This window comes from Nonomuraea sp. GTA35, assembly GCF_041950525.1.
GTDB lineage: Bacteria > Actinomycetota > Actinomycetes > Streptosporangiales > Streptosporangiaceae > Nonomuraea.
On record NZ_JBGNUV010000012.1, the window covers coordinates 57,471 to 169,426 of the forward strand.

The window sequence follows — 111,956 nt, forward strand, 5'->3', positions numbered from 1 at the left end:
GACGAGCTGGACATCGGCGCGCCGCCGTACTTCCCCGGCGAGTCCGACCTGCTCTCGGCCACGTACGAGCAGGGCCTCGAAGGCGTCATCGCCAAGCGCCTCGACTCCCCCTACCGCCCGGGCGTCCGGTCACCCTGGTGGATCAAGGTCAAGAACCTGACCACGCGCGAGGTCGTGATCGGCGGCTGGAAACCCGGCAAGGGACGGCGCGCGGGCGGGGTCGGTTCGCTGGTCATGGGGGTGTTCACGGACGCGGGCCTGACGTACGTCGGGCACGTCGGCACGGGGTTCACCGACGCGGTGCTGGACGAGCTGTACCAGTTGCTGCGACCGCTGGAGATCCCGCGCAGCCCGTTCAGCAATGACGTTCCGTGGAGGAATCGGTGGGTTAGGCCCGATCTGGTCGGGGAGGTGGCCTACACGATGTGGACCGACGAGCAACGGCTGCGGCACCCGGTGTGGCGCGGTCTGCGTCCCGACAGGCTCCCCGCGGAGGTGACGCTATGAAGGTGCCGGTCAAGGTGGACGGGCGCGAGCTGACCCTGAGCAACCTGGACAAGGTCCTCTACCCCGACTACGGCTTCACCAAGGCCGAGGTCATCGACTACTACAGCCGCATCGCGCCCGTGCTGCTGCCCCACCTGCGGGGCCGCCCCCTGACCGTCAAGCGTTACCCGAACGGCGTCACCGGCCAGTTCTTCTTCGAGAAGAACGCCCCCGAGCACACCCCCGGCTGGGTCAGGCGGGTGAACCTGCCCGCCCCCGGCAGCACCAAGAACCGCGAGACCATCGACTTCGCCGTCGTGGACGACCTGCCCACGCTCGTCTACTACGCCAACCTGGCCGCCCTGGAGCTGCACGTGCCGCAGTGGCGCGTGGACGAGGACGGCCAGGCGCTGCCGCCTGACACGCTCGTGTTCGACCTCGACCCGGGAGCGCCCGCGACGATCGTCGAATGCACCCGGGTGGCGGTCATGCTGCGGGACGTGCTGAAGCAGGAGGGCCTGAAGGCCCTGCCGAAGACCAGCGGGAGCAAGGGCATGCAGTTGTACGCGGACTGGGACTGCCGCGAGGAGCCGTCCGCGTACGCCAAGAGGCTGGCCCAGCTCCTGGAGAAGGAGCATCCCGACCAGATCGTCAGCGTGATGACGAAGAAGCTGCGGCCGGGCAAGGTGTTCATCGACTGGAGCCAGAACAACCCCGCCAAGACCACCGTCGCCCCCTATTCCCTGCGGGCCAGGGAGCAGCCGACGGTCTCCACCCCGCTGACGTGGAAGGAGGTCGAGAACTGTGAACACCCTGACGACCTGGTGTTCACCGCGCCGGACGCCCTCGCCAGAGTGGAGAAGCGCGGCGACCTTTTCGGCCGGGCGTAGGCTGGTTCCGTCGTACCGAGAGGGGGACTCGAACATGTCGGAGATGGACATACGCGGGGACGAAGGCCCCTACGCCGATGAGGAGGGGGAAAGGTCGATCGAGACGCCGGAGGCCGACGCCGCCGAGCAGCACCGCGAGGTGCTCCAGAGCACGGGGCGACTGCGCCGCGAGCTGCCGCTGGACGTCGATCCGGCGGACGCGTCCGACCAGGACCGCGTGGTCGATCTCGACGACGACGACTACCGCTGAGCCGATCCGGTGCCGGCCCGGCGTCCACCCGACGCCGGGCCGGCACCGGCACGGCCCGACGCCGGAGCGGCGTCGGCACGGCATCGGTCCGATGCCGGTCCGGCGTCGGCTCGGCCTCGGCCCGATGCCGGAGTGGCCTCGGCTCAGCGCCGTTCCGATGCCGGTTCGCTAGCGGGCCGGTGCCGGGCGCGGTGGCCGTGACCTGCGCGGAAGCGGCCCGTCGTCGGCGTCCGTCGCCGCCGCGTGACCTACCGGCACGTAGGATGTGCGCTGCGTGCGACGCAACCCACGAACAGCCCGCCTGAGAGACCAATGGAGACCCGCGTGACCGCAACCCCGGATGCCAAGCCCCGGGGCACCCGGCTGCCCCGACTGGCCCGACGCCGGCAGCTCCTGAGCGCCGCGCAGGAAGTGTTCGTGGAGAACGGCTATCACGCGGCCGCCATGGACGAGATCGCCGAGCGGGCCGGGGTCAGCAAGCCGGTGCTCTACCAGCACTTCCCCGGCAAGCTCGAGCTCTACCTGGCGCTGCTCGACCTCCACGTCGACGACATGGTCAACCGCTGCCGCGAGGCGCTGGCCTCCACCCACGAGAACAAGCTGCGCGTGCAGGCCACCTTCAGCGCGTTCTTCGACTTCGTCTCCAGCCAGGGCGAGGCGTTCCGCCTGGTGTTCGAGTCCGACCTGCGTAACGTCGCGCCGGTGCGGCAGCGGGTGGAGCGCTCGCTGCGCGAGTGCGCCGAGATGGTCAGCGAGCTCATCCAGGAGGACACCGGGTGCACCAGTGACGAGGCGCACCTGCTGGGGGTCGGGCTGGTGGGCATGGCCGAGGTGAGCGCCCGCTACTGGGTCACCACGCAGGGCTCGATCCCGAAGGACGCGGCCGAGCAGCTCATGGCCCGGCTGGCGTGGCGGGGCATCAGCGGTTTTCCGCGTACGGCATAACCCGTTCGCTGGGCGCGATCATTCGCCCCGTTCCAGGGTTCTACCCGCGACGATGGGTGTGAGCCAGCCCGTCGACTAGGGAGCCCACCATGGAAATCAAGATCGGCGTACGCTCCGTACACCGCGAACTCGTTGTCGAGACCGACCTCAGCGCCGAGCAGATCGAAGAGGAGCTCAGGAACGCCCTGTCGGTCGATCGCGGCGGCGTGTTCGCGATCACCGATGTGAAGGGCAGGCGGGTCGTGGTGCCGGTGGCCGCGCTCGGGTTCGTCGAGATCGGCGAGGACGAGTCCAGGCCGGTCGGATTCGGCGGCACGCTCTAACAGCTCAGCTGAGCCGGGGGGTACGGCTGTCCGCGCCGTACCCTTCACGAGCTCTGCCACGCCCCGCCCCGGCCGGCCACGCCCCCCGCCCCGGCCTGTCGCGGCGGGTTCAGCTCCGGGGGCGAGGCCGCGTCAGGCGGCAGCCGCGGGGCCGCCGGTCCCTGACGACGGCATCACACCTCGGATCGGTGGCCGGGCAGCGCGTGCTCTCCCTTCGCAGCACGGCGCGGGTGGTCCAGCGGTTCGGCCCACATCTTGTCGAAGAACTGCCGTAGCGGCGCGAGGCCCTCATGACGGCACGCTACAACCGCCGGCCTCCCCCGCGCCGCCCGATGGCAAGACCCGCCCAGATACCCGCACAGATACGCCGCCCAGATACCCCGGCTCAGGGGCGCCGCTCAGAGACAGCCGCATGGGGGCCGCCGCTCGGAGGCAGCCGCCCGATGGCAGGATCCGCTCAGGGGCCGCTGCTCAGATGCCCATCGCCGCCATGCGCTTGTTGTGCGCCTCGGTCAGCTTGGCGAAAAGCCGGGAGATGTCCGCATGGCCCTCTTGCTGTGACTCCATCAGGAGCAGCGCGAGCTCCGGCCGCGCCGAGGCCACCTGCTGGCCCTGGCTGAGCGCCTCGCCGACCAGCCGCCGCGCCCACAGCGCCAGCCGCCCGGCCGCCGCCGGCTCGGCCTCGATCCCGGCCCTGACCCGCTCGACGGCGAACTGCGAGCGCTCCTCGTCCACCAGCACCTCGTCCACCAGCTTGACGATCGACGGGTCGAGCAGCCTGGCCGCCTCGCGGTAGAAGTCGAGCGCGATGCCGTCGCCCACGTACGTCTTGACCAGCGCCTGGAGCCAGTCCGTCGGCCTGGTCTGCGCGTGCCAGGCGTCCAGCGCGCCGACGAACGGCGTCATCGCCTCCCCGGGATCGGCCCCGAGCTCGGCCAGCCGGTCGCGCAGGAGGCGGAAATGGGCGTACTCGGTGACGGCCAGCTCGCTCAGCGCCGCCCTGTCGGCCAGGGAGGGCGCCAGGGTGGCCGCGTCCTCCGTCATGCGCGCGTACGCGCTGAGCTCCGCGTAGGCCAGCACACCGAGCAGGTCGACGACTCCAGGAGACTCCTTCATGGAAGGCAGCGTACTTCGGAGAATCTTCGGGAACATACGCAAGCTCGGTCAGCGTTGTGGTATCGAGTACACTGCTCTGTGAAAGTGCGACCGCACTGTGTAAATTCGGGGGAATCCCCCGATTACCCCCCGAATCCCCGGGTGCGCGGTCGCTGATGACGCGAGAGGGCTGGCTCTACCGCGAGGACCCACAAAACGGGGGCGTTTTCCGCCCGTCGGTCCCGGCAGGCCCGCCTTCATTTGAGACTGAGGCAGGCCACGCTGACGACTTTCCGAGACCTCGGAGTCACACCAGAGATCGCCGATGCCCTCGAGACCGAGGGTATCGTCACACCGTTCCCCATCCAGGAGATGGCGCTCCCGCTCGCGCTGAGCGGCCAGGACCTGATCGGCCAGGCGCGCACGGGCACGGGCAAGACCTACGCGTTCGGCATCGCGATGCTCCAGAGCATCGGCAAGCCGCGCAAGAACCGCAAGAAGCCCCGCGGGCTGGTCGTCGTGCCGACCCGCGAGCTGGCCACGCAGGTCAGCGAGGACCTCGTGACCGCGGCGGGCAAGCTCGGCTCCCGGGTCCTGACCGTGTACGGCGGGCGCGCGTACGAGCCGCAGATCGAGGCGCTCAAGGCCGGGGTCGACGTCATCGTCGGCACCCCCGGCCGTCTGCTCGACCTGGTCAAGCAGAAGCACCTCGACCTGAGCCAGATCACCGCGCTCGTGCTCGACGAGGCCGACCGCATGCTCGACCTGGGCTTCCTGCCCGACATCGAGCGGATCTTCAAGCTGATCCCCGAGCAGCGGCAGACGATGTTGTTCTCGGCGACGATGCCGGGCGAGATCGTCGCGCTGTCGCGCAAGTACCTCAACCGGCCGACGCACGTACGCGCCGAGCACGAGAGCGGCGAGGGCGAGACCACGCCGCAGGTGCGCCAGATCGTGTGGCGCACGCACCGCATGGACAAGATCGAGATCCTCGGGCGGCTGCTGCAGGCCGACGGCCGCGGGCTCACCATGGTCTTCTGCGAGACCAAGCGGGCCTGCGACATGGTCGCCGAGCAGCTCGACACGCGTGGATTCGCGGTCGCGGCCGTCCACGGCGACCTCGGCCAGGGCCAGCGCGAGCAGGCGCTGCGGGCGTTCCGCAACGGCAAGATCGACGTGCTGGTGGCCACCGACGTGGCCGCCCGCGGCATCGACATCGACGACGTCACCCACGTGGTCAACTACGACTGCCCCACCGACGACAAGACCTACGTGCACCGCATCGGCCGTACCGGCCGGGCCGGGCGCACGGGCATCTCGGTCACGTTCGTGGAGTGGGAGGAGCTGACCCGCTGGAAGATGATCAACCAGATGCTCGGGCTCGACTTCGCCGAGCCCGAGGAGACCTACTCCACCTCGCCGCACGTCTACTCCGAGCTGAGCATCCCCGAGGGCACCAAGGGCGTGCTACCGCACGCCGCCCGTTCGCGCGCGGGCCTGTCGGCCGAGCGCATCGAGGACCTCGGCGAGACCGGCCGGACCCGCACGCGTGGCGGGCGACGCCGTGACGAGCGCGAGGAGCGTCCCGCCCGTACGCCCCGCCAGCGCCGCCGCACCCGCGGCGGGAAGGAGCTGGCGGAGTCCGCACCTGTCGAGAGTCCGGAGGTCGAGCTCGTGGATGCCAAGACGGAGGAGACTCCGGCGATCTTCACCACGGACGAGATCCAGGCGGCCACCGAGCCCAAGCGCACCCGTACGCGTAGGGGCGCCGCCTCCTCCGCCATCGAGCAGGCGCTCGCCGACGCCCCCGAGGCGCCGGTCAAGCCCACCCGCTCGCGCCGCGCCGAGGAATCCGAGGAGGAGACCGTGGAGGCACCCGCCGCCATGCGCACCCGTACCCGCAAGGCTCCTGCCGAGGAGGTCGCGGAGGCACCCGTCAAGCGCACCCGTACGCGCAGGACCGCGGCTCCCGCCGAGGTGGAGAGCGTCGAGACGGCCGTGGAGCCGTCCGCCGCGCCCGCCTCGCCGGAGCGCCAGGCACCCGCCGTCGTGGAGCACGAGGCACCCGCCGTCGTGGAGCACGAGGCACCCGCCGTCACGGAGCGTCAGGCACCCGCGGCGCCGCCCGTCACGTCGTCGGTGCCCGAGACGAGCTTCTCGACGCCGCCCCCGCCGGTGCGCAGGGAGCCGGAGCGGATCATCCCGCCCAGCCCGTTCGCGGTGATCTTCCAGTCGCCGGACCTGGCCACGGACGACGATGACATCGCCCCGTCGGCGGCGACGGAGCGCAAGCAGCAGCGCCGCCAGCCCCGCGGCGGCGGCGGTGGTGGTGGCGGTGGCGGCAACCGCCGCCGCATGGGCTGACCGTCCGGCGACGCCCGGCGCGCGTGGGCTGACACGCACCACGCGCGCGGGCGCTGGCACGTCCCAATGGTCGCAGGCAAGCCCAAAGGGCGCAGGCAAGTCCAAAGGGCGCGCACCCACACCGGGTGCGCGCCCTTCACATGTGCCGGGCCGGCGAGGCGGTGGCCATCACGCCGTCGTGACGCGCATGATCGGCCGGGTCGGCGAGCGGCGCTCGACCTCCTCGAACCCCGCCTCCTCGAACAGCGACCGCCACCCGTGGTACAGCTCATCGGCCGGCAGCCGCTTCTCCGAGTCCTTCGGGTACCCCTCGACCACCCGCGCCCCCTGCGAGGCGGGCCGGGCGACACGCGACCGGAGGAGCCGTGCGTGCTCCTCACGCGGCGCCACAGCGCACCAGCCCACCGGTGTGCCCGAAAGGTAGGCCAGCACCCCAGGAGCCCGCTCAGCGCCGTCCACGAGCCTCTGGAGGCGCTCCCTGCGCCCGTCGGGCGGGGTGGCGCGGAATTCCGGTCCGGTGAGCCGGAACCACATGCACCAGCACCCGGAATAGGCCCCCTGCGGCCCGAAGACCATCCGCACGTCGTCCCACGAGGTGGCGGGCCGGATCTCGAGATCGCGCATACCTCACAACTCCTCAGAACTCGCACCAGCGTAGTGGACATGCCGGTGTCGAGGCGCTGACCTCTGGGTATTGTTGCCCCACGTGAGTACGCCGCGATTCCTCGACCTGCCTCCTGGCGTCACACCGCAGAAGATCGAGACGCCACAGGGCACGTTCGCGGCCCTGGAGGCCATTCCGGTCAGCGGTGTGGTTGAGCGCTGGCCCGCGCTCCTGGTCCCCGGTCTGACGGGCAGCAAGGAAGACTTCATCGCGGTCCTGATGACCCTGGCCCAGTCGGGCCGCCGGGTGGTGGCGATCGACCTGCGCGGCCAGTACGAGACGCCGGGCCCCGACGACCCCGCCTCCTACACGTGCGCCGCACTCGGGGCCGACGTCGACGTGCTCTCCCAGGTCATCGGCGCCGGCGACCCCGTTCATCTGGTGGGTCACTCGTTCGGCGGGCTGGTGGGCAGGGAGGCGGTGATCGACGGGCGCACGCGCTTCGCCTCGTTCACGCTGATGGGCTCGGGCCCCGCGGCGATCGAGGGCAGGCGGGCCCGCAACGGCAGGAAGATCATGGACGAGGTGCCGTCGCTGGGCCTGGAGGCCGTCTGGCAGGCCAGGTTCGAGCCCGAGGCGCTGGCGCAGGACGTGCCCGACGAGATCCTGGAGTTCCTGCACAAGCGCCTGCTGGCCAACTCGCCGACGGGCCTGTCGTGCATGGCCGAGCAGGTGCTGACCATGCACGACCGCACCGACGAGCTGCGCGAGATCGAGGTTCCCACGCTCGTCCTGTACGGCGAGCACGACGACGGCTGGCCCCCGGAGCTGCAGTCGGAGATGGCCGCACGGCTCGGGGCCGAGTGCGTGGTCGTGCCGGGCGCGGTGCACTCCCCCTCCGTCGAGGCGCCGGAGACGACCGCGGCGGCCCTGGTCAGGTTCTGGAACGCGGCGGAGCAGCACTTCTTGGACATCAGGTCCAATGCGGTGTAACCATGTACTTACTATGGAAGACATCGTCGTCCAGCCGCCGCAGAGCGCGACCTGGCAGGTGCACCTCGACCGTTCGATGTGGGTGGGCGGGGTGCGCGGCCTCATGCTGCAGGCACTCCACCCGCTGGCCATGCTGGGTGTCTGGCAGAACTCCAACTTCCAGGAGGACCCGTTCGGCCGGCTGCGCCGCACCGCCGACTTCGTGGGACGGGTGACGTTCGGCAGCCCGCGGGAGGCCGACGAGATCGGCAGGCGGGTGCGGGGCATCCACAGGGCGCTGCGCGTCCACGATCCCGAGACCGGCAGGACGCATCGGGTGGACGATCCCGAGCTGCTGCTGTGGGTGCACTGCGCGGAGGTGTCGTCGTACCTGGAGGTGGCCAGGCGCGGCGGGCTGGGGCTCAGCGAGCGCCAGGCCGACCGCTACCTGTACGAGCAGCGCAGGAGCGCCACCTACGTCGGCCTGCACCTCGACGACGTGCCCGGCTCGTGCGCCGAGATGGACGCCTACTTCAAGCAGATGCGCCCCGCCCTGCGCGTGACGCCGGAGGCGGCCTCGACCGTGCGGTTCCTGTTGTGGCCGCGGCTGCCGCGCGAGCTGCGCATGTTGTCTCCGGGCAAGCCGGCGTGGTTCCCGTTCGGCGCGCTGTGCTATTACACGCTGCCCGGCTGGGCCAGGCGGATGTACGGCGCGCTGCCCGAGGTGCCCCAGGCCACGGTCACGGCCGCGCTGAAGGCGTTCAGACTGGGCCTGAACGCGCTGCCCGAGCCCGTGCACGACCGGGCCTTCATGCCCGCCACCAGGCAGATGTTGCGGGCGTCCAGGGAGCGGCTGGGGGCGGCGGGTTACGACGTCGGCAAGGGGCTCAAGGGCCTGACCGATCCGCGCCGCTGGCCGCGCCGGGCCGCCTGACGGGCAGCGGCGCGGCGGCCACGACGAGCCCAGCGCCACCGCCGCCGGTACCCGACCCCTACGGTCGATGACCGCTATTCGGCCAGGCCGTCCCAAGGCTGGCGTTCGGGGCCGGCGGCCAGGCCCTCGGGGCAGTGGCGGCGGAAGTCGCACCAGGAGCAGATCGGCCCCGGGCTGGGCGCGAACAGCTTGTCGACGTCGGCGGGCACCTCGGCGGGGCCGATCGTCTGCCGCTCACCGGGTGGCCGGCGCGGCCCGGGCCGCTCGCCCACGGCGGCCCGGTAGCGGTCGTCCGCCTCCGACGCCTCCATGGCGACCTCTTCGGCGCGGCTCAGGTGACGGGCCAGGGACTCCTCGGTGTGCCGCCACTCGACGATCTCGCCGGTGGGCAGGTGGTGCAGCTCGACCGTGCGGCACGGGGTGCGCATCATGCTGGAGGCCGCGACGGCGTAGACGGCCAGGGCCAGCGAGGAGCGGGCGTCGTCCTGCGTGAGCGGGCGGCGGCCGGTCTTGTAGTCGACCACGACCAGCTCGTCTCCGCGCCGGTCGAGCCGGTCGATGCGGCCGGACAGGGCGATGACCTTGGTCCGCGTGGCGACCGTGCGCTCGACGCCGACCGGGTCGTCGGACGGATCCAAAGTCGCGACATATCCGGACACGAGGTCGCGGGCCCGGCCCAGCCAGCGTCCCGACTGCTCGGCGTCCCTGAACCCCTCGGTGATCCACCCGTTCGTGAGGAGGATGGCCGCCGTCAGCGGGGTCCTGCGGTCGTACGGCTCCCGCCACCAGCCCGCCAGCGCGTTGTGCACGCTCGCGCCCACGCTGTTGTGCGCCCAGGCGGGCCCCTTGGACGGCTGCGGCCGGTCGAGGTAGGTGAACCGGTAGCGGCGGCGGCAGTCGAGCCAGGTGTTCAACCGCGACGGCGTGCACGAGTAGAGCCGCCGCGGCATCCCGTCCAGCGGTAGCTGGCCCTGCACGGTCACCTAGTCGTCGCCCAGCTTGATCCCGGAGATCCTCGTGCCGTCGGTCAGCGGGCCCTCGCTCTCAGCCTCGGTGTCGACGCGGGTCAGCGAGCCCGAGACCCAGTCGTCGAAGTGCGGCTCCAGGTCGCCGATCGTGACCTCGTCGCCGTGCGCGGCCAGCACCCGCGTGTCGCCGGGCAGCGTGAACAGCCGCCCGCCGATCGAGGTGAGCTGGTCGGCCAGGGCCGGGTACTCGCCGCCCAGCTTGCCGGGACCGTCGGCCTGCAGGGCCTTGCCGGTGAACACGGCCCCGAGCGCCTCGCAGTAGAGCGACACGCCGCCGGGCGTGACGCCGGGCGTCTCCATGACGTCGAGCTGGACGTCGGCCACGCCGAAGATGCCGTCGTCCTCCATGTCGATGTCGGGCCAGGTCTCGCGCCAGGTCTCCCGCCACAGGGGCTTGTCCTTGGGGTGCAGGGCGACGACGGCCTCGTCCCTGCTGGCCACCTCGATGGCGGCGGCCACGTGGTCGGGCAGGCCCGCCGTGCAGATGACGGCAAGCACCTCCCGCTCGCCCACCTGCTCCAGGATCTTGTCGGCGTCACGCGAGGCGTCGATGACGATCACCTCGTCGTCGTCACCCACGATCCAGGTGTTGTTCTCGACCTTGTGCTCGGTGCCGTCGATGTCGACGACCCCTTCGGTCACCACTCGCTCGATACGCGCTGTCACGCTTCCGAACTCTAGTCCGTTCCTCTGACAGCGCGAATCGCTAATCTTCGAGTCTGCGGGAAAAGGCCCCGAACGGCACGTCCAGCTCGTGGTCACGGGCGTCGAGCAGCGACAGCTCGGCCAGCGCGATCACGCATCCGGCGTCGGCCGGCCAGGCGATCGCCCACAGCCAGTTGCCCATCGCCTCGCCCGCGTAGACGGCCCGGTCGTCCTGGCCGTCCACGCACCACAGCGCGGTGGGATGGCCCAGCACGGCGATCTTCGCGTTCGGCGGGCCCGAGTCGAACCCCTCGCCGGGGTCGGGCCCGCCGAGCCCGGCGAACGCGGCGCCCAGCCCGATGCCCGGTTCCTCGGCGATGATCATCAGATCCGCCGGCCCCTCCATCAGCGACGGCCCGGTCAGCGCGACCAGGCTGGCGCGCGCGCCGGTGCGCTGGTCGCCGACCTCGCCGAAGCCGGTCACCAGCCAGCCGGCGGGCAACGGCCAGGGCAGCCACACGGGCACGACTGAGCTCTTGCGTATCGCCTCAAGCGCGGTGCTGGACGGCGGCCACGGAGGCTGATACGGCAGGACATCGCCGTGCGTGTCACATCGAAACGCACTCGACCAGGCGCTCGGCCCGTGAAGCGGGCCAAAGCACCGGGGACAGGTTGGAGCCGCTCTCACAACTACCCACGGTGCTTTCTCCGGCACGGCCACGTCAAGGCCGCTGCCCGTTATCCCGTCGTAATCTTGGTCATGTGCGCGTAAATTGTGTGGGCGCGATCATCTTCGACGCCGCTGACCGGCTGCTCCTCGTCAAGCGCGGCCACCCGCCCGGCATGGGGTCATGGTCCGTTCCCGGCGGGCGGCTGGAGCCCGGTGAGAGCGACGAGGCGGGGGTGCGGCGGGAGGTGCTGGAGGAGACCGGGCTGCGCGTGGAGGTCGGCCGGCTGGCCGGCACGGTGGACCGGCCGGGCCCGGGCGGGGTCACGTACGTGATCCGCGACTACCTCGCCACCGTGTCCGCCGGGACGCCCGCCGCCGGGGACGACGCGGCGGACGTGCGCTGGTGCGACCGCGCCGACCTGGAGCGGCTGCCGCTGTCGGAGGGCCTGCTGGCGGCCCTGACCGAGTGGGACGTGCTCCCCGGGCGCTAGCCTCACCTGCTCGACGTCAGACTGGACGTCCACAGGATCAGATGGTCGGCGCTGTACGTCGTGGACCGGCCGAGCGCCACGACCTCCGCCCCGTCCACGGCCACCGCCGACAACCACTGCGTCCCCTGGCCCGCCAGGCGGTCCTTGGTGAGCGCCATGCGGTTCCACAACAGCCCGTCCTGCGACGTCCAGGCCGCGCTGTCGCCCTCGCCCGGCACGCCGTGCCAGCCGACCGCCACCAGCCCCTCCTGCGCCGCGGCCAGGTCGTACACCGCCGCCGCCCGGTCGGCGGGCAGCCAGGCCGTCTCCCAGCTCTCGCCCCCGTCGTCCGAGACGGCGGCGAACGCGCGCCGCGCCCCGTTCGTCAGCGCCGTGCCGATGGCCACGAGCTTGCCCTGGTAGGTGGTGATCCGCCGGAGCCCGGCCGAGGTGGCGTCCGGCGGGGACACGCTCTTGCGCGCGGCCCAGTTCACGCCGTCCGCCGAGTGCCAGACCACGGTGCGCTCCTGGTCGGCGTTGCCGGAGCCGCCCACGGCCACGTACCCGTCGCCGCTCGCGATCGCGTCGTGCACGCGCACGCCGGCGCCGCCCTGCGGCAGCTTGTTGGAGCGGGTGTACTTGCGCATGTCCGGCGTGAACCACATGGCGGCGCCGACCGTGCCCGCCTGGTCCTTCGACTGCCCGGCCAGCACGTAACCCTCCTTGCCCGCGGTCACCACGTCGGTGCGCAGGTAGGGGTGGTCCGGCCGGCGGGCCAGGTCGCCGGTGACGTCGACCCGCTTCCAGCTCTCGCCGTCGGTGGAGGTGACGAGGAGGGGGTCGGTGACGCCGACGTTCGGCTCGGTGCCGCCGACCGCCAGCCAGCCGCGTCCGCCGTACGCGACGTCCTCGAGCGTCTGCCTGCCGGTGCCGCCCAGGCTCATCGACTTCCAGCTCTGCCAGTTCCTGATCGTCCACAGGCCGGCGTCGCCCGAGGCGGAGCCGACGGCCACGTACCGGCCGCCGTGGCTGGCCAGCGCGTTCGTCTCGCGGGCGATCCTGGTCAGACCCGCCACCTCGCCGAGTTGCACGCGCGAGGCGTCGCCGCGCGGGGGCGCTGCCATGAGCACGAGCTGGTTGTCGACGTCGGAGGCCGCGCGGTCGCCGCCGGCGAACAGGGTGCCGCCGTCGGAGATCGTGAACCCGCGCAGCGTCGCGCCCGTCAGGTTGCCGAGATCGGCCCGTTTCGTCCACGAACGTCCGTCCGTGGTGGTCAGCACCGTGTACGTGCCCATCCCGCCCGGGCTGATCGCGGCCACGCCCGACGGGTAGGAGATCACCGACTCCACGCCGACGCTCTCGGGGGCGAGGCCGCCGATGGAGCCGCACTGCGACCACTGCGCCCCGGTCGGCGAGCAGTAGACGCGCACGTCGCCCTCGACCGTACGCCGCCGCGTCGGCACCAGCACGAACCGCTTGGGCAGCACCGCCACCGTCCCCGCGCGGGGGTCGGTGGCCTCGGGGAGCTGGAAGCCGGTCGCCTGCCAGTCACGCCCGCCGTTCGCCGAGCGCAGCACCCGCGATCCCTCGCCGTCCGCGGGTACTCCGATGGCCACGACCGTGTCGCCCTTGGCCACCACGGCCCTGAGCTCCCGTACTCCCAGCTCCCTCGTCTCGACGCGCTCCCAGGCCCGGCCCTCGTCCGAGCGCCAGGCCGCCGGCCACGTGCCACCGTCGTCTCCCGTCGTACGCCCGACGGCGACGAACCCGGAGCCGGTCCGCGCGATGTCCTCGATCCGGTCACCGGCGCGGAACGCGGCCAGCCCCGACGCCTCCACGGCCGTCCAGTTGTAGCCGTCGGCACTGGTCCACAGGCCGCGCTCGCCGGTGCTCTCGTCGCCGCCGCTGGCCAGCCATCTGCCCTCGCCGCCGACCACCCGCCGCACGATGGCCGTGGAGGCGCCGTTGACCTGGCCGAGCCGCCAGGTCTTGCCGCCGTCCGGGGAGAACAGGAAGAGCGGGCGCGGGGTGGGGCTGGTCGTGTCGCTGCCGACGGCCACCACGGCGCGGCCCACCGAGGTCATGTCGTTGAGCTTCTGGTCGGTGCCGACGCCGGCGGCGGGGATCGTGAACAGCTCGTCCCCCGAACGTCCGGTGCCCGCCTCCAGGCGCAGGGCGGCGGCCTCGTCGTTCCACTGCCAGACGAGGACGCCGGTGGCCACCAGGACGGCCGCGGCGACCGTCAGGACGATCGGGATGGCCCTGGTGCCGCGGCGGGCGGGGCTGGACCTGCGCACGGCGGCGGGGGCCGGGCCCCGGTGGTGCCGGCCGCCGGAGCCCGGCGCGCCCGCGGGGCCGCTCGCGACCAGCAGGTCCGGCCTGGTGGGACGGCCTCCGGGAGGCCGCCCGACGCGCCGCACCTCGGTCTCGTCCTGCTCCTGCCGGCCGGCGGGCTCGCCACGGTCATCCTCGGCCGCCTGGCCGGCCTCGCCGGCCGGCACGGGATACACCAGCCGGTACGGCGGCGTGCGGTCCCGCCGCTCCCCGTTGCCCGCCGGGGCCTGCTGGTGAGGCGTCCCGGCGCCAGGCGCCGCCGCGTCACCCTCGGAACGCGGCCGGGGCACCTGAGGAGTGTCCCCGTGCGTCGCGCCGACGTCGGGCCGGGGTGAAGGCACGTCACCCGCGTGCGGCTGCGGCCCGGCGTCAGTGCGGGGCCGGGGCACGTCGCCCGCATGCGGCGCGGTGTCGGGGCCGGACGGTGGCACGTCGCCCGCGTGCGGCTGCGGCCCCGCGTCAGCGCGGGGGCTCTCGGCAGCGCCCGCCGGGGGCACGTCGGGGGCGTCTGTCCGGGACGCGGCCGCGTCGGGCCGGGAGCCGCCGGAAGCGTCCGCCTGCGGCGTGGCGGCATCCGGGCGGAGCGGGCCGCCCGCGACCAGCTTGTCGGGCCGGTTGACGATGCGGCGGCGCCGGCGCGGCTCGTCCTCGGGCTCCGCCGTCGGCGAGGTGTACGGCCTGCGCCCCTTGGGCGGCTCCTGCGGTTCGTCGTCGGGGATGGGAGCGGCGAACGGCGGCATGCCCCAGGGCGAGGTCAGCGGTAAGCCCCTGGCCCGGTCGTCGGTGGGGCCGGGCGGTGAGTGGCTGATCCTGGGCTCTTGCGAGGGGGAATGGGGTTCGGACGCGCCTTCGGAGCGAGGGTCGTCGTCTTCCGGCGGTCGCCGTGGCGGTTCGCTGGGGCCGGAGGCCACGCGCCGTACCTCCTAGTCGAGCTCGTCGTACAGGCAGATCAGGGCCGCGTTCGCGGACCGTTCCAGGGCGGCGCGGAGGGGCCCGTGCCGTCCCGACAGCATCCAGACCAGCATGACTCGGCCGGAATTACGAGACCTCTCTAGCGAGATTCCCCGCACCTCGCGCCGGATTTATTCCAAAATAGTCCTGATTGACTGCTTTTTGGCTAGATACATCACACCAAACGCATACACCCCGAGCTGCACCACGGTCCCCGCCAACGCCTGCCACGGTACCGGCACTTTCGCCTGATCCAGCGCGTCCTCCAGGTCCCCCGCCGCCGCGCTGATCCCGAAGGCCACCACGTTGTTCACCACGTGCAGCGCGATCGGCGCCTCCAGCCCGCCCGTCCGCACCGCCAGCCACGCCATCACCACCCCGAACGCGAACACGTCCACCAGCCCCGCCCAGGAGTACCCGTGCAGCGACGCGAACAGCGCGGACCCGATGAGGATGCCCCAGACGGGGTTGCGCACGTGCGCCCCGACGGCCTGCATGAACCAGCCGCGGAAGACGTACTCCTCGGCCGCGGCCTGGAACGGCACCAGCAGCACGATCACGATGATCAGCGGCAGGAAGGCCGACCACCCGGCCCACCCGAACATGCCCGCGTCCAGGCCGGAGACCGACAGGGCCAGATACTGCGCCCCCTGCCCGAGCGCCAGCGCCAGCACGGCCAGCGCCGCGCACCGCGCCATCCAGGACCAGCGCAGCCGACCCACCACCGACGAGAGCGTCCCCGGGCGGCGCCGCTGGACGAGCGCCGCCGTGCCCTGCACGAGCAGCAGCACGGGCGCGATGGACAGCAGCGTCATCGTCAGCCCGTACGCGGTGCCCCGCGGCACCCCCGTCTCGGGGTCCACGGCCTCGGGCAGGCCGAGGAGCTCCGTCCCCAGCATGAACGCGACGACGACCACGACGCCGATCGCCAGGAACCCGGCGCCGACGATCAGCGTGCCGACGATCGCCCGCCACGGACGGACGCCGGGGATCGCGGCGAGATGGTCGAACCGGGCCCCGCGAGGGACGGCCACGAACCAGGGGGGCGCCTGCTGCGGGTACGGATACCCCGCTGCCTGAGTGCCGTACGGAAATGGGGACCCCGGATTTTCCTGCATATCTCCATTCTGTCCACTTGATGCGCATTAGTTCACAGACGGTCCGCCGTTTTAGGCGGATGCTCAGAGTCGTAGGCAATTCGACCCTGGGAGCAGTCCATGTCAAGGCTGGGACCTGTCATCACCCTCGCGGCGGGCGCAGTGCTCGCCCTGGGGCTCGGTGTCGCCAGCACCATCGCGACACCCGCGGCCGAGGAAACGGCCGCCGGCACCGCTGCCGAAGCACCCCCCGCCGAGGAGAACACCGCGGCGCCGTCCCCCTCCCCCTCGCAGACGGCTGCCAAGAAGATCGCCAAGGCCGACTACGGCGGCCGGGTGAAGGGCAACGGCGCCCTCATCGCCATCTCCATCAGGAACGGCAAGGCCATCGGCTACTTCTGCGACGGCAAGACCGAGGCCTGGTTCAAGGGCTCGGAGTCCGACGGCGAGCTCCAGCTCAAGGGCGTGGCGAACGCCGGCTCCAAGGTGACGGCCGAACTGGGCGGCGGCCGCGCCGAGGGCTGGGTCGCCGTCGGCGGCAAGAAGTGGGACTTCACGGCCCCCACGGTGGTCAAGCCGTCGGGCCTGTACCGGGCCACCGGGATCGTCAGAGGGGCCAGGCTGCGCGCCGGCTGGATCATGATCAAGAACCCGAACGGCGGCTACTACCAGGTGGGCGCCGCCTTCGCCGGGGAGGAGCAGCTCGACATCCCGCAGCTCGACAGCGAGCAGCCCACCGCCCCCGTCACCGTGGACGGCACCACGGTCAACCCCGAGGACGTCGACGGCTTCATCGAGGAGATGCAATGACCGCCATCCACCAGCAGCGCCGCTCCCCCAGCGCGACCTCGTTACTGGTGCCGCTGCTCGTCGGCGGCCTCGTGGTGCTCGCGCTCGGCGTCTACGGGCGGGTGCACACGCCGACCGGGTTCGCCGTCGGCGTGGCGGGCTTCTCCGCGGCGCTGCCGATGAAGGTGTGGCTGACCACCGGCGCGTTCGTGCTGGCGATCGTGCAGGTGGTCTCGGCCCTGTCGATGTGGGGCAAGCTCGGGATCACGATCCCGCCCGCCGTGCACCGCTGGTCGGGCCGGCTGGCGTTCGTGCTCACGATCCCGGTCGCCTTCCACTGCCTGTACGCCCTCGGCCTGCAGTACGACGTCCCGCGCGTGCTCGCGCACTCGCTGCTCGGCTGCTTCTTCTACGGCGTGTTCACCGCGAAGATGCTGGCCCTGCCCAAGCGCGACACGCCGGGCTGGACGCTGCCGGTGCTCGGCGGGCTGACGTTCACGGCGCTCGTGGGTCTCTGGCTGACCTCGTCGTTCTGGTTCTTCACCGCCATCGGCTTCAAGGTGTGAACCTCTTCGTACGGCTCAGCCCGGCCGCCCGCCCCTTGGCGGCCACGACGAGCGCCATCTTCCTGGAGGCCTCGTCGATCATCTCGTCGCCCAGCATGACCGCGCCGCGTTTCTCGACGGTGGTGTAGTACTCGTACGCCTCCAAGATGAGCTCGGCGTGGTCGTAGTCCTCCTGCGACGGCGAGAACACCTCGTTGGCGGCGTCCACCTGCCCCGGATGCAGCACCCACTTGCCGTCGAACCCCAGCGCCGCCGCCCGCTGCGCGACCCGGCGGAAGCCCTCGACGTCCTTGATCTGCAGGTAGGGCCCGTCGATCACCTGCAGGTCGTGCATCCTGGCCGCCATGAGGAGCCGCATGAGGATGTAGTGGTAGGCGTCGCCCTCGACGTAGCCGGGCGGCTGCTCGCCGACGACGAGCGTGCGCATGTTGATGGAGGCCATGAAGTCGGCGGGGCCGAACACGAGCGTCTCCAGCCGCTTGGACGACCCGGCGATGGCGTCGGCGTTCACCAGGCCGCGGGCGTTCTCAATCTGCGCCTCGATGCCGATGCGGCCCACCTCGTAGCCCATGGTCTTCTCGATCTGCGTGAGCAGCGTGTCGAGCCAGACGACCTCGGTCGGGTCCTGCACCTTGGGCAGCATGAGGCAGTCGAGGAACGCCCCCGCGCCTTCGACGATCTCGATCACGTCGCGGTACGTCCACTGCGTCGTCAGGTCGTTCACCCTGACCACGCGGGTCTTGCCCGACCAGTCGCCCTCGCGCAGGGCGGCGACGACGTTGCCCCGCGCCTCCTCCTTGGCCAGCGGCGCGACGGAGTCCTCCAGGTCGAGGAAGACCTCGTCGACGGGCAGGGTCTGAGCCTTCTCCAGGAACCGGGGGTTGCTGCCTGGCACGGCGAGCACAGAACGTCGTGAGCGCATGCGCACACGCTACTGGTCAGCCGGTGAAGCCGTTCGCCTCGAGGCGGGCGACGAGGCCGTCGATGCCGCACGGCTCGTTCCACCCGGGCAGGCTGAGCAGCTCGGTCCTGCCGCCCACGGCCCGCCCGCGCCCGTCGGGGCCCACCTCGTGCAGCACGACGCCCTGCGGGGCGGCCGCGTAGTCCGGGGTGCCCGGCGGCAGCTCGGTGCGCTCCTCGACCACCGGATACCCGGACGGCCTGGCGGTCTTCAGGAAGAGCAGCACGCGCGTCCCCGCGGGCACGGCCCGCGCGAAGTCCCTCTCGTCCTGGAACGGCTTCCTGGCGCTGAGCAGGGCGCCCTGGTAGTACGGGAAGTGGACGACCTTGGCCGAGGAGCTCTTGAGCCGCCGCTCGACCCGCACCTGTAACAGCACGTGGTAGGTGCGGCTGTCCGGGATCTCCTCGATCACCGGCCCCGGCAGCCAGCCCGTCACCCTCCCCACGGCGACCAGCTCGGCGGCCTCCCGCGCCAGCGCCTCGGGCGAGTCGTACGGCGGGTAGTCCATCGTGGTCTGGTACAGCACCTTCGTGTCGAGCGTGCCCGTGGGACGCTCGGTGGCGCAGGTCATCGGGGCAGGGGCAAGGGCAGGGGCCGGGGACGTGGCGGCGCCGCAGCCGGTCGCCAGCGCGAGGAGGAGCACGGAAGAGATCGTTCGCATGCCCTCAAGACGAGATCGTGGCGGCGGCGGTTCGCCGGTTACAGTCACATCTGTGAGCGACAACAAGACGGCCATCGAGGAGGGCGCCAAGAAGTCCGGCATCCTCTGGCTCACCCTCGACCGTCCCCGCCTGGCCTGGCACGCCTGGCACGACGGCGCGATCTACCTCGTGACGGGGGGCGAGGAGCAGCGGCTGCCCGGGCTCGACACGCTCGACCGGGTGCACGTCACGCTGCGCAGCAAGGACAACGGGGCCAGGCTGGTGGAGTTCGAGGCCGCCGTGTCGGCCGTCGACCAGGCCGAGGCGGCCGACGCCGTGGCGGTGCTGGCCAAGGAGCGGCTCAACGCCCGCGACAGCGAGCACCTCACCGAGCGCTGGGCCCGCGAGTCCACCGTATGGCGGCTCACCCCGGAGCGGTGACCGCCTCCGGCTCCCCGACGACCTCCGGCTGAGCGCTGGAGGTGGCGGTCTGGGCGAGCAGCGCGCCCGACAGCACGAGCAGGCCGCCCAGGATCTGGAACGCGCCGAGCGTCTCGCCGACCAGCGCCCAGGCCACGATGGCGCCGCCGATGACCTCCAGCGACGCCACGGTGGCGCCCACCGCGGCCGACAGCCGCCGCACGGCGTTGACGCCCAGGATGTACGCGATCACGGTGGCGATCAGCACCATCCACAGGTACGCGCCGAGCACCGGCAGCCGCTGCCCGCCCTCCGGCGCGGCGGTGACCGTGAAGGCCTCCCACGGGATGTTCCACGGCCGGGCGAACGGGATCAGCACCAGGGCCGCCCCCGCCATGCCCCAGGCGATCAGGCCGAGGGGGTCGATGTCGTCGCCGAAGCTATCGTTCATCAGGAAATATCCGGCGCAACACGCCCCGGCCAGCAGCCCCAGCAGCAGGCCCAGCGCGTCCAGCCGCAGTCCCTGCCACGCCTCGACGACGATCCCGAGGCCCACGACCGCGACGACGGCGCCCACGTACGCGGCGCGCGCGAGCCGTACCTTGCGGATGATCCGCACCCAGGCCACCACCATCACCGGCGCCATGAACTCCAGCAGCAACGCGATCCCCACCGGCAGCCGCGTGATCGCCACGAAGTACAGCGCCTGCACGCCGGCCACCGCCATCACCGCGTACAGCGCGAAGAACGGCAGCCTGGAGCCGGGGATCCGCAGCGCGCGCGGTCTGAAGACGGCCAGCACGGCCAGGAGCAGCAGCCCCGCGCCGGCCATCCGCGTCCACACGGCCTCGATCGGCGCCAGCCCGGCGGCGATGAGGTACTTGGCCATGGGCCCCGAGAACGCGAAACAGCACGAGGACACGAACGCGAGCATCAGCCCCGCATACCTCATCGCACACCACCCACCACGTAATCACCGTTCAGCGGGTTTGATACTGACATGCCGGACATCCTAGGTGCAACGGGATACGAGCGCCTCCGGGGCGGGCGGGACGGCGCTGTTAGCCTGGCAGGGTGAAGATCTTCGTGGCCCGGCTTCCCGGGACCCCGGTCTTCGACCCGGCCGGCGACCAGATAGGCCGGGTCAGAGACGTCGTGGTCGGGCTGCGCATCGGCCGGCGCCCCCGGGTGCACGGCTTCGTGGTGGAGGTGCAGCCGCGCCGCCGGGTGTTCCTGCCGATCACCCGGGTACGCCGCATCGAGGCCGGCTCCGTGGTGTTCACCGGGCGGCTCAACATGCGCAGGTTCGAGCAGCGCGCCTCCGAGACGCTGGTCATCGGCCAGATGCTCGACCTCACCGTACGCGTCGGCGACGAGCCCATGACGGTGTACGACGTGGGCATGGAGGAGCTGAAGCCGTCCAACTGGGAGATCACCAAGGTCGCCGTCTACAAGGGCAGGCGGCGCGAGCCGCGCACGGTCGACTGGGGAGAGGTGTCGGGGTTCGACACGCTGCAGAAGGACCAGGGGGCCGCCGGGCTGATCGCCGCGTTCGAGTCGCTGCGCGCCGCCGACATGGCCAGCGCGCTGCACGACCTGCCCACCAAGCGGCGCATCGAGATCGCCCGCGCGCTGCACGACGACCGGCTGGCCGACGTGCTGGAGGAGCTGCCGCCCGACGACCAGATCGGCATCCTGGGCACGCTGGAGCCCGAGCGGGCCGCCGACGTGCTGGAGGAGATGGGGCCCGACGACGCCGCCGACCTGCTGCACGACCTGCCGGAGGAGCAGGCGGCCGAGCTGCTGGCGCTGATGGAGCCCGGGGAGGCGGCGCCGGTGCGGCGGCTGCTGACGTACCCGGAGACCAGCGCAGGCGGCGTGATGACGAACGAGCCGGTGATCCTGCCGCCCACCGCCACCGTCGCCGAGGCGCTGGCGCACATCAGGCAGCAGGACCTGACGCCCGCCGTGGCCTGCCAGGTCTACGTCACCAGGCCGCCGACCGAGACGCCGACGGGGAAGTACCTCGGGGTGACGCACTTCCAGCGGCTGCTGCGCGAGCCGCCGTCCACGCTGCTCGGCAGCGTGCTCGACCCCTCGATCGACCCCATCAGGCCGGACTTCACGCTCCGGCAGGTGACCTACTACCTGGCCAACTACAACCTCGTCGCCGCCCCCGTCGTGGACGAGCTGGGCCGTCTCGTCGGCGCCGTGACGGTGGACGACGTGCTGGACCACATGCTGCCCGAGGACTGGCGCGAGCGGGCCGACGACCGTGACGACCTGCTGACGGAGCACCGGCGCGAGGGAGCCGACGACCGTGACGACTGACCGCCTCGACCAGCCCAGGGACCTGCGCCGCACGCTGCGCCCGCACTACGACCCCGAGGCGTTCGGCCGCCTGTCGGAGCGGATCGCCCGCTTCCTCGGCACCGCCCGGTTCCTCGTCTACATGACCGTCTTCGTCGCGGTCTGGGTCATCTGGAACGCCGTCGCGCCGGAAGGCTGGAAGTTCGACCCGTACCCGTTCATCTTCCTCACGCTGATGCTCTCGCTGCAGGCCAGCTATGCCGCGCCGCTGATCCTGCTGGCCCAGAACCGGCAGGACGACCGCGACCGCATCCAGTACGAGCAGGATCGCGAGGCCGCCGAGCGCAACCAGGCCGAGATCGAGTACCTGACCCGCGAGATCGCGGGCCTGCGCCTGGCGCTGAACGAGGTGGCCACCCGCGACTACCTGCGCGCCGAGCTGGGCAGGCTGCTGGAGGAGCTCAAGGAGAGCGGTCAGGAGGCGGGGCGCTGAGCTCGTCGCCGAGCTTGGCGAGCATGCGGCGCACCTGCGCGATCTCCCCCGCGTCCAGCATGTCGAGGAACTGCCTCCTGATGCCGCGCAGGTAGGTCGGCGTCGCCTCGGCCAGCCGGGCCGCGCCGCGGTCGCTCAGCACCGCGTACAGACCGCGGGCGTCGTCGGCGCACGCCTCCCGCGCCACCAGGCCGTCGCGCTGGAGCCGGTCGATGAGCCTGGTCAGGCCGCTGCGCGAGAGCAGGACGCGGTCGGCCAGGTCGTTCATCCGCAGCCGCCTGCGCGGGGCCTCGGCGAGCTGCATGAGCACCTCGTACGAGGCCAGCGGCAGGTCGTGCGCGACGAGCAGCTCGCTCTCCAGATGGCGGGTGACGCGCACCTGGGCTCGTTGCAACATGCGCCAGACCGCCAGTTCCTCGGCGGTCAGGCCCTCGTCGCGCAGAAGAGTCACGGAGTAACCTTAGACGTTGTTGCACAGACATCTAACAGTGCGGATTAACCCAGCGCGGGCTTCGGTTCATACCATGGAGGGGCATCCTCGCTGGCGTCCTGCGCCTGTCCCACATAGACCGACTAAGGAGGGACGGCACTCCCTCGTGCCGAGACTTCGATGGCACCAACCCAGGAACTGGTGACGGCGGCCCTGTCCACCGTCATCGACCCCGAGATCCGTCGCCCGATCACGGACCTCGACATGGTCAAGAACATCGAGATCGCTCCCGACGGGGCGGTGCGCGTAGGCGTGTACCTCACCGTGGCCGGCTGTCCGATGAAGGACACGATCAGCCGCGATGTCACTACCGCCGTCTCCAAGGTCGAAGGTGTGACCGCCGTCCAGATCGAACTCGACGTCATGAGCGCCGAGCAGCGCAAGACGCTGCAGACCAAGCTGCGCGGCGACCGCGGGCCGGAGAAGGAGATCCCGTTCAACCAGCCGGGCTCGCTGACCCGCGTGTTCGCGGTGGCCAGCGGCAAGGGCGGGGTGGGCAAGTCGTCCGTCACGGTCAACCTCGCCGCCGCCATGGCCGCCAGTGGCCTCAAGGTCGGCATCGTCGACGCCGACATCTACGGTCACAGCATCCCTCGCATGCTGGGCGCCGCCGAGCGGCCCACCAAGGTCGAGGACATGATCATGCCTCCGGTGGCCCACGACATCAAGGTCATCTCGGTGGGGATGTTCAAGCCGCCGGGCAACACGCCGGTGGTCTGGCGCGGGCCCATGCTCGACCGGGCGCTCCACCAGTTCCTGGCCGACGTCTACTGGGGCGACCTCGACGTGCTCCTGCTCGACCTGCCCCCGGGCACGGGCGACATCGCCATCTCGGTGGCCCAGCGGCTGCCGGGGGCGGAGATCCTCGTCGTGACCACCCCGCAGATGGCCGCCGCCGAGGTGGCCGAGCGGGCCGGTTCGATCGCCGCCCAGACCCACCAGCAGATCGCCGGCGTCATCGAGAACATGGCGTGGCTGCCCTGCCCCCACTGCGACGAGCGCATCGCCGTCTTCGGCGAGGGCGGCGGCCAGACGGTGGCCGACGCGCTGACCCGTACGCTGGGGGCGCGCGTCCCGCTGCTCGGCCAGGTGCCGATCGACATGCGGCTGCGCGAGGGCGGTGACGAGGGCAAGCCGCTGGTCCTCACCGACCCCGACTCGCCGGCCGCCGCCGAGCTCAAGAAGATCGCGGACGGCCTGAGCAAGCGCTCCTCCAGCCTGAAGGGCCTCCAGCTCGGCCTCGCCCCGCGCCGCTGACCGTCCAGTCCTCGCCCTGAGCCCTCTCCGTCGCCTCCCGGCTCCGGAGGGGGCTCTTTCATGCTCTCTGTACGGCGATGTACGGCTTTGTCAGGTCGCTTCGGAGTCGTAGGGCGGCAGTTCCCCGAAACCGAGCTCATCGACCGGCTCAGCCCCGTACGGAGCCGACGCGGCGACCGGCTCCAGCTCGGATCGCTTGTTGTCGTTCCAGTCGTCCTCTAGGTCGTCGAGGAGGTGCTTGCGGACGAAGTTACGCGGGTTCAGGTCGGCGGGGTCGAAGTTCTGGAACTCCGGGCCCAGGCCCGCACGCAAATCGTCGCGCGCGTTGTTGGCCATCCGGCGCAGGTTGCGCAGCGTCTTACCCGCCTGCGCGGCGGCCTGCGGCAGTCTTTCTGGACCGAAGACGAGCAGCGCGATCACGATCAGCGCGCCGACCTCCATCCACCCGAGTCCGAACACCGTGAGCTCCTACCGCAGTCAAACCTCTCCGAGGACAACCCCGGCCTATCCACAGACTAAGGGCTCCATCGGGTAGGTCGGTCGTCTCCTCCGGGTCATATCATCCACCCGCCCCTCCCCAACACCCCCGGCGCGTCGGCCCGGAACGACAGCGCAGGGCACGCGACTCACGACGCCCCAGCAGGCGTCACGACACGGAACGGCACGGCGACGCTGCCGCGGCACGACGGCACGGCACGGGACGGCGTGACACGGGACGGCGCAGCTCGGCGCAACGCGCACGGCGCCCAACCCGACCATGCGCCACCGACCGACGCTCCATGACGGACCAACCACGCACGAGCGCGGGGCGCAGGGTGCGGCGCGGAGCGCGGAGCGGGGCGCAGCGCAGGGCACGGAGCGCGGGATGGGGCGCGGGATGGAGCGCGGGATGGGGCGCGGGATGGGGCGCGGGACAGGGCGCGGGACAGGGCGCGGGACAGGGCGCGGGACAGGGCGCGGGACAGGGCGCAAGGCGTCCGGCGGGGCCGTGCGTGGCCGGCCTCCTCGGCCCGGAAAGCAGCCGCGCCGCAGCAGGGCCCGGGAGCCCGCTGCGGCGCGGTCACGAAGGAAGGATGGTCGGTGTCAGGAGGGTGAGGGGGTGGGCTCGTCCTCGGCGACCACCGTGAGCGTGGCGTTGCGTTCCTGCCCCGCCCGCTGGTACTTGATGTTGATCTTCGAGCCGGGCGTCTTGCTCCGGATCAGGGCGATCAGCTCGTTCCCGTCCTGCAGGGCCAGCCCGTCGATCTCCAGGATCACGTCACCGGCCTGCAGCCCCGCCTGGTCGGCAGGCCCGCCCTTGGTGACCGGCTGCTGCCCGCCGGCGGGCTCCGAGGCGATGCGGACGCCCTGACCCCGGTAGTCCTTGTCGAGCACGATGCCGATCTTGGGCCGCTTGGCCTTGCCCGTCGTGATCAGCTCTTCGGCCACCCGCCGCGTCTGGTTGACCGGGATCGCGAAGCCGAGGCCGATGCTGCCGCTCTGGCTGCTCATCGAACGTCCCAGCGTGGCGATGGCCGAGTTCACGCCCACGACCTCGCCCCTGCCGTTCACCAGCGGGCCGCCGGAGTTGCCCGGGTTGATGGCGGCGTCGGTCTGGATCGCGCTGATGTAGGCCGGCTCCTCCGAGCTGGTGCCCGTCTCGTCGCCGGCGATGACCGGGCGGTTGAGCGAGCTGACGATGCCGGTCGTGACCGTGCCGGTCAGGCCCAGCGGGGAGCCGATCGCGATGACCGGGTCTCCGACCACCACCTGATCGGAGTTGCCGAGGGTGATCTCCGGCGTGCCGAACGTCTCCTCCGGCTTGACCACCGCCAGGTCCGAGCCCGGGTCGCGGCCGACGATGCGGGCCGTGGTGGTCTTGCGGTTGTTGAACACGATCCGGATCTCGCCGCCGTTGGCGGCCAGCGCGACCACGTGGTTGTTCGTGACCACGTAACCGTTCTTGATCAGGAAGCCGGACCCGGACGCGCCCTCGGTGTTGCTGCCGTTGCCGACCTCCAGCGAGACGACGCTGGGCAGCACCCGCGCGGCCACGCCCGCCACCGAGTCGGGCTCGCGGTTGGTGGCTCCGGTCGGGAGCGGGCCGAGGCTGTAGGAGGGGTCGTTGGCGCCGCTGGGCTTGGTCAGCAGGTACGTGCTCACGCTGCCGACCACCGAGGCCAGCAGGGCGATGACCACGGCCATGGAGATCAGGAAGCCGGTGCCCGGGCCTCGCCTGGCGGCGCCGGCACCGCCAGGAGGCGGCGGCGCCCAGCCGGGGCCCATCCCGAGTGGCTGGCGGGGAGGCGGCGGCTGGGCCGGCCCGCCGTAGGTGGGCGAACCGCCGAACGGCGGCCCTTCGTAGGAACGGGCGCCGCCGTCCGGCGAGCCGAAGAACGGGCTGTCGTAGGCGCGCGTGCCGTTGTCGGGCCGCGCGCCGCCTTCGGGGGGGCCGAAGGAAGGGCTGTCGTAGGAGCGGGTCGTCGCGTCGGGCGGCCCGAAGGAGGGCCCGTCGCCGATCCGGCTGCCGCCGTCCGGGGGGCCGAAGGAAGGACCGTCGCCACCCCGGTTACCGCCGTCCGGAGGGCCGAAGGAGGGCCGGCTGCCGCCGTCGGGCGGGCCGAACGAGGGCGCGCCGTACTGGGGCCCGGTCTGGGGGCCGGTCTGGGCGCGGTTGTCCTGGCCGGGATCGGGCGTGCCGTAGGAGGAGCCGTTCGAGGGCGAGGCGTCACCGTGCGAGGGGCCGTACGAGGGTCCGTAGGACGGTTCGTACGAGCGCGACTCGTACGGCGGCGAGCCATAGGCCTCGGGACGCCCGGAGGGGTCGCCCCACGTGGTGCCGAACGAGGCAGGCGGCTCCGGCCGCCTGCCTTCCTGTCCGGGCCTGTCGTCAGCGGGTAGGAAGTCCGGCCGCCCCTGTGGCTCGGGGGAGTCCGACGGCGTGCGTCCCTCGGTGGACCGCGTCTCGTCGGTCATCTAAGTCTCACCACTCCTTGGCTCGGCCACCGCAATCCTCGCTCTTGCGGCATACGAGGGTTATAAAGGTTTTGTCAGGACTTGCTTGTGACAATTCCCGAACCCAGATCGTATGCCCCGCGCGCCGCCGACTACGCCAACCGTTTGCTCCCCGGCATGACCCGGTCAAGGCGTGGCGGTCGAAGAGCCGTTCGTAGGCGTAGTACGGGCCTGCTGCTGGAACAGTTCAACCGGCGGGGCCGGATTGTTCTGGCCGATGCCGGTGGTCGCGAAGAAGGTGCCGATCGCCACGGCCGCCGAGACCACCCCGACCGCCACGTACGCCGAACGCCTCCTACCACCGCGGCCAGGACCCGAGGCTCCACCAGTGGCGGCCCTGCGCGGGCGGTTGTCCAGGGGCGCGATGGTGTGCGGCCCGGGGATGGGCACCCCCCCGAACGTACGCGTGGGGAAAGGGCGCTCCCTCGGCGGCAGCGGCCCGCCCGGCTCCGCCATCCGGAGCAGCGACATGGTCAGGTCCGCCGGCATGGCGGGGGTCTCCAGCGAGCGCAGGCGCGACTTCAGCGCCCGCACCGACTCGACCTCGCGCCTGCAGTCAGCGCAGAAAGTCAGGTGCGCGAGCGCGCGCTCGCGCTCGGTGTGGTTGAGCTCTCCGTCTACCAGCGCGGAAACACGCTCTCCAAGATGGGACATATCAGACTTCCTCCCCACGGATCACGGTCGGGGGGAGTTGAGAATTACGGGGGGCTCGATGGTCGAGCGCCTCCCGCAACTGCGCCCGGCCACGGTGAATACGGCTTCGGACCGTACCCAGCTTGACGCCGAGCGTGGCCGCGATCTCCTCGTAAGACAGGCCCTCGATGTCGCACAGCACGATCGCGGCCCGGAACTCGGGGGCGAGCGCGTCGAGGGCGGCCTGGATGTCGGGCTCCAGGTGGGCGTCGTCGAACGCCTGCGCCGGAGACGGCTCACGACCGCGCAGCCGCTCGGCCGCGTCGTCGGCGAGCCCCTCGAACCTGATGCGCTGCTTGCGCCGCGCCATGTCGAGGAACAGGTTGGTCGTGATCCGGTGCAGCCACCCCTCGAACGTGCCGGGGGTGTAGCTCGACAGCGACCTGAAAACCCGGACAAAGACCTCCTGCGTGAGGTCTTCGGCATCGTGGACATTGCCGGTCAGCCGGTAAGCCAGCCGATACACGCGTGCGGAGTGCGTCCGCACGACCTCCTCCCACGTCGGAGGAGTCCAATCAGACGACACGGGAGTATCGGTCTGGTGGTCGCTTTCGTCCACCAGAACTCCTCTCTCTGGGACCACCGCTACCGCCATAGTGCCTGGTTTCGTCCCTTCGTGCGCACTGCCTGCCTTCCGGACCGGCAAAGCCCGTTTAAACCTGCAACGCCTTAGGTCCCTCCTGAGTTCCCGTCCTGCCGTGTCTCCCCTAGGCTGCGATCGGTGCCTATCTCGCGGACCAATCGCACGAAAGTGGGGGGAGGAGGCCGATGACCACTCCGGTGGAGGCCACTCTGGCCTATGCGGAGCAGTTCCATCACGAGGATGAGATCCTGCACGCGGCGCGGCAGCGCGGGCTGGAGATGGGTGCGACGCCCGTCCTTCCCGGGGCCGGGGCGGCGCTGTGTTTCCTCGCGACCGCCGTCAACGCCAAGTCCGTCGTCGAGGTCGGCACGGGCTGCGGGGTCTCAGGGCTGTGGCTGCTGCGCGGCATGCGTACGGACGGGACGCTGACGAGCGTGGACGTCGAGCCCGAGCACCAGCGGCTGGCCAGGCAGGCGTTCACGGAGGCCGGCTTCTCCGGCAGCCGGGTGCGGCTGATCTCCGGCCGGGGCCTCGACGTGCTGCCGCGGCTGTCCGACGGCGGCTACGACATGGTGTTCGCCGACGGCGCCAAGCACGAGTACGCCGACTACCTGGCCGAGGCGGTCCGCCTGCTGCGCGTGGGCGGCATCGTGGCCTTCGACAACATGTTGTGGCACAACCGCGTGGCCGACCCCGCGCAGCGCGACCCGGAGACGGTGACGCTGCGCGAGGTGGGCAAGCTGGTGCAGTCGGACGAGCGGCTGCGCTCGGTGCTGATGCCGCTGGGCGACGGCCTGCTGGCCGCCCTCAAGATCAGCGACTAGCCGCCTCTCCAGGGGCACGAGCCCCCCGGGGCGGCCCCTCTCCAGGAGCACGAGCCCCGGGCGGCCGCTCCAGAGCGCTAGCCCCGGGTCAGCCACTCCAGGAGCAGCCGTACGCCGAAGCCCGTGGCGCCCTTGGTCAGCACGCCCTCGTCCGCCGTGCTGCGCCCGACACCGGCGATGTCGAGGTGCGCCCACGGCCGCTCGCCCGCGAACTCCCGCAGGAACAGCGCCGCGGTGATCGAGCCCGCCCCGAACGTGGACCCGGACTCGACGTTGGCCAGATCGGCGATCGACGACTCCAGCGCGGGCGTGTAGTCCTCGATCAGCGGCATCCGCCACAGCCGGTCGTCGGCGGCCTGCCCCGCCTCCACGAGCTGCTTGGCCAGCACGTCGTCGGAGGCGTAGACGGCGCCGACGTGCGGCCCGAGCGCCACCGTGATCGCCCCGGTGAGCGTGGCGATGTCCACGACCGCGCCGGGGTCGAGCTCGGCGTCGGCGTAGGCGAGCGCGTCGGCCAGCACCAGGCGGCCCTCGGCGTCGGTGTTGAGCACCTCGACCGTGCGCCCGCCGTAGTGCGTGATCACGTCGCTGGGCCGCTGGGAGGTGCCCGAGGGCATGTTCTCGGCCGCCGCGATCAGGCCGGTGACGCGTACGGGCGCCTTCAGCGCGGCCAGCGCGCCGAGCACGGCGATGACGACGGCCCCGCCGGCCATGTCGGTCTTCTGGAACTTCATGTTGGCCGTCGGCTTGAGCGACAGCCCGCCCGAGTCGAACGTGATGCCCTTGCCCACCAGCACGACGTGCCGGTCAGTCGGCTCCTCGGGCGTGTAGGAGAGCTGGATGAGCCGGGGCGGGCTGGCCGAGCCCCTGCCGACGGCGAGGATGCCGCCGAACCCGTCGGCTCGCAACAGCTCCTCGTCCCACACCTTGACCGGCAGGCCGCTGTCGGCGGCCCGCTCGGCCAGCCAGGCGGGGTTCTTGACGGAGGAGGGCGTGTTGGCCAGGTCGCGGGCGAGCGCCACCGCCCGCGCCACGGTCTCCGCGCGCCGCACCTGCTCCTCGTCCGCCCCGGAGAACGCCAGCACGCGCACGGGCTTCTTGCCGGCACCGCCGATCCTGAACGTGTACGCGGCCAGCAGCGCCGCCTCCACGAACGGCGTGACGTCGCCGTCGGGCGTCACCACGGTCAGCGTGTCGCGGCCCTTGGCCTTCCTGGTCAGCCCCGCGGCCGCGGTGCGCAGGGCCTTGGGCGAGCCGTCGCCCACGCCGTACAGCAGGATCCGGCCCACGCCGCCGGCCCGTGCCACCGGAACCTCGACGATCTCGCCCGCCGCGCCCTTGGCCTCGTAGTGGGCCAGCAGGTCGGACACCGGCAGAGGCAGCTCGACCCCCGGGTCGAGGTCTGCGGCGTAGGGCACGGCCAGCAGCTCGGCGTCGTCGGGAACGTCGGCGACCACCGTCGCAGTGGTCTCAATCGGCACGGAAAATCTCTCCTCGAACGTCAGCGACCCTGGCGCCGCTCTACGCCAGGGTCGTGGAACAAGTGTGTCTCTCGGGAGCGCTCAGCCGACGACGTTCTTCAACGCCTCGCCGAGCGCCTTTGCCTCGTCGGCGGAGATCTCCACGACGAGCCGGCCGCCACCCTCCAGGGGGACCCGCATGACAATGCCGCGCCCTTCCTTGGTGACCTCGAGCGGACCATCGCCGGTCCGCGGCTTCATCGCCGCCATGCGTGCATCCCTTCCTGCCTTGGGCTCCCGCGGCCCGCGATTTCCGACCTCCCGAGGGGGTGGTCGGCGCATTCACGTCTTCTGTGATGTCCTATTCTCCCGCATCGAGAGCCCTCATGGGTAACGATCTCCTCCCAGAATGCGTTGTCGAGGCGTGCGATGACGTCCAAACTGGACTTCGTGCACGCTCGCGCCGCTCTGTTCGACCTCTACGGAGACCACCTGCGCTCGCGCGGTGGCCAGGCGTCCGTCGCCGCGCTCGTCAGGCTGATGAAACCCCTGGACATCGCCGCTCCAGCGGTCCGCACGGCGGTTTCGCGCATGGTCCGGCAGGGGTGGCTGCGGCCGCTGCGGCTCCCTCAGGGGGCGGGCTACGGGCTGACTCCCAAGTGTGTCAGGCGGCTGGATGAGGCCGCGTTGAGAATTTACCGAGCCGGGACACTCACCTGGCACGGCCGCTGGCACGTGATCGTCTTCGAGCCGGTGAAGGAGCGCCCGCGCCGGGAGCGGCTGCGGGCCGACCTGACGTTCCTCGGGTACGCGTCGCTGTCGGAGACCACCTGGATCGGCCCGCGCTCGTCGATCGAGCTGGACAACCTGCTCGAAGGCGAGGGGGTGCGGGCCGACAGGTTCGACGCGGCACTGGAGGGCGACCCGCGCGAGCTCGTCGCCAGGGCCTGGGATCTGGCCGCCATCGGCGAGGCGTACGAGCACTGGCACGCCGAAGCTGTCACGCTGATCAGCACGCTGCCCGAAGGAGCCCCGCCCGACCAGGTGTTCGCCACGCGCAGCCGGCTCGTGCACGGCTGGCGCAACTTCCTGTTCCGCGACCCCGGCCTGCCGCCCGAGCTGCTGCCCGCGGGCTGGCCGGGAGAGAAGGCCAGGGCGTACTTCGAGCAGGAGGCCGCCAGGCTGCTGCCCGCGGCCGCCGCGTTCGTCGACAAGGAGTTGTGACGTGATCCGCTACGACCTGGCAGACGCCGTCGCCACCATCACGCTCGACCGCCCCGACGCCATGAACTCGCTGACCGTCGAGGTCAAGCAGGCCCTGCTCGACGCGCTGCGGCGGGCCGCCGGCGACCGCGGCGTGCGTGCCGTGCTGCTCACCGGCTCGGGGCGGGCCTTCTGCGCGGGCCAGGACCTGCGCGAGCACGCCGCCAACCTGGAGGCGGGCTGCGGCCTGGCGGGCACGGTGCGCGAGCACTACAACCCCATCGTGGAGCTGATCGCCACGATGCCGAAGCCGGTGGTGGCCGCGGTCAACGGCGTGGCGGCGGGCGCGGGCGCCTCGCTGGCCTTCGCCTGCGACCTGCGGGTGGCCTCCGACCGCGCCAAGTTCGCGCTGGCGTTCGCCGGCATCGGCCTGGCGCCCGACTCGGGCGCGTCGTGGACACTGCAGCGCCTGGTCGGCGCGGGCCGCGCCGCGGAGCTGATGCTGCTCGGCGAGCCGCTCGACGCGACCCGCGCGCTGGAGCTGGGCCTGGTCACCCGCGTGGTCCCGGCGGGCGACGTGCTGAAGGCCGCCCACGAGCTCGCCGTACGCCTGGCGAGCGGCCCCACCCTGGCCTACGCCGCCACGAAGCGGGCCCTGGCCTACGCCGCGACGCACGCGCTGCCCGACGCGCTGGCCATGGAGGCCGACATGCAGGACAGCTGCGCCGCGACCGGCGATCACCTGAACGCCACCAGAGCCTTCCTCGCGAAAGAGATGCCGACCTTCAACGCCGAGTAACCGATCGACCACGCTCCCATGGGCCAAGCTGGCGGCATGCGCTCTTCCGACGCCTCGCGATCGCCTGCCGAGCACGACTTCGAGGCACTACGCACGACCGCCGTGACCCTCCTCACCGGCGGGCACCTCGACATCGCCGACCCGGTCTACGCCCGGCCGCTGGCCGCGCTGAGCGAGCGGGCGGCCACCTGGCTGGCCCAGATGGTGCCCGGCCTGATCTGGCCCGACCTCCCGCTCGAAGGCCGGCCCGGGCACGTGACGGGCAGCTACGGGCGGCTGCGCGCCATCGCGACCGCCTGGGCCACGACGGGCACCGCCCAGCACGGCGACGACGCCGTGGCGGCGAAGGTGATCGAGGCGCTCGACCTGCTGTACGAGCGGCACTACAACGAGCAGCTGCCCGAGACCGGCAACTGGTGGTTCTGGGAGATCGGCACGCCCGCCGAGCTGAGCCGCGCGTGCGTGCTGCTCGGCGACCGGCTCGATCCGGCCCGGCTGGCGGCCTACCTCGGGGCGATCGACCGGTTCTGCCCGGACGCCGACCGCCGCGCCGGCTGGCCGGACGCCAGCGAGAGCGGCGCCAACCGGGCCGACAAGGCCGCGATCGTCGCCTTCCGCGGCGTGGCGGGGCGCCGAGCGGACAAGCTGGCGCTGGCCCGCGACGGGCTCTCGGACGTACGCGACGGCGGGCGGCACAGCGTGTTCGGCTACGTCGACTCGGGCGACGGCTTCCACCGCGACGGCTCGTTCATCCAGCACGCGGTGGTGGCCTACACGGGCTCGTACGGGCTCTCCCTGCTCATCGCGGTCGCCGAGACCGTGGCGCTGCTGCACGGCTCGCCCTGGGAGATCTCCGACCCGGGGCGGCAGGTGGTGCTGGACGCCGTGGAACGCTCCTTCGCGCCGTTCATCCACGACGGGCTGCTCATGGACACCGTCAGGGGCCGGGCGGCCAGCAGGCAGGCGTTCCCCGACAGCGTGGCGGGCCACGGGGCCACCGGGGCGGTGCTGCTGCTGGCGCGCAGCGCGCCCGAGCCGTACCGGAGCCGGTTCAGGGAGCTGGCCAAGGGCTGGATCGAGCGCGGCAAGGCGCTGCCCTACCTGGAGCACGCGAGCGTGGCGGAGACCCGGCGGGCGGTCGAGGTGCTGGACGACAAGACGATCGAGGCAGCGACCGGGCCCGATGGGCACTTCGTGTTCCCCTCGATGGACCGGGTCGTGCACCGGCGTCCGGGGTGGGCGGTGGCGATCAGCATGTCGTCGCAGCGGACCGCCGCGTACGAGGCGATCAACGGCGAGAACCGGCACGGCTGGTACACCGGCGACGGCATGACCTACCTCTACACCGGCGACCAGGGCCACTACGGGCGGGACTTCTGGCCGACGGTGAACCCGTACCGGCTGCCGGGGATCACGGTGGACCCGCGCGAGCGCGAGGACCTCGACTTCCGCGTGCACCGGCCGCCCAGCGCGTGGGCGGGCGGGGTGGTGCTCGACGGCCTGTACGGCGTCAGCGCCATGGAGCTGGTCGGCGACGGCGTGAGCCTGCGGGCGCGCAAGTCGTGGTTCTGCCTCGAATCGGCCGTGGTGGCGCTGGGCAGCGGCATCTCCAGCTCCGACGGCCGGGCGATCGAGACCGTGATCGAGAACCGCGCCACCACCGCCGAGCCGCACCTCGGCGACGGCTGGGCGCACCTGCCGGGGACGGGCGGCTACGTGTTCGAGGGCGCCAGGACGCTCGTGGAGACGCGTACGGGCCGCTGGCGCGACATCAACACGGGCGACGACACCGCGGGCGCCTTCGAGCCTGTCACGCGCCGCTACGTGACGTTCTGGCTGGACCATGGCGTGGACCCGCTGGACGCCAGCTACGCGTACGTGCTGCTGCCCAACGCCACCCGCGAGCGGACCCGCTCCTACCGTGACGCCCGTCCCGCGCGGGTGCTGTCCAACACGCCCGAGTTGCAGGCGGTGGAGACGCGGGCGCTGTTCGGGGCCACGTTCTGGAGCCCGGGCAGCGCGTGGATCGTGAGCGTGGACCAGCCGTGCGTGGTGATGGTGCGCCGGGCGAGCCGGCGGCTGGTGCTGGCGGTGGCCGACCCGGCCAGGACGGCGGACGTCATCACGGTCACGCTGGATCGCGCGGTGGGCGGGATCGTCCGCGCCGACGACACGGTCACGGTGCGGACCGGCAGGAGACCCGTCATCGTGGTGAGAACCGGCGGGTCGCTGGGGCGCTCCCACAGCGTGGAGCTCACCGGCTACGGGCCACGCAGTCCTCGAGATGGTCGTTGACCAGGCCGATGGCCTGCATCAGCGCGTAGGCCGTGGTCGGGCCGACGAACCGGAAGCCGCGCTTCTTCAGCTCCTTGGCCAGCGCCTTCGAGCCGGGCGTGACGGCGGGCACGTCGGCCATCGTCCTCGGCACCGGCGCGCCGGGGTCGGCGTGCCGCCACACCAGCTCCGACAGGCCGCCGGGCAGGTCGAGCGCGGCCCTGGCGTTGGCGATCGCCGCCTCGATCTTGGCCCGGTTGCGGATGATGCCCGCGTCGCCGAGCAGGCGCTCGACGTCCTGCTCGGTGTACGAGGCCACCTTCGGGATCGAGAAGCGGTCGAAGGCGGCGCGGAAGTTCTCCCGCTTGCGCAGGATCGTCAGCCACGACAGGCCGGACTGGAACGCCTCCAGCGACACTCGCTCGAAGACCGCGTCGTCGCCCCTGACCGGGCGGCCCCACTCCTCGTCGTGGTAGGCCAGGTACATGGGGTCGGCCATGCCCGCCCAGGTGCAGCGGATCGGCTCGGTCACGGGCGCTCGTCACCCTCCTTGGCGGCCGAGATCCTGGGCTTCTCCCCGTCCGCCGCCTTCGACGCGTCCTGGCCCTCCCCCTCGGCTTCCGGCGTGTCTTCCGTCTCGGGCTCGTCCTCGGCCTTCGCCTCTCCGGCGGGCGCGTCGGCGGTCTCGCCCGCGGCCTTGCCGTTGGGCGCCTGCTCGGCGTCGCCGGGCTGCGGCACGCGCCACTCCGGCTCCTCCGGCAGGTGCGCCAGCTCCGCGCCGCCGTCCCAGTCGACCGAGGCGCCGCTGGCCGACACCGGGTCGCCCGAGTCGGGCAGCTCGCGCGGCGTGGCCGGGGCCTCGGGCTCGTGCTCGGTGCGCGGCCCCGCCCCGGGCGCGGCGTAGATCTCCTGCCGCGCGTGCAGGCGGCTGGACAGCAGCTCGGAGACGCGCTGCTCCAGCACCGCGATCCGGGTGTCACGCGCGCTGATGGCGCCGGCGGCGCGGCGCAGGGTCTCGTCGACGCTCTGCGTGTGGTAGCCGACCAGGTTGACCGGCAGTTGCAGCGCCATGAAGTCGACCGCCGTGAGATGACCGGCCTCGGGCAGGTCGAGCGGCGGCACGTCGGGCGGGAACTCGGTCAGCTCACCGCCCCTGCCCAGGGAGACCAGGACCACGCAGGCCAAGATGGCGATGGCGGCGATGGCGAGTATGACCAGCACATTGGCATCGTACTCACACGGTGGGCCACATTCTGCGCTCCACCGCAAGTCGTGCATTCCGCGCGTACCGCCGGAGAACGGCTCCCGCCCAGGTCAGCCGGTCGCCTCGCCCAGCTCGGCGACGCTGGGCCGGACCGGCTGCGCGCGCGATTCGAGCGCGCCGAACGCCTCGTCGACGGTGGAGGTCCAGGAGATCGCGTCGAAGACGTCGGGACGGGTGAAACCCTCGTCGTACATGCCCTCGACGAGCTTCCTGAGCGGGCCGTACAGGCCCCACGGGTCGAGGAGCACCAGGGGACGGTCGTGGATGCCGAGCACCCGCGCCGTCCAGATCTCGAAGAGCTCCTCCAGAGTCCCGATGCCGCCCGGCAGCACGAGGAAGGCGTCGGAGCGGGCGTCCATGACGCCCTTGCGCTCGCGCATGTCCTCGGTGACGATCAGCTCGTCCGACTCCTCGTCGGCCACCTCCATGTCCACCAGGACCTGCGGGATCACCCCGACCGTACGGCCGCCGGCGGCGCGGGTCGCCGCGGTGACGGCGCCCATGCACGAGACCGAGCCGCCGCCGCTCACCAGCGTGTGGCCGCGCTTGGCGAGCTCGGTGCCCACGCTCGCGGCCAGCTCGATGTACTTCTTGTCGATGGTCAGGCTGGAGGCGCAGAAGACGCAGATGTTCACGTCGTCAAACCCTATTGGGGCTCGGCGGTCTGGGCCCCGGTGGCCTCCACTTCCTCCTCGCGCTGCTTGGACCTGGCCAGGTCGGCTTCCACGATGATGCGGACGGCCTCGTCGACGTCGTCGGTGACGTTGATCAGGTCGAGGTCCTGCGGCTTGATCTTCGCGGTGCTCAGCAGCGAACCCTTGATCCAGTCGAGCAGCCCGCCCCAGAACTCCGAACCCATCAGCACCACGGGGAACGAGGTGACCTTCTGGGTCTGCACCAGAGTGAGCGCCTCGAACAGCTCGTCCAGCGTGCCGAAGCCGCCGGGCAGGGCGATGAAGCCGCACGAGTACTTGACGAACATCGTCTTGCGCACGAAGAAGTAGCGGAACTCGATGCCCAGGTCGACGTAGTCGTTCATGCGCTGCTCGAAGGGCAGCTCGATGCCCAGCCCGACCGACACCGCGCCCTCGACGTCGCGCGCGCCCCGGTTCGCCGCCTCCATGGCGCCCGGCCCGCCGCCGGTGATCACGGCGTAGCCCGCCTCGGCCAGCGACCGGCCGAGCGCCCGGCCCAGCTCGTAGTCGGGCGAGTCGGGCGTGGTGCGGGCGGAGCCGAAGACGGTGACGGCCTGCGGCAGCTCGGCGAGCTGGCCGAAGCCCTCGACGAACTCCGACTGGATGCGCAGCACCCGCCACGGGTCCATGTGCACCCAGTCGGACGGCCCCTGGCGGGCGAGCAGGCGCTGGTCGTGGGTGGAGGTGGGGACGAGGCTCCCCCGGACCACGGACTGGCCCTGGCGGCGTTCCCGACGATTGTGTTCCATGTGGATCACGCTAGCCCCTCTCTCGGACGGCCGTTTCGCGCCCGTCCCCCTGCCCGTCCGGATGCCCAGACTGCCCCCTGTTGGCGAATCCGCAGGTAGCAGGGGTAGAACGGCGGCCTAAAAAATCTTGAAAGAAGCGTGGAACCGAATTTCGACTCCCTCGCGTCTAACCGCATGAGGGTGCTGCTCGGGACTGAAAGTGGTCTTCCCCGCCAAATGGCCGGCGAGGAAGGCCACTTTCATTTTGTCAGCCAGTCGAGCATCGCCCGCTCGCTGTCCACGATCTTCGGCAGCGACACGTACTCGCCCTGCTGGTGCGCGAGATTCGGGTCTCCTGGGCCGTAGTTGACGGCGGGGACTCCCAGCGCGGAGAAGCGGGCGACGTCCGTCCAGCCCAGCTTGGCGCGCGGCGTGCCGCCGACGGCCGCGGTGAAGGCCGCCGCCACCGGATGCGTCAGCCCCGGCCTGGCCGCGGGCGCGGCGTCCACGACGCTCACCGCGAACCCGTCGAACACCTCGCGTACGTGCTCCTCGGCGTCCTCGATCGACAGGTCGGGCGCGAAGCGGTAGTTGACCGTCACCACGCACAGGTCGGGGATGACGTTGCCGGCGACCCCGCCGACCACGCCGACCGCGTTCAGCCCCTCGTGGTACTCCAGGCCGTCGACCACCGGCCGCCGCGGCTCGTACGCGTTCAGCCTGGCCAGCACCGGCTCGATCCCGTGGATCGCGTTGACCCCGAACCACGAGCGCGCGCTGTGGGCCCGCTTGCCGGTCACCGTGACCTCGGCGCGCAGCGTGCCCTGGCAGCCGCCCTCGATCACGCCGTCCGTGGGCTCCATCAGGACCGCGAAGTCGGCCGCCAGCCATCCGGGGTGGTCCCTGGCGACCCTGGTCAGGCCGTTGCGCTCGGCCTCGACCTCCTCGCAGTCGTAGAAGACGTAGGTGACGTCCTTGTCGGGCGCGGGCACGGTGGCGGCCAGCTTGAGCGCGACGGCCACGCCGGCCTTCATGTCGGAGGTGCCGCACCCGTACAGCAGGTCGCCCTCGACCCTGCTGGGCAGGTTGCCCGCGGTGGGGACGGTGTCGAGGTGGCCGGCGATCAGCACGCGCTCGGAGTGCCCCTGCTCGGTGCGGGCCACCACCGTCTCGCCTGACCGGGTCACCTTGAGGTGCGGCAGCGCCGACAGCGCCCGCTCGACCTCGTCGGCCAGCGCCCGCTCAGCGCCGCTCACCGACTCGATGTCCACGATCGCGGCGGTCAGGTCGCGTACGTCCTGGGTCAGGTCCAGCATCAGGTGTTCACTCCATGTGCGCGCAGCGTCTCGTTGATCGCCGCCTTGTCGTGCCGCCGCCCCGGCTCCAGCCGCTTGATCACCAGCACGCACGGCAGGCCGAACGTGCCTCCGGGGAACTCCTTCATCCGCGTGCCCGTCACGGCCACGCACCACGGGGGAATCTGCCCGCGGGCCAGCTCCTCACCCGTCTCGGTGTCGATCACCGGCATGGACGCGGACAGGATCGTGCCCGCGCCGACCACCGCGCCCTGCCCGACCCTGGCGCCGTCGACGACCATCGACCGGCTGCCGATCAGCACGTCGTCCTCGATCACGACGGGCACGGCGTTGGGCGGCTCCAGCACGCCGCCGATGCCCACTCCGCCGGACAGGTGCACGTTCTTCCCGATCTGGGCGCACGAGCCGACCGTGGCCCAGGTGTCCACCATCGTGCCCGCGTCCACGTACGCGCCGATGTTCGTGAACGACGGCATGAGCACCACGCCCGGCGCCAGGTAGGAGCCCCAGCGCGCGATCGCCCCCGGCACCACCCGCACGCCGTCGAACGAGCTCTTCAGCGGATGCCGGTCATGGTGCTGGAAGTCACCCACCTGCGAGCGAGCCAGCCCCAGCACCTTGAAGCTGAGCAGGATGGCGCGTTTGGCCCGCTCGTCCACGACCACCTCGTCGCCCACCACCCGGGCGACCCTGGCCTCGCCCTTGTCGAGCAGATCGACCGCGCCGACCACCAGGTGACGCGCCTCTGCGTCGGCGGGCGACAGCTCCGAGCGGCGCTCCCACAACTCGTCCACCACGGAGGGGAGCGGTGACGAGGTGCTCACTTGACTCATGGCCACGGAGCTTATCCGGCCGGGTAGGTTTTTCAGGGTGCGCCTGCGCTTCTCACGTGGAGTCATCACCATCGCGATCATCGTCGTCGTGCTCGCCGTGGGCGTCTCCGCCGGTCTCTACTGGGTGCTCAAGAGGGTGCCTCAGCTCGCCGAGCCGCAGGACGCGTTCTGCTCCGTGACGACCCCCGACGGCGTCCGCACCCTGCTGCCCGAGCAGGCGCGGATCGCCGCCACCATCGCGGCCGTCGCGGCGCGCCGCCGGCTGCCCGAGCGGGCCGTGGTCATCGCCTACGCCACGGCGATGCAGGAGTCGAAGATCCAGAACCTCGACTGGGGCGACCGCGACTCGGTCGGGGTGTTCCAGCAGCGCGAGTCGCAGGGCTGGGGCAGCAAGAAGCAGCTCATGGACCCGGTCTACGCCACGAACAAGTTCTTCGCCGCGCTGGTCAAGGTCAAGAACTATCGGAAGATCCCGCTGGCGGAGGCGGCACAGGCCGTGCAGCGCTCGGCGGGCGGCTACGCGTACGCGCCGCACGAGACCGAGGCGAAGATCCTCGCCGCCGCCTTCACCGGCCGGGTGCCGAAGGCCGTGCACTGCTGGTACCCCTCGGACAAGACGCCCGCACCGCGGCCGCGCACGGCCGAGGCCCGCAAGCAGCTCGCCAGGGCGATGGGCAGCACGGCGATCACCACGAGGAAGCGCGGATGGCTGGTGGCCGCGTGGTCGGTCGCCCACGCCGAGACGTACGCGCTCAGGAAGGTGGACTACGACGGCGCCACCTGGGTCAACGACTTCGAGACCGACGGCTGGCAGCAGAGCGGCTCGGCCGGCGCGCGCAGGGTGGAGCTGGCGTAGCCCGGGTCAGGAGGCGCGGCGCACGATGGAGATGGAGCCCGGCGGGAGCGGCTGGGCGTAGCTCGCGGTCCAGGAGCCGCCCTGGATGCGCTCGAAGGACAGCAGCCGCCCGTCGGAGGCCCGGTAGTCGGCGAAGTCCAGCAGCCCCCGGTCGGGGTTGCCCGTGTCGCCCTCGCTGCGGAAGGCGGCCGTGCCCCGGTCCATCGGGAAGAACTCCACGCCCTCCATGATGATCATGCTCTTGGCCGGCACCATGCCCTGGGTGGGCACCTCGTTCCAGAGCTGCACCTCCAGGTGCGGCGGGTCCCCCGCGCGCACCTCCACCGAGAGCCACTGGAAGCGCCGCGAGGCGTCACGCAGCAGGAACTCGGTCCACTGGTGCCCCTGCCAGGAGATGTGCATGGCGCCGAGCACGCGGGCGGGAGCTCCGAGCACTTCGATCCGGTCACCGATCCGGATCGTGCGAGGGTCGGTGTAGTCGGTGCCGACATGGCCAGGGGCGCTCACCGGCGCGGCCAGCGGGGTCTCGATCGCGGCGACCTCTGCAGGCGGCGCGCTCGTACGGCGGCCCTTCCTGTCTTGCCGCAACGTGGCCCAGAAGGCCCCGAGCAGCAGCAGGACGGTGGCGATGCTCAGCCCGAGTACGACCATGGAGGTCATGCTCATCGATCAGCTCGCTCCACTCGCGGTCTGCCTCGGCGTTAGCCCTTATTCAATGTATGCGGGACGAGCCGGCGGGTCCGGCTCGCTATGACGGGCGATCCTACTGGAGGCGGCGCACCGCCGCACCGATCCGTTCGTCGGTGGCGGTGACGGCGATGCGGATGTGCCGCCCACCTGCCGATCCGTAGAACTCACCCGGTGCGACCAAAATCCCGATTTCGGAAAGCTTGCCTACCTGATCCCAGGCGCTCTGCCCGTTCGACGCCCAGAAGTACAGGCCCGCCGTCGAGTGGTCGATGCTCCACCCGGCCTTCTCCAGCGCGGGGCGCAGCACGGCGCGGCGGGCGGCGTACAGCTCGCGCTGCCGGTCGGCGTGCTCGTCGTCGGAGAGCGCGACCGTCATGGCCGCCTGTACGGGCTGGGGCATCAGCATGCCCGCGTGCTTGCGCGTCTCCAGCAGCCGCTTGACCAGGGCGGGGTCGCCGGTCACGAACCCGGCGCGGTAGCCGGCCAGGTTGGAGCGCTTGGAGAGCGAGTGGACGGCGAGCAGCCCCTCGTGGGAGCCGCCGCAGACGTCGGGGTGCAGGATCGAGACCGGGCGCTCCTCCCAGCCGAGCTCGATGTAGCACTCGTCGGAGGCGACGACCGCGCCGCGCTCGCGGGCCCAGGCCACGACCTTGCGCAGGTGCTCGACGGGCAGCACCCGGCCCGTGGGGTTGCCCGGCGAGTTGACCCAGACGAGGTCCACCGGCTCGGGGCCGAGCGCGAGCGTGCTGTCGGAGGCCGTGCCGACCGCCCCCGCCAGGCGGGCGCCCACGTCATAGGTGGGGTAGGCCAGCTCGGGGAAGACCACCCGCTTGGCGCCCAGGTACGTGGGCAGCCAGGCGACGAACTCCTTGGAGCCGATCAGCGGCAGCACGTCCTGCTGGTCGACCGTGACGCCGTGCCTGCGGCCCAGCCACCCGGCGGCGGCCTCGCGCAGCGCCTTGGTGCCGTGGGTGAAGGGGTAGCCGGGGCTGTCGGCCGCCTGCGCGAGCGCGTCCTGGACGAGCCGGGGCACGGGATCGACGGGCGTGCCGATCGACAGATCGACGATGCCGTCGGGATGTGCCAGCGCGCGCTCCTTGTACGGCTCCAGCCGGTCCCAGGGGAAGTCAGGCAGCTTGTTCACGATTCTCCAGGGTGTCGCGTTGCCGTACGTCAGGCGCGCACGCCGCGCGAACGGGGCGCATCCACTTCCGCCGGATGCCCCCGTGCACGGCGCTGACGGGACCTTTAGTGGTCCTCGCCCTGCGGCGGCAGGGCCGCCACGACCGGGTGGTCCTTGTCGATCTTGCCGACCTTGGAGGCCCCCCCGGGCGAACCGAGGTCTTCGAAGAAGTCCACGTTCGCCTTGTAGAAGTCCTTCCACTGCTCGGGAAGGTCGTCCTCGTAGAAGATCGCCTCGACGGGGCACACAGGCTCGCACGCGCCGCAGTCCACGCACTCGTCGGGGTGGATGTAAAGCATGCGCTCGCCCTCGTAGATGCAATCGACGGGGCACTCCTCGATGCACGCCTTGTCCAGGACGTCCACGCAAGGCTGCGCGATGACGTAGGTCACCTCGAGCTCCTTCTTCTCCAGCACCATGGCATGACTCTGACCGCGGTTTGCTACGCCCTAGTATTGCCGTGCTTGCCAGCTGGCCGAAACGGAGGGTGGCAAACTCGTGGTCGCACGCCTCGTGATCGCCATCACAAGTCAGGACATAGGAGCACGGATCACCACCCGAAGACGGGTTCCCGGCGGGTTTCGCGATGCCGTGGGAATCCTCGTGTCGTGGGCGGACGGGGTGCTCGAAGTTCGCAAAAAGGACGGCACGGTGGTGACGATCCCCGAGGAGAGCCTGGTGGCCGCCAGAGTCGTACCGGCCGCGCCTCCTCGACCTGGGCGAATGCAACAGTAAGTATTCGTTGTGTGACTGTACGTACCTGCGCCGCCGCAGCAGCCATCCTCGCCAGCGCCGGATGCGGCGCGTCGTCCACCGACTCCACCACCACGGAGAGCAAGAACCTGCCGCCGGTCAACGCCCAGGCCGGCTCGCTGAAGGCGGGCTTCGGCACCATGGAGCGCCTGGCCGAGACCGCCAGGCGCGAGGGCGAGCTGAACGTGATCGCCCTGCCCCGCGACTGGGTCAACTACGGCGAGATCATCGACACCTTCGCCGACAAGTACGACATCAAGGTCAACCAGCTCGAACCGGGGGCGAGCAGCGCGCGGCAGCTGGAGATCGCCTCCAGGCTCAAGCCCGACGTCTTCGACCTGACCATGGACGTGGCCGTCTCGGGGGCCGACCGCTTCGCCCCGTACAAGGTACAGGGCTGGCAGGACCTGCCCGACCACGTCAAGGACCCGTCCGGCGCCTGGTACGCCGCCTACGGCGGCTACATGTCCATCGGGTACGACCCTCGCGCGGTCAAGCCGCCGGCCACCTTCGCCGACCTGCTCAAGCCCGGCCACCGGGTCGCGCTCGACGGCGACCCCCTGCGCGCGGCGGCGGCGTTCGACGGCGTCATGGCGGCCTCGCTGCGCGCCGGGGTGCCGCGGCCCGAGCAGGGCGTGGCGCTGTTCGCCAAGCTCAAGCAGGAGGGGCGGCTCACCGAGCCGGCCAAGGCCAACGTGATCGTCGCCTGGGACCACCTGAACGCCGCCCGCGGCGCCAGCCACCCCGACGCCTGGAAGGTCACGATCCCGCGCGACTCCGCCCTCGGCGGCTACCACGTGCAGGCCATCAACAAGGCGGCCCCGCACCCGGCGGCGGCCCGGCTGTGGCAGGAGTTCCTGTTCTCCGACGAGGGCCAGAACCTGCTGCAGAAGGGCTTCGCCCGGCCGGCGCGCGGCGAGGCGATGCTCATGAAGGGCACGCTCGACACCGAGCAGGCGGCGAAACTGCCCAAGCCTCCCGGCCCTCCCGTGCTCATGACGATCCCGCAGGCCGACGCCGCGAAGGCGTACCTGAAGAGGGAATGGGCAAAGAGCGTGGGATGAGTCCGAAGTGACTTGATATGTCGTAGGGACGATCAGGCTCTAAAGTGAACAGACAGCACGGCCACGGGGGCCCGATGTCTGATCGAATGTGAGCTGATCGTCTTGCGATACGACACACCGAGCTTGGAGCGGTGGAACAGTCGCGCCTACGACAGCAGCTTCGGCTACGTCTCCACGCAGGGCGCGCCACTGGTCGACCTGCTGGACCCGCGGCCCGGCGAGCGCGTGCTCGACCTCGGTTGCGGCACCGGGGTGCTGACCGCGCAGATCGCGTTCAGGGGCGCCGAGGTCCTCGGGATCGACGGCTCCGCGGCGATGATCGAGAAGGCGCTCGCCCAGTATCCGGGCATGGACTTCATCATCGGCGACGGGCACGACTTCACGGTCGTGGATCCGTACGACGCGGTGTTCTCCAACGCCGCGCTGCACTGGATGAGCCGTGATCCCGGCGCCGTGATCGCCAGCGTCCGCGAGGCACTCATGCCTGGCGGGCGCTTCGTCGCGGAGATGGGCGGCGCCGGCAACTGCGCCGAGCTGACCACCGCGATGCTGACCGCCTGGCGCGAGTACGGCCTGCGCGAGCCCGAGCTGCCGTGGTACTTTCCCACGCCTGCCGAGTACGCCCGCCGCCTCGAGCAGGAGGGGTTCGTGGTCAGGTTGCTCGAATACTTCGACCGGCCGACTCCCCTGGACGAGTGCCCCGGCGGGGCCGCCGACTGGGTGCGCATGTTCGCCGCCTCGGTGCTCGAAGGGCTTCCCCCCGAGATCGTGGAGCCCCTGCTCCGGCGCGTGAACGAGCTGGCCGCGCCCGCGCTTCGCAGGGAGAGTGGCTGGATGGCCGACTACGTGCGTCTACGCTTTGCCGCTGTTCGGCGTTGATGCGTCGAGCATGATGCGTAGGGCTGATTTGCCGGACTATGGTCTGTTCCGTGGGCGGCGAGATTATGGCTGCACCGCTGCGGCGGCGTGAGGGGCTGGTGAACGGAACGGGATGAACTTCTGCCTGAGCGACCTCGTACCACCGTTGAGGTGGAGCGACTCGTCGACGATCACGCTACTCACCGGGCAGCCGGACCTGCCGGATGCGTGGTGGCGCAGTTTGCCCATGCCGCTCGTGCTGGCGGCGATCGGCCCCGAGTCCCTGGGCGAGCTGCTGACGGAGATCGCCCTTGAGCACTGGCCCGCGGCGGCGGTGGGCGACGTCCTGCCGGCGCTGCACGTCCTGGACCCGGAGGAGGCCGACGAGCCCGCCGTCGCGATCGCGCTCGACCGCGCCGGGTCGTGGGCCGGGCTGCTCGCGCTGACCAGCCGGGAGCTGGTGGACCAGCCCTTCATCCAGGCGCGGCCGGTGCTGAACACGCTGTTCTCCGCCGTCCTGGTACGTCTGGCGCACCCGCACGGCGAGGACGCGCCCAAGCACGTCACCGGCCGGCCGGCGGAGTCCTTCGCCCACGCGCCGGCCGGCTACGGGCCCGTCGCCCACGAGCCCGTGGAGCAGGCGCCGCCCGCGCCCGAGCCCGGCGAGCCCGCCGGGCATGCGGCCGTCGCGCCCGCGGCTGTCGCGCCCGTGCCCGTCGCGCCCGTGCCCGTCGCGCCCGTGCCCGTCGCGCCCGTGCCCGTCGCGCCCATGCCCGTCGCCCACGAGCCGGGGGGCGTCGCCGAGCACGCGTACGTCGCCGACGAGGCTGAGTCGCCCGCTGCGGCCCCGGAGCGGGAGGAGGCGGCCGAGGAGGAGGTCTCCGAGCCGGTCGCCGCGCAGCACGCCGCTGAGGGCGTCGAGGAGCGCGATGACGCTCCGGAGGCTGCCGAGAAGCCCGTGCAGCGGGTGCAGGAGGCATACCCGGCCGAGGCCCAGCCCGTCGACGAGCCTGTCGCGGAGGCCGAGCCCGCCGCCAAGCCCGCCGTAGAGGCCACGCCCGCCGTGGAGGGGCAGCCCGTCGCGGACGCCGAGCCCGTCGCGGAGGCTGAACCCGCCGCTGAGTCCGCCGTAGAGGCCGAGCCCGTCGCGGAGGCCGAGCCCGCCGTGGAGGCCGAGCCCGCTGTGGAGGCCGAGCCCGCTGTGGAGGCCGAGCCCGGCGCCGGACGCGCCGCCGAGGGCGCCTACGCCGGCGATGCTCTCGACGCCGATTACGGCGAGCCCCGTGAGGCCGCTGCGCATCACGAGAGCGCCACGCTGGACGAGGAGGCGCCGGAAGAGGCCGAGCGGGTCCTCGACGCCGACGCGGAGCCGGCGGCCGACGAGGCCCGCGAGCCGGAGCCCGAACCGGTGCTGGACGCCGCCGACGAGCCCGCCCCCGAGCCGGCGATCCAGGAGGCCGAGGCGCTCCAGGCCGAAGCACTCCAGGCCGAGGCGGCGCACGAGCCGGAGCCCGGCGCCGAGCACGCACCCCACGCCGAACATGAGGCCGGACACGACGCCGGGCACGAGGCCGATGGGCGGGAGCGTCCGCTGCCCGAGCTCATCGAGGCCGCGTTCGCCGGGCTCGACGACAAGAGCTGGGCGGTGGCCCAGAACCGGGTCTTCACCGACGAGCCCTCGGCCGTGGACCAGCTCGCCAAGCTGTTCGCCGTCCCCCCGGCCGAGATCTCCGCCACCGAGGACGAGCTGCGCGCCCGCCTGGACCGCTGGCTGGCCAGCGACGAGGCGGCCCCGTACCGGGCGCACCTGGACGAGCTGGCCAGGACCCTGGGCCCGGCGGCCCCCAAGGAACAGCTCATCGACGCGGCCGACTGGCACACCGTGGAGATCCAGGCGCTGGAGGTCCCCGCGTGGCAGTTCGTGCTGGCGACGCTGGCCCCGCCGCCTCCTCCTCCCCCGCCGCAACCGGAGCTCCCCTCGCAGCCGGAGCTCCCGCCGCCGCCGCTGCCGCAGCGCAAGCCGTACCAGCAGCAGCCGCCGCCTCCGGTGGAGCTGGTGCCTTCGGCGTTCGGCCCGGTCGGGATCACGCCGCCGCCCCCGGGGCCGCCGCAGTTCCAGGCGTTCACGCCGGCGCTCCAGCCGGTGCAGGAGGTCAACGGCGAGCAGGACAAGCCGTACCAGCCGCTGAAGGACGTCTCCCAGACGCAGCGCTGCTTCAGGCAGCCCGACGGCCGCTGGTGGCTGCGCATCGACGTCACGGCCGAGCAGCTCGCGGGCGGTGAGTGCGTGCTGCCGACGGGGTTCGCCTCGTACCTGGGGCTGTCGCCTGGCGAGAGCAGGACGGTCAGGAGCGCCGCGGGCGAGCTGGCCATGGTCTGGCACGGCAAGCCGAGCCTCCAGAGCATCGAGCGGCTGCTGGTGGACGTGGGCGCCCGGGAGGGCGGCCACCTGTTCCTGACGCTGTCGGACGAGGGGGTGCTGCGGGCCAGGCACCTCCCGGTCGCCGCCCAGGGGGCCGAGAAGATCACCAAGGCGCTGCGCCTGGTGGGGTACACGGCCCCGGGAGGCACCCGGGACCAGGCCGCCAGGGTGATCGCCACCAGGATCGGCATGACGGGGCCCGTCGCCCTGCCCGACCTGCTCAACAGGCTCCGCGAACGCGGGGATCGCGATCTGCTCGAGCTCCTGGACTGAGCCGGGTGCCGCGGCTCGCGATCGGCCCTGAGTTTCCCAGGGAGCTCAGCGCACTGGCCCAGCCGGTGCGCAGGGACGCCGTGGTCGCGCTGCGCCGGTTCCTGCTGAACGTGTCGGGCGCCCCGCACCCGGAGAGGGTCAGGGGCGCCAGGGACCCGCGGGTGGCGACCCTGCGGCTGACCGAGGGCCATCGCGGGGTGGTGGTGCGGCAGCGGGACGTGTACTGGCTGCGTACGCTGCTGCCCGACCCCGACGCCTGGTCGTACGCCCGCCGCCACCGCTACGGCGTCAACCCGGCGATCGGCGTCGTGGAGGAGTGGGACGCCGAGGCGCTGGAGCGGGTGGAGCCCGCGTTACGCAGGTCTGCCAGGTCCTCCCGGCTGTTCGCGCCGATCTGCGACGGCGACCTGCTCGGGCTGGGCCTGGACCTCGAGGCGCTGCCGCTGTTCCGCCTGATCACCACCGAGGCCGACGTGGCCGCGCTGGAGCCGTTCCTGCCGCCCACCCAGTACGTCCCGCTGGCGGTGCTGGCCAGGGGCGGCTCGCTGTCGGAGGCGTGGCGGGAGCTGAACGCCTGGCGCGCCACCGAGCAGGAGCCGGGCCCGATCGACCCCGAGGACCTGTACGCGGCGCTGCGGCGCAGCCCGGACCGGGCGGCGTTCGTCTCCGACAAGGTCGCGCTGGACCGGGTGCTGGAGGCGCCGGGCTGGTGCACGTTCCTGTACCCGCCGCAGCACCGGCTGGCCAGGGCGGCCAGGTTCGAGCACCCGGTGCTGGTCGTGGGTGGCGCGGGCACCGGCAAGACCGTGGTCGCGCTGCACCGGGCGGCCCATCTGGCGGCGCGGGGGGCGGGCCCTGTGCTGCTGGTGACGTTCTCGCAGAGCCTGGCCGACGAGCTGTCGGCGAAGCTGGACCTGCTGATCGAGGACGAGGTGGTGCGCAAGCGGGTCGAGGTGGACAACGCCGAACGCCTGGCCGTCCGCATCGTGGCCGGCGCGGAGGGCCGCCGTCCGGCGCTGGTGGGGCCGGGGGCGCGCTCGCTGGCCCAGCTGACGGAGGACGCGCTCAGGTTGCTGTCGATCTCGACAGGTGATCTGCTCGACGATGTGGATCCGGGGCGCAAGCCGTACCGTCACATGGTTGTGGACGAGGCACAGGACATCAGCCCGGCGCAGTGGCGGCTGCTGAGGGCGGCCGTGCCGCGGGCGCGGGACGACCTGTTCATCGTCGGCGACCCGCACCAGCGCGTCACCGACACGAAGGTGGCGCTCGGCGCGGTGGGCATCCCCGCCGTCCAGCACTCGCTCGACCGCTCCCACCGGCTGACCCAGGAGCTGCTCTCCTTCGCCGTACGCCTGCGCGGCGGCAGCCCCTCGCCCGGACTGGTCAAGGGCGTGACCGACCTGTCGGCCTTCAGCGCGAGCCGGCACGGTGAGCGGCCGGTCGTCAGGGCGTACGACTCGCCTGAGGCGGAGCTGGCCGGGCTGCGCGGCACGATCGACGCGTGGCTGGCGGACGGCGTGCCCGCCGGCGAGATCGCCGTCGCGGCCCGCGACCAGCGGTTCGTCCGCGCCGCCAAGCGCGCGCTGACCGGCCTGGACGTGCGGGCGTCGACCTTCCAGCAGTTGAAGGGGCTCGAGTTCGAGCGGGTGGCGCTCATCGGGGTGGCGGAGGGCGTGGTGCCCGGGCCGCCACCGGACGAGCCTTACGCGCGGGCTCGTGCCCTGCAACGCGAACGGAGCATACTGTTCGTCGCCTGCACCCGGGCGCGCTCGATGCTCTATATCTCCCATTCCGGAAGAGGCAGCCCGTTTTTACCCCTCTGATCACATAGTCTGAACTGCGGATATCTTCCCTTTGCCGGTTGGACCTCAATGAACCTCAGCCTGAGCGACCTCGCGCCACCCCTGCGCTGGACCTCCCCTGGTCAGATAGCGCCGATCGTGGAGGAGCCCCAGCTGCCCGAGGCCTGGTGGCAGGCGATCCCCCTCGACCGCGCGTGCGCCATCGTCGGCACGCAGACCGTCGCGGGCCACCTGGCCGACCTGGCCGTGGCCTGCTGGGGGCACCTCATGCTCGGCGACATCCTGCCGCTGCTGCGCTTCTCCGACCCCGCCGAGGCCGAGCGGTCGCCGGAGACGCTGGGCAAGGACGTGGTGCAGAAGCTGTTCAGCGGCGTGTTCGAGCGGCTGCTCGAGCCCGCTCCCGAGCCGGTGCCCGGGCCGTCCAGGCCGGACAGGCCGTTGCCCGAGCTGATCGACGAGCTGTTCGGCGCGCTGGACGACCGGCAGCGGGCCATCGCCCGCGACCGGCTGTACGCCACGCAGCGGGCCACGCTGGACGAGCTGGCGCAGCGGTTCTCGGTGACGCGGGAGCGGATCAGGCAGATCGAGCGCGACCTGCGCGACCACGTGGAGGCCTGGCTGAGCAGGCCGGAGGCCGCCGCCCTGGTCGCGCACGTGGCCTGGCTGCGCGGCCGGCTGGGCTCCGCGGCGCCGGCCGACGACCTGCAGGCCACCGTGCCGTGGCACCGCACCGAGCTGCGCACGCTGGGGATCCCGGCGTGGCGGTTCGTGCGCACGCTGCTGACCGGCTACGAGCAGGCCGACGGCTGGCTCGTGGCGGGCGGGGCCGACGAGCTGAGGGAGAAGACGCGCCAGCTCTTCGCCGACGGGCCGCACCCGCTCGGCGAGGCCGTGTCCATGGTCTCCCAGCTCGGCGTGCGCGAGGACGTCGCCGAGCGGTGGATCCTGGCCGTGCCGCAGCTACGGGTGCTGGGCCAGCACGTGGTGCCGTGGCCGCGCAGCATCAACGAGAAGGCCGAGGCGGTGCTGGCGGTGGCGGGCTCGCCGCTGTCGCCCGAGGAGATCCAGGAGCGCATCGGCGAGGACTACAGCCTGGTCGGCATCCGCAACCAGCTCACCGCCGACGAGCGCTTCCGCCGGGTCGACCGCAACAAGTACGGGCTGACCAGGTGGGGCGGCGACGAGTACCTGGGCATCAGGGAGATGATCGCCAGGGAGATCGAGCGGGCCGGCGGCGAGGCCTCGGTGAGCACGATCGTGGCGAACCTGACCTCCCGCTACGACGTGAGCGAGAGCTCGGTGCGCGCGTACTCGGGCGGGCCCGGGTTCGAGCGCACGCAGCGGGGCTGGATCAGGGTGGCGGGCACCGCCCCCGGCGGCGAGGCGGAGCCGTACCAGCCGCGCAAGGACGTCTCGGAGACGCGCCGCAGCTTCCGCTCCCGCGACGGCCGCTGGTGGCACCGCGTGGACGTCAACGCCGAGCACCTGCGCGGGTCCGGGTCGCCGCTGCCGACGGGGTTCGCGGCGTACCTGGGGATGGCGCCGGGCGGGCAGCTCACGGCCTCCGCGCCGTCCGGCGACGTGGTGATCAGCTGGCATAACCAGCCCACGATGGGCTCGATCCGCAACGTGCTGTCGGAGTACAAGGCGCAGGAGGGCGACCACGTCTTCCTGACCGTGTCCGACGGCGGCGAGCTGCTGACCCGCTACCTGCCGGCCGCGCCCGTCAACATGCCGCCCATCAACCGGGCGCTCTACCTGTTCGGCTACACCGCGCCCGTCAGCTCGGAGATGGAGGGCCTGCGGCTGATCGGGGCCAGGATCGGGCTGTCCGACACGGCCACCCGCGAGGAGATCCTGGCCAGGCTGCGCGAGCGCGGCGACAGGGACATCCTCGGTTTCCTGGGCGGATGACGCCGGGCTAAGCTCGGGAGATGTTGCGGATCTACGACACGCGCGCCAGGCAGGTCGAGGAGATCGCCGCCGGGCGCGCGGTGCGGATGTACACGTGCGGGCCCACGGTCTATCGCCACGCGCACGTGGGCAACCTGCGTACGTACCTGCTGTCCGACCTGATCAGGCGGGTCCTGGAGCGGCGGCGGGTGCGGGTCGTGGCCTGTCAGAACATCACCGACGTCGGCCATCTCGTCGACGACACCGCCGACGAGGGCGAGGACAAGGTCCTGGCGCAGGCGCGGGCCGAGAGCCGCTCGCCGCTGGAGCTGGCGCGCCACTACGAGGAGGCGTTCAAGGCCGACACGGCCGCGCTGAACCTCCGGCCGCCCGAGCACATGCCGAGGGCCAGCGAGACCGTCGACCTGATGGTCGAGCTGATCGCCAAGCTGATCGAGCAGGGGCACGCCTACGCCGTGCCCGACGGGTCGGTGTTCTTCGACGTACGGACGTTCCCCTCCTACGGGGAGATCTCCGGCAACCGGCTCGACGCGCTCAAGCCCGCCCACCGCATCGAGACCGTCGATCCGCGCAAGCGTTTCCACGCCGACTGGGCCCTGTGGAAGCCCGGCGAGGGCGAGCTGACCTGGGAGACGCCGTGGGGGCGGGGCTTCCCCGGCTGGCACGTGGAGTGCTCGGCCATGTCGCTGCGCTTTCTCGGGCCGCGCTTCGAGATCCACACCGCCGGGATCGACCTGCGCTTCCCGCACCACGAGGACGAGCGGGCGCAGTCGAACTCGGCGACCGGCCACGAGGTGGTGGATCACTGGGTGCACGGGGAGCACCTGCTCTTCGACGGGCAGAAGATGGCCAAGTCCACGGGGAACGTGGTGCTGCTCGCGGACGTGGTGGCGGCCGGGCTCGACCCGCTGGCCGTGCGCATGGCGTTCCTGGAGCACCGCTACCGCCAGCAGATGAACCTCACGTGGGACACGCTCAAGGCCGCCGACCGCACGGTGCGCAGGTGGCGCTCGCGGGTGGCCGAGTGGGCCGAGTCGGTCAGCGCGCCCCTGTCGCAGGCGCACGTCGAGCGGGCGGAGGCGGCCTTCGACGACGACCTCGACACTCCGGCGGCGCTGCGGGTCCTGCGGGAGCTGGAGCGGGACGAGTCGGTGGCGCCGGGGGCGAAGTTCGAGACGTTCCTGCATCTGGACCAGGTGCTGGGGCTCGATCTGTCCATCGACATCGGCAAGCCCAGGGTGCTGCCGCCCGGCGCCGCCGAGCTGCTGAAGGCGCGGGAGCGGGCGCGCGAGTCGAAGGACTGGGCCGGCTCCGACCGCCTGCGCGATGAGCTGGCCGAGCTCGGTGTACGCGTCTCCGACACCTCGGAGGGGCAGACGTGGATGGTCTGAAGCGTCCGGAGGAGTGATCAAGAACTGCCAGACTTGATGCCAGTTCGGCATGAAGGAGGTGGCGGTGAGACCCTTTGCGTGGATGCCGCGGCCATTGCGGTGGTCCGCTCGGGTGTTGACCGTTCTTCTCGCGCTGGTTCTGGTGCTGGCAGGGGTCGTCGTCTACACGGTGCGGAAGTCGTTCCCGCAGGTGGACGGGTCGCTCCGGCTCCCGGGCCTGACCGGGAACGTAGAGATTTATCGGGATAAGTCGGGGATCCCCCATATTTATGCCGATAGCGCCGCGGACCTGTTCATGGCCCAGGGCTTCGTCCACGCCCAGGACCGCTTCTTCGAGATGGACTTCCGCCGCCACATGACCGCCGGGCGCCTCTCGGAGCTCTTCGGCGCCTCCACCCTCGACAACGACAAGGCCCTGCGCACCATGGGCTGGCGCAGGGTGGCCGAGCAGGAGGTGCCGGACCTGGCGCAGGAGACGCAGGGCTACCTCGACGCGTACGCCAACGGCGTCAACGCCTGGCTCAGCGCCAACCCGAACGCCTCCGACCGCAGCCTCGAGTACTCCATCCTGAAGCTCCAGGGCGGCGGCGGCACGCCGGAGAAGTGGACGCCGGTCGACTCCGTGGCCTGGCTGAAGGCGATGGCGTGGGACCTGCGCTCCAACGTCGAGGACGAGATCGACCGCGCCCTGGCGCTGACCAAGCTGCCCAGGGAGCGGGTCGAGCAGCTCTACCCCGGCTACCCCTACGACCGGCACCTCCCGATCGTCAACGAGGGCGCCCTCCTCCAGCGCCGCTTCGACCAGCAGGCCGAGCCGCGGCTGCGCGGCAACCGGGCGCTGGCCGGCGCGGCCCGCATGCTGGAGGACGTGCCGAGCACCATGGGCGCCGCCGACCGGTCCGGCCTCGGCTCGAACTCGTGGGTGATCTCCGGCGAGTACACCGCCGGCGGCAAGCCGCTGCTGGCCAACGACCCGCACCTGTCGGCGCAACTGCCGTCCGTCTGGTACCAGGCCGGGCTGCACTGCCGGAAGATCACGGAGGCGTGCCCGTACGACGTGACCGGGTTCACGTTCTCGGGCGTGCCCGGCGTGATCATCGGGCACACCGACAAGATCGCCTGGGGCTTCACGAACCTGGGCGCCGACGTGGCCGACCTCTTCCTGGAGCAGGTGGACGGCGACACGTACCTGTACGAGGGCTCGCGGCTGCCGCTCGAGACCCGGGAGGAGAAGATCAAGGTGGCCGGGGGCAAGACGGTCACGCTCACCGTCAGAAGCACCCGGCACGGCCCGCTGATCAACGAGGTCATCCCCACCGCCCGGCCGAGCGGGGAGGCCAACGCGGTGGCCCTGCAGTGGACGGCGCTGACGCCCGGCAGGACGGCCGACGCGATCTTCGCGCTGAACAGGGCCGGCGACTGGCAGGAGTTCAAGGCGGCCGCGTCCCTGTTCGACGTCCCCTCGCAGAACCTCATCTACGCCGACACCTCCGGCAAGATCGGCTACCAGACCCCCGGCCGCATCCCCGTCCGCCAGACCGGCGACGGCACCTGGCCGGTCCCCGGCTGGAGCGGCGCGTACGACTGGAACCCCGCCCCCATCCCCTACGACCAGCTCCCCTCGGTCGAGGACCCGGCGGACGGCTTCATCGTCACCGCCAACAACGCCGTCATCGACCCCGAGCGGTACAAGCCGCTGCTCGCCAAGGACTGGTCGTACGGCTACCGCTCGGAACGCATCCGCACCCTGATCAAGGAGGCCATCAAGAAGGGCCCGATCGACGCGGCCACCATGTCCGAGATCCAGCAGGACACCCACAACGGCTTCGCCGATACGCTCGTCCCCGCCCTGATGCGGGTGGACCTGGCGGGCCCGTCGGTCCAGGCGCGGGACATGCTCGAGACGTGGGACGGCGAGCAGGGCACGGGCTCGGCCGCCGCCGCGTACTTCAACGCCGTCTGGCGCCACGTGCTCACGCTGACGTTCGACGACGACCTGCCGGAGTCGGCCCGCCCCACGGGAGGGGACCGCTGGTACGAGGTCGTCAGGCGGCTGCTGGAGGCCCCGGAGGACCCGTTCTGGGACGACACGACCACCAAGAACCTCACCGAGACCCGCGACGACATCCTCCGCCAGGCCCTGGCCTCGGCGCACCAGGAGCTCGCCGACCGGCTCGGGACGGACGTCAAGGCGTGGCGCTGGGGCGACCTGCACCAGCTCGAACTGGTCAACGGGTCGCTCGGCACCTCGGGCATCGCGCCGGTGGAGGCCCTGTTCAACCGGGGGCCGCTGCCGGTGGGCGGGGGCAAGGACGCGGTGAACGCCACGGGTTGGAACGTTCAGAGCGGTTACACGATCACCGCTGTGCCGTCGATGCGGATGGTCGTCGACCTGTCGGACCTGGACAAGTCCCGGTGGATCAACCTGACGGGAGCCTCCGGGCACGCCTTCCACGACAACTACTGGGATCAGGCCGAGGCGTGGGCGCGGGGCGACCTGCTGCCGATGTGGTCCAAGCCGGAATCGGTGAAAAAAGCCGCAGTTCACACGCTGAAACTGACTCCCTGACGCCGGGCGCCGCTCCTCGCGGAGGGGTGGCGCCCTTTACAGAGCGTGTCAATCAGGAGCCCCTGATTCGCCGCCACCACAGGTGCTTGTGCGGATATCCGCCGTCGTCCAAACCGGCCAGGCGCTCGAAGACGTTGTACGAAGCCTGGTGACCGCAGACGACCACCGAGGCGAGCATGGCCAGCAGGTAGAGCGGCAACATCGGCAGCCCGAGGCACCAGGCCCACTGCGTGGCGTGCCGTCCCTCGTGCAGGATGAGCCGCTCGTCCAGCGCGTCTCTCCTGGTCAGGACCACGTTCCCGACCGTGAACGCCCCGGCGACAGGGAAGCGGTAGCGGTAGCCGAAGGCCAGGACGAGCCCGTCGGGGCCGGGCTGCCTGGACGCGCCGCCCATGATCGCGATCAGCAGGCCGAGCGGTGTGGAGAGATTCACGTAGTTCACCGCGCGCCGGAACCGGAAGCGCCTGTTCATGCGTCTGAGTCTTGACCAATCTTGACAAGTCGGAATAATGATCCCCGTCCTGAAATCTCCCACAAGAGCAGGATTATGAGATTCTCCACCCTGGGCGCGCTGCTCGGCACCGTCGCACTGGCAGGAGCCGGCGGAGTCGCGATCACCCAGACGTCAGCGGCCGATTCCCTACGATTCACCGACACTCCTCTCAACGCGCAGGTGGCGTTAGCCGGCGACCCATCGACGTCGCCGCCCCCCACGACGTCGCCGACCCCGACCGAGACCACGAGCCCGACGGCGTCACCCACCCCCACCGACGGGGAGTACACCGCCGAGACGCGGGTGGTCAAGAGAAGAGGCGTCTCCTACCTGAACGTCTCGATCACCTATGAAGGGGCGGCGTTATTCAACGTCGAACAGCGAGTGTGCAAGAGGAGAGCGTGTAAGACCGCGAGCGTGGACCTCACGGTCGTCGGGGGCGACGGAAGCGCCACCACCCGGCTGGGCCGGGGCACGTACAAGAAGCGAGGGCAGGCCGGCGTCAGCATGGCGCCCCTGCCGACCGTCACCGTCCGCGAGACGGTCACGGTGACCGAACCAGGTCCCACGGTCACCGTCACCGAGCCCGGCCCGACGGTCACGGAGACGTTCACCTGTCAGCCGTACGTCGAGCCGACGGACACCCTTCCGCCCTCGGAGGAGCCGACCGTCCCCGTCCCCCCGACGGCGACGGTGACGCCCACCGTCACGGACACCCCGACGCCGACACCGACCGTTACCGAAACCCCGACCTCGACACCGACCGAAACCCCCACTGTGACCCCACCCACGGAATCCCCGACGGACACCGTGTCGCCCACGGTCAGTCCCACGATCAGCCCCAAGGGGATCCCGACCTGCCCGCCGCCGTCGGAGCCGCCGGCCGAGCTGCCCACGGACAGCCCGACGCCGACCGGCACCGGCGCCCCGACCGACACCAGCGTTCCCACTGACACCGCGACGACCTCGCCGTCGGAGTCGGTCAGCGCTCCCGCCGCCCAGTAGGGCCGCGGACACCTTGCTCGGGCCAGGCACCATGTGCCTGGCCCGGCTCGTTCACAGGGACTTGTAGCGGCCCTCGTGGTAGAGCAGCGGCGCCCCGTCCGACGGCGTGCCCAGCGCCGTCACCGCGCCCACCACGATCGAGTGGTCGCCGCCGTCGTGCACCGCCGTGGTCGCGCACTCCACCGTGGCGATGGCCCCGTCGAACAGCGCCACCCCCGACTCCCCCCGGTGGTGGGGCCACCTGGAGATCTGCCCGTTCAGCGGCCTGCCCCGGTGGGCGAAGAAGCGCGAGGCGTCCTCCATGGAGGCCGGCAGCACCGACACGCCCCACAACCCGGCCTCCATCACGGCGTCGTGGAAGCGCGCCACCTTCTCGGCGCAGAACAGCACGAGCAGGGGATCGAGGGAGACGGAGGTGAAGGAGTTGATCGTCATCGCGTGATCGTCGTCGCCCAGCCTGGTCGTCACGATCGCGACTCCGGTGGCGAAGCGGCCGACGACCTTGCGGTACGCTCCCGGGTCCACGTGCCGCTCGATGGAATGCACCTAGCTACTTTATGCCTCTACGTCTGATTTTTCGGAGGGGTACCCCCGCAAGAGCCATGATCCCCCTCCCGACGTGGGCGAAAGCAGATAGGCCACGACGAGGCCCAGCAATCCCCCGTACAGGTAGACGTAACCGGGCGGACCGGACGCGATCACCAGGTCCCCCATCCCCAGCTCCAGCGTGAACGGCATGGTCACCAGCAGCCAGCCGAGCGCCGTCGCCATGGCCCCGAGCCTGGCGCGCATCAGCTTGCCCGCCCCCAGGCACACCCCGAACAGCGCCAGCACCCAGACGATCGCCGACGCCGGGATCACACCGACCTGCCACGTGGGATGCGTGAAGCCGCCCACGACGGCCATGACGACCCCGAGCACGAACAGCATGCCGTACGCCGCCCCGCCCAGCGCCGACTCGGCCTGGCTGCGATGTTCCATGTCGAATGAGGTTAGTGGATGCCCGCGAAGAGATCGTTCTCGCGGTTGTGCGGCTCACCGAGGCCTCCCGCGTCGACCGGCGGCCCGGGCACCGCGGGGCCGGGGACGCCGATGGCCAGCGTGTAGTGCTCGACGGCCAGCACCTCCTGGCCGATGTTGTTCGACAGCGCGTACCAGGGGGCCTGGACGCTGATCTGGGTGGCGTGCGCGCGCAGCGCCTCCAGCTTGTTGCCGATCCAGGGGCGGGCGTCGATCTCGGTGGTGATGTCCTCGTCGGGGCTGCCGAACGGCATGTCGTCGACGTTCTCCGTCAGGAAGTCGACGTCCGCCTCGCGCAGCGCCTCGGCCGCGCGCCGCATGACGGACCTGGCGACGGCCGTGTGGTAGAACTTCGCGATCTGCCAGGGCTCGCCCTCGCCGAAGTCCGGCTTCGCCGCCAGCTCGAACGCCCTGCGCGAAACCCGATGCGCCTGGATGTGGTCGGGGTGGCCGTAGAAGCCGTTGGCGTCGTAGGTGACCAGGACCTGCGGGCGTACCTCGCGGATGACCTTGACCAGCTCCCCCGCCGCCTCGTCGAGGTCGGCGCCCCAGAACGCGCGCGGGTGGTCGTTGGAGGCCACGCCCATCATGCCGGAGTCGCGCCAGCGGCCCGGCTCGCCGAGGAAGCGGTGGTCCTCGACGCCCAGCGCCTGGCAGGCCGCCGCCAGCTCGCCGATCCGGTACGGGCCCAGCGCGTCGCCCCGATCGGCGGCCAGGTGCGCGAGGTCGCCGGGGATGATCTCCCCCTCCTCGCCGAGCGTGCAGGTCACCAGCGTGACGTGGGCGCCTTCCGCGACGTACTTGGCCATGGTCGCGCCGGTGCCGATCGACTCGTCGTCCGGATGGGCGTGCACGAGCAGGAGCCGTCGATCAGTCATGCCCACGAGCGTAGCAATGGCAGGATTGACGCCATGAGCGAGAGCTTCCCGCGCCTGTCAGCCAGGACCCGACGGTTCACCCTGGGGGTCCCCCGTAGCTTCACGATCTCCCCGGACGGCGGCCGGGTGGTGTTCCTGCGGACGAAGTCGGGCACCGATCCGGTGACGTGCCTGTGGGAGCTCGACACCGAGACCCACGTCGAGCGGCTGGTGGTCGATCCGCGCACGCTCCACGCCGACGAGGAGGACCTGCCGCCGGAGGAGCGCGCCCGGCGCGAGCGCAGCCGCGAGGCCGCGGGCGGCGTGGTCGCCTACGCCACCGACACCGCGCTGACCAGGGCGTGCTTCGCGCTGTCCGGCGGGCTGCACGTGGTCGAGCTGCCGAGCGGGCAGGCGCGCACGCTGTACACGCCGGGCCGGGTCGTCGACCCCCGCCTGTCGCCCGACGGGCGGCACGTCGCCTACGTCTCCGACGGCGCCCTGCGGGTGCAGTTCCTGGACACGGGCGACGACCGCCCGCTGGCCTCGCCGGAGTCGGAGACGGTGACGTACGGGCTGGCCGAGTTCATCGCCGCCGAGGAGATGGACCGCATGCGCGGCTACTGGTGGTCGCCCACCAGTGACGCGCTCCTGGTCGAGCGGGCCGACGAGGCTCCCGTGCGGGTGTGGCACATCGCCGACCCGGCCAACCCCGACCGCACGCCGGCGGCCCAGCGCTACCCGGCCGCGGGCACGCCCAACGCCCGCACCGAGCTGTTCGTGCTGGGGCTCGACGGGTCGCGGGTCGCGGTGCCGTACGAGGAGGAGTACCTCGTCACGGCGGCGTGGGACTCCCACGCGCTGTCGATCGTGACGCTGACCCGCGACCAGCGGACGATGCGGCTGTTCTCGGTCGATCCGGCGACCGGCGCGTCCGCCCTCGTGCGCGAGGACACGGACCCGGCGTGGATCGACATCGTCGGCGGCGTGCCCGCGCACCTCGACGACGGCTCGCTGGTGTGGGTGGCCAACTCCGAGGGCGGGCACCGGCTGTTCGTCGGCGACCGCGCGGTCACCCCGCCGACGCTGCAGGTGCGCGCCGTGCTCGACGTCGACCACGACAGCGTGCTGTTCAGCGCGAGCGGCGATCCGACCGAGATTCACCTGTGGACGTGGGACGGGCACTCGCTGCTGCCCGTCTCGACCCGTTCCGGGGTGTTCTCCGGGCGGATGGCGGGCGGGGTCGGCGTGCTGAGCGAGCAGAGCCTCGACGACGAGGGCGTCTCCACCACGGTCGTCCGCCGCGACGGCATGGCCGTCCCGATCCCGTCGTTCGCCGAGCGCCCCGGCCTCGACCTGCGCGTCTCGCTCGGCCGCTCCGGCAGCCGCGAGCTGGCCACCGCCGTGGTGCTGCCCACGTGGTACGAGCAGGGGTCGGGCAAGCTGCCGGTGCTGATGGACCCGTACGGCGGGCCGCACGCGCAGCGGGTGCTCAACCGGCGCGGCGCGTTCCTGGAGAGCCAGTGGTTCGCCGAGCAGGGCTTCGCCGTCATCGTGGCCGACGGCCGCGGCACCCCGGGCAGGGGCACCGAGTGGGAGCGCGCCGTGCTCGGCGACCTGGCGACCCCCGCCCTGGAGGACCAGATCGACGCGCTGCACGGCGTGGCCGAGCAGTATCCCGACGCCCTCGACCTGACGCGGGTGGCCATCCGCGGCTGGTCGTTCGGCGGCTTCCTGGCGGCGCTCGCGGTGCTGCGCCGCCCCGACGTGTTCCACGCCGCCGTGGCGGGGGCGCCGGTGACGGACTGGCGGCTGTACGACACGTGCTACACCGAGCGGTACCTGGGCGATCCCGAGCAACAGCCGGACGCGTACGAGAAGTCGTCGCTGTTCGCGGACGCGGCCAAACTGGAGCGCCCGCTGCTCCTCATCCACGGCCTGGCCGACGACAACGTCGTGGCCGCCCACACCCTGCGGCTGTCCTCGGCCCTGCTCGCGGCCGGGCGGCAGCACAGCGTGCTGCCGTTGTCGGGGGTGACGCACATGACGCCGCAGGAGGTCGTGGCGGAGAACCTGCTGCTGCTGCAGGTGGACTTCCTGAAGAAGTCGCTGGGCTGATCCCGGCGGGCATCGGGGCGGGGAGGGGCGCGCGGGCGTGACGGCATCCGTCCGCCGGCGCGTCCGCCCGGTGAGGAGCCCCGAGCCCGCCCGATCTCCGACCGCCCCGTAGGCTCCCAGCCCGGCCCTGCCCCCAGCCGCCCCGCAGGCTCGCCCACCCGTCACCAACCGTCCCACCAGCTTCCGACCACCCGCCATCAACCGCCTCGCAGGCCATCCCGCCACGTGGTGGAAGGGCCCGTCCGGTGCCGACGCCCCGTACGCACAGGCGAACCGCCCGCCCTCTTCCTCCGGCCGTGCACATCGACCCACCGGCGGCGGACCCGCTCTCGCGCCTGAATCGAGCTACGGTCCATCAACCCGTGGTCCGACATCCCTCCCCCGAAGACCAAACCCTGGTCCGACGCGCCCCGCCCACCCGCTCCGGCATCGTGAACGCCATGCTGAAGCCCCTCGCCCTGACCCTCACCCTGCTCGGCACAGCCCTACAGCCCTGGCAGGCGACGCCCCCCGCCACCAGTAGCAACAACAGCAGCAGCGGCAGCGCACTCAGCTGGCGCCCATGCCCCAACGACAACGACACCGGCATGGAATGCGCCGACCTCCAGGTTCCCGCCGACTGGCAGAAGCCGAAAGGCCGCGAGATCACCCTCAAGCTCGGCCGCCTGAAAGCCACCGGCGCCTCGAAGGGCTCGGTCCTGATCTCCTACGGCGGCCCTGGCGCCCCGGGCATCGCCACGACCCGATCCCTGCAGAGCTGGTGGACCGACCTGCGCAAGAGCATGGACATCGTCACGTGGGACACCCGCGGCTACGGCAGCGACCAGTTCCAGGGCCTCAGCACGGGACTGCCGTGCACGTGGACCCGCATCCCCATCGCCGACCTCCCGCGCGACGACGCCGACTTCGGCCGCCTGTCCGACACCAACCGCGGCTACGCCGAGGCGTGCCGCCTGAAGGACCCGGAGCTGTTCGCCAACATGAGCTCGGCCGACCACGCCAGAGACATGGAGGCGATCAGGAAGGCTCTGGGTGACGGCAAGCTCAACTACTACGGCGCCTCCTACGCGGGCTTCTACGGCCAGGACTACGCCCGCCTCTTCCCCGGCAACATCCGCACGATGGTCCTGGACGGCACGTGGAACCACAGCGTCGCCGACTGGCAACGCGAGCTCGATGCGATGGCCACCACGAACGAGCAGTCCATGCGGCGCTTCTTCACCTGGTGCGCCACCAACGGCTGCAAGGACGTGCCCGCCCTCTGGCGCAAGCTGATCACCCGGGCGACCGGCACCCCCGTTCCCACCAAGACCCCGAACGTCGCCTACAAGGCCGGCGACCTCCAGTCCTTCGCCCTGGGCCTGGCGCGCCAGGGCGCCGCGGCCTGGCCCAAGCTTGCCACCGCGATCCGCAAGGCGAGCGAGGGCGACGCCTCCGACTTCGTCCCGGCCAGGGGCGCCCGCTACCCCGACCAGGTGACCCCGGTCACGGAATGCACCGACTGGCCCCGCTTCACCAGCCTCAAGCAGCTGACCACCACGATCGCCCGGCTCCGCAAGCTCGCCCCCAACGCCGGCGCCGCCAACACGTTCGCCACGAACACCCTCAACTGCATCGGCTGGCCCGTCCCCGTCACCAACCCGCCGGCGGCCCTTCCGGACAACCTCCCCCCGCTGCTCGCCGCAGGCGCGTGGGGCGAGTCGGACGCAACGGAACGCGTCCTCGCCCAGGTCCCAGGCAGCGTCACGATCCATCACGACGGTCCCGGCCACACGCTCTACGGCATGAACACCTGCGCCCGCGACCACATCAACCGCTACCTCACAGACCGCACCCTGCCCCCTACCAAGACCCGCTGCTGATTCAGCAGCACCCCTTGACGCCCACATCTCCATAGTCTAACTCTAGTAACCGTCACTAGAGAGCAACTCTAGTAACTAACGAGAGGTGCGCGTCATGCTCAACATCGCCAACACGCAACAAGCCGAGGCCTGGAACGGATGGGAAGGCCAGCTCTGGGCCGACAACCCGGACTACTACAACGGCATGCTCGACGGCTTCAACGAGGCGCTCTTCGCCGCAGCCGCGATCCAGGCGGACGACCAGGTGCTGGACGTCGGATGCGGCACCGGCCGCACCACACTGCTGGCGGCCGGCAGGGCGTCACGAGGCACCGCCCTGGGCATCGACCTGTCGGCCCCCATGCTGGAGCGAGCCCGCGCCGACGCCGTCGCCCAAGGCGTGCCCAACGCCGTCTTCGAGCAGGGCGACGCACAGGTCCACGCCTTCGGCGACGGCACGTACGACGTGGCCATCAGCCGTGGCGGCGTGATGTTCTTCGCCGACCTCGTCGCCGGCTTCGCCAACATCGCCCGCGCCCTGCGCCCCGGCGGCCGCCTGGCCATCATCACCTCGGTCCCGGGGTCCCCGGACAGCGACTACTCCCGCGCCACGGCCGCCCTCCGCGACCACATGCGGCGACCGTCCCCCGCCGCCCAGGGCATGATGTCCATGACCGACCCGGCCCGCATCGACCAGGTACTGACCGACGCCGGCTTCACCGACGTCGACATGACCATCGTCGAAGCCATGGAAAACCTCGGCCGCGACGCCACCGAGGCGGCCACCCACATCTGCGCCATGGGCCCGGTCCGCTTCAACCTCTCCCACCTCGACGAACCGACCATCGCCATCCTCCGCGACGCGGTCCGCGACGGGCTACGCCCCCACGAAACCCCGGACGGCGTACAGCTCCGCGGAAAGGTACGCCTGACCACCGCCACCCGCCCCTGACCGACGGAGATAAACCCTCGGCGGCGGGGAACAACCCCCGCCGCCACCCCGGATACCCGAGCTCTCCAACCCGTCAATCGAAGACTCCAGACGGTCCAGCCGTGCACTCGGCGGGTGAAGGGTGCCGGGGGCGGGGCCGCGCTGCCGTACCAGTGGCTCCAGAACGCCGCGAACGAACCCCCTTCGCCGCGCACGAGCAGTCCGCCACGCGCAAACACTTCACCGTGGCCAGCACTTCACCGCCGCAAAGCGCTCCACCCCACTCAAGCACGTCGCCGCAAAGCGCTCCACCCCACTCAAGCACGCCGCCGCCAAAGCGCTCCACCGCACCAAAGCGCTCCACCGAACGCAAGGCTCCACGCACCCAGGCACTCCACCACGCACGAACGCACGCCATCCAGCCCTTGGATGGACTGGCTCGTTCAGCGCAGGGCCCTCTGGAGGAGATCCTGGAGGACGATCTGCTCCTGCGAGGAGAACCCCGCCATGGGCGAGCCCTCCATGAGGATCTCCAGCAGCCGCTCGCGCAGGGCACTCCCCTCGGAGGTCAGGACGAGTTGCTTGGCCCGGCGGTCGCTCGGGTGAGGGCGTCGCTCGACGAGTCCTTGCTCCTCCAGCCGGTCGATGACGAACGTGGCGTTCGACGGCTCACACCCCATCCGGCCGGCCAGCTCCCGCATGGTGAGGGGGCCGCTGAGCTCGCGTAGCGCGGTCGCCTGAGGGGCGGTCAGGTTCAGCGTGACCGCTCGCTCCCTGACGTGCTGCTCGATCTGCCGGGACAGCGCGCTGACGAGCCCGCAGAGGTTCCGCTCGGCAAGAGCCTGAGCTTCGGCAGCCGCACTCCGGACCTCAACGGCACTCCGGACCTCAACGGCGCCCTGGACCTCAGTGCGGGCCTCGGCGGCACCATGCACTTCAGTGGCGCTCCCGACCTTGGCAGCGCCCTCGACCTCAATGGCGCTTCGGGCCTCGGCTGCGCGCCCAGCGTCGGCAGGGCCGCCGATCCCAACGGCGCCCCCGGTCTTGGCCGCCGGATTCCTGGCCTCAGCCGTGCCCATCGCCTCAGCGGTGCGTCCAGCAACATCCGCGCTTCCGCCTTCGCGCGTGACCTCCGTCCCGGCGGCACCCATGGCTGTGCCGACGGTGCCCGTGGCCGTGCCGGCGGTCCGCGTCCCATGAGCGATCGGCACCCCAGGAGCGATCTTCTCCTCGGTCTCGGCGCCTGAACCATCGATGGACGTCATACCGGGCACGATACCTCAAGTCATCACATTTGCAGCTTGAATAGTTCTAGTTGTAAGTTCCTGGCCATGAGCAACTTTGACGAGCGTTTGCGTCGTACGTCACCCATCCGTTCACTCCAGCTCGGAGACCTCAAGATCAGCTATGTGCCCGACGGAGTGGTGGCACTCAAGCCGTACGGCTGGCTCCCCGCCGCGACGAAGCAGGACTGGCAGGACAACGCCGCCTACCTCGACGACGAGGGAAACCTGGTGGCCACGATCGGCGGGCTGCTCGTCGAGCACGGCGAGCGGGCCCTGATGATCGACGCGGGCGTGGGCCCGGTGTCCCTGCCCGACGATCCGGGCAACGAGAAGATCGGTGCTCTGCGTGGCGGCGACCTGCTCGACAATCTCGCCAAGCTGGGTCGTACGCCGGAGGACGTCGAGGCGGTGGCGATCACCCACCTCCACCCCGACCACCTGGGCTGGACCCATCACATCGCCCCCGGCAGTGACCGGCCGGCCTTCGCCCGGTCCGCGTACCTGTTCGGCGAGCCGGAGTGGACGCAGCGGCACCTGAGCGCCGCCAACGACATCACCGAGGAGATGCTCGCCACGATGGAGCCGCAGGCCCGCACCGTCGCCGACGGCGAGGAGATCTTTCCGGGTGTACGGGCCATGTTCACGCCTGGGCACACGGTCGGGCATGTCAGCTACACGATCTCGTCCGGTGGCCAGCGCATGATCGTCTTCGGTGACGCGCTGCACTCCGCGGTGCAGATCCGCCATCCGGAGTGGTCGGCCGGCGTCGACGTGGACTCCGTGGAGTCGGCCGTGCACCGGCGCCGGCTGGTCAAAGAGCTGCAGGAGCCGGACACGATCGGCTTCGGCGGGCACTTCGCCGACGTCGTCTTCGGCCGCGTCCACAACACCGCCGACGGCCCGACCTGGCACCCTGTGGCCTGAAGCAGTCACAGCCACAGCCACAGCCACAGCCACAGCCACGACACACCATCGCTCGCCATCCATCTATCTCCCTTGGGGGCGATCTCAACGCAGGACGCGGGCACCGGCGTTGGGACGGCGGTTCAGGGGTGGCGGTATGAGGATGGCAGTGTGGGGCCCCGATATGGCGGGCGGCAGCATGGGGCGCCGACGTGGCAGCTGCAGCGCGGGGGGCTGCAGCGCGGCGGGGGCTGCAGCGCGGCGGGGGCTGCAGCGCGGCGGACGGCGCCAACGTGGGCGCCGGCGCGGCGAGGGCATCGGCATGGCGGGGTGCCGGCGTGGGCAGCGCGGCGGGGGCGCCATCGTGCGAGGCGCCGGCGTGGGGGCGTCGGCACGGCGGGGCCCCAGCGTTTGGAGCGCCGGCCCGGGGGGCGGCAGCGCGGCGGGGGGCGCCATCGTGCGAGGCACCGACGTGGGAGCGTCGGCGTGGGAGCACCGGCGTGGGAGCACCGACGTGGGAGCACCGACGTGGAGGCGTCGGCGTGGGAGTGGCAGCGGGGCGGGGGCGGGGCCGCCGGGGTCAGGAGAGCGCGAGGCCGACGGCCAGGACGGCGAGGAGGGAGCCCATGGTGAGGCGTTGCAGGCGGAGCCACGAGGGACGCGCCGCCAGGAAGCCGGCGATGCCGCCCGCGGCCACGACGATCGAGAGGTTGACCAGGAGGGCGACCGCCACCTGCACGCAGCCCAGGATGACCCCCTGGAGCAGCACGTTCCCTCGGTCGAGGTCGATGAACTGCGGGATGACCGAGACGTACAGGAGCGCGATCTTCGGGTTGAGCAGGTTGGTCATCAGCCCCATGAGGAAGAGCCTGCGCGGGGAGTCGGGCGGCACCTCCCGCGCGGCGAACACCGACACCCCGCCGGGCTTGAGCGTCTTCCAGGCCAGCCACAGCAGGTACATCGCCCCCGCGATCCGGATGACGGTCAGGAGCCCGGGGAAGGCGGAGAACAACACGGCCAGCCCGAGGTTCGCCCCCACCAGGTAGACGAGGAAGCCCGCCGCGACCCCGGCGAGGGAGATGATCCCGGCTCGCCGGCCCTGGCTGGTGCTGCGGGACACGAGGTACATCATGTTCGGCCCCGGGGACAGCACCATGCCGAGCGCCACCAACACCACGCCGAGCACCGCACTCTGTTCGACCATGACAGCGAAGCTATCGACGACGCAATCTCAGTACAATAGTTACAATTGCACTCGGATCAATGTCGTGGTTGGATCGCGAGGTATGGAGGACTACCGGCGCATCGCGGACTCCATCGCCGCGGACATCACGGCAGGGCGGCTGCGCCCGGGTGACCGGCTGCCGCCGCAGCGGGTCTTCGCGCGGCGCCACGGCATCGCCGATTCCACCGCCGCCCGCGTCTACAGGGAGCTGACCGGTCGCGGGCTGACCGTCGGGGAGGTCGGCCGGGGCACGTTCGTCCGGGCCGCCGCCCCGCAGCCCGGGCCGGCGCTGGTCGAGCCCACGGGCAGCAGGATCGATCTCGAGCTCAACTACCCCGTCGTCCCCGAGCAGTCCAAGCTGCTCGCCGACGGCATCGGCCCGCTGTTGCGTGCCGACGTGCTGGAGGCGTCCATGCGGCCGGTCGGCGCGGCGGGCACCCCGCCGGCGCGACGCGTGGTCGCCGACCTGCTGGCACGCGGAGAGTGGCGCCCGGAGCCGGATCGGCTGCTGTTCGCGGGCAACGGCCGGCAGGCGATCGCGGCGGCCATCGCCGCGCTGGTTCCCGCGGGCGCGCGGCTCGGGGTGGAGGAGCTCACCTACCCGGTGCTCAAGGGGCTCGCGGCGCGGGTCGGGGTCACGCTCGTCCCGCTGCGGGTGGACGAGGCGGGGCTGGATCCTGCGGCGGTCGAGGCCGCCGCGCGCAAGGCCCCGCTCAAGGCGATCTACGTGCAGCCGACGTTGCACAACCCGCTGTCGATCAGCATGCCCGCGGAGCGCAGGGCCGAGCTCGCCGGCGTGCTCGCGCGCCTGGACGTGCCCGCGATCGAGGACTCCATCTGGTCCTTCCTCCGCGACGACCTGCCTCCGCTGGCCGCCTTCGCGCCGGAGCGCACGATCCTCGTCGACAGCCTGTCCAAGCGGCTCGCGCCGGGCCTGTCGCTCGGTTTCGCCGTCGTGCCCGGCCCCGCCGTACCCCGCGTGGCGACGGCGCTGCGCTCGGGCGGGTGGACGCCGATGCGGTTCGCGCTGGAGGCGGCGACCCGCTGGCTGACGGACGACACCGCACAGTCGGTGGGCCGCGCCAAGCAGCGGGACGCGTCCATGCGCCAGGAGATCGCCGCCCGTTGCCTGACCGGTTTCGCCGTCCGCAGCGACCCGCGCTCCTACTACTGCTGGTGGGAGCTGCCGCCGCCCTGGCGGGCCGACACGTTCGTGGCGACCGCCGCCCGGTACGGCATCGCCGTCACCCCCGCCGCCGCCTTCGCCGTCAGCCCCAACAGCGCTCCGAACGCCGTCCGGCTCGGCCTGGCCTCCCCCTCGCCGGACACCCTGTCCCGCGCCTTGACGACCCTCGCCGACCTCGCCCGATCCGCGCCGGACGATCTGGTCGCCGAGTAGCGGCACTCAATGCCCCAGTTGCCCCAGCCGTCCTAGTCGTCGATTGAAGGTGCCGGACGCGGGGCCGGGCTGCCGTGCCAGCTGCTCCACAGCGCCGCGTACGAGCCCCCCGCCGCCACCAGCTCCTCGTGCGACCCCAGCTCGCTGATCCGCCCGTCCTCCACCACGGCCACCCGATCGGCGTCGTGCGCCGTGTAGAGCCGGTGCGCGATGGCGATCACGGTCCGCCCCTCCAGTACGGCGGCCAGCGACCGTTCCAGGTGCCTGGCGGCACGCGGGTCGATCAGGGAGGTGGCCTCGTCGAGCACCAGCGTGTGGGGGTCGGCGAGGACCAGCCGGGCGAGGGCGAGCTGCTGCGCCTGCGCCGGCGGCACCGCGAGCCCGCCCGACCCCACCTCGGTGTCCAGGCCGGACGGCAGCCCCCGCACCCAGTCCAGCGCGTCCACCGCCTCCAGGGCCTTGAGCACGGCGGTGTCGGAGGCGTCGGGGCGGGCGATGAGCAGGTTGTCGCGCAGCGTGCCCTTGAACACGTGGTGCTCCTGGGTGACGAGCGCGACGTGCCCGCGCAGCTCGTCCAGCGGCAGTTCCACCAGCGGCGCGCCGCCCACGGTGACGGACCCCGTGCGCGGCCCGTGGATGCCGGCCAGCAGCCGCCCCAGGGTGGACTTGCCCGCCCCCGACGGCCCCACCATGGCCAGGCGCTCGCCGGGCCGGACGGTGAGCGACACGTCGTGCAGCACGTCGCGCCCCTCCCGGTAGGCGTAGCGGACGCCGGACGCCTCCAGCAGCTCCCCGGAGGGCCGCACCGCGGCGGGCGCCCGGTCGTCGGACACGTTGGCCACCCCCAGCAGCCGCGCCATCGACGCCCCGCCCACCTGCAGCTCGTCCACCCACATCAGGAACCGGTCGAGCGGGTCGATGAGCTGCTGCGCGTACAGGATGGCGGCGACGACCTGGTTCAGCGTCACCCACGAGCTGCTGTAGAACAGGCCGCCGGCCAGCAGGGCGCCCACCACGGGGATGACGTAACCCAGCTCGACGGCGGGGTACCAGGTGGTGCGCAGGCCCAGCGTGTACCGCTCGGCCGCGTACGAGCGGGCGATGTCGCCGTCGGTACGCGCCCGCCGCCGCTCCCGCAGCCCCAGCGCCTCCACGGCCCTGGCGCCCTCGACGGTCTCGGCCAGCCCCTCGGTGACGTCGGCGTAGGCGGCGTTCTCGCGCAGGTAGCCGTCGCGGGCGCGCCGCAGGTACCACCGGGTGGCGATCCACAGCACCGGCCCGGCCGTCAGCATCGGCAGCATGAGCAGCGGGCTGACCAGCACCAGCGCGCCGACGCTGATCACGAACGTGACCATCGCGATCAGCGTCTCGGGCACGGCGTGCCGCACGGTGCGCGACAGGGCGTCCACGTCGCGGGAGGTACGGGTGATGAGGTCGCCGGACCCGGCCCGCTCGACGGTGGACAGCGGCAGGCCGAGCACCCGGTCCACGAACTCCTCGCGCAGCTCGGCCAGCACCTTCTCGCCGAGCCTGGCGGAGGCCAGCACCGCGTACCGGACGAGGACGCCCTGCAGCAGCAGGAAGGCGCCGATGGCGGCGGCCACGACGGCGACGTTGACCTCGACGCCGTACTGGATCTTCTCCACCAGGGCGCCGAGCTGCCACGGGACGACCAGCCCGGCGACGGCGGCCAGGCCGTGCAGGACGAGGGCCAGCGCGAGCCGGCGCGGGTACTTCAGCGTCAGCCGCCTGGCGTAGGCGCGCACGTGTTTGCGATCGGCGATCGGCAGGATCTCGCGAGCCATCAGTCCTCCGCCGGCCGTTCCGACAGCGCCATGTGCGTCAGTCCTCCCCGCGGGTCACGGTCGCGGCGTAGGCGGGGGTGCCGTCCAGGAGCTGGCGGTGCGTCCCCTCGGCCAGCACGCGGCCGTTCTCGACGTAGATCACGTGCTCGGCCCGGTCGAGCACGAGCGGGCTGGTGGTGCAGATCATGGTGGTACGCCCGGAGCGGGCCTTGGCCAGGCGTTCGGCGATGCGGGCCTCGCTGTGGGCGTCCACGGCGCTGGTGGGCTCGACCAGGATCAGCACCTCGGGGTCGGTCAGCAACGCCCTGGCCAGCCGCAGCCGCTGCTGCTGCCCGCCGGAGAACTCCCGCCCGGCCTCGGCCACCCGCGCGTCGAGCCCGTCGGGCAGGGCCTCGAGGATGTCGGTGGCGCAGGCGGCGCCCAGGGCCTCGCGGATCTGCGCGTCGGTGGCGGCGCCGCGCACGTCGAGCTCGTCGCGGAGCCGGCCGTTGAACAGCCTGGCGCCGTTGTCGGCGACCAGGATCCGGGAGCGGACCTGCTCCAGCGGCAGCGTGCGCAGTTCCGCCGCGCCGAACGTGACGTCACCCTCGACGTAGCGGCCGAGCCGGTCGGCGATGGCGATGGCGTCGTCGGGATCGGCGGCTGCGACGGCGGTGAGCGTGCCGGGTTGGAGCGTGACACCGCTGTACGAGTCGCGCAGCACGCCGCCCTCGCTCGCGCCGCTGCCCCCGCTGACCTCGGGCTCGATGGACAGGATCCTGATCACCCGCCCGGCGGCGACGTGCCCCTTGGTGAGCTTGTCGGCGGCCTCGGTGAGCGTGCGCGTGGGCCCGATGAGGAACACGGCGTACAGGTAGAACGCGACGAGCTGCCCGGTGGGGATGTCCCCGGCGACGGCGAACGAGGCGCCGACGCCGGTGACGATCGCGATGAGCAGCCCCGGCAGCACGGTCTGGGCGCCTTCGAGCACCGACTCGACCCCGGCGACGCGTACCCCGGCGTGCCGCACGCGCTGGGACTCGGCGCGGTAGCGGGCGGCGAACACCTGCTCCCCGCCGATGCCGCGCAGCACGCGCAGCCCGGCCACGATGTCGGCGGCGCGGGTGGACAGCTCGCCCGACAGCTCCCGCTGCGCCTGCTGCCGCCTGTGCAGCGGCCGCAGCAGCGGCCCGACGGCGAAGGCCATGAGGGGCACGCCGAACAGCACGAGCAGCCCGAGCGGCAGCGAGGTGGAGATGAGGATCACGGTGACGGTGACGATGGCCAGGATGGAACCGACGCCGCGCAGCAGGATGTCCATGGAGCTGCCGATGTGGGCGATGTCGGAGTTGCCGACGCTGACGACCTCGCCGGTCGACAGCCGCTTCGGCAGCGTGGCGCCGAGCCTGGCGGCCTGCCTGGAGGTGAGCTGCACGGTGCGGTACGCGGCGGCCAGCCAGTTGTAGACGGCCATCCGGTGCCGCATGATCCCGGTGAACGCCTGCAGCAGCCCGAGCCCGAGCAGGATCGCCGACCACGCCAGCAGCGAGCCGGTGTCCTTGGCGGTGACGGACTCGATGCCCTTCCCGAGCACGAACGGCATGAGCGCCTGCACCAGCCACCACAGGCTGGCGTAACCGATGCCTCCCAGCAACGGGACCGTCTGCCGCCGCGCGTTCCACCACAGGAAACGCAGCGGGCTGCGGATGTCGGGCACGCCGGGATCGGCCTCAGGAAGGGAGCGCATAGCCTGACAACCCTGACAGCCGCCCCCGCACGCGGCAAACCATTTTCGTCATCGCGAGAACGCCCGCAAGGTGTACACCAGCGCCACCACCGCCGTGACGGCCAGCAGGACGTAACCCACGGTGTACGCGCCGGTGGCGGCGTAGACGACCCCCATGACGAGCGGCGGGAAGTACCCGCCCAGCCCTCCGGCCGCGCCGACCAGCCCGGTCACGGTCCCCACCCTGGACGCCTCCACCACCTGGGCCACCAGCGCGAACACCCCGCCGGTCCCCAGCCCGAGGAAGAACGCCATGAGCACGAAGCTGAGCCCGGCAGGCACCTCGACGGGCGGCTCCAGCGTCAGCACGAGCGCCATCAGCGCGGTCCCCGCGAACGAGATCGCCAGCACCTTGACGGGCCCGATCCGGTCGGCGGCCGTCCCGCCGAGCGGCCTGGACAGCACGGCGGCGATCGAGAACCCAGCGGTACGCAGCCCGGCGTCGGTCTGCGCGAAGTCGTAGACGTTCTGCAGCAACGTCGGCAGGTAGGTGGAGAACGCCACGAACCCGCCGAAGGCCACCGCGTACAGGAACGCGCACTGCCAGGTCGCCTTGATCTTCAGCGCCTCCCGCATGCGTGGCAGCGCGGAGCCGGTGGCGGGCGACCAGCGGGGTGAGTCGCGGCTGCCGCCCAGCATGACGATGCCCATCAGCACCAGCACCGCGGCCATGAGCAGGTGCGCCTGGGCCCGGCCGAACTCCTCGACCAGGCGCGGGGTGAAGAACGCCGACAGCGCCGTGCCGCCCATGCCCGCCCCGAACACGCCGGTCGCGTATCCGCGCCGCTCCGGCTCGTACCAGGCGTTCACGAACGGGATCCCGATCGCGAACGACGTGCCGGGGACGCCGAGCAGGAACCCCCAGAACAGCAGCCATCCGTACGAGTCGGACCAGCCCACGAACAGCACGGGCACGATCGACACGAAGCAGATGATCGCGAACATGCGCCGCCCGCCGAGCCGGTCGGCCAGCATCCCGATCGGGATCCGCCCCAGCGAGCCGACCAGCACGGGGATCGCCACGAGCAGCGAGGTCTGCGTCGGCGACAGGTGCAACATCCTGCTGTAGCTCCCGGACAGCGGCCCGATGAGGTTCCACGCCCAGAACGTCACCGCGAACGCCACCGTGGCCAGAGCCAGGTTCCGCACCTGACCTTTACCCAGCTCAGAACCTTTACGAAGCTCAGACATACACCCTGTGTAACAGAGGGTCACCTTCTGTGATGAAGTGGGGGTATGACCGCCGAGGACCTCCTGCTGAAGACCGGCCGCTTCCTACGCCGGTCGACCACCAGCGGCGACCTGCATACCCTCTTCCTGAAAGGCGGCACGGAGGGCGACGCCTTCTACCGCGACCGCTGGAGCCACGACAAGGTGGTCAGGTCCACCCACGGCGTGAACTGCACGGGCTCGTGCTCGTGGAAGGTGTACGTCAAGGACGGCATCATCACGTGGGAGACGCAGGAGACCGACTACCCGAGCGTCGGCCCCGACCGGCCCGAGTACGAGCCGCGCGGCTGCCCGCGCGGCGCCGCCTTCTCCTGGTACACCTACTCGCCGACCCGGGTCCGCTTCCCGTACGCCAGGGGTGTCCTGGTCGAGATGTACGCCGAGGCGAGGCAGCGGCTGGGCGACCCGGTGGCCGCCTGGGCCGAGATCACGACAAATCCGGAAAAGCGGGAAAAATACCAGAGCGCCCGCGGTCGTGGCGGCCTCGTCCGCGTCTCGTGGAAGCTCGCCACGGAGCTGATCGCCGCCGCCCACGTCCACACCATCAAGGCGTACGGCCCCGACCGGATCGCCGGATTCTCCCCTATCCCGGCCATGTCCATGGTCTCCCACGCCACCGGCGCCCGCTTCGTGTCGCTGATCGGCGGCGCCATGCTCTCCTTCTACGACTGGTACGCCGACCTCCCGGTGGCCTCTCCCCAGGTGTTCGGCGACCAGACCGACGTCCCGGAGTCGGCGGACTGGTGGGACGCCGCGTACCTGGTGATGTGGGGCTCCAACGTGCCCGTCACCCGAACCCCTGACGCCCACTGGATGGCCGAGGCCCGCTACCGGGGCCAGAAGGTCGTGGTGGTCTCCCCCGACTACAGCGACGCGGCCAAGTTCGCCGACGAGTTCCTCCCGGTGCGGCCCGGCACGGACGGGGCCCTGGCCATGGCGATGGGGCACGTGCTGCTGAAGGAGTTCTTCGTCGACCGCGAGACGCCGTACTTCACGGACTACGTCAAGCGCTTCACCGACCTGCCGTTCCTCGTCACGCTGGAGGAGCGCGGCGACGCGCACGTGCCCGGCAGGTTCCTCACGGCGCGGGACCTCGGCTCCCAGGAGGAGGCGGCCGGGTGGAAGACCGTGCTGCTGTCGGAGGAGACCGGCGAGCCGGTGGTCCCGAACGGCTCGGCCGGCTTCCGCTGGACCGACTCCGGCATGGGCCGCTGGAACCTGAACCTGGACACGTCCCCGAAGCTCACCCTGCGCGGGGGCGAGGAGGCGGAGGTCCTGCTCCCCCGCTTCGACGGCGGCCACTCCCTGCTCAGGCGCGTGCCCACCGCCCAGGTGGCCGGCAGGACGGTCACCACGGTCTTCGACCTCCTCCTGGCCCAGTACGGCGTGGGCAGCGACTACGACGACCCCGGCCAGCCCTGCACCCCGGCCTGGCAGGAGCCCATCACCGGCGTCCCGGCCGCCCGCGCGATCAAGATCGCCAGGGAGTTCGCCAGGACGGCGGAGACCACCCGGGGCCGCTGCATGATCATCCTGGGCGCGGGCACCACCCAGTGGTTCCACGGCGACACGATCTACCGCGCGTTCCTGTCGCTCCTGCTCCTGACCGGCTGCCAGGGCCGCAACGGCGGCGGCTGGGCGCACTACGTCGGCCAGGAGAAGTGCCGCCCCCTGGCCGGCTGGCAGCTCATGGCCGGCGCCCTCGACTGGGCCAGACCGCCCAGGCAGGTCCCCGGCACCCCGTTCTGGTACCTGCACACCGACCAGTGGCGCTACGACCGCTTCGACGCCGGCGCGCTGACCAGCCCGCTGGCCAGGGGCGACTTCACCGGCAAGCACACCGCCGACCTCGTGACGGAGTCGGTGCGCAACGGCTGGATGCCGATGGCCCCCGCCTTCGACCGCAACCCGCTCGATCTGGGCGACGCCGACGACCCCGTCGCGTACACCAGGGCCGAGCTCGAAGCGGGCAGGCTCAAGCTCGCCGCCGAGAACCCGGACGACCCGCGCAATTGGCCCCGCGTGCTCACCCTCTGGCGCTCCAACCTCCTCGGCTCCTCCGCCAAGGGCAACGAGTACTTCCTGCACCACCTCCTCGGCGCCCGCTCCAACCTGGAGAGCCCCGACCCGGACGCGCCGAAGGGCAAGCTGGACCTCCTCGTCACCCTGGACTTCAGGATGACCAGCTCCACGGTCTTCTCCGACGTCGTGCTCCCCGCCGCCACCTGGTACGAGAAGTACGACCTGTCCTCCACGGACATGCACCCGTTCGTGCACGCCTTCAACCCGGCCATCAACCCGCCCTGGGAGACCAGGACCGACTTCGCCACCTTCCACGCCATCGCCCGCGCCTTCAGCGACCTGGCCAGGGACCACCTGGGCGTGCGCAGGGACGTCGTCGCGGTGGCGCACCAGCACGACACCCCCACCGAGCTCGCCGGCCGCACGGGCTTCGGCCTGAAGGTGGTGGAACGCGACTACGGCGCCACGGCCGAGAAGCTGGCCGCCCTGGGGCCGCTCACGGAGAAGCTCGGCATCCCGGTCAAGGGCGTGACGTTCCTGCCCGACGAGGAGGTGGTCTGGCTGGGCCAGCGGTGCGGCCTGGTGCCGCGCGGCGCGGCCAAGGGCAGGCCGGAGCTGGACACCGCGGCCAAGGCGTGCGAGACGATCCTCGCCCTGTCAGGGGTGAGCAACGGCAGGCTGGCCGCCCAGGGTTTCCGCCAGCTCGCCCAGCGTACGGGGGCGAGCTTCGACGGCCTGACCCACGAGGGCCACCGCATCGTCTTCGGCGACACCCAGGCCAGGCCGGTGCACGTCGCCGCCAGCCCCGAGTGGTCGGGCAAGGAGTCGCACGACCGCCGCTACTCCCCCTTCACGATCAACGTCGAGCACGGCAAGCCCTGGCACACGCTGACCGGCCGCATGCACTTCTTCCTCGACCACGACTGGATGCACGAGTACGGCGAGGCCCTGCCGATCTACCGGCCCCCGCTGGACCTGGCCGCGCTGTACGGCGAGAGCGGCACCCTGCGCTACCTCACCCCGCACAGCAAGTGGTCCATCCACTCCGAGTACCAGGACAACCTGCTGATGCTCTCGCTCTCCCGGGGCGGCCCCACGATCTGGATCTCCGTCGAGGACGCCGCCGACCTCGGCATCGCCGACAACGACTGGGTCGAGGCGGTCAACCGCAACGGCGTCGTCGTGGCCCGCGCCATCGTCTCCCACCGCATGCCGAAGGGCACGGTGTACATGTACCACGCCCAGGACCGCCTGATCGACGTGCCGAAGTCGGAGGCCACGGGCCGGCGCGGCGGCATCCACAACGCGCTGACCAGGGTCCTCATCAAACCCACGCACCTGATCGGCGGCCACGCCCAGCTCTCGTACGCCTTCAACTACCTGGGCCCCACCGGCAACCAGCGCGACGAGATCACCGCCATCCGGCGCAGGTCACAACAAGTGAGGTACTGATGAGGCCGATGGCTCAGATCGCCATGGTGATGAACCTGGACAAGTGCATCGGCTGTCACACCTGTTCGGTCACCTGCAAGCAGACCTGGACGAACAGGCCGGGGGTCGAGTACGTCTGGTTCAACAACGTCGAGACCCGCCCCGGCCAAGGCTACCCCAGGCGCTACGAGGACCAGGAGCGCTGGCAGGGCGGCTGGGAGCTGACCCGCGGGGGCAGGCTCAAGCCGCGCGCCGGAGGCCGCCTGCGCAAGCTGCTGACCATCTTCGCCAACCCCCTCATGCCCTCCATCCAGGACTACTACGAGCCCTGGACCTACGACTACGAGAACCTCACCAACGCCCCGCTCTCCGATGACGTCCCCGTCGCGCCGCCCAGGTCCCTGATCAGCGGCGAGCCGGTGAAGATCGGCTGGAGCGCGAACTGGGACGACAACCTCGGCGGCGACCCCGGCCCCGACCCCGTGCTGGCGAAGGTGTCGGAGCAGGTCAAGCTGTCGTTCGAGCAGGCGTACATGTTCTACCTGCCGCGCATCTGCGAGCACTGCCTGAACCCGTCGTGCGTGGCCTCCTGCCCGTCCGGCGCCCTGTACAAGCGGGCCGAGGACGGCATCGTGCTGGTGGACCAGGACCGGTGCAGGGGCTGGCGCATGTGCGTGACCGGCTGCCCGTACAAGAAGGTGTACTTCAACCACAAGACCGGCAAGGCCGAGAAGTGCACGTTCTGCTACCCGCGGGTGGAGGTGGGGCTGCCGACGGTCTGCTCGGAGACGTGCGTGGGCCGCCTGCGCTACCTCGGCGTGCTGCTGTACGACGCCGACCGCGTCACGGAGGCGGCCTCGGTGACGGACGAGCGCGACCTGTACGAGGCGCAGCTCGACCTGTTCATCGACCCGAACAGCCCGGACGCCGAGGCCGCCGGGCTGCCGTCGGACTGGCTGGAGGCGGCCCGCAGGTCGCCCGTCTACGACCTGATCAAGAGGTATCGCATCGCGCTGCCCCTGCATCCGGAGTACCGCACCCTGCCCATGGTCTGGTACGTCCCGCCGCTCTCCCCCGTCGTGGACGCCCTGTCCACCACCGGCCACGACGGCGAGGACGCGGACAACCTGTTCGCGGCCATCGAGGCGCTGCGCATCCCCATCGGCTACCTGGCCGAGCTGTTCACCGCGGGGGATCCGGCGCCGGTGACGTTCGCGCTGCGCCGGCTGGCGGAGATGCGGTCGTACATGCGGGCGGTCAACCTGGGCGAACGGCCGCCGGAGGACCCGGAGCTGGAGGCCATGTACCGGCTGCTCGCGCTGGCCAAGTACGAGGACCGATACGTGATCCCGACCGCGTACGGCAACGTGCCCGGCGTCGTGGAGGAGGGCGGCTGCAGCCTCGACTACGACGGCGGGCCCGGCATGCAGCAGCCGTTCGGCGAGGCGTCGGGCCGTCCCGTGCCGGTCGCGATCGAGAACTTCCACGGCCTCAAGGAGCGCCAGACGAGCAGCGAGATCACCCACGACCGGGTGAACCTGCTCAACTGGGACGGCCGCGGCACCCCCGCGGGCCTCTTCCCACCGAAGCGGAGGAGCTCATGAAGCGCACCGCGATCCGGCAGGCGCCCCCGAAGCGGGAGGTCCCATGACCCGGCCGGTGATCTGGCAGGCCGCAGCCCACCTGCTCGCCTACCCCGACGAACGGTTCTGGCGCCGCCTCCCGCTGATCAAGGAGGCCGCCGAGCCGCACTTCACGACCTTCCTCTCCCTGGCCGCGGAGCTCGGCCCCGGCGAGCTGGCCGCGCACTACGTGGAGACGTTCGACCTGCAGCGGCGCTGCTGCCTCTACCTGACGTACTACACCGACGGCGACACCCGCCGCCGCGGCGAGTCGCTGGCGGCGCTGAAGCAGCGCTACCGCGCGGCGGGCTGGGAGCTGATGGACGACGAGCTGCCCGACTTCCTGCCCGTCATGCTGGAGTTCGCCGCGTGCGACCCCTCCGGCGCCGCGCTGCTGCAGGAGCACCGGGCCGGGCTGGAGCTCCTGCTCTCCGCCCTGACCGAGCGCGACTCGCCGTACCGGCACGTGATCGGCACGGTCTGCGCCGCGCTGCCCCCGATCACCCCCGCCGACCGGGCCAGGGCGGCCCGCCTGGCCGCGGGCGGGCCGCCGGCCGAGAGCGTGGGGGGTTACCGGTGAACTGGGCGGAGAGCATGCTCTGGGTCGTCGCGCCGTACGTCACCCTGGTGATCTTCATCGGCGGGCTGATCTGGCGCTACAGGTACGACAAGTTCGGCTGGACCACCCGCTCGTCCCAGCTCTACGAGAGCCCGCTGCTGCGCGTGGCCAGCCCGCTGTTCCACTACGGGCTGCTGGTCGTGATCGTCGGCCACGTGACCGGCCTGCTGATCCCGCTGTCGTGGACCAACGCCATCGGCCTGTCCAACGAGGCGTACCACGCCAACGCGCTCGTCTGGGGCGGCCTGGCGGGCGTGGCCACGCTGGTGGCGCTGGCCCTGCTGATCTACCGCCGCCGCACCAACGGCCCGGTGTTCCTGGCGACCACGGTCAACGACAAGGTGATGTACGTGGTGCTCGCGGCCTCGATCATCGCGGGCGTGGTGACGACGGTGGCGGGGTTCGTGCCGAGCGAGGTGAGCTACCGGACCACGGTCGCGCCCTGGTTCCGCGGCATCTTCGTGCTGCGGCCCGACGCGGAGGCGATGGGGCACGCGAGCGGTCTTTACAAGGTGCACACGCTGATCGGGATGGTGCTGTTCGTACTTTTCCCGTTCAGCCGCTTGGTGCACGCACTTTCCGCCCCGTTGGGGTATTTGTTCCGCCCTTACATCGTGTATCGGAGCCGCGCGGATGGCGTGCCGAGGCACGCGGCAGGGGTGCGGATGCGTCAGAATCGTCCCTTGTGAAGCACGGGTACACCAACAGCACGTTCGGCGACGGCGCCCTGGTCGTGAAGTGCTACGAGGGGCCCGAGGCGGCGTTCAGGCTGAGCACGGAGAGCAGATACCTGCGGCGCCTGCGTGGCCGCCTCCCGGTCCCCCGGGTCCATCAGGTCACCGCCACGAGCCTGACCACCCGCTTCGTCGACGGCTCCCACGGCCAGGACCTCCTCGACGACGGCCGGGCGGTGGAGGTGTTCACCGAGTGCGGGCGGATGCTGGCGCGCATCCACCGGCTCGGCATCGTGCACGGCGACTACGGGCCGCAGAACATGCTGTTCCACCCCGACACGTTCGAGACCGCCGCGATCCTCGACTGGGAGTGGGCCCACCCGGGGCGGCCCGTGGAGGACCTGGCCTGGGTGGAGTGGATCGTGCGCAGCCACCATCCCGAGCACGTACCGCTGCTGTCGCACTTCTTCACCGCGTACGGCGACCCCGTCCCGTCCTGGGCCGAACGGCACGCGTTCATGATCGAGCGCTGCCGCGGCCTGCTCGACTTCTGCGCCCGGTGGGAGCCGGGCGGGGGCGGGGAGAAGCTGTGGCGCGAACGCATCGACGCCACGGCGGCCTGGACGGAGTAACCGCCCCCGGCCCGCCATCAGGGCATGGACGCACGCTCCCGATCGGCGGGCTGCGGGACGCCTTCGGCTAGCGGCCTCCAGCGGCACGGGTGAGCCGGGCGGCCAGCCGGCGCAGGTGCGCGGTGAGCTCGGCCGGTTCGTGCACCTCGAACTCGCAGTCCAGCGTCGTCAGCCGGAAGGCCAGCCAGTCGAGGGTGTCGGCGTGCATGCGCAGGCGGCAGAGCCCCGCCCCGATCGGGGTGACCTCGCCCAGGCTCCTGAGCGGCTCCGTCGCGGCGGCGTGCACCGTGACGACGGCCTCGTAGGTGGGCGCCGACGAGTACAGCTTGTCCGCCACGTAGGCGGCGGCGTCCCCGGCCGGCGGCTCGCGCGGCGTGATCCTGCCCCCCGTGGGGTGCAACTCGTCGATGCGGTCGATGCGGAAGATCCGCCAGTCGTCGCGGTCGAGGTCGTGCCCCAGCAGGTACCAGCGCCGCCCGGCCGCCACCAGCCGATGCGGATCCACCAGCCGCCTGCTCGTGGCGCCGTCGTTCGTCCGATAGGTGAACCGCACCCGCTCCTTGCCCGTCACGGCCACCGCCAGGGCGGTCAGCCTGCCGGGATCCACCTGCGGCCCGTCGAGCGCGGGCATGGGCACGGTGGCGCCGCCCAGGGACCTGACCCGATGACGCAGCCGCGCGGGCAGGACCTGTTCCAGCTTCGCCAGGGCCCGCACCGACGCCTCCTCGATGCCCTGTACCGGATGCCGGGCGGCCGTGGACAGGCCCACGGTGATGGCCACCGCCTCCTCGTCGTCCAGCAGCAGTGGAGGCATGGCCGCGCCCGCGACCAGCCGGTACCCGCCCGCGGCCCCCATGGTGGCCTCGACCGGGTAGCCGAGGTCGCGCAGCCGCTCCACGTCACGCCTGACGGTGCGGCGGCTGACGCCCAGCCGCTCCGACAGCTCGCTGCCCGGCCACTCGCGCGGGGTCTGGAGCAGCGACAACAGGGCCAGGAGGCGGGACTCGCTCATGAATTCCACAATGCCCGACAAGTGGGACAGGTCTTGACCTACTTGGGACCTACCGTCGGTGGCACGCGTCCGCACTTCTTCTTGGAGGAACCGTGTCGATTCCCGAGGGCTACACCACCGTCACGCCGTGGATCATCAACGCCGACACGGCCGGCGTCATCCGCTACCTCGAGACCGCGTTCGACGCCGTCGAGCTGGGCCGCGTGACGGACGAGAAGGGCCGCATCGGACACGCCGAGGTGCGGATCGGGGACGCGATCGTGATGCTCTTCGACTCCGCGCCCGGCTGGCCGGCCACCCCCGCCTTCCTGCGCCTGTACGTCCCCGACGCCGACGCCACCCACCGCCGCGCCGTCGAGGCGGGCGGCACGTCGATCACGGACGTCACCCACCTGTACTGGGGCGACCGGGTGGGCCGCGTCCGCGACCCGTTCGGCAACCTGTGGTGGATCCAGGCCCGGGTCGAGGACGTCTCGGAGGAGGAGATGACCCGCCGCATGAGCGACCCGGCGTTCGTCAAGGCCATGGAGTACGTCCAGAGCGCCCGCTTCTTCTGAGCCCCGGGGCGCCATTGACGCGTTCTGTCGGTGCCCTTTGCTTGCCTGGGGGCATGACAGGCGATGTGATGATCCTCGTCCTCGGCGCCACCGGCTCCACGGGCCGCCGTGTCGCGGAGCAGCTGCGCGCCGCCGGCCACACCGTACGGGGCGCTTCCAGGAGCGGCCAGGCCACGTTCGACTGGTCCGAGCCCGGCACGTGGGAGTCGGCCCTGTCGGGCGCGTCGGCCCTCTACCTGATGGCGCCCGACGGCGTCCCGGTCGATCCCGCGTTCGTGTCGCTGGCGGTGGAGCGGGGCGTCGAGCGCATCGTGCTGCTGTCGAGCGGCGCCATCGAGGCCATGGGCGACGAGCGCCTGCTGGCGGCCGAGCGCACGGTGCGCGGCAGCGGCGCCGAGTGGACGATCCTGCGGCCGAGCTGGTTCAACCAGAACTTCGACGAGGGCTTCTTCCGGCCCGCGATCATGGCGGGAGAGGTCCTGATCCCGCTCGGCGACGTGCGCCAGGCCTTCGTCGACGCCGACGACATCGCCGCCGTCGCCGCCGCGGCCCTCACGCGGAACGGTCACGCGGGGCGCGCCTACGACCTCACGGGGCCCGGCTCGCTGGCGTTCGGGGAGGCCGTGGAGATCATCGGCCGGGCCATCGGCCGCGAGGTGCGTTACCTGGGCGGCGACGAGGACTACATCGCGGCCAACGGCTTCTCCGGCGAGTCGATCCACGCGGCCAAGGCGTTCGGCGCCCTACGCGCCCTCGGCGACCAGCCTGTCGCCGACACGGTGAGCGAGGTGACGGGCCGCCCTCCGAAGTCCTTCGAGACCTTCGCCGAGGAAGCGGCCGCCAAGGGCGCCTGGCGCTGACACCCTGGCGGCACCGGTGCCGCCACCACCCGTGGGGTTCATGGGCGCCGCCGGCGCGACGGCTCACCTCACCCCGGGGGCGGCCAGCCGTCTGATCAGCGCCACCGCCTCGTCCAGCAGGCTCACCTCGTGCGCGGTGAGCCCCCGGTCGGCGGCGCGCCGGGCCTTGGCGGCGTCGAGCGGGTCGCCCGCGTCCAGGTCCTCGCCCAGCTCCCCGACCAGGACGGCGACCGCCGCCCGCGCCGCCGGCGCCAGCTCGCTCTCACCGTCCACGGCCGCCTGGGCGAGGATCACTGCCGACAGGGCACAGTCCAGCGCGGGCCGCCCGTCCCCGGCGTTGCACCAGTCGATCACCACGGGCCCGTCCCGCGTCAGCATCACGTTGTCGGGATGCAGGTCCAGGTGCAGGATCCGGTCGCGGGGATCGCGGGAAACCCGGGCCGGGATCCGGTGCAGCCGTCGCAGCAGCCAGGCGAGGGTCCGGCCCGCCTCCTCGATCCCGATCTCCCCGTCCAGCAGGGCCTGCAGCATCGTCGGCCCGGACACCCGTCCCATCACCAGGTCGGTGGCGCTGCTCTCGCCGGGAAAGACCTCGGGAACGGGAAACCCGTGCGCGGCCACATGCGCCATGATCTCCAGCTCACGGCCGGCGTCGGCGTCGACCCGGTAGCGGCGCAGCACCCGCCCGTCACCGAGGGCGTACACGTCGGCGCTCCGCCCCGCACCCACCAGCTCCCCGATCTCCATGCCCTCAACCTACGCGGCGACGGCCCGATCCAGGTCGGCGAGATCATCCTTGTGCTCGCGCGCCATCCTCTCCGCCAGCTCCCGCGCCGCCGCCGCACCGCCCGAGTCCCGCTCGCCGTTCGCGACCAGCACGAGCTGCCGCAGATGCGCCCGCAGCAACGCGGCGAAACGCCGGTCGAAGGCCTCACCACGCAGCCCCGCCAGGGTCTTCAGGTCCTCCGCCGTGGGCATGCCGGGCATGTCGTGCCGGGTGTGCGGGTTCTCACCGGTGACCCCGGCCTCGGCGAGCAGGGCCCGCAACCGGCCGCGTCCCGCCTCGTGCGCCTTGCCGAGCCGTACGGCCAGGCCGGCCAGCGATCGGCTGGCCGCACGCCGCGGTGCCAGCTCCAGCAGGGGCAGGGCCCGCGCGTGCAGGGCATCGGTGAGCTGCAACCACGCCACGTCGGTGGTGGTGAATTCCGGAGCAGGGATCCCGCCGGACGCCGTGACGTCTCCGGGAGCGGGGACGCCGGGCCGCGTCGTGGCGCCTGCAGGAACGGGGACAGCGTCCCGTTCAGCAGGTGAGCACCCCACCGACACAGCCACCAGCAACACCGAGCACACCAACCGCCGCGACACCGGCACGACCGCCCTCCTGAGCGAACGACTCCGAGCGGGACACCCGCCCGGGAACGAGGCAGGCCCGGGGCGGGCGCGCACCCGCCCCGGACGTGCTCGGCACCTACGAAGGACGCCCGTCGGCGCCGCACTTGATGATCGGCCGGATGCAGTCACGCACCCGCCGCTCCATCTCGGCCACCGGCCACGCGTTGAAGAAGTCGCCGTGCATCGTGAACCCGCCGCCCGACGACAGCCGGAATCGGGACGGATCCCCGCTCACCGGGTACCGGATCACCTGCCGCAGCTTCGGCACCGGCACCGGATGCGTGCTCGGGCACGCCCCCGCCACCGGGTAGGCCATGTGGCTCTTGTGGTCGGCGGAGTCCAGGTCCCGCCCGTTCCAGCACTGCGGGAAGTCCAGGTACGACTCCAGCATGGTGCCCGACGGGCAGTTCACGAAGTCCTTGGAGGCCCCCACGTGCCCGGCGTGCAGGCACGACCACCGGGAGATGGTCGTGCTGTCGGGCCCGGTCGCCTTGGCGTTGCCCGCCACGATCCGCAGCCCCAGCGGCAACGGCTGGATCCTGGCGATGATGTCGTCCCGGACTCCCTCCCCGAGGTAGTAGAACGTGACGATGGCCGGCTCCACCGGGACGCCGTCCCGGTAGAGGGTCGGCACCCAGTACGACGACGTGTCCACGGCCGGGTTGCAGTTGGTGGCGCCGTTCTGCAGGTCGGAGAGCTGGGTGTGGGCGTTGGTGACACGGCTGCCGAAGAAGCTGTGCATGTGCGAGGCGCCCGGCAGGCCGGGGAAGACGATCGGGTCGTCGGGCAGCCGGTGGCTGAACGGGCAGTCGGCGAGGAACTCCGCCACCCGTACGGGCTCTGCCACGGCAGGCGGCGGGGCGGCCACCACGAACGTGCCGAGCAGCAGTGACAACAGGGCTAAGATCCGCATGGCGGCTCCCTTGACGCGGGTCACCGGTAGACCCGCACGTAGTCGACGAGCATCCGTGACGGGAAGGGCGTGGCGGCGTTCGGCGGCCCCGGCCAGTCGCCGCCCACGGCGAGGTTGAGGATGATGTAGAAGGGGTGGTCGAAGATCCAGGGGCCGCGCGTCTGCTCCACCTGGTCCTTGCTGATCGTGAACACCGTCCGCCCGTCGAGCGTGTAGACGATGCCCTTGCTGTCCCAGTGGGCGGCCCAGACGTGGAAGTCGCCGGAGTAGTCGGCGCCGTCCGGCAGCGTGTACGGCGACCCGACGCCGCCACCCCCGTTGTACGCGGGCGCGTGCACGGTCGAGTAGGACGTCTTCACGTCCTTGCCGAGCACCTCCATGATGTCGATCTCGCCGTTGTACGGCCACGGCCGCCCGGTCAGGAAGTCGGCCCCCATCATCCAGAACGCCGGCCAGAGCCCGTTGCCCTTGGGCACCTTGATCCGGGCCTCGACGCGGCCGTAGGTGAAGTGGAACTTCGTCCCGGTGTTCATCCGGGCGGAGGTGTACTGGCAGGTGGTGCTGCCGGTGAGCGGGTCGGCCGGGCAGGTGGAGCCCGGCGTGGCCTGCTTGCGGGCCTCCAGGACCAGGTGCCCCTGGCCGTCCATGGAGGCGTTGTCGTGGTCGGTGTAGTACTCCAGCTCGTTGTTCGGGCCGGTGCCGGGGTCGGCCCGCCACTTGGCGGCGTCGGGCTTGGTGCCGGCGGCGCCGTTGAACTCGTCGCTCCACACCAGGGCGGGCGGGTCGGCGGGGTCCTGGGGCGGGGCGGGCGGGTCGGTGGGGGCGCCACCGGTGCCGTACACCTGGAACTCCCACAGGCTGTAGCCGTAGGCGCCGGCCCGCTGGGTGCCGTACATGCGGACGTAGCGGCCGGTGCCGCTGACGTTCAGTGTCTGCTTGAAGCCGGTGCCGGTGGTCGTGCTGTAGATCGTGGTCCAGGTGCTCGCGTCAGGGGAGGTCTGGATCTGGAACGACCTGGCGTAGGCGGGGTCCCACTGCAGCACGACCTTGCTGATTTGGGCGGTCGCGCCCAGGTCCACGTGGATCCAGCCCGGGTCCGACCAGGCCGCCGTGGCCCACCTGCTGGCGGGGTCGAGGTCGAACGCCCTGGCCGGGGTGCACTCCCAGCAGTTGCCGTCGTGCTGCGAGCTGGAGGCGACGCCGGGCTTGTTGTACGACAGCAGCCGCTCGCCGCCGGAGCCGCCGCCCCCGGTCCCGTACACCTTGAACTCCCAGAGGCTGTAGCCCCACTGGGTGGCGCGCTGGGTGCCGTGGACGCGGACGTACCGGCCGCTGCCGGACACGGACAGGGTCTGGTTCCCGCCGGTGCCGGCGGCGGTGGAGTAGAGGTTGCTCCAGGTGGCGCCGTCGGTGGACACCTGCACCTGGAAGGCGGTGGCGTGCGCGGCCTCCCAGCTCAGCTCGACCTGGCTGACGGCGGCGGTCGCGCCGAGGTCCACCTGGATCCACTGCGGGTCGGAGAACGCGCTGGACCAGCGGGTGGCGGGGTTGCCGTCCACGGCGGCGGAGGCGGGGAAGGCGGCGGCGCTCTCGGTGGAGGAGGCGGTGACGGGCTTGCCCTGGGACAGCAGCGGGTCGGCGGCGTGGGCGGGCGGCACCGACAGCAGCGACACGGTGACGACGAGGGCGACGGACGCCGCGAGACGGCGTAAGAGTGGGGTCACAACGTCTCCGTCAAACTGGGGGGTTCGATTCGAGGGAGCGCTCCCTGAGAAGGAGAGTGCTCGCGCAGCCGACTTCTGTCAAGGTGTGAGTTAACTTTCCAGAAACCTCCGTGACCCGTTGCAGAGCACGCCCCCACCCCGCATCGGAAGCCTTTTATGCCCTGCCACCAGCACGTATCAGAGTTCCGCACTCCGGCCGTCCGAGTGCCCGCCTGGCACCCCGAGCAACCTCGACCCACTCTCACCTTGACTGTCCGCCGGCCCCGCTCCTCCCCTTTCCGGGGAGCGCTCTCTCAACTCGTTGACGCGCCGTCGGGGTGTCACCTGGCGACGGCAGGTGACGACTCGTGCAGGGAAAGGTGCCGCTGGAGCGGACCTGCCGGTTCGCGCCGCCCGCCGCCTCCGGGCGGCTGGGTCGCAGCGGCGTCCCACGCGTGTGCGAGGCTGGGCCGACACCACACCGACGAGGAGGACGAATGTCATATCCGGCCGCGCTCTACCTGGGCGACAAGGGCGAGACCACCGGCAGGTTCCACCTTGCGGACGCCGCACCTGACCTGCTGATCGGCGAGCGTACGAGAGTGCACTATCTGGCCACCGGCGCGAACACCGGCGGCCACTACGGGCTCTACCGCTGGGAGATGGGCGCCGCGCCGTCAGGCGGAGGAGCGCACTTCCACCGGACCTTCTCCGAGTCCTTCTTCATCCTGACCGGAACGGTGAGCCTGTACGACGGCGAAGCCTGGACCGACCACTCCCCCGGCGCCTTCTTCCACGTCCCCCCGGGCGGGATCCACGCCTTCCGCAACTCGCACGGACCGGCCACGATGCTGGTGCTGTTCGCCCCCGGTGCTCCTCGCGAGGGCTACTTCGAGGAGCTGGCCGACATCGTGGGCAGCGGGCGGCAACTCAGTGAGGAGGAGTGGACCGACCTCTACCGCCGCCACGACCAGTACATGGTCTGATCGCGGCCCCCGCACGACCTCGGACGGGGCCGGCGAGCGTCGATCCGCTCGGCCGGCCGCCGCTCAGCCCTTGATGCAGATGAGCTGCCGCAGGTGCGCGACCACCTGCACCAGATCCGTCTGCGCCGCCATCACGGACTCCAGATCCTTGTACGCACCCGGAATCTCGTCCAGCACCCCGGAGTCCTTACGGCACTCCACCCCCGCCGTCTGCTCCTCCAGGTCCCTGACGGTGAACGTCTTCTTCGCCTTGGTACGGCTCATCTTCCGCCCCGCCCCGTGCGAGGCCGAGTTGAACGCCGCCGCGTTGCCCAGACCCTTGACGATGTACGTCCCGGTGGCCATCGAGCCCGGGATGATCCCCAGCTCCCCGGAACCGGCCCGGATCGCGCCCTTCCTGGTCACGAGCACGTCCACCCCGTCGTACCGCTCCTCCGCCACGTAGTTGTGGTGGCAGGAGATCGGCTGGTCGAACGTGATCTCCGGCAGGTGCCGCCGCAGCACGTCGCACACCAGCCCCATCATCAGCGCCCGGTTGCGCCGCGCGTAGTCCTGCGCCCAGAACAGGTCGCGCCGGTAGGCGGCCATCTCCGGCGTGCGGCCGAGGAAGACCGCCAGGTCCCGGTCGACCAGACCCTGGTTGTGCGACAGCCCGCGAGCCACCCCGATGTGGTGCTCCGCCAGCTCCTTGCCGATGTTGCGCGACCCGGAGTGCAGCACGACCCAGACCCAGCCCTCGTCGTCCGCGCACACCTCGAGGAAGTGGTTGCCGCCGCCGAGCGTGCCCATCTGCACCTCGGCCCGCTCGCGCCGCGCCTTCACGGCCGGCGCCAGGTCGTCGAAGCCCTTCCAGAACTCCGCCCACCCGGCCGGCTTCATCCCGTGCACCTGGCCCGGGTCGACCGGCCGCTTGTGGTGCCCGAACCCGACCGGGACCGCCTGCTCGAGCTTCCCGCGCAGGTAGGCCAGGTTGTCGGGGAGCCGAGCAGCCTGGTACGACGTCTTCACGGCCGTCATACCGCACCCGATGTCCACGCCGACGGCCGCAGGCGAGACAGCGTCCCGCATCGCGATGACCGAGCCCACCGTCGCGCCCTTGCCGTGGTGCACGTCCGGCATGACGGCGACACCGTGAACCCACTCGAGGTTCGCCACGTTGCGAAGCTGCTGCATCGCCTGCGGCTCGACCGTCTCCGGCTCCGCCCACATCCGCAGCGGACGCCGCGTTCCTGTCACCTCGTTGTACGCCATCCCGTATCGCCTCCTCCCGGTCACACTCCGAACGCGATCTATCTGGCCAGACTTCTCATACCCCCGCAACCGATTTAGCGTCAGTTGCCGTACTGCTCGGTCTCCGGCTTCTCCCGGCCGCCTTCCGGACCGATCAGCTCCAGGGTCCGCGCGTGCAGCCGCTCCGCCGCCCCCGGATCGAAGGACGGCAGGTCCAGGCCGATCGGGCGGTGGCGCATGAAGGCGGTCAGCGGCGCGGCCGGCGGGTCGTCGATGCGGGCCACGATGGGCTTGATGGCCTCCTCGACCGGGAGGCCGTGCCGCTTGAGCGCCTCCACGTGCGCGGCGGTCGCGGCGTCGTACTCGCCGGCGACGCTCGTCGAGACCCCGCCCGGATGGATCAGGACATACCGGGTACGCGCCCCGTGCCGCGCGGCGAACGCGACACCCAGCAGGTCGTTCGCCTTCCCCGCCTGGAACTGCGCCGTCACGCCGTCGTACGAGCGCTCCAGCATCAGGTCGTCCCAGTGGATGCGCCCGTCCGGCTGCCCGGGCCCCGAGACGTTCACGACCATCCGGGGGGCGGTGAGGCCGTGGCTGAGCAGGAAGCGGCTCAGGTAGTCCAGCGCGAACGTGCCCTCCAGCCCCTCCCGCGTCACGAACCGGTGCGTACGGAAGTACCGCGCGCACAGCACCAGCGCGTCCACGGCCGGGAACCTGGCGTTGACCTCCTCGATCACCCGCCGGTTCTCGCTGACCAGGCTCAGGTCCGCCTGGACGAACACCGCGCCGGGCAGTGCCTTGGCCGCGTCCCTGCCCACGACGGCAACCGTGTCGCCGCGTTCCAGGTACGTGCGGGCGAGCGCCCTGCCCATCCCGTCGGTCCCGCCGGTGATCACCAGGGTCTTCACGCGTGCGCTCCTTCTCGTACGGGCTCCGGCGCGCGGACCTTGCCGGGCAGGAACGGGATGAGGGCCAGGACGACCAGGTTGGAGACCACGGCCAGCCAGAAGACGCCGCGCAGCCCCGCGATCGTGCTGTCGGCGGTCTGGACGACGAGCGTCACCAGGGCGACGCCGAGCGCGGCGCCGAGCTGGTTGAGCATGTAGAGCACCGAGCTGCCCTGCGCCACCATGGGCCCGGGGAGCGTGCGGTACAGCGAGCCCATCGTCGGGGCGCTGAAGCACCCGCTGCCCAGCCCGAACGTGAACGCCGCCAGCGCCGGCCACACCTCCGCCGTGTCAGGGCCGATACGGGTGAGCGCGAGCACGCTCGCCACGGCCACCACCCCGCCGCCGGCGGCCAGACCGCGCGCGCCGAGCCGGTCCGACAGCCGCCCGGCCAGCGGCATCGCGATGGAGCCGCCGAGCCCGAGCGGCGCCATGAGCAGCCCGGCCGCCAGCACGTCGTGCCCGTGGGCCTGCTGGTAGTACAGGGGCAGCGCGAACAGCCCGGCGAACAGGCCCATGCCGCCGAGCCCCATGATCGTGACGCTGGCGGTGAAGCTCCGGCTGCGGAACAGGCGCAGGTCGATCAGCGGGCCGGGGTGGCGGGCGTGCGCTCCGTACCCGATCAGCAGCACCACCCCCAGACCCAGCGGCGCCAGCACCTGCCATACCCCGAAGGCTCCCTGCTCGGCCGTCTGCGACAGCGCGAGCACCACGGCGGCGAACCCGGGACCGAGCAGCGCCAGCCCCACCACGTCCAGCCGCGACGGGCCCGCCTCCCGGGACGGCGCCGGCTCGTCGGCGGGGATCACGCGCAGCGCCAGCACCAGCGCCACGACCCCGACGGCCACGCTGATCAGGAACATCGCCCGCCACGTCAGCGCGCCGAGTATCGCCCCGCCCGCGATCGGGCCGAGCACCGGCCCGAGCGACAGCACCACGCCCATCAGCCCCATCACCCGCCCGGCCCGCCGCGGCCCCGCGGCCCTGGCCAGCAGGATCAGGACGAGCGGATCGAGCAGCCCCGCCCCGACGCCCTGCACCACCCGGAACGCGATCAGGCTGCCCACGTTCCAGGCCAGGCCGGCGGCCAGCGAGCCCGCCAGGAACAGCACCAGCCCCGCCACCCACAGCCGTTTGCCGCCGTACCGGTCCACCGCCCAGGTCGTGAACGGGATCGTGGCCGTCACCGCCAGCAGGAACCCGGTGGACGCCCAGCCGATCGTGCTCAGCGAGGTGTCGAAGGCGGCGGCCAGGGTGCCGGTGGCGACCGCGGCCATGGTGCTGTTGAGGATGCCCAGCAGCCCGCCGAGCAGGATCACGGCGATCGTCCACCGCAGTTTTGAACTCATGGGTTCAACATAATTACCTATCGCGTCTGCATGCAACCACCACGTCCATGAAGCTGAACTCGTGAGTACAATCGAGGACATGACCACCACGCGGGGCCGCATCGACAAGCGGCAGGCGATCCTGGAGGGCGCGTTCACGGTGTTCGCCCGGGAGGGTTACGCGCAGGCCTGCGTGCAGTCGATCGCCCGCGAGGCCGGCGTCGCCAAGCCGACGGTCTACAACCACATGACCGACAAGGCGACGCTGTTCAGGCATGCCCTGGAGGCCGCCGCCCGCGGCATCCTGGAGCAGCGGATCGCCGCCCTGGAGCCGCTCGCGGCCACCGGCGACGACCTGCGCGGCACGCTGGAGGAGGTCGCCCACGCCCTGCTCCGCCTGCACACCGACGGCCGCTCGTGCGCGCTGCGCCGGCTGCTCTACTCGGAGGTCACCCACTTCCCCGACATCCTGGACATCGTCCGGGAAAGCGGCCCCGACCGGCTCAACCAGGCGCTCGCCGACCGCCTGGCCCGCCTCGCCCTGGCCGGCCGCCTGCGGGCCGCGGATCCGGACCTGGCGGCCGAGCAGTTCCTGGCCCTGCTCCTCGGCCCGCTGGAGGCCCGCACCCAGCTCGGCACCCGCCAGCTGGAGGACGCGGAGCTGCGGACGATGGCCGTCGCCGCCGTGGACGCCTTCGTCCGAGCCTGGGGCGAGCAGTGATCCAGCCCGGCTACCAGGCGCGGCGATCAGGCGCGGTAACCAACACGCATGGCGAAATCATGCCGACAAGACCCATTGTCGCTGGTAGCCAAGGGATATAGTCTGCCGCGTGTGGTAGAACGAGACGACTACGCGGCCATCCGCGATCGGATCATCGGGCTCTCCCGCCACCACGGCCTGCGCTGCGACTGGGCCGAGACGACCAGGCGGCAGCGGTTCCTGCTGCTGTGGGACGCCGAGGGCCGGGTCGCCGCCCGCGCGATCGTCCCGCTCTACCCCGGGGAGACACCGCACCTGGTGGACTCCCTCGAACGAGGGCTGGCACACCTGTTCGGCGAGGGCTGGCTGAAGGACTGACTGGAGCACCCATGACCGCAGACCGCGTCGACGTCCACGTCACCATGGCCGGCAACCTCTGGCTGGCCCAGGTGGACGGCGTGGCCGGCGGCATGTCCGCGCGCACGCTCAGGGAGCTGCACGCGGACGTGGCCGAGGGGCTCCCGTTCCTGTTCGGCGACCGGGACCGGCCGCCGTCGCCGGTCTTCCACTACACGCTGCCCGGCCTGTCCGAGCAGGACCTCGACGACTTCGCCGCCCTCCAGCGCCAGGCGGCCGCGATCGCCGAGGACTACACGCGGACGCTGAAGAAACGGGTCAAGCACATGCACGAGCTGGGGCTGTCCGACGGCGACATCGGCGAGCTGCTCGGGCTGACCAAGCAGCGCATCCAGCAGATCCGTACGAACGCCAACGACGAGGCCCGCCAGAGCGGCTGACAGGCCTCGTAAGGAGCCGGCGGTCAAGGAGGCGTCAGGAGGCGGGCTTGTCGTCCGTCCAGCCTGCCTCGATCAGCGCGTTGGAGCTCCAGACAGTGCCCGGCTCGAAGGCGGCTTGCAGCCCGCCCGGCTTCACCACCACGTACTCGCTGGCCAGGGCCCGCCCGGTCGCCTCGTCGAAGACCAGCCGGTTCTCCGAGACCCCGCCCGCCTCGTAGCGCTCCTCCACCGACACGGCCGTGCCCTGCCGCCCCTCGGCGTCGGTCACGTTCTCGGTGACCTTCACGTCGTCGAGCTCGGCCAGCATGCGGAACGCCGCCCCGCGCACCTCCGGCGTCACGGGCATGTCCATGATCAGCCCCACGCTGACCTTGAACAGCCACGCGTCCCCCGACATCTTCTCGCTGGTGGACTCGGTCCCGTGCCCCGCGTAGGAGGCCATCAGCCACTTCTTCAGCTCGCCGGGGTCGCTCGGCAGCCCGCGCAGCTCCTTCATGGTCACGTTCCTGCCGAGCCAGAACACCTTGTCGCCGTCCACCAGCGGGGTGTGGCTGGTCGTGGCCTTCCCCGCGGACGTGGACAGGGTCATCGGCCCGTACTTGCCCTTCCCTCTGCCCTTCCCCGGGACGACGACCTCGATCTCGGACGGCGACCCGGCCCGCTCCCAAGCCTGCCGATCCGCCTCGGTGGCGGGTTCGGCACCGAGCTGCCGGCTGCGGGCCCACTGGTCGCCCCCGGTGGCCTCGGGTGTCCACCCCTCGCTGCGTGACCGGTCCATGACCAGGTAGCCGCCGTTCTTGGCCGCGTACAGGTGCCTGCTCACCGTCACGCTCCGCCACCAGTCGCCGCTGCCCTCGGCCTGCCGGTCGGCCTTCTCGGCCGCGGCCAGCAGCACGTCCCGCGCCGACAGCGTCACCCGCGGCGCGCTCGTCCCGCCCGTCCCCGCGCTCGTCCCCGCGCTCGTCCCCGCGCTCGTCCCCGCGCTCGCCGCCACTTGCCCGCTGCCGGGCGTGCGCGGCGTCGTGGGCGCCGCGCCGCTCCCCGACATCACCACCGCCACCGCCGTCACCGCGGCGGCCGCCGCCCCCGCCAGCCCCAGCCCCCACGCGGGCCGTACGACGGCCCTGCGCCGCCGCTTCTCCCCCGGCCCCGACCTGGGCCGCGACATGGCACGGGCCAGCTCCACGGCCCTCGTCCGCTCATCCACCACCGGCCGGTCGCCGAGGTGCGCGGGCCTGGCGGCCCGAAGCTCGTCGATGGGGTTCATGACCACTCCTCGCTGAGGTTCCGTACGTGAGACCTGGGTCGCTCGGGGACGCGCCCTTCCGGCTCGGCTTCCATCGCCTGCTTGAGCCGCTTGCGCGCCCGGTGCAGCCGTACGCGGTACGCCGCCGACGAGCAGCCGATGACCTTGGCGGCCTCCTTGGGCGTCAGCCCGTGCCAGGCGACGAGGACGAGGATCTCCCGATCGTCCTCCTGCAACGCGGCCAGCGCGCGCAGCACCCCCATCCGCTCGGTCACCTGGTCGGCCACGTCCCCCTCGGTCCAGGCCCGCAGCTCGGCGGCCATCGCCTCCCGCCGCAGCTCCGCACGCACGTTGTCACGCAGCACGTTCCTGGCGACCCCGAGCAGCCACGGCAGCGCCGGCTCGGGCACGTCCTCCAGCCGCCGCCAGGCGATGGCGAACGTCTCGCTCACCACCTCGTCCGCCACCTGCCGGCCCGCGCGGCTGACCACGTAGGCCCACACGCGTTGCCGGCATTCGTCGTACATGCCGGTGAACCGGTGCGCATCATCCGTCACCGCCCAGCCCCTTCGTTCGGGATGCGTCGTTCTTCTGACACCAGGAAGTGGTCCGAGCCCTCCCGTTGTTACGCCTCACCCGAGATTTCTTCACCAGGGCGCCCGCACGTCGGCCGCATCCTGCACTAGCATCTGTAGCGGCAATGTCACGCCGGGTGACGGCGGCCAGGGCCCCGTTCGATCTGCCAGGGCATCCTTCCACGGGCAACGACTCTGGCGTCTGGGTCACCTGAACGGAGCAGGCCCTGGCCGCCTTACTCGCCGGCGCCCTTCAACAGGTGCGGCGCGTACGTCTTGACGGCGTCCAGGAGCTCGCGCCGAGAGGGATTCACCATCGGCCTGCCCGCCACCGTCACGGTCGGCACGGTCTCGAACCCGTTCGCCACCGAGCGCACGAACGCGGCCGCGTCAGGGTCCTTCCAGATGTTGACCTTGCGGTGGCGGAGGCGGGTGAAGAGCAGGCTGAAGCGTAGCTTCATGCAGTACGTGCACATCGGCCGCCAGTAGAGGACGACTTCTTCACTGTGGTCTTCCATCGTTCCCATCCCCTTCGTCGGGCGCCTGCGCCGCAGGGAGCGTACGCGACGAGTCCGGCTCCTCCTGTAAGGTGGTGGCCGGTCGGAACGTCCTTCTACACCGTAGGCGTCCGACATGACCGGGACGTAGCGCAGCTTGGTAGCGCACTTGACTGGGGGTCAAGGGGTCGCAGGTTCAAATCCTGTCGTCCCGACCAGATCGACGCTGGTCGAACAGGGTGTCACTCCGAGGGGTGGCGCCCCCGGCCCGGCCCGCCCCGCCGGGCGCGGCCACCGAGCCCGCGGATGCGTTGCCTTCCGGCTCCCAGCCCTCATCGGTGGGATGGGCGGTGCGCGCAGCACGCCCTCACAGCTCCGCGAACCGGCCGTCCTCGATGCGGCAGATCCCGAAGCATGGGCCGCGACGCCCTGGACGGCCGGCCGGACGGCGGCCCGTTCACCAGCCGCCCGCTCTCCGCGCACCTGGCCCCCTCATCCTCCACGGGCTACGACCTCCGGCAGAACATCGAGTTGACAGCCCGCATGGCTAACCGCTAGCTCTTAGCTAACCGTTAGGGGGATGCCGTGCAAGACGCAGTGCTGGCGATGCTCGCCAAGGAGCCGTCGCATGGGTACGTCCTGCGCGCCCGGCTGCGCCAGAGCCTGGGCCCGCTGGGCGAGTCGATGAACCCCGGCCAGATCTACGTGACCCTGTCCCGGCTGGAGAAGGCCGGGCTGGTCGTCTGCGAGCGCGCTGACGGCCTGCCCGAGCGGCCGGACCGCAAGGTCTACGCGCTGACGCCGGCCGGGCAGCAGCGCGTGACGGCGTGGCTGTCCGAGGTGGGCTGGCCCAAGCCGGACCAGGCGGAGTTCCATCTCAAGCTCGTCGCGGCGGCCGCGGCCCGGCTCGCCGACCCGGTCGAGCTCGTCGCTGCACAGCGCCGTGAGCTGCTGCGCCGCCTGCGTGAGGTGCAGCAGGCGATCCTGGCCGAGCCGGCGGGCTCGAAGGCCCTGCTCCTGCTGGAGGGGGTCGTGCTGCGGCTGCAGGCGGACCTGCGCTGGCTCGAAGCCTGCGAGCGAGCCTGGTCCAGGGCCGACGACCCGCGGGTTGACGACTCGCGGGCCGACGATCTGCGGGCCGACGACAGAGTTGAGGGTGCGTGAACGAGTCGAGTGCCGTGGTCCGGGTCCGTGGCCTGGTGAAGGAGCACGGTCAAGGGGAGAGCCGGGTCCGGGCGGTCGACGAGGTCGACCTGGAGGTCCCCGAGGGGCAGATGCTGGCGGTGATGGGGCCGAGCGGCTGCGGGAAGTCGACCCTGCTGCACCTGCTCGGCGGGCTGGAGCGGCCCACCCGCGGGGAGGTGTGGCTGGCCGGGCAGCGCATCGACGACCTGAGCGAGCGTGCTCTGGCGCGCATGCGGCGCCGGTCCGTGGGGTTCGTCTTCCAGGCGTTCCACCTGGTGGAGGAGCTGTCGGCGACGGAGAACGTGGAGCTGCCCGCGCTGCTGGCCGGCCGTTCGCTGCGGGAGGCCAGGCGGCGCGCGGGCGTCCTGCTGGAACGGGTCGGGCTCGCCGGCCGCGCCCGGCACCTGCCTTCCGAACTGTCCGGCGGGCAGCGCCAGCGGGTCGCCATCGCCCGCGCGCTGGCCAACCAGCCGCTGGTGGTCCTGGCCGACGAGCCGACCGGCAACCTCGACAGCGCGGCGACCCTCGACGTGCTGAGGATCTTCGAGGAGCTGCGTTCCGCAGGGCAGACCCTGGTCATCGTCACGCACGACGAGCGGGTCGCGGCCACGTCGGATCGGCTGGTCTCGATGCGTGACGGGATGTTCGTCGACGACACGAGCCTGGCCGGATCCCACCCGCGCGGGCTCGGCGGGCTCGGCGGGCTCGGCGGGCTCGGCGGGCTGATCGGGCTGGAGGGCTGAACGGCATGGGCTCCCTCGTGCTCGTCGTGCGCCTGGTGCTCGCCGACCTACGCCGGCACCGGGCACAGGCCATGATGCTCCTGCTGGCGGTGACCATCGCCACGGCCACCCTGGCCCTGGGCCTGTCCCTGAGCGGGGCAAGCCGGACGCTGTACGAGCAGACCCGCGCGGCCACCGCCGGTCCGGACGTGGTGGCGCTGTCCGGCGACACGGGCCCCGCCGTGACCTCGGCCCTGTCCGAGCTGGCGGACGCTCCCGACGTGGCCGGCCACCACGGCCCCTACCACATCGTCTACGCCGACCTCACCACGCGCGGCTCCGTGACGTCCCCCGTGGTGGTGCACGGCTTCGCCGAGAAGCCCGGCGCGCTCAACCGGCCGCTGGTGACCTCGGGCCAGTGGGTACGCTCCGGCGGCGCCGTCCTCGAACGCGGCTTCGCCACCGCGCTGGGCGTCGGCGTCGGCGACCAGATCACCATCGCCGGCCGGCCGTACCCCGTCGTCGGGATCGCCGTCACCGCGGCCACCTCCATCTACCCCTGGGCGGCCCAGATCGGCCCGGGCGGCGGCCCCAGCGACTACACCGGCCTGGCCTGGATGACCCGGCAGGACGCCCGCACGCTGGCGTCGTCCCAGGATCTCCCCGTGACGACGGCCGTGGACCTCAAGCTGCGCGACCCGGCCGCCACCGAGGCCTTCCGCGAGGCCCACCGCGACTTCGGCGTCAGGATCAACTTCCATTCCTGGCAGCTCAACGCCGAGCAGGACACCGTCATCCTCAGGGGCACCCAGCCCATCCTGGTGCTCGGCAGCTGGCTGCTCAGCTTCCTGGCCGTCACCGGGGTGGCGGCACTGGCCACCGGCCGCGCCGTCCAGCAGACCCGGCGGGCCGGGCTGCTCAAGGCCGTCGGCGCCACCCCCGGCCTGATCGGCGCCGTCCTGCTCACGGAGTACCTGGCCGTGGCGCTGCTGGCCGACGCGCTGGGGCTGGTGATCGCGCGCCTGACCGTACCCGTCGTCGCCAGCCCCACCGCCAGCAGGATCGGCGACATCGGCGGGCCGTCCGGCCCCGTCATCGCCGCGACGACGCTCCTGGCCGTGGCGGTTGCGGTGCTGTCGGCGCTGCGCCCCACGCTGCGAGCCCTGCGCACCGCGACCGTCACCGCGCTGGCCGACACCGCCCACCGGCCCCGGCGCCGCCCCTGGCTCGCCGCGCTGTCCGCGCTGCTGCCCACGCCGTTCCTGCTCGGGCTGCGGCTGACCGCCCGCCGTCCGGGCCGGGCCGCGTTGCAGGCGTGCTCGACCGCCACCACGCTGATCGCGCTCACCGGCCTGCTGTCCCTCTCCGCGCAGCCGTCCAGGGGCTACGGCCTGAACGGCTCCTCCGCCCTGCCGAACCTGCGGGACGAGAACGCCGGCCACCTGCTGATCGCGGTCTCCGCCCTGCTGATCGCGCTGGCCGTGGTGAACACCATCACGTTCACCTGGACCACGGCCATGCAAGCCCGGACGAGCATGGCCATCGCGCGTGCGCTCGGCGCCACCCCCGGGCAGGTCTCCGCGGGGTTGTCCATCGCCCAGCTCCTGCCCTGCCTGCCCGGCGCCGTCATCGGCGTCCCCCTGGGCATCGGCGTGTTCTCCGCCTTCAGCGCCAGGAACGCGGTCCTCGCACCGTTCTCCACGATGTTCATCGCCGCACTCGCGACCCTCCTGGTGACGGTGGCGCTCTCCGCCCTCCCCGCCCGCCTGGCGGCCCGCCGGTCCGTGGCACAGACCCTCAGCGCCGAGACCGCCTGAGCCCGGGCGCGCTCGCCGGCTCAGAGGGCGTGGCCGTGCAGGACCTTGATGACCTGGCCCCGGGGCTGGCGCTGAGAGGTACGGGTCTCACACCCGTAGGACGGTGACCTGGCGGCCGGATGGCGTGGTCGCCTGCTCGAAGGCGCCGCGTTCCTTCCAAGACGGGGCCTCGGGGCGCCGGTCGAAGATCACCAGAACGCCGGTGGGCAGAGTGAGCCGGTCCAGGTAGCGGTCGAGCTGGGCCATGCCTTCGGATGTCGGGTCGTCTGCGTTGGCTCGCCAGACCTTCAACTCCATGGCCTCGCGTTGCATCAGCCGCTTGCCGTCCGGGCCGGTGTAGGGCCAGCGGACCAGGACGTCCAGGCGTTTGGTGCCGGCGGCGTACTCGCGGTCGAGCTGGCCGCCGCCGTTGACCAGGCGGTGCAGGAAGGCCATGAGGATGATCTGGCAGGCGGCCTCGTGGTAGCCCTCCTGCTGGATGAGCACCTCGCCGTGCTCGCGCCAGAACACGACGAACTCCTGCAGCAGGCGCGACAGGTCGAAGCGGCCGTCCGGCAGCACGAAGCTGCGCGGATGGGCCGTCACGAGCCGCTCCGTGCGAGCGCCGAGGACCCGGAGCAGGACCTCTCGATAGATCGGATTGGCGATCTCCAGCCTCCTGGTGTCCGGGATGAGGCCCAGATCGTGGACGTAGGAGACGTCGTCGTCGATGGTGGCGTCCATGCTCGGTGCCGTGCCGGCCACGATGGGTTCGATCACCCGTTTGACCCGGGGCTCGTGCAGCCGGGCCGTCAGGGAGTCCAGGTGGGTGGCGCGTGCCCGGATCAGCCGCTCCTTGGCCTCCTCCACTTGCCCGGCGGTGATGGCGCCGGTCACTCCCATCTCGATGATGAGCTCGTTGGCGAGGGCGTTGACCAGCCATGGTTGTCCCTGGGACAGCTCGAAGACGCGGTCCACGGCGTCCTTGGCGAACTCCTGGCCGGTCGCCTGGGTGTGCTGGTCGTAGAGTTCGGCGATCTCGTCGGTGGTGAAGTCGCCCAGGCGCAGCGACTTGGCGATGATGTTGAACGGGCTGGCCGGGTTCGACCGGCCGGATTCGCCGCCCGAGGCGACCTTGTAGTCACGCAGGTCACGCAACCCGCACAGCGCCACGGATGCGGGGAACGGCTGGCCCCCTGGCCGCGCGTTGTGGCCGTGGCGGAGCTGGCTGAGGATGCTGACCAGGCTGTTGCCCTGCAGGGCGTCGATCTCGTCCATGAACAGCACCACCCGGCGCGGGCAGCGGCGGCACCACTCGGTCAGCGCCGAACCGAACCGGGCACCCGCCGGGGCCTCCGGCCGGGGATCCGGCGGCAGCAGTTCTGCCGGCCATCCCGCGCGTTCCGCGGCCTCACGGAGGGATTCCAGCAGAATCTCCTCCGCGGCCACGTAGTCATCACCGACCGACTTGGCGCGCTCGCAGGAGAACATCAGGGCGGCGATGTCGCCCTCGGCGGTCAGCTCGGAGGCCAGGGCGTCCAGTGTGGTTGTCTTGCCGGTCTGCCGGGGCGCGTGCAGCACGAAGTAGCGATCCATCTCGATGAGCACCCGCGCCCCGGGAAGCCGTGGGGCGGGAGGCAACATGTAGTGGCGTCGCGGATCGCACGGACCGGCGGTATTGAACGACCTCGCTGGGGGTTGTCGCACAATCACATTCTGTCACACTGTGAGCCGTGGCCCAGGACATGGATGGGCGAGGGCTGATCCGCTCCTCCGCATGGGTGGTCACCGAACGCGCCCATCGAGCAGGGCCGCCCAGAGGGTCCAGGCGTCTCGTGTACCTGATGTCCGCTGTCGAGGCTGCACCCGTACGACGGAGGAGACCTCTCCACACAGCTCGTGGACGGGCAACCCGACTCTGGGATCCGCCACGGCCGAGGTGGGCGTCGACGGCCCACCGCCTCCACGGGCAACGGGTGGGAGACGAGACGCCGGAGGCGCCTCGAAAGAACAGCCTGAGCCCGCCCGCGCGAAGCGCTTTCAAGGGCGAAGCCCTTTGTGCGGGGCGGGCATCAGACGGTGAACCACTTACCCGGGCAACGGGGGGTGAGCCCCGGCCCACCTGCTACTTGGCGTTGGCCTTCAAGTAGTCGCTGTTCATCTGGGCGATCGTGTCCAGCGGGATGCCCTTCGGGCACACCGCCGTGCACTCGCCCGTGTTCGTGCAGCCGCCGAACCCCTCGGCGTCCATCTGGTCCACCATGGCCTTGGCGCGCGACAGCCGCTCCGGCTGGCCCTGCGGGAGCAGGCTGAGGTGGGTGATCTTGGCGGCGGTGAAGAGGGAGGCGGAGCCGTTCGGGCAGGCCGCGACGCAGGCGCCGCAGCCGATGCAGGTCGCCGCGTCGAAGGCGGAGTCCGCGTCCTCCTTGCGCACCGGGACGCTGTGGGCGTCCGGGGCGGAGCCGGCCGGGACGGAGACGAAGCCGCCCGCCTGGATGATGCGGTCGAACGCGCTGCGGTCCACCACCAGGTCCTTGACGACCGGGAAGGGGGCCGCGCGCCACGGCTCGATGGTGATCTCCGCGCCGTCCTCGAAGTGGCGCATGTGGAGCTGGCAGGTCGTCGTGGCGCGCTGCTCGCCGTGGGCGACGCCGTTGATGACCATGCCGCACATGCCGCAGATGCCCTCGCGGCAGTCGTGGTCGAAGGCGATCGGGTCGTCGCCCTCCAGGATGAGGCGCTCGTTGAGGACGTCCAGCATCTCCAGGAAGGACATGTCCGGGGAGACGTCCTCCACCTTGTACGTCACCATGCGGCCGGCGTCGTCCCGGCCGCTCTGACGCCAGACCTTCAGGGTCAGGTTCACTTGTAGCTCCGCTGGGTCATCTTGACGTACTCGTACTCGAGCGCTTCCTTGTGCAGCACCGGCCCCTCCGGGGAGTGCTCCCAGGCCGAGACGTGCGCGAAGTTCTCGTCGTCGCGCAGCGCCTCGCCGTCGGCGTCCTGGGACTCGGCGCGGAAGTGGCCGCCGCAGGACTCCGTACGGACCAGCGCGTCCAGGCACATGAGCTCGGCCAGGTCGAAGAAGTCGGCCACCCGGCCGGCCTTCTCCAGCACCTGGTTCAGCTCCTCGGCGATGCCGGACACCTTGACGTTCTGCCAGAACTCCTCGCGCAGCTCGGGGATGCGCTCCAGTGCCTTGCGCAGCGACTCCTCGGTGCGCTCCATGCCGCAGTAGTCCCACATGAGCTTGCCGAGCTCGCGGTGGAAGGAGTCGGGCGTACGGGTGCCGTTGACCGCGAGCAGCCGGTCGATCTTGTTGCGGACCTTGATCTCGGCCTCGGCCACGGCCTCCTCGTCCACGTCCCCGTACGGGCCGTTGGCGAGGTAGTCGCCGATGGTGGTGGGAAGCACGAAATACCCGTCGGCCAGGCCCTGCATCAGCGCGGACGCGCCGAGGCGGTTGGCGCCGTGGTCGGAGAAGTTGGCCTCGCCGATGACGAACAGGCCGGGGATCGTGGACTGCAGGTCGTAGTCCACCCACAGCCCGCCCATCGTGTAGTGGACGGCGGGGTAGATGCGCATCGGCACGTCGTACGGGTTCTCGCCGGTGATGCGCTCGTACATCTCGAAGAGGTTGCCGTACTTCTTCTCGACCGCGTCGCGGCCGAGGCGGTTGATCGCGTCCCGGAAGTCCAGGTACACGCCCAGGCCGCCGGGGCCGACGCCGCGGCCCTCGTCGCAGACGTTCTTGGCGGCGCGGGAGGCGATGTCGCGCGGCACCAGGTTGCCGAAGCTCGGGTAGATGCGCTCCAGGTAGTAGTCGCGCTCGTCCTCGGGGATGTCGCCGGGGGCGCGCTCGTCGTTCTTGCGCAGCGGCACCCAGACGCGGCCGTCGTTGCGCAGCGACTCCGACATGAGCGTCAGCTTGGACTGGTACTCGCCCGACACCGGGATGCAGGTCGGGTGGATCTGCGTGTAGCAGGGGTTGGCGAAGTACGCGCCGCGCTCGTGCGCCCGCCAGATGGCGGTGGTGTTGCAGCCCTTGGCGTTCGTGGACAGGAAGAACACGTTCCCGTAGCCGCCGGTGGCGAGCACCACGGCGTCGGCCAGGTGGCGCTCGATCTCGCCGGTGACCATGTCGCGCACGATGACGCCGCGCGCCCGCCCGTCGGAGACGATCAGGTCGAGCATCTCGTGCCGGGTGTGCATCTCCACGGTCCCGGCCGCGACCTGCCGCTCCAGCGCCTGGTACGCGCCGAGCAGGAGCTGCTGCCCCGTCTGGCCGCGGGCGTAGAAGGTGCGGGAGACCTGGGCGCCGCCGAACGAGCGGGTGTCGAGCAGGCCGCCGTACTCGCGGGCGAACGGCACGCCCTGGGCCACGGCCTGGTCGATGATGTTCACGGAGACCTGGGCGAGGCGGTAGACGTTCGACTCGCGGGCGCGGAAGTCGCCGCCCTTCACGGTGTCGTAGAACAGGCGGTAGATGGAGTCGCCGTCGCCGCGGTAGTTCTTGGCGGCGTTGATGCCGCCCTGGGCGGCGATGGAGTGGGCGCGGCGCGGGGAGTCCTGGTAGCAGAAGGACTTGACGTTGTAGCCCAGCTCGCCCAGGGTCGCCGCGGCGGAGCCGCCCGCCAGGCCGGTGCCGACGACGATCACGTTGAGCTTGCGCTTGTTGGCCGGGTTGACCAGCTTGGCGCTGAACTTGCGCTTCTCCCACCGCTCCTCGATGGGACCGGCGGGCGCCTTGGTGTCCCTGATCTCGGGGCCTTCGGTGTACTTCACTTGACAACTCCGAACGTGATCGCGAGGGGCGGGACCAGGAAGCCGATCACCAGGACGATGGAGAGCAGGCCGGCGGTGGCGCGCAGCGCCTTGTTGCGGTCCTTGTTGGCCCAGCCGAGCGTCTGGAAGGCGCTCCAGATGCCGTGGCGCAGGTGCATGCCGACCATGACGACGGCCACGAAGTAGATCAGCGTGACCCACCACCGGGACGGGTCGAAGCCGGAGATCATCCGGTCGGCGGGGGCGGAGTCGAAGCCCTTGGGGTTGACGACGCCGAAGGTCAGGTCGAGCAGGTGCCAGATCACGAAGAGCACGATGGTCACGCCGCCCCATCGCATGATGTGCGTGGCGTAGCCGTTCGCCTGCGACTTCTTGGCCACGTACTTGACGGGCCTGGCCTTGCCCGCGCGGCGGGACAGCGAGATCGCGGCCCACATGTGCAGCACGACCGCGACCACGAGGCCGATCTCCAGGATCGTCAGGACCGTGCGGTACGGCGCGAACGGCTCCAGCAGCGTGCGCAGCCAGTGGGCGTAGTCGTTGAAGGACTCGCGGCCGAAGAAGATCTTCAGGTTGCCCAGCATGTGGAGCACGAGGAAGCTCACCATCACGGCGCCCGTGACGGCCATGACGACTTTCTTGCCGTTGGACGAGCTCAGGAACCCGCCCGGCTTCTTCGGCGTTGGAGTCTTCTTGGAAGCAGGGGTGTTAACAGGCGCGGTGGCGGAGCCGCGCTCTATCGTGGCAGTCACGGTTGAACGCTAGATATCCAGCGATGATCCGTCCAAGTCATGATGGGCTTGGTTTCGATAGCCCGAGGCTATGATGTGGGTAGGCGCGGCTTTTACAGGCCGCTTACGCCGCGCCGGTGCGAGGAAAATCACATGCAGTTCCAGCAGCTCGCGTACTTCGTGGCGGTGGCCGAGACCCGGCACTTCACCCAGGCGGCCGAGCGCATGCGGGTCGCCCAGCCGTCGCTCAGCAAGCAGATCAAGGCGCTGGAGGACGATCTCGGCGCGCGGCTGTTCTCGCGGGCGCGCGGCAACGTCACGCTGACGGCCGCGGGCGAGGCGCTGCTGCCGCTGGCCCGCCGCATCCTGGCCGACGCCGACACCGCCCGGCAGGAGGTGGCCCAGCTCGCCGGGCTGCGCCGGGGCCGGGTGCGGCTGGGCGCCACGCCGTCGCTCTGCGCGGGGCTGCTGGCCGACGCGCTGGCCCGCTTCCACCGCGCCTACCCGGGCATCGAGCTGCTGGTGGAGGAGGGCGGCTCGCGCGACCTGGTCCGGGCGCTGGCCAGGGGGCAGCTCGACCTGTCGCTGATCATCATGCCGCTGCAGAGCGACGACCCCGCGCTGGTGACCGAGGAGATCCTGCGCGAGAACCTCGTGGTCGTCTCGCCCTCCCACGAGCAGATCAAGGGCCCCTACCTGCACATCGAGGACCTGCGCGGCCGGCCGATGGTGATGTTCAGGCGCGGCTACGACCTGCGGGAGGCCACGCTGGCGGCGTGCCGGCAGGCGGGGTTCGAGCCCAGGTTCGCGGTGCAGGGCGGGGAGATGGACGCGGTGCTGCGGTTCGTGGAGGCCGGGCTGGGGGTGGCCGTGGTGCCGTCGATGGTGCTCGACGGGCGGCCGGGGCTGCTGGGCACGCCGCTGGCGCCGCCGGGGCTGAGCCGGACGATCGCGCTGGCCCACCGCAAGGACGTCGAGCCGACCAGGGCCGCGCAGGCGTTCAAGGAGACCCTGCTGGCGTTCGTGGTCGAGGCCGGTCATGAGGGCACGCTTCCACAAGGGGTGGCGCTCATCGCAGAATGAGCAACAAGAGGCCCCACTCCCAGAAGAAGGCGTTTTGACGGCAAATCTCTCGGAAACGCTGACGCTGCTCCTCATCGAGGACGACGACGGAGACGCCTTCCTCGTCGAGGAGCTGCTCAAGCAGGCCGTGGCGCCGCCCAGGATCTTCCGGGCGCGGAGCCTGCGGGAGGCCAAGGCGAAGCTGACCCCCCAGATCCAGTGCGTGCTCGTGGATTTGTCGCTCCCCGACGCCAGCCGCCTGGAGGCGCTGGACGAGGTCCTGGCGGTGGCATCGCCGCACACGGCCGTGCTCGTGCTCACCGGCCTGCGGGACGTGCACGTCGGCGTCTCGGCCGTGCAGTCGGGCGCGCAGGACTACCTGGTCAAGGGCGACGTGGACGCGCGGCTGCTGGCCCGCTCCATCAGGTACGCGATGGAGCGCAAGCGCGCCGACCTGGCCCAGCTCAAGCTCGTCCAGGCGGAGCTGACGGCCAAGGAGAACGCCCGGCTGGAGGGCGCCCTGCTGCCGGACCCGCTGCTGCGTACCGCGGCGATCGAGCACGTGACCCGCTACCTGCCGGGCAGCGGCGGCACGCTGGCCGGCGACTTCTTCGACACCGTGCAGACACCCGACGGCTCCGTGCACGTCGTGGTCGGCGACGTGTGCGGGCACGGCCCGGACGAGGCCGCGCTGGGGGTGGCGCTGCGCATCGCCTGGCGCACGCTGGTGCTGGCCGGGCAGACGGGCGACACGCTGCTGCGTACGCTCGACACGCTGCTGCGCGCCGAGCGCAAGGCTCCGGAGATCTTCACCACCCTGTGCATGGCCACGATCGGCCCCGACCTGTGCTCGGCCAGCATGCGCGTCGTCGGCCACCCGCCGCCCGTGCTGGTGCGCGACGGCGCCGTCGAGGTGGTGCAGGGCACGCCGTCGGGCCCGCCGCTGGGGATCTTCCCCGACGCGACGTGGTCGGTGCTGGACGTGCCGCTCGGCGGGGAGTGGTCGATGATGCTCTACACCGACGGCCTGATCGAGGCCGCGGTGGGCGAGCCCAGCCACCTGCTGGGCGTGGACGGCCTGGTCGAGCTCGTACGCGAGCACGGCGCCATCGACCTCGACCGCCTCATCACCCATGTGGGCACGCTGAGCGACGACCTTGCGGTGGTCATGCTGCGGAGGAGACAAGAATGAGCATTCACCCGCTGCCGCCGCCCAAGGCCCCGACGGGGCTCGGCAGGCTGCCGGTGGCCCGCTGGTTCGTGCTGATCGGGGCGCTGGCGGGCGTCACGTTCGCCGCCGGGGTCGTGATCGTCATGTCGATGAGCACCCAGGCCGAGGCGCTGCACCCGCCCCCCGAGCTGGCCGCCCAGCTCGACCGGCTCAACATGGCCCTCATCGTGGTGTTCGGCCTGCTGCTGGGGCTGGGCGTCGGGCTGGCGGCCATGGTGCGGTACGCGGTGCTCAAGCCCATCGGCCAGCTCACCGCGCAGGTCCGTACGGTCGCCGGCGGCGACTTCGACCACGACCTGCACGTCGACCGGCCGGCGGAGCTGGCCGAGCTGTCCAGCCACATCGACTCCATGCGCGCCCGCATCGTCTCGGCCTGGCGGGTGGCCAGCGACCAGGCCGAGGAGCTGCGCAGGTCGAACGGGGAGCTGGAGCAGTTCGCGTACGTGGCCAGTCACGACCTTCAGGAGCCGCTGCGCAAGGTGGCCAGCTTCACCCAGATGCTGGAGCAGCGTTACGGCCCGCAGCTCGACGAGCGGGCCAGGCAGTACATCCACTACGCGGTGGACGGCGCCAAGCGCATGCAGCTGCTGATCAACGACCTGCTCGACTTCTCCAGGGTCGGCCGGGTCACCGGCGAGAAGAAGGAGATCGACTCCGGCGCGGCGCTGGACCGGGCGCTGGACAACCTCTCGGCCACCCTGGACGACGCCGGCGCCACCGTCACCCGCGACGAGCTGCCCCGCCTCAACGGCAACGAGCTGCAGCTCACCCAGCTCTTCCAGAACCTCATCGAGAACGCCGTCAAGTTCCGCTCCGAGGAGCCGCCGCGCGTGCACATCGGGGCCAGGCGGGACGGCGAGATGTGGGAGTTCAGCTGCTCCGACAACGGGATCGGGGTCGAGGCGAAGTACGCCGACCGCATCTTCCTCATCTTCCAGCGCCTCCACCCGCGCGACGTGTATCCAGGGACTGGCATCGGGCTGGCCCTGTGCCGGAAGATCGTCGAGTATCACGGCGGGCAGTTGTGGCTGGACGGGAACTCCGACGGGCACGGCGCCACGTTCCGCTGGACGATGCCCGCTGGAGGCGAACGATGAACGAATGGCGCCCGATCGAGGTGCTCCTGGTCGAGGACGACCAGGGGGACATCCTGCTCACCAAGGAGGCCTTCGACCTCAACAAGCTGCGCAACCGGCTCCACGTGGTCAACGACGGCGAGCAGGCGATGGCGTTCCTGCGCCAGGACGACGGCTTCGCCAAGGCGCCGCGGCCCGACCTGATCCTGCTCGACCTCAACCTGCCGAGGATGAGCGGGATGGAGGTGCTGCGGGAGGTGAAGGCGGACGTCCTGCTCCGTACGATCCCGGTGGTGATCCTGACGACGTCGGAGGCCGAGGAGGACATCCTGCACAGCTACCGGCTGCACGCCAACGCATATGTCTCGAAGCCGGTGGATTTTGAGCAATTTATCCGGGTTGTCCGGCAAATCGATGATTTTTTCGTCACTGTGGTGAAGTTGCCGGTGCAGGGGTAGCGGTCTGACGCGCGTACGTGACAGGAATCACAGTCAGTCATCGAAAAAGTGAGTGACCCCGCTCACAAATTTCGATCCTGTCGTCGTAACGTATCCCCCACCAATGCGCGCCCGAGCGGGAGACCGCCGTGTGAGCGCGCCCAGCGAAACGAACCACGGACCCCCTGCGCAGATGGGTCCGCGGGAGGTGGAGAGGTCCGCGATGACCCAGACGACGCCCGACGCTCCGGTCCGACGGCAGCGTGCGCAAGTCAAGGTGCGCACCTTGCGCACAGACAGATGGTGGCTGGTCCCGCTCCTGACATTCCTGGGGCTCAGCTCATTCCTGGTCTACGGTGTATGGGCGATCATCGATACGAGCTACTTCGTCGATCCGTACATCGCCCCCTTCTCATCACCCTGCCTGGCCACGTCGTGCCCGGAAGGGGCGCGGCTGTTCGGGTGGGCGCCGTTCGGCGACTGGTACGCCCTTCCGCCCGGGCTGCTGATCCTCGGCCTGCCCGGCGGCTTCCGGCTGACCTGCTACTACTACCGCAAGTCCTACTACCGCTCGTTCTGGTTGTCCCCGCCGGCGTGCGCGGTGCAGGAGCCGCACGGCAAGTACACCGGTGAGCGGCGCTTCCCGCTCATCCTCCAGAACGTCCACCGGTACTTCTTCTACGCGGCCATCGTGATCGGCCTCGTCCTGGCCTACGACGCCGTCCTGGCGCTCGTGCACAAGCCGCTGGGGCTGGGCACCTGGATCCTGGTCCTCAACGCCGTCCTGATCAACGCCTACACGCTGTCGTGCCACTCCTGCCGGCACATCACGGCGGGCAGGCTCAACCACTTCTCCCGCCACCCGCTGCGGTACCGGGCCTGGACGTTCGTCTCCAAGCTCAACGCCAAGCACCAACCCCTCGCGTGGGCCTCGATGTTCTCCGTCATGGGCGCCGACCTGTACGTCCGCCTGGTGGCCAAGGGCATCATCGCCTTCCCGTACGCGTAAGGACAGCTTCAGTGGAAAACACCTACAACACAGAGCGCCACGAGTACGACGTCGTCGTCATCGGCGCGGGCGGCGCCGGGCTGCGAGCCGCCATCGAGGCCCGCCAGCAGGGCAAGCGGACGGCGATCGTCTGCAAGTCGCTGTTCGGCAAGGCGCACACGGTCATGGCCGAGGGCGGTGCCGCCGCCGCGATGGGCAACGTCAACCCCGACGACAACTGGATGGTGCACTTCCGTGACACCATGCGGGGCGGCAAGTTCCTCAACAACTGGCGGATGGCCGAGCTGCACGCCAAGGAGGCCCCCGACCGGGTGTGGGAGCTGGAGGCCTGGGGCGCGCTGTTCGACCGCACCAAGGACGGCAAGATCAGCCAGCGGAACTTCGGCGGGCACGAGTACCCACGGCTCGCACACGTGGGCGACCGTACCGGGCTGGAGCTCATCCGCACCCTGCAGCAGCGCGTCGTCGCGCTCCAGCAGGAGGACTACGAGACGCACGGCGACTACGAGGCCTACATCAAGGTCTTCGCCGAGTGCACGGTCACCCGGCTGCTCAAGGACGGCGACGCGATCTCCGGCGCGTTCGGCTACTGGCGCGAGACCGGCAACTTCGTGCTCTTCGACGCCCCCGCCGTGGTGCTGGCCACCGGCGGCATCGGCAAGTCGTACGTGGTGACCTCCAACTCCTGGGAGTACACCGGCGACGGCCACGCCCTGGCCCTGCTCGCCGGCGCGAACCTGATCAACATGGAGTTCATCCAGTTCCACCCCACCGGGATGGTCTGGCCGCCCTCCGTGCGCGGCATCCTCGTCACCGAGTCCGTCCGCGGTGACGGCGGCGTGCTGCGCAACTCCGAGGGCAAGCGCTTCATGTTCGACTACATCCCCGAGGTGTTCAAGGACAAGTACGCCACCACCGAGGAGGAGGGCGACCGCTGGTACACCGACCAGGCCAACAACCGGCGCCCGCCGGAGCTGCTGCCGCGTGACGAGGTGGCCCGCGCGATCAACGCCGAGGTGAAGGCCGGGCGCGGCTCGCCCCAGGGCGGCGTGTTCCTCGACGTCTCCACCCGGCTGCCCGCCGAGGAGATCAAGAAGCGGCTGCCGTCGATGCACCACCAGTTCAAGGAGCTGGCCGACGTCGACATCACCGCCGAGCCCATGCAGGTGGGCCCGACCTGCCACTACATCATGGGCGGCGTCGAGGTGGACGCCGACAGCGGCGCGGCGGCCGTGCCCGGGCTGTTCGCGGCGGGCGAGGTCTCCGGCGGCATGCACGGCTCCAACCGGCTGGGCGGCAACTCGCTGTCGGACCTGCTGGTGTTCGGGCGCCGGGCGGGCGCGGGCGCGGCCTCGTACGTGGACTCGCTCAAGGCCCGGCCCAAGGTGCTCCCCGAGCAGGTGGAGAGCGCCAGGGAGGAGGCGCTGGCGCCGCTGGGCCGCAGCGGCGAGAACCCGTACGAGGTGCACCACGAGCTCCAGCGCACCATGAACGACCTGGTCGGCATCATCCGCAAGGCCGAGGAGATCACCGAGGCCCTCGGCGTCGTGGAGAAGCTCAAGGAGCGCGTGCGCATGGTCGGCGCGGCCGGCTCGCGCATCTACAACCCCGGCTGGCACCTGGCGATCGACCTGCGCAACATGGTGCTGGTGTCGGAGTGCGTGGCCCGCGCCGCGCTCATGCGCGAGGAGAGCCGCGGCGGGCACACCCGCGACGACTTCCCCGGCATGAACCCCGACTGGCGCCGCAAGCTGCTCGTCTGCTCCACGCAGGACGGCAACGCCGTGAAGGTCGAGGAGAAGGTGCAGCCCTCGATGCGTGAGGACCTGATCAGCCTGTTCGACCGGGACGAGCTGAAGAAGTACCTCACCGACGAAGAGATGGCCGAGTTCGACGGGATAGCGAAGTCATGAGCTACAAGGCAAAGTTCAAGGTCTGGCGCGGTGAGGGTGGCGAGGGCAGGCTCGAGGACTTCACGGTGGAGGTGAACGAGGGCGAGGTCGTCCTCGACATCATCCACCGCCTCCAGGCCACGCAGGCCCCCGACCTCGCCGTGCGGTGGAACTGCAAGGCCGGCAAGTGCGGCTCGTGCAGCATGGAGATCAACGGCAAGCCCCGGCTCGGCTGCATGACCCGGATGTCCACCTTCGAGGAGGACGAGACCATCACGGTCACGCCGATGCGGACGTTCCCCGTCATCAAGGACCTCGTCACCGACGTCTCGTACAACTACCAGAAGGCCCGGGAGGTGCCCTCCTTCACGCCGCCGGAGGGGGTGCAGCCGGGCGAGTACCGGATGAAGCAGGTCGACGTCGAGCGCTCGCAGGAGTTCCGCAAGTGCATCGAGTGCTTCATGTGCAACAACGTCTGCCACGTGATCCGCGACCACGAGGAGAACAAGGCCAACTTCTCCGGTCCCCGCTTCCTCATGCGGATCGCCGAGCTGGACATGCACCCGTACGACGTGGCGGACCGGCAGGAGGCGGCCCAGGAGGAGCACGGGCTCGGCTACTGCAACATCACCAAGTGCTGCACCGAGGTCTGCCCCGAGCACATCAAGATCACTGACAACGCGCTGATCCCGATGAAGGAGCGCGTGGTGGATCGCAAGTACGACCCGCTGGTGTGGCTGGGCAACAAGATCTTCAGGCGCAAGTAACAGCAGCCGCACGCGGAAAGCGGGGGCCGGTTCTCCGGCCCCCGCTTTCCGCGTGTCGCTACTTCTTCTTCCTGCCGAACCGCTTGCGCGTGGCGTCCGGCAGTTCCTTGGTCGGCTCCTGCCGCTGCTCGGACCCGGCCTCCGCCGGAGGCTGCGGCAACGGCTGCACGGCCGTCACGTCCTCGTCGGGGGGCAGGTAGGGCGGTGGCT

105 protein-coding genes and 1 tRNA gene (2 of these 106 cut by a window edge) are annotated in these 111,956 nt (G+C 71.4%); 55 read left to right on the forward strand and 51 right to left on the reverse strand.

The window, feature by feature from the left end; all coding sequences use genetic code 11:
• The 5 genes from ligD (ACBJ32_RS41135) to ACBJ32_RS41155 form a co-directional block, all read left to right on the forward strand.
• Positions 1 to 507, forward strand: the 3' portion of a protein-coding gene (ligD, locus tag ACBJ32_RS41135; protein ID WP_375131414.1) for a non-homologous end-joining DNA ligase. 375 nt of this gene lie to the left of the window's left edge; the window shows 507 of its 882 coding nt (coding positions 376–882); the start codon falls outside the window, past its left edge; the stop codon is at positions 505 to 507.
• Positions 504 to 1,376, forward strand: coding sequence for a non-homologous end-joining DNA ligase (ligD, locus tag ACBJ32_RS41140; RefSeq protein ID WP_357877275.1), 873 nt, complete (start codon positions 504 to 506; stop codon positions 1,374 to 1,376). Before ligD (ACBJ32_RS41135) ends, ligD (ACBJ32_RS41140) begins: the two co-directional genes overlap by 4 nt.
• 43 nt (positions 1,377 to 1,419) lie before the next feature.
• On the forward strand, positions 1,420 to 1,626 hold the full coding sequence (locus ACBJ32_RS41145) for a hypothetical protein (protein WP_357877272.1): 207 nt from the start codon (positions 1,420 to 1,422) through the stop codon (positions 1,624 to 1,626).
• A gap of 324 nt (positions 1,627 to 1,950) precedes the next feature.
• On the forward strand, positions 1,951 to 2,571 hold the full coding sequence (locus ACBJ32_RS41150) for a TetR/AcrR family transcriptional regulator (RefSeq protein WP_185100948.1): 621 nt from the start codon (positions 1,951 to 1,953) through the stop codon (positions 2,569 to 2,571).
• Between the two features lie 89 nt (positions 2,572 to 2,660).
• Positions 2,661 to 2,894 carry a DUF3107 domain-containing protein gene (locus tag ACBJ32_RS41155; RefSeq protein ID WP_357877269.1) on the forward strand — a complete coding sequence of 78 codons (234 nt, stop codon included), beginning with the start codon at positions 2,661 to 2,663 and terminating at the stop codon, positions 2,892 to 2,894.
• Between the two features lie 471 nt (positions 2,895 to 3,365).
• On the opposite strand, the gene ACBJ32_RS41160 is transcribed toward ACBJ32_RS41155, so the two are convergent.
• Positions 3,366 to 4,010, reverse strand: a complete 645-nt coding sequence (locus tag ACBJ32_RS41160; RefSeq protein WP_375131415.1) for a ferritin-like fold-containing protein — start codon at positions 4,008 to 4,010, stop codon at positions 3,366 to 3,368.
• A gap of 351 nt (positions 4,011 to 4,361) precedes the next feature.
• On the opposite strand from ACBJ32_RS41160, the gene ACBJ32_RS41165 reads away from it, so the two are divergent.
• Positions 4,362 to 6,353, forward strand: a complete 1,992-nt coding sequence (locus ACBJ32_RS41165; protein WP_375131416.1) for a DEAD/DEAH box helicase — start codon at positions 4,362 to 4,364, stop codon at positions 6,351 to 6,353.
• A gap of 168 nt (positions 6,354 to 6,521) precedes the next feature.
• Here the strand turns inward: ACBJ32_RS41165 and ACBJ32_RS41170 are convergent, their stop codons facing one another.
• Positions 6,522 to 6,977 carry a hypothetical protein gene (locus tag ACBJ32_RS41170; protein WP_375131417.1) on the reverse strand — a complete coding sequence of 152 codons (456 nt, stop codon included), beginning with the start codon at positions 6,975 to 6,977 and terminating at the stop codon, positions 6,522 to 6,524.
• 82 nt (positions 6,978 to 7,059) lie between these two features.
• Here ACBJ32_RS41170 and ACBJ32_RS41175 point away from each other — a divergent pair, with 82 nt between their 5' ends.
• Positions 7,060 to 7,950, forward strand: a complete 891-nt coding sequence (locus ACBJ32_RS41175; RefSeq protein ID WP_357877257.1) for an alpha/beta hydrolase — start codon at positions 7,060 to 7,062, stop codon at positions 7,948 to 7,950.
• Positions 7,951 to 7,963: 13 nt separating this feature from the next.
• Positions 7,964 to 8,863: an oxygenase MpaB family protein gene (locus ACBJ32_RS41180; RefSeq protein ID WP_375131418.1), complete on the forward strand. Its 900-nt coding sequence runs from the start codon at positions 7,964 to 7,966 to the stop codon at positions 8,861 to 8,863.
• A gap of 74 nt (positions 8,864 to 8,937) precedes the next feature.
• Here the strand turns inward: ACBJ32_RS41180 and ACBJ32_RS41185 are convergent, their stop codons facing one another.
• The 3 genes from ACBJ32_RS41185 to ACBJ32_RS41195 are packed head-to-tail and all read right to left on the reverse strand — an operon-like array spanning position 8,938 to position 11,257.
• A complete protein-coding gene (locus ACBJ32_RS41185; RefSeq protein ID WP_375131419.1) occupies positions 8,938 to 9,846 on the reverse strand; it encodes a RecB family exonuclease in 909 nt (302 codons plus the stop codon).
• A complete protein-coding gene (locus ACBJ32_RS41190) occupies positions 9,847 to 10,557 on the reverse strand; it encodes an MBL fold metallo-hydrolase (RefSeq protein WP_357877248.1) in 711 nt (236 codons plus the stop codon). It abuts the gene before it with no gap.
• A 40-nt stretch (positions 10,558 to 10,597) separates the two neighbouring features.
• Positions 10,598 to 11,257 (reverse strand): DUF6758 family protein, encoded by a 660-nt coding sequence (locus tag ACBJ32_RS41195; protein ID WP_375131420.1) that lies wholly within the window; start codon positions 11,255 to 11,257, stop codon positions 10,598 to 10,600.
• 41 nt (positions 11,258 to 11,298) lie between these two features.
• Between ACBJ32_RS41195 and ACBJ32_RS41200 the strand changes: the two genes are divergently transcribed.
• Positions 11,299 to 11,697 carry an NUDIX hydrolase gene (locus ACBJ32_RS41200; RefSeq protein ID WP_375131421.1) on the forward strand — a complete coding sequence of 133 codons (399 nt, stop codon included), beginning with the start codon at positions 11,299 to 11,301 and terminating at the stop codon, positions 11,695 to 11,697.
• Positions 11,698 to 11,699: 2 nt separating this feature from the next.
• On the opposite strand, the gene ACBJ32_RS41205 is transcribed toward ACBJ32_RS41200, so the two are convergent.
• Together ACBJ32_RS41205 and ACBJ32_RS41210 are read right to left on the reverse strand one after the other, a co-directional pair.
• Positions 11,700 to 14,750, reverse strand: coding sequence for a hypothetical protein (locus ACBJ32_RS41205; protein ID WP_375131422.1), 3,051 nt, complete (start codon positions 14,748 to 14,750; stop codon positions 11,700 to 11,702).
• A gap of 342 nt (positions 14,751 to 15,092) precedes the next feature.
• On the reverse strand, positions 15,093 to 16,079 hold the full coding sequence (locus ACBJ32_RS41210) for a lysostaphin resistance A-like protein (protein WP_375131423.1): 987 nt from the start codon (positions 16,077 to 16,079) through the stop codon (positions 15,093 to 15,095).
• Between the two features lie 99 nt (positions 16,080 to 16,178).
• On the opposite strand from ACBJ32_RS41210, the gene ACBJ32_RS41215 reads away from it, so the two are divergent.
• Both ACBJ32_RS41215 and ACBJ32_RS41220 read left to right on the forward strand, forming a co-directional pair.
• Positions 16,179 to 16,868 (forward strand): hypothetical protein, encoded by a 690-nt coding sequence (locus ACBJ32_RS41215; protein WP_375131424.1) that lies wholly within the window; start codon positions 16,179 to 16,181, stop codon positions 16,866 to 16,868.
• Positions 16,865 to 17,413, forward strand: coding sequence for a DUF6529 family protein (locus ACBJ32_RS41220; RefSeq protein ID WP_375131425.1), 549 nt, complete (start codon positions 16,865 to 16,867; stop codon positions 17,411 to 17,413). Before ACBJ32_RS41215 ends, ACBJ32_RS41220 begins: the two co-directional genes overlap by 4 nt.
• Here ACBJ32_RS41220 and ACBJ32_RS41225 read toward each other — a convergent pair.
• Positions 17,403 to 18,335 (reverse strand): HpcH/HpaI aldolase/citrate lyase family protein, encoded by a 933-nt coding sequence (locus ACBJ32_RS41225; RefSeq protein WP_375131426.1) that lies wholly within the window; start codon positions 18,333 to 18,335, stop codon positions 17,403 to 17,405. The two genes, ACBJ32_RS41220 and ACBJ32_RS41225, sit on opposite strands and share 11 nt — an antisense overlap.
• 16 nt (positions 18,336 to 18,351) lie before the next feature.
• The gene (locus ACBJ32_RS41230) at positions 18,352 to 19,035 is read right to left on the reverse strand and encodes a hypothetical protein (protein ID WP_375131427.1); all 684 of its coding nucleotides are present in this window, start codon (positions 19,033 to 19,035) and stop codon (positions 18,352 to 18,354) included.
• Between the two features lie 52 nt (positions 19,036 to 19,087).
• Between ACBJ32_RS41230 and ACBJ32_RS41235 the strand changes: the two genes are divergently transcribed.
• On the forward strand, positions 19,088 to 19,456 hold the full coding sequence (locus tag ACBJ32_RS41235; RefSeq protein WP_375131428.1) for a hypothetical protein: 369 nt from the start codon (positions 19,088 to 19,090) through the stop codon (positions 19,454 to 19,456).
• Here ACBJ32_RS41235 and ACBJ32_RS41240 read toward each other — a convergent pair.
• Positions 19,440 to 20,387, reverse strand: a complete 948-nt coding sequence (locus ACBJ32_RS41240) for a DMT family transporter (protein ID WP_375131429.1) — start codon at positions 20,385 to 20,387, stop codon at positions 19,440 to 19,442. The two genes, ACBJ32_RS41235 and ACBJ32_RS41240, sit on opposite strands and share 17 nt — an antisense overlap.
• A 122-nt stretch (positions 20,388 to 20,509) precedes the next feature.
• On the opposite strand from ACBJ32_RS41240, the gene ACBJ32_RS41245 reads away from it, so the two are divergent.
• Both ACBJ32_RS41245 and ACBJ32_RS41250 read left to right on the forward strand, forming a co-directional pair.
• Entirely contained in the window at positions 20,510 to 21,766 is a 1,257-nt protein-coding gene (locus ACBJ32_RS41245) for a magnesium transporter MgtE N-terminal domain-containing protein (RefSeq protein ID WP_375131430.1), read from the forward strand.
• Positions 21,756 to 22,238, forward strand: a complete 483-nt coding sequence (locus ACBJ32_RS41250; RefSeq protein ID WP_357877219.1) for a DUF1003 domain-containing protein — start codon at positions 21,756 to 21,758, stop codon at positions 22,236 to 22,238. Before ACBJ32_RS41245 ends, ACBJ32_RS41250 begins: the two co-directional genes overlap by 11 nt.
• Here the strand turns inward: ACBJ32_RS41250 and ACBJ32_RS41255 are convergent.
• Entirely contained in the window at positions 22,207 to 22,689 is a 483-nt protein-coding gene (locus ACBJ32_RS41255) for a MarR family winged helix-turn-helix transcriptional regulator (RefSeq protein ID WP_375131431.1), read from the reverse strand. The genes ACBJ32_RS41250 and ACBJ32_RS41255 overlap by 32 nt on opposite strands.
• 159 nt (positions 22,690 to 22,848) lie before the next feature.
• On the opposite strand from ACBJ32_RS41255, the gene ACBJ32_RS41260 reads away from it, so the two are divergent.
• Entirely contained in the window at positions 22,849 to 23,985 is a 1,137-nt protein-coding gene (locus ACBJ32_RS41260) for a P-loop NTPase (RefSeq protein WP_357877213.1), read from the forward strand.
• 90 nt (positions 23,986 to 24,075) lie between these two features.
• On the opposite strand, the gene ACBJ32_RS41265 is transcribed toward ACBJ32_RS41260, so the two are convergent.
• The 4 genes from ACBJ32_RS41265 to sigE form a co-directional block, all read right to left on the reverse strand.
• Positions 24,076 to 24,444 carry a sec-independent translocase gene (locus tag ACBJ32_RS41265; protein WP_375131432.1) on the reverse strand — a complete coding sequence of 123 codons (369 nt, stop codon included), beginning with the start codon at positions 24,442 to 24,444 and terminating at the stop codon, positions 24,076 to 24,078.
• Between the two features lie 624 nt (positions 24,445 to 25,068).
• On the reverse strand, positions 25,069 to 26,940 hold the full coding sequence (locus ACBJ32_RS41270; protein WP_375131433.1) for a trypsin-like peptidase domain-containing protein: 1,872 nt from the start codon (positions 26,938 to 26,940) through the stop codon (positions 25,069 to 25,071).
• Positions 26,941 to 27,105: 165 nt separating this feature from the next.
• Positions 27,106 to 27,633 (reverse strand): zf-HC2 domain-containing protein, encoded by a 528-nt coding sequence (locus ACBJ32_RS41275; RefSeq protein ID WP_357877204.1) that lies wholly within the window; start codon positions 27,631 to 27,633, stop codon positions 27,106 to 27,108.
• A gap of 1 nt (position 27,634) precedes the next feature.
• Complete coding sequence (gene sigE, locus ACBJ32_RS41280; protein WP_148440425.1) at positions 27,635 to 28,267, reverse strand: RNA polymerase sigma factor SigE; 633 nt, start codon at positions 28,265 to 28,267, stop codon at positions 27,635 to 27,637.
• A gap of 173 nt (positions 28,268 to 28,440) precedes the next feature.
• Here sigE and ACBJ32_RS41285 point away from each other — a divergent pair, with 173 nt between their 5' ends.
• A complete protein-coding gene (locus tag ACBJ32_RS41285) occupies positions 28,441 to 29,079 on the forward strand; it encodes an O-methyltransferase (protein WP_375131434.1) in 639 nt (212 codons plus the stop codon).
• A gap of 77 nt (positions 29,080 to 29,156) precedes the next feature.
• Here the strand turns inward: ACBJ32_RS41285 and ACBJ32_RS41290 are convergent, their stop codons facing one another.
• Both ACBJ32_RS41290 and ACBJ32_RS41295 read right to left on the reverse strand, forming a co-directional pair.
• Entirely contained in the window at positions 29,157 to 30,560 is a 1,404-nt protein-coding gene (locus ACBJ32_RS41290) for a leucyl aminopeptidase (protein ID WP_375131435.1), read from the reverse strand.
• 81 nt (positions 30,561 to 30,641) lie between these two features.
• Positions 30,642 to 30,809 (reverse strand): DUF3117 domain-containing protein, encoded by a 168-nt coding sequence (locus ACBJ32_RS41295; RefSeq protein WP_020545024.1) that lies wholly within the window; start codon positions 30,807 to 30,809, stop codon positions 30,642 to 30,644.
• Between the two features lie 159 nt (positions 30,810 to 30,968).
• Here ACBJ32_RS41295 and ACBJ32_RS41300 point away from each other — a divergent pair, with 159 nt between their 5' ends.
• The 3 genes from ACBJ32_RS41300 to ACBJ32_RS41310 are packed head-to-tail and all read left to right on the forward strand — an operon-like array spanning position 30,969 to position 34,836.
• Positions 30,969 to 31,763: a PaaX family transcriptional regulator C-terminal domain-containing protein gene (locus tag ACBJ32_RS41300; RefSeq protein ID WP_357877192.1), complete on the forward strand. Its 795-nt coding sequence runs from the start codon at positions 30,969 to 30,971 to the stop codon at positions 31,761 to 31,763.
• 1 nt (position 31,764) lies between these two features.
• Entirely contained in the window at positions 31,765 to 32,541 is a 777-nt protein-coding gene (locus tag ACBJ32_RS41305; RefSeq protein ID WP_375131436.1) for an enoyl-CoA hydratase-related protein, read from the forward strand.
• Between the two features lie 36 nt (positions 32,542 to 32,577).
• Positions 32,578 to 34,836 carry a polysaccharide lyase 8 family protein gene (locus tag ACBJ32_RS41310; protein ID WP_375131437.1) on the forward strand — a complete coding sequence of 753 codons (2,259 nt, stop codon included), beginning with the start codon at positions 32,578 to 32,580 and terminating at the stop codon, positions 34,834 to 34,836.
• Here ACBJ32_RS41310 and ACBJ32_RS41315 read toward each other — a convergent pair.
• The 6 genes from ACBJ32_RS41315 to ACBJ32_RS41340 form a co-directional block, all read right to left on the reverse strand.
• A complete protein-coding gene (locus tag ACBJ32_RS41315) occupies positions 34,796 to 35,314 on the reverse strand; it encodes a DNA-3-methyladenine glycosylase I (RefSeq protein WP_375131657.1) in 519 nt (172 codons plus the stop codon). The two genes, ACBJ32_RS41310 and ACBJ32_RS41315, sit on opposite strands and share 41 nt — an antisense overlap.
• A 29-nt stretch (positions 35,315 to 35,343) precedes the next feature.
• The gene (locus ACBJ32_RS41320; RefSeq protein WP_375131438.1) at positions 35,344 to 36,036 is read right to left on the reverse strand and encodes a hypothetical protein; all 693 of its coding nucleotides are present in this window, start codon (positions 36,034 to 36,036) and stop codon (positions 35,344 to 35,346) included.
• A 93-nt stretch (positions 36,037 to 36,129) separates the two neighbouring features.
• A complete protein-coding gene (locus ACBJ32_RS41325) occupies positions 36,130 to 36,714 on the reverse strand; it encodes a TIGR00730 family Rossman fold protein (RefSeq protein WP_375131439.1) in 585 nt (194 codons plus the stop codon).
• An 11-nt stretch (positions 36,715 to 36,725) separates the two neighbouring features.
• On the reverse strand, positions 36,726 to 37,523 hold the full coding sequence (locus tag ACBJ32_RS41330; RefSeq protein ID WP_375131440.1) for a TIGR00730 family Rossman fold protein: 798 nt from the start codon (positions 37,521 to 37,523) through the stop codon (positions 36,726 to 36,728).
• 239 nt (positions 37,524 to 37,762) lie between these two features.
• Positions 37,763 to 38,818 carry a succinyl-diaminopimelate desuccinylase gene (gene dapE, locus ACBJ32_RS41335; protein WP_357877174.1) on the reverse strand — a complete coding sequence of 352 codons (1,056 nt, stop codon included), beginning with the start codon at positions 38,816 to 38,818 and terminating at the stop codon, positions 37,763 to 37,765.
• Entirely contained in the window at positions 38,818 to 39,651 is an 834-nt protein-coding gene (locus ACBJ32_RS41340) for a 2,3,4,5-tetrahydropyridine-2,6-dicarboxylate N-succinyltransferase (protein WP_357877171.1), read from the reverse strand. The genes dapE and ACBJ32_RS41340 overlap by 1 nt, the downstream gene beginning before the upstream one ends.
• 37 nt (positions 39,652 to 39,688) lie before the next feature.
• On the opposite strand from ACBJ32_RS41340, the gene ACBJ32_RS41345 reads away from it, so the two are divergent.
• On the forward strand, positions 39,689 to 40,507 hold the full coding sequence (locus ACBJ32_RS41345) for a hypothetical protein (RefSeq protein WP_375131441.1): 819 nt from the start codon (positions 39,689 to 39,691) through the stop codon (positions 40,505 to 40,507).
• A 6-nt stretch (positions 40,508 to 40,513) separates the two neighbouring features.
• On the opposite strand, the gene ACBJ32_RS41350 is transcribed toward ACBJ32_RS41345, so the two are convergent.
• The 3 genes from ACBJ32_RS41350 to fdxA form a co-directional block, all read right to left on the reverse strand.
• A complete protein-coding gene (locus tag ACBJ32_RS41350; RefSeq protein ID WP_357877165.1) occupies positions 40,514 to 41,173 on the reverse strand; it encodes a DUF4178 domain-containing protein in 660 nt (219 codons plus the stop codon).
• A 97-nt stretch (positions 41,174 to 41,270) separates the two neighbouring features.
• Positions 41,271 to 42,341: a succinyldiaminopimelate transaminase gene (gene dapC / locus ACBJ32_RS41355; protein ID WP_375131442.1), complete on the reverse strand. Its 1,071-nt coding sequence runs from the start codon at positions 42,339 to 42,341 to the stop codon at positions 41,271 to 41,273.
• Positions 42,342 to 42,445: 104 nt separating this feature from the next.
• On the reverse strand, positions 42,446 to 42,772 hold the full coding sequence (gene fdxA / locus ACBJ32_RS41360; protein ID WP_080047500.1) for a ferredoxin: 327 nt from the start codon (positions 42,770 to 42,772) through the stop codon (positions 42,446 to 42,448).
• A gap of 354 nt (positions 42,773 to 43,126) precedes the next feature.
• Here fdxA and ACBJ32_RS41365 point away from each other — a divergent pair, with 354 nt between their 5' ends.
• The 7 genes from ACBJ32_RS41365 (at position 43,127) to ACBJ32_RS41395 (ending at position 55,429) form a co-directional block, all read left to right on the forward strand.
• A complete protein-coding gene (locus tag ACBJ32_RS41365) occupies positions 43,127 to 44,197 on the forward strand; it encodes an ABC transporter substrate-binding protein (RefSeq protein ID WP_375131443.1) in 1,071 nt (356 codons plus the stop codon).
• A gap of 102 nt (positions 44,198 to 44,299) precedes the next feature.
• A complete protein-coding gene (locus tag ACBJ32_RS41370) occupies positions 44,300 to 45,076 on the forward strand; it encodes a methyltransferase domain-containing protein (RefSeq protein WP_357877156.1) in 777 nt (258 codons plus the stop codon).
• Between the two features lie 226 nt (positions 45,077 to 45,302).
• Positions 45,303 to 47,750: a hypothetical protein gene (locus ACBJ32_RS41375; protein WP_375131444.1), complete on the forward strand. Its 2,448-nt coding sequence runs from the start codon at positions 45,303 to 45,305 to the stop codon at positions 47,748 to 47,750.
• 5 nt (positions 47,751 to 47,755) lie between these two features.
• Positions 47,756 to 49,576 carry a UvrD-helicase domain-containing protein gene (locus ACBJ32_RS41380; protein ID WP_357877150.1) on the forward strand — a complete coding sequence of 607 codons (1,821 nt, stop codon included), beginning with the start codon at positions 47,756 to 47,758 and terminating at the stop codon, positions 49,574 to 49,576.
• A gap of 48 nt (positions 49,577 to 49,624) precedes the next feature.
• Positions 49,625 to 51,469: a sigma factor-like helix-turn-helix DNA-binding protein gene (locus ACBJ32_RS41385; protein ID WP_357877147.1), complete on the forward strand. Its 1,845-nt coding sequence runs from the start codon at positions 49,625 to 49,627 to the stop codon at positions 51,467 to 51,469.
• 20 nt (positions 51,470 to 51,489) lie between these two features.
• Positions 51,490 to 52,860, forward strand: coding sequence for a cysteine--tRNA ligase (gene cysS / locus ACBJ32_RS41390; RefSeq protein ID WP_375131445.1), 1,371 nt, complete (start codon positions 51,490 to 51,492; stop codon positions 52,858 to 52,860).
• A gap of 82 nt (positions 52,861 to 52,942) precedes the next feature.
• A complete protein-coding gene (locus ACBJ32_RS41395) occupies positions 52,943 to 55,429 on the forward strand; it encodes a penicillin acylase family protein (protein WP_375131658.1) in 2,487 nt (828 codons plus the stop codon).
• A 52-nt stretch (positions 55,430 to 55,481) separates the two neighbouring features.
• Here the strand turns inward: ACBJ32_RS41395 and ACBJ32_RS41400 are convergent, their stop codons facing one another.
• A complete protein-coding gene (locus tag ACBJ32_RS41400; protein ID WP_375131446.1) occupies positions 55,482 to 55,901 on the reverse strand; it encodes a hypothetical protein in 420 nt (139 codons plus the stop codon).
• A gap of 75 nt (positions 55,902 to 55,976) precedes the next feature.
• On the opposite strand from ACBJ32_RS41400, the gene ACBJ32_RS41405 reads away from it, so the two are divergent.
• Positions 55,977 to 56,927 (forward strand): hypothetical protein, encoded by a 951-nt coding sequence (locus ACBJ32_RS41405; protein WP_375131447.1) that lies wholly within the window; start codon positions 55,977 to 55,979, stop codon positions 56,925 to 56,927.
• 51 nt (positions 56,928 to 56,978) lie between these two features.
• Here the strand turns inward: ACBJ32_RS41405 and ACBJ32_RS41410 are convergent, their stop codons facing one another.
• From ACBJ32_RS41410 to mshB, 3 genes are read right to left on the reverse strand one after another with little or no spacing between them, the layout of a single operon-like run.
• Positions 56,979 to 57,473, reverse strand: a complete 495-nt coding sequence (locus ACBJ32_RS41410; protein WP_375131448.1) for a flavin reductase family protein — start codon at positions 57,471 to 57,473, stop codon at positions 56,979 to 56,981.
• Positions 57,474 to 57,482: 9 nt separating this feature from the next.
• Positions 57,483 to 57,908 carry a DUF6113 family protein gene (locus ACBJ32_RS41415; protein WP_375131449.1) on the reverse strand — a complete coding sequence of 142 codons (426 nt, stop codon included), beginning with the start codon at positions 57,906 to 57,908 and terminating at the stop codon, positions 57,483 to 57,485.
• Between the two features lie 11 nt (positions 57,909 to 57,919).
• Positions 57,920 to 58,825, reverse strand: a complete 906-nt coding sequence (gene mshB, locus ACBJ32_RS41420; RefSeq protein WP_375131450.1) for an N-acetyl-1-D-myo-inositol-2-amino-2-deoxy-alpha-D-glucopyranoside deacetylase — start codon at positions 58,823 to 58,825, stop codon at positions 57,920 to 57,922.
• 33 nt (positions 58,826 to 58,858) lie between these two features.
• Between mshB and ACBJ32_RS41425 the strand changes: the two genes are divergently transcribed.
• The 3 genes from ACBJ32_RS41425 (at position 58,859) to ACBJ32_RS41435 (ending at position 63,715) form a co-directional block, all read left to right on the forward strand.
• Entirely contained in the window at positions 58,859 to 60,922 is a 2,064-nt protein-coding gene (locus ACBJ32_RS41425) for a prolyl oligopeptidase family serine peptidase (protein ID WP_375131451.1), read from the forward strand.
• Positions 60,923 to 61,362: 440 nt separating this feature from the next.
• Complete coding sequence (locus ACBJ32_RS41430) at positions 61,363 to 62,784, forward strand: alpha/beta fold hydrolase (protein WP_375131452.1); 1,422 nt, start codon at positions 61,363 to 61,365, stop codon at positions 62,782 to 62,784.
• 94 nt (positions 62,785 to 62,878) lie between these two features.
• Entirely contained in the window at positions 62,879 to 63,715 is an 837-nt protein-coding gene (locus ACBJ32_RS41435; protein WP_375131453.1) for a class I SAM-dependent methyltransferase, read from the forward strand.
• A gap of 422 nt (positions 63,716 to 64,137) precedes the next feature.
• On the opposite strand, the gene ACBJ32_RS41440 is transcribed toward ACBJ32_RS41435, so the two are convergent.
• Entirely contained in the window at positions 64,138 to 64,959 is an 822-nt protein-coding gene (locus ACBJ32_RS41440) for a MarR family transcriptional regulator (protein WP_375131454.1), read from the reverse strand.
• 66 nt (positions 64,960 to 65,025) lie between these two features.
• Between ACBJ32_RS41440 and ACBJ32_RS41445 the strand changes: the two genes are divergently transcribed.
• Entirely contained in the window at positions 65,026 to 65,904 is an 879-nt protein-coding gene (locus ACBJ32_RS41445; protein ID WP_375131455.1) for an MBL fold metallo-hydrolase, read from the forward strand.
• A gap of 559 nt (positions 65,905 to 66,463) precedes the next feature.
• Here the strand turns inward: ACBJ32_RS41445 and ACBJ32_RS41450 are convergent.
• Positions 66,464 to 67,087, reverse strand: a complete 624-nt coding sequence (locus tag ACBJ32_RS41450) for a LysE family translocator (RefSeq protein WP_375131456.1) — start codon at positions 67,085 to 67,087, stop codon at positions 66,464 to 66,466.
• An 82-nt stretch (positions 67,088 to 67,169) separates the two neighbouring features.
• Between ACBJ32_RS41450 and ACBJ32_RS41455 the strand changes: the two genes are divergently transcribed.
• Entirely contained in the window at positions 67,170 to 68,507 is a 1,338-nt protein-coding gene (locus tag ACBJ32_RS41455; protein WP_375131457.1) for a PLP-dependent aminotransferase family protein, read from the forward strand.
• Positions 68,508 to 68,539: 32 nt separating this feature from the next.
• Here ACBJ32_RS41455 and ACBJ32_RS41460 read toward each other — a convergent pair whose 3' ends face one another.
• The 3 genes from ACBJ32_RS41460 to ACBJ32_RS41470 are packed head-to-tail and all read right to left on the reverse strand — an operon-like array spanning position 68,540 to position 73,268.
• A complete protein-coding gene (locus ACBJ32_RS41460) occupies positions 68,540 to 70,312 on the reverse strand; it encodes an ABC transporter ATP-binding protein (RefSeq protein ID WP_375131458.1) in 1,773 nt (590 codons plus the stop codon).
• Positions 70,313 to 70,349: 37 nt separating this feature from the next.
• A complete protein-coding gene (locus tag ACBJ32_RS41465) occupies positions 70,350 to 72,038 on the reverse strand; it encodes an ABC transporter ATP-binding protein (RefSeq protein WP_375131459.1) in 1,689 nt (562 codons plus the stop codon).
• A gap of 48 nt (positions 72,039 to 72,086) precedes the next feature.
• On the reverse strand, positions 72,087 to 73,268 hold the full coding sequence (locus ACBJ32_RS41470; protein WP_375131460.1) for a nitrate/nitrite transporter: 1,182 nt from the start codon (positions 73,266 to 73,268) through the stop codon (positions 72,087 to 72,089).
• 45 nt (positions 73,269 to 73,313) lie between these two features.
• On the opposite strand from ACBJ32_RS41470, the gene ACBJ32_RS41475 reads away from it, so the two are divergent.
• Genes ACBJ32_RS41475 through ACBJ32_RS41495 form a run of 5 tightly spaced genes read left to right on the forward strand, consistent with a single transcriptional unit; the run spans position 73,314 to position 80,307 of the window.
• A complete protein-coding gene (locus ACBJ32_RS41475) occupies positions 73,314 to 76,781 on the forward strand; it encodes a nitrate reductase subunit alpha (protein WP_375131461.1) in 3,468 nt (1,155 codons plus the stop codon).
• Positions 76,781 to 78,364 carry a nitrate reductase subunit beta gene (gene narH / locus ACBJ32_RS41480; RefSeq protein ID WP_375131462.1) on the forward strand — a complete coding sequence of 528 codons (1,584 nt, stop codon included), beginning with the start codon at positions 76,781 to 76,783 and terminating at the stop codon, positions 78,362 to 78,364. The genes ACBJ32_RS41475 and narH overlap by 1 nt, the downstream gene beginning before the upstream one ends.
• A 43-nt stretch (positions 78,365 to 78,407) precedes the next feature.
• Positions 78,408 to 78,962, forward strand: a complete 555-nt coding sequence (narJ, locus tag ACBJ32_RS41485; protein ID WP_375131463.1) for a nitrate reductase molybdenum cofactor assembly chaperone — start codon at positions 78,408 to 78,410, stop codon at positions 78,960 to 78,962.
• Positions 78,959 to 79,690: a respiratory nitrate reductase subunit gamma gene (gene narI / locus ACBJ32_RS41490; protein ID WP_375131464.1), complete on the forward strand. Its 732-nt coding sequence runs from the start codon at positions 78,959 to 78,961 to the stop codon at positions 79,688 to 79,690. The genes narJ and narI overlap by 4 nt, the downstream gene beginning before the upstream one ends.
• Entirely contained in the window at positions 79,687 to 80,307 is a 621-nt protein-coding gene (locus tag ACBJ32_RS41495; protein WP_375131465.1) for a phosphotransferase, read from the forward strand. The genes narI and ACBJ32_RS41495 overlap by 4 nt, the downstream gene beginning before the upstream one ends.
• Positions 80,308 to 80,374: 67 nt before the next feature.
• On the opposite strand, the gene ACBJ32_RS41500 is transcribed toward ACBJ32_RS41495, so the two are convergent.
• Complete coding sequence (locus tag ACBJ32_RS41500; RefSeq protein WP_375131467.1) at positions 80,375 to 81,319, reverse strand: helix-turn-helix transcriptional regulator; 945 nt, start codon at positions 81,317 to 81,319, stop codon at positions 80,375 to 80,377.
• A 92-nt stretch (positions 81,320 to 81,411) separates the two neighbouring features.
• On the opposite strand from ACBJ32_RS41500, the gene ACBJ32_RS41505 reads away from it, so the two are divergent.
• Positions 81,412 to 81,876 (forward strand): VOC family protein, encoded by a 465-nt coding sequence (locus ACBJ32_RS41505; RefSeq protein WP_375131468.1) that lies wholly within the window; start codon positions 81,412 to 81,414, stop codon positions 81,874 to 81,876.
• Positions 81,877 to 81,929: 53 nt separating this feature from the next.
• Positions 81,930 to 82,736 (forward strand): NAD(P)H-binding protein, encoded by an 807-nt coding sequence (locus ACBJ32_RS41510; protein WP_375131469.1) that lies wholly within the window; start codon positions 81,930 to 81,932, stop codon positions 82,734 to 82,736.
• Positions 82,737 to 82,799: 63 nt separating this feature from the next.
• Here the strand turns inward: ACBJ32_RS41510 and ACBJ32_RS41515 are convergent, their stop codons facing one another.
• From ACBJ32_RS41515 to ACBJ32_RS41530, 4 genes are all read right to left on the reverse strand, one after another.
• Entirely contained in the window at positions 82,800 to 83,483 is a 684-nt protein-coding gene (locus ACBJ32_RS41515; protein ID WP_375131470.1) for a phosphotransferase, read from the reverse strand.
• A 9-nt stretch (positions 83,484 to 83,492) separates the two neighbouring features.
• Positions 83,493 to 83,924 (reverse strand): DUF305 domain-containing protein, encoded by a 432-nt coding sequence (locus ACBJ32_RS41520; RefSeq protein ID WP_375131471.1) that lies wholly within the window; start codon positions 83,922 to 83,924, stop codon positions 83,493 to 83,495.
• A gap of 280 nt (positions 83,925 to 84,204) precedes the next feature.
• Complete coding sequence (locus tag ACBJ32_RS41525; protein ID WP_357877065.1) at positions 84,205 to 85,041, reverse strand: DUF1996 domain-containing protein; 837 nt, start codon at positions 85,039 to 85,041, stop codon at positions 84,205 to 84,207.
• 20 nt (positions 85,042 to 85,061) lie between these two features.
• Positions 85,062 to 86,765: a discoidin domain-containing protein gene (locus ACBJ32_RS41530; protein ID WP_375131472.1), complete on the reverse strand. Its 1,704-nt coding sequence runs from the start codon at positions 86,763 to 86,765 to the stop codon at positions 85,062 to 85,064.
• A gap of 476 nt (positions 86,766 to 87,241) precedes the next feature.
• Here ACBJ32_RS41530 and ACBJ32_RS41535 point away from each other — a divergent pair, with 476 nt between their 5' ends.
• A complete protein-coding gene (locus ACBJ32_RS41535) occupies positions 87,242 to 87,730 on the forward strand; it encodes a cupin domain-containing protein (protein ID WP_375131473.1) in 489 nt (162 codons plus the stop codon).
• Positions 87,731 to 87,793: 63 nt separating this feature from the next.
• On the opposite strand, the gene ACBJ32_RS41540 is transcribed toward ACBJ32_RS41535, so the two are convergent.
• From ACBJ32_RS41540 to ACBJ32_RS41550, 3 genes are all read right to left on the reverse strand, one after another.
• Positions 87,794 to 88,981, reverse strand: a complete 1,188-nt coding sequence (locus tag ACBJ32_RS41540; RefSeq protein WP_375131474.1) for an RtcB family protein — start codon at positions 88,979 to 88,981, stop codon at positions 87,794 to 87,796.
• Between the two features lie 80 nt (positions 88,982 to 89,061).
• Positions 89,062 to 89,871, reverse strand: a complete 810-nt coding sequence (locus tag ACBJ32_RS41545; RefSeq protein WP_375131475.1) for an SDR family NAD(P)-dependent oxidoreductase — start codon at positions 89,869 to 89,871, stop codon at positions 89,062 to 89,064.
• Positions 89,868 to 91,259 (reverse strand): DHA2 family efflux MFS transporter permease subunit, encoded by a 1,392-nt coding sequence (locus ACBJ32_RS41550; RefSeq protein ID WP_375131476.1) that lies wholly within the window; start codon positions 91,257 to 91,259, stop codon positions 89,868 to 89,870. Before ACBJ32_RS41550 ends, ACBJ32_RS41545 begins: the two co-directional genes overlap by 4 nt.
• A 79-nt stretch (positions 91,260 to 91,338) precedes the next feature.
• On the opposite strand from ACBJ32_RS41550, the gene ACBJ32_RS41555 reads away from it, so the two are divergent.
• The 3 genes from ACBJ32_RS41555 to ACBJ32_RS41565 all read left to right on the forward strand — a co-directional run bounded on the left by ACBJ32_RS41555 (position 91,339) and on the right by ACBJ32_RS41565 (position 92,735).
• Positions 91,339 to 91,959, forward strand: a complete 621-nt coding sequence (locus tag ACBJ32_RS41555; RefSeq protein ID WP_375131477.1) for a TetR/AcrR family transcriptional regulator — start codon at positions 91,339 to 91,341, stop codon at positions 91,957 to 91,959.
• Between the two features lie 111 nt (positions 91,960 to 92,070).
• Complete coding sequence (locus ACBJ32_RS41560) at positions 92,071 to 92,316, forward strand: hypothetical protein (protein WP_357877044.1); 246 nt, start codon at positions 92,071 to 92,073, stop codon at positions 92,314 to 92,316.
• 11 nt (positions 92,317 to 92,327) lie between these two features.
• Complete coding sequence (locus ACBJ32_RS41565; protein WP_185100881.1) at positions 92,328 to 92,735, forward strand: hypothetical protein; 408 nt, start codon at positions 92,328 to 92,330, stop codon at positions 92,733 to 92,735.
• A gap of 34 nt (positions 92,736 to 92,769) precedes the next feature.
• Here the strand turns inward: ACBJ32_RS41565 and ACBJ32_RS41570 are convergent, their stop codons facing one another.
• From ACBJ32_RS41570 to ACBJ32_RS41580, 3 genes are all read right to left on the reverse strand, one after another.
• The gene (locus ACBJ32_RS41570; protein WP_375131479.1) at positions 92,770 to 94,002 is read right to left on the reverse strand and encodes a CU044_5270 family protein; all 1,233 of its coding nucleotides are present in this window, start codon (positions 94,000 to 94,002) and stop codon (positions 92,770 to 92,772) included.
• Entirely contained in the window at positions 93,999 to 94,538 is a 540-nt protein-coding gene (locus ACBJ32_RS41575; RefSeq protein ID WP_375131480.1) for an RNA polymerase sigma factor, read from the reverse strand. Before ACBJ32_RS41575 ends, ACBJ32_RS41570 begins: the two co-directional genes overlap by 4 nt.
• Positions 94,539 to 94,792: 254 nt before the next feature.
• Positions 94,793 to 95,074, reverse strand: coding sequence for a glutaredoxin domain-containing protein (locus tag ACBJ32_RS41580; RefSeq protein WP_375131481.1), 282 nt, complete (start codon positions 95,072 to 95,074; stop codon positions 94,793 to 94,795).
• A gap of 120 nt (positions 95,075 to 95,194) precedes the next feature.
• Here ACBJ32_RS41580 and ACBJ32_RS41585 point away from each other — a divergent pair.
• From ACBJ32_RS41585 to ACBJ32_RS41600, 4 genes are all read left to right on the forward strand, one after another.
• Positions 95,195 to 95,271 (forward strand) — tRNA-Pro (locus ACBJ32_RS41585).
• Between the two features lie 367 nt (positions 95,272 to 95,638).
• Positions 95,639 to 96,217 (forward strand): PadR family transcriptional regulator, encoded by a 579-nt coding sequence (locus ACBJ32_RS41590; RefSeq protein ID WP_375131482.1) that lies wholly within the window; start codon positions 95,639 to 95,641, stop codon positions 96,215 to 96,217.
• Positions 96,214 to 96,981: an ABC transporter ATP-binding protein gene (locus tag ACBJ32_RS41595; protein ID WP_375131483.1), complete on the forward strand. Its 768-nt coding sequence runs from the start codon at positions 96,214 to 96,216 to the stop codon at positions 96,979 to 96,981. Before ACBJ32_RS41590 ends, ACBJ32_RS41595 begins: the two co-directional genes overlap by 4 nt.
• 5 nt (positions 96,982 to 96,986) lie before the next feature.
• Positions 96,987 to 98,777 (forward strand): FtsX-like permease family protein, encoded by a 1,791-nt coding sequence (locus ACBJ32_RS41600; RefSeq protein ID WP_375131484.1) that lies wholly within the window; start codon positions 96,987 to 96,989, stop codon positions 98,775 to 98,777.
• 87 nt (positions 98,778 to 98,864) lie between these two features.
• On the opposite strand, the gene ACBJ32_RS41605 is transcribed toward ACBJ32_RS41600, so the two are convergent.
• The 4 genes from ACBJ32_RS41605 to ACBJ32_RS41620 all read right to left on the reverse strand — a co-directional run bounded on the left by ACBJ32_RS41605 (position 98,865) and on the right by ACBJ32_RS41620 (position 104,293).
• The gene (locus tag ACBJ32_RS41605; protein WP_375131486.1) at positions 98,865 to 100,352 is read right to left on the reverse strand and encodes an ATP-binding protein; all 1,488 of its coding nucleotides are present in this window, start codon (positions 100,350 to 100,352) and stop codon (positions 98,865 to 98,867) included.
• 529 nt (positions 100,353 to 100,881) lie between these two features.
• Positions 100,882 to 101,622, reverse strand: a complete 741-nt coding sequence (locus tag ACBJ32_RS41610) for a succinate dehydrogenase/fumarate reductase iron-sulfur subunit (protein WP_357877017.1) — start codon at positions 101,620 to 101,622, stop codon at positions 100,882 to 100,884.
• The gene (locus ACBJ32_RS41615) at positions 101,619 to 103,541 is read right to left on the reverse strand and encodes a fumarate reductase/succinate dehydrogenase flavoprotein subunit (RefSeq protein ID WP_375131487.1); all 1,923 of its coding nucleotides are present in this window, start codon (positions 103,539 to 103,541) and stop codon (positions 101,619 to 101,621) included. The genes ACBJ32_RS41610 and ACBJ32_RS41615 overlap by 4 nt, the downstream gene beginning before the upstream one ends.
• A complete protein-coding gene (locus tag ACBJ32_RS41620; RefSeq protein ID WP_357877011.1) occupies positions 103,538 to 104,293 on the reverse strand; it encodes a succinate dehydrogenase cytochrome b subunit in 756 nt (251 codons plus the stop codon). The genes ACBJ32_RS41615 and ACBJ32_RS41620 overlap by 4 nt, the downstream gene beginning before the upstream one ends.
• Positions 104,294 to 104,425: 132 nt before the next feature.
• On the opposite strand from ACBJ32_RS41620, the gene ACBJ32_RS41625 reads away from it, so the two are divergent.
• The 7 genes from ACBJ32_RS41625 (at position 104,426) to ACBJ32_RS41655 (ending at position 111,746) form a co-directional block, all read left to right on the forward strand.
• A complete protein-coding gene (locus ACBJ32_RS41625) occupies positions 104,426 to 105,355 on the forward strand; it encodes a LysR substrate-binding domain-containing protein (RefSeq protein WP_357877008.1) in 930 nt (309 codons plus the stop codon).
• Positions 105,356 to 105,389: 34 nt separating this feature from the next.
• Positions 105,390 to 106,526, forward strand: a complete 1,137-nt coding sequence (locus ACBJ32_RS41630) for a PP2C family protein-serine/threonine phosphatase (protein ID WP_375131488.1) — start codon at positions 105,390 to 105,392, stop codon at positions 106,524 to 106,526.
• Positions 106,523 to 107,662: an ATP-binding protein gene (locus tag ACBJ32_RS41635; protein WP_375131489.1), complete on the forward strand. Its 1,140-nt coding sequence runs from the start codon at positions 106,523 to 106,525 to the stop codon at positions 107,660 to 107,662. Before ACBJ32_RS41630 ends, ACBJ32_RS41635 begins: the two co-directional genes overlap by 4 nt.
• Entirely contained in the window at positions 107,659 to 108,099 is a 441-nt protein-coding gene (locus ACBJ32_RS41640) for a response regulator (RefSeq protein ID WP_375131490.1), read from the forward strand. The genes ACBJ32_RS41635 and ACBJ32_RS41640 overlap by 4 nt, the downstream gene beginning before the upstream one ends.
• 202 nt (positions 108,100 to 108,301) lie before the next feature.
• Complete coding sequence (locus ACBJ32_RS41645; RefSeq protein ID WP_357876997.1) at positions 108,302 to 109,087, forward strand: hypothetical protein; 786 nt, start codon at positions 108,302 to 108,304, stop codon at positions 109,085 to 109,087.
• Between the two features lie 11 nt (positions 109,088 to 109,098).
• The gene (locus ACBJ32_RS41650; RefSeq protein WP_357876994.1) at positions 109,099 to 111,000 is read left to right on the forward strand and encodes a fumarate reductase/succinate dehydrogenase flavoprotein subunit; all 1,902 of its coding nucleotides are present in this window, start codon (positions 109,099 to 109,101) and stop codon (positions 110,998 to 111,000) included.
• Positions 110,997 to 111,746, forward strand: a complete 750-nt coding sequence (locus tag ACBJ32_RS41655) for a succinate dehydrogenase/fumarate reductase iron-sulfur subunit (protein WP_375131491.1) — start codon at positions 110,997 to 110,999, stop codon at positions 111,744 to 111,746. Before ACBJ32_RS41650 ends, ACBJ32_RS41655 begins: the two co-directional genes overlap by 4 nt.
• Positions 111,747 to 111,804: 58 nt before the next feature.
• Here the strand turns inward: ACBJ32_RS41655 and ACBJ32_RS41660 are convergent, their stop codons facing one another.
• On the reverse strand, positions 111,805 to 111,956 hold the end of the coding sequence (locus ACBJ32_RS41660; protein WP_375131492.1) for a hypothetical protein. The gene runs 1,180 nt beyond the window's last position; the window shows 152 of its 1,332 coding nt (coding positions 1,181–1,332); its start codon lies beyond the right edge, outside the window — the gene reads right to left on this strand; its stop codon occupies positions 111,805 to 111,807.

Excerpts from the sequence above, each read along its gene's own strand:
- ACBJ32_RS41570 (WP_375131479.1), bottom strand. The coding sequence starts at position 94,002 with ATGAACCCCATCGACGAGCTTCGGGCCGCCAGGCCCGCGCACCTCGGC.
- ACBJ32_RS41540 (WP_375131474.1), bottom strand. The coding sequence starts at position 88,981 with ATGGCGTACAACGAGGTGACAGGAACGCGGCGTCCGCTGCGGATGTGG.
- narJ (WP_375131463.1), top strand. The coding sequence starts at position 78,408 with ATGACCCGGCCGGTGATCTGGCAGGCCGCAGCCCACCTGCTCGCCTAC.
- ACBJ32_RS41625 (WP_357877008.1), top strand. The coding sequence starts at position 104,426 with ATGCAGTTCCAGCAGCTCGCGTACTTCGTGGCGGTGGCCGAGACCCGG.
- ACBJ32_RS41310 (WP_375131437.1), top strand. The coding sequence starts at position 32,578 with ATGCGCTCTTCCGACGCCTCGCGATCGCCTGCCGAGCACGACTTCGAG.
- ACBJ32_RS41565 (WP_185100881.1), top strand. The coding sequence starts at position 92,328 with ATGACCGCAGACCGCGTCGACGTCCACGTCACCATGGCCGGCAACCTC.
- ACBJ32_RS41500 (WP_375131467.1), bottom strand. The coding sequence starts at position 81,319 with ATGAGCGAGTCCCGCCTCCTGGCCCTGTTGTCGCTGCTCCAGACCCCG.
- ACBJ32_RS41645 (WP_357876997.1), top strand. The coding sequence starts at position 108,302 with ATGACCCAGACGACGCCCGACGCTCCGGTCCGACGGCAGCGTGCGCAA.
- ACBJ32_RS41350 (WP_357877165.1), bottom strand. The coding sequence starts at position 41,173 with ATGAGCATGACCTCCATGGTCGTACTCGGGCTGAGCATCGCCACCGTC.
- ACBJ32_RS41285 (WP_375131434.1), top strand. The coding sequence starts at position 28,441 with ATGACCACTCCGGTGGAGGCCACTCTGGCCTATGCGGAGCAGTTCCAT.
- ACBJ32_RS41180 (WP_375131418.1), top strand. The coding sequence starts at position 7,964 with ATGGAAGACATCGTCGTCCAGCCGCCGCAGAGCGCGACCTGGCAGGTG.
- ACBJ32_RS41220 (WP_375131425.1), top strand. The coding sequence starts at position 16,865 with ATGACCGCCATCCACCAGCAGCGCCGCTCCCCCAGCGCGACCTCGTTA.
- ACBJ32_RS41375 (WP_375131444.1), top strand. The coding sequence starts at position 45,303 with ATGCCGCTCGTGCTGGCGGCGATCGGCCCCGAGTCCCTGGGCGAGCTG.
- ACBJ32_RS41580 (WP_375131481.1), bottom strand. The coding sequence starts at position 95,074 with ATGGAAGACCACAGTGAAGAAGTCGTCCTCTACTGGCGGCCGATGTGC.
- ACBJ32_RS41605 (WP_375131486.1), bottom strand. The coding sequence starts at position 100,352 with ATGGATCGCTACTTCGTGCTGCACGCGCCCCGGCAGACCGGCAAGACA.
- ACBJ32_RS41430 (WP_375131452.1), top strand. The coding sequence starts at position 61,363 with ATGCTGAAGCCCCTCGCCCTGACCCTCACCCTGCTCGGCACAGCCCTA.
- ACBJ32_RS41340 (WP_357877171.1), bottom strand. The coding sequence starts at position 39,651 with ATGAGTCAAGTGAGCACCTCGTCACCGCTCCCCTCCGTGGTGGACGAG.
- ACBJ32_RS41405 (WP_375131447.1), top strand. The coding sequence starts at position 55,977 with ATGAGATTCTCCACCCTGGGCGCGCTGCTCGGCACCGTCGCACTGGCA.
- sigE (WP_148440425.1), bottom strand. The coding sequence starts at position 28,267 with ATGGCGGTAGCGGTGGTCCCAGAGAGAGGAGTTCTGGTGGACGAAAGC.
- ACBJ32_RS41475 (WP_375131461.1), top strand. The coding sequence starts at position 73,314 with ATGACCGCCGAGGACCTCCTGCTGAAGACCGGCCGCTTCCTACGCCGG.
- ACBJ32_RS41300 (WP_357877192.1), top strand. The coding sequence starts at position 30,969 with ATGACGTCCAAACTGGACTTCGTGCACGCTCGCGCCGCTCTGTTCGAC.
- ACBJ32_RS41435 (WP_375131453.1), top strand. The coding sequence starts at position 62,879 with ATGCTCAACATCGCCAACACGCAACAAGCCGAGGCCTGGAACGGATGG.
- ACBJ32_RS41215 (WP_375131424.1), top strand. The coding sequence starts at position 16,179 with ATGTCAAGGCTGGGACCTGTCATCACCCTCGCGGCGGGCGCAGTGCTC.
- ACBJ32_RS41160 (WP_375131415.1), bottom strand. The coding sequence starts at position 4,010 with ATGAAGGAGTCTCCTGGAGTCGTCGACCTGCTCGGTGTGCTGGCCTAC.
- ACBJ32_RS41275 (WP_357877204.1), bottom strand. The coding sequence starts at position 27,633 with ATGTCCCATCTTGGAGAGCGTGTTTCCGCGCTGGTAGACGGAGAGCTC.
- ACBJ32_RS41205 (WP_375131422.1), bottom strand. The coding sequence starts at position 14,750 with ATGCCGCCGTTCGCCGCTCCCATCCCCGACGACGAACCGCAGGAGCCG.
- ACBJ32_RS41210 (WP_375131423.1), bottom strand. The coding sequence starts at position 16,079 with ATGCAGGAAAATCCGGGGTCCCCATTTCCGTACGGCACTCAGGCAGCG.
- ACBJ32_RS41170 (WP_375131417.1), bottom strand. The coding sequence starts at position 6,977 with ATGCGCGATCTCGAGATCCGGCCCGCCACCTCGTGGGACGACGTGCGG.
- narH (WP_375131462.1), top strand. The coding sequence starts at position 76,781 with ATGAGGCCGATGGCTCAGATCGCCATGGTGATGAACCTGGACAAGTGC.
- ACBJ32_RS41555 (WP_375131477.1), top strand. The coding sequence starts at position 91,339 with ATGACCACCACGCGGGGCCGCATCGACAAGCGGCAGGCGATCCTGGAG.
- ACBJ32_RS41395 (WP_375131658.1), top strand. The coding sequence starts at position 52,943 with ATGCCGCGGCCATTGCGGTGGTCCGCTCGGGTGTTGACCGTTCTTCTC.
- ACBJ32_RS41635 (WP_375131489.1), top strand. The coding sequence starts at position 106,523 with ATGAGCATTCACCCGCTGCCGCCGCCCAAGGCCCCGACGGGGCTCGGC.
- ACBJ32_RS41295 (WP_020545024.1), bottom strand. The coding sequence starts at position 30,809 with ATGGCGGCGATGAAGCCGCGGACCGGCGATGGTCCGCTCGAGGTCACC.
- ACBJ32_RS41425 (WP_375131451.1), top strand. The coding sequence starts at position 58,859 with ATGAGCGAGAGCTTCCCGCGCCTGTCAGCCAGGACCCGACGGTTCACC.
- ACBJ32_RS41225 (WP_375131426.1), bottom strand. The coding sequence starts at position 18,335 with ATGCGCTCACGACGTTCTGTGCTCGCCGTGCCAGGCAGCAACCCCCGG.
- ACBJ32_RS41330 (WP_375131440.1), bottom strand. The coding sequence starts at position 37,523 with ATGGAACACAATCGTCGGGAACGCCGCCAGGGCCAGTCCGTGGTCCGG.
- ACBJ32_RS41640 (WP_375131490.1), top strand. The coding sequence starts at position 107,659 with ATGAACGAATGGCGCCCGATCGAGGTGCTCCTGGTCGAGGACGACCAG.
- ACBJ32_RS41510 (WP_375131469.1), top strand. The coding sequence starts at position 81,930 with ATGACAGGCGATGTGATGATCCTCGTCCTCGGCGCCACCGGCTCCACG.
- ACBJ32_RS41465 (WP_375131459.1), bottom strand. The coding sequence starts at position 72,038 with ATGCGCTCCCTTCCTGAGGCCGATCCCGGCGTGCCCGACATCCGCAGC.
- ACBJ32_RS41450 (WP_375131456.1), bottom strand. The coding sequence starts at position 67,087 with ATGGTCGAACAGAGTGCGGTGCTCGGCGTGGTGTTGGTGGCGCTCGGC.
- ACBJ32_RS41165 (WP_375131416.1), top strand. The coding sequence starts at position 4,362 with ATGGCGCTCCCGCTCGCGCTGAGCGGCCAGGACCTGATCGGCCAGGCG.
- ACBJ32_RS41415 (WP_375131449.1), bottom strand. The coding sequence starts at position 57,908 with ATGGAACATCGCAGCCAGGCCGAGTCGGCGCTGGGCGGGGCGGCGTAC.
- ACBJ32_RS41550 (WP_375131476.1), bottom strand. The coding sequence starts at position 91,259 with ATGAGTTCAAAACTGCGGTGGACGATCGCCGTGATCCTGCTCGGCGGG.
- ACBJ32_RS41240 (WP_375131429.1), bottom strand. The coding sequence starts at position 20,387 with ATGAGGTATGCGGGGCTGATGCTCGCGTTCGTGTCCTCGTGCTGTTTC.
- ACBJ32_RS41460 (WP_375131458.1), bottom strand. The coding sequence starts at position 70,312 with ATGGCTCGCGAGATCCTGCCGATCGCCGATCGCAAACACGTGCGCGCC.
- ACBJ32_RS41445 (WP_375131455.1), top strand. The coding sequence starts at position 65,026 with ATGAGCAACTTTGACGAGCGTTTGCGTCGTACGTCACCCATCCGTTCA.
- ACBJ32_RS41145 (WP_357877272.1), top strand. The coding sequence starts at position 1,420 with ATGGACATACGCGGGGACGAAGGCCCCTACGCCGATGAGGAGGGGGAA.
- cysS (WP_375131445.1), top strand. The coding sequence starts at position 51,490 with ATGTTGCGGATCTACGACACGCGCGCCAGGCAGGTCGAGGAGATCGCC.
- ACBJ32_RS41260 (WP_357877213.1), top strand. The coding sequence starts at position 22,849 with ATGGCACCAACCCAGGAACTGGTGACGGCGGCCCTGTCCACCGTCATC.
- ACBJ32_RS41525 (WP_357877065.1), bottom strand. The coding sequence starts at position 85,041 with ATGCGGATCTTAGCCCTGTTGTCACTGCTGCTCGGCACGTTCGTGGTG.
- ligD (WP_357877275.1), top strand. The coding sequence starts at position 504 with ATGAAGGTGCCGGTCAAGGTGGACGGGCGCGAGCTGACCCTGAGCAAC.
- ACBJ32_RS41270 (WP_375131433.1), bottom strand. The coding sequence starts at position 26,940 with ATGACCGACGAGACGCGGTCCACCGAGGGACGCACGCCGTCGGACTCC.
- ACBJ32_RS41315 (WP_375131657.1), bottom strand. The coding sequence starts at position 35,314 with ATGGCCGACCCCATGTACCTGGCCTACCACGACGAGGAGTGGGGCCGC.
- ACBJ32_RS41440 (WP_375131454.1), bottom strand. The coding sequence starts at position 64,959 with ATGACGTCCATCGATGGTTCAGGCGCCGAGACCGAGGAGAAGATCGCT.
- mshB (WP_375131450.1), bottom strand. The coding sequence starts at position 58,825 with ATGACTGATCGACGGCTCCTGCTCGTGCACGCCCATCCGGACGACGAG.
- ACBJ32_RS41655 (WP_375131491.1), top strand. The coding sequence starts at position 110,997 with ATGAGCTACAAGGCAAAGTTCAAGGTCTGGCGCGGTGAGGGTGGCGAG.
- dapE (WP_357877174.1), bottom strand. The coding sequence starts at position 38,818 with ATGCTGGACCTGACCCAGGACGTACGCGACCTGACCGCCGCGATCGTG.
- ACBJ32_RS41515 (WP_375131470.1), bottom strand. The coding sequence starts at position 83,483 with ATGGAGATCGGGGAGCTGGTGGGTGCGGGGCGGAGCGCCGACGTGTAC.
- ACBJ32_RS41600 (WP_375131484.1), top strand. The coding sequence starts at position 96,987 with ATGGGCTCCCTCGTGCTCGTCGTGCGCCTGGTGCTCGCCGACCTACGC.
- ACBJ32_RS41230 (WP_375131427.1), bottom strand. The coding sequence starts at position 19,035 with ATGCGAACGATCTCTTCCGTGCTCCTCCTCGCGCTGGCGACCGGCTGC.
- ACBJ32_RS41155 (WP_357877269.1), top strand. The coding sequence starts at position 2,661 with ATGGAAATCAAGATCGGCGTACGCTCCGTACACCGCGAACTCGTTGTC.
- ACBJ32_RS41400 (WP_375131446.1), bottom strand. The coding sequence starts at position 55,901 with ATGAACAGGCGCTTCCGGTTCCGGCGCGCGGTGAACTACGTGAATCTC.
- ACBJ32_RS41455 (WP_375131457.1), top strand. The coding sequence starts at position 67,170 with ATGGAGGACTACCGGCGCATCGCGGACTCCATCGCCGCGGACATCACG.
- ACBJ32_RS41385 (WP_357877147.1), top strand. The coding sequence starts at position 49,625 with ATGAACCTCAGCCTGAGCGACCTCGCGCCACCCCTGCGCTGGACCTCC.
- ACBJ32_RS41535 (WP_375131473.1), top strand. The coding sequence starts at position 87,242 with ATGTCATATCCGGCCGCGCTCTACCTGGGCGACAAGGGCGAGACCACC.
- ACBJ32_RS41470 (WP_375131460.1), bottom strand. The coding sequence starts at position 73,268 with ATGTCTGAGCTTCGTAAAGGTTCTGAGCTGGGTAAAGGTCAGGTGCGG.